This window comes from Leptolyngbya sp. CCNP1308 (assembly GCF_034932455.1).
Taxonomy (GTDB): Bacteria; Cyanobacteriota; Cyanobacteriia; order Phormidesmidales; family Phormidesmidaceae; genus Nodosilinea.
Genome location: NZ_JAYGIH010000106.1, coordinates 1 through 115343 on the forward strand (window position 1 = coordinate 1; position 115343 = coordinate 115343).

A 115343-nucleotide genomic window follows, 5' to 3' on the forward strand; every position below is an offset into this window, starting at 1 on the left:
TGAAAAGTGCTGGGGGTGGTTGAAAAGCCGGATTCGAAAAGCCCTTCCTCATGATGATGGTCTGCGGGCTGCCATTGAGGCCGTCCTCAAGCAAGCCGCGTCCTAACCTAAGTGGCTATAGCTATAAAGTGTCTGCACAATGGTTTCAGTACCTTCGGAAAGCCAAAAACCCATAACCTTGGTACAGGCTATGAGTTCAAAATTACTCGGTTCTGAGAACTAACGCCGGAGTGGCAAGCCACCCCGGCTCAGCAACATACTACTTGCAGCTACACAACAGGGTTCCAGCTAACCTCCGTAGTAAGTAACACAACGCCCTCTACTAGATTCGTACCATCCATCAACCACAGTACGTTTTCCCCAGATCCTGGATGGTGCCAGAGAAGATCTAGATTACCATCCTGGTTAAAGTCAGCGGCTCCCTTCGCCTTCCAACTGGCTTCAGCGGCAGTGGTTTCATAACCTTTAACGAGGGTAGTACCATCCATTTCCCAGAACACGTTGACACCGGCAGTGCGGTGTTCCCAGAAAATGTCCACATTGCCATCTTTGGTAAAGTCGCCGACGGCCCCCACTTCCCAATCGAGACCTGGATTGACGCTAATCAACTCTCCAGAGACTAGGTCAGTGCCATCCATGAACCAGACCGCAAGCTCACCCGAGTTGGCATTGCGCCAGAGGATATCGTCTTTATCATCGCCGTTGAAGTCGCCAGATTCAACTACATTCCAGCCATCGTTACCCCCACTAGGGAGAAGAGTGCCAGACTCAAGGTTTACTCCATCCATGAGCCAAACAACGGCTTGGTTACTAGTTTTGTGCTGCCAGACTAGGTCAGGGTTGCCGTCGCTATCAAGGTCACCCACAGCCTTCATCTCCCAATTGACGTCTTCTACGGTCGGTGAGAGAAAATCACCTCCGGCAAAGTTGACGTTGTCCATCAGCCAGAATACCGACTGCCCAAAGGTCTGATGCCGCCAGAAGATGTCAACAGAACCGTCACCGTTAAAGTCAGAGGTAGCATTAAACTGCTGAACACTCTCGCTGGTGGGCGCACTTGTTAACGACTCTGAAGTGCCAAAGACGTCTACATAGCTCACCGCCACCTGCAAAAGCTGACCTACCTGGCCATTGCGGGGGCTAAAGGTAACGTCAGTCGCGCCGTCAATATTGCTCCATGTAATGCCATCGGTAGACTGTTGCCACTGGTAGCTTAGGGTGCCCAGGCCATCAAGATCGACCAGGATAGCGGTGTTTGCGGTGAGGATTTGGCCTTGGACGATGGCACCGTCAATAGTGACGGTGCCCACAGGTGGGTCATTAACATTGGCAATGGCACTAGCTGTAGCATTGCTGTTAATCGTCTCGACGGTGCCGCCGCCGTCGGTGTAATTGACATTGACCTGCAGGAGATAGCCGACTTCGGTATCGCCAGGGATGAAGGTGCTGTCGGTGGCACCGTTAATGGACTCCCAGGTATTACCATCAACAGAGCGTTGCCACTGGTATGAAAACGTGCCTAAACCGTCAGCATCGGCAATGGTTGAGGTGATAGCTTGGAGTTCACTGTCTTCTTGCAGGGTGCCAGAGATAGAGGCGGCTCCTGTAGGTACGTCGTTAACAGCGTTGATGGCCTGTTCAAGGGTTAGCCCGTTGAGGCTGATGGGGCCGACCTCACCGAGATAGAGTAGGCGATTGGGAATTGGGTCAGCGCTGGCGATCAGCCCGCCACTCTGTAAATACGACCCAATACTGCTATCGGTGACGCTGCCGTCAACCAGGTAAGCCACTAGGGGATGGGCCGGGCCAAGATCGGTCCCTGTCATTTGATCGTTGTAGTGCTCGGTTGTCTGCCGGAATCGCAGCTGATAGGACTCGGGTAGGTAAAGACCTTCTTCTCCTCCTTCACCGAATCCAGCTGCACCCCATCCAGAAACACTGATCCAGTCAGTGCCGTCGGCGCTATATTCCCAGATGCCCACCTCGCTGGCGGGCACATCTTTGATTAAAATGCCCCAGAAGCTGGCGTCGGCAAAAATGCCGTGCACGCTCTGGTTGTAGCCAAACTGGTCGATATCGGAGCCATCGGCACGGCCTTGGCCATCGATAAAGCGTGGCCCAAAAAGTTCACCGACGGTTTTGGCAGGCGGCAAGGCAATATCTTCATCTTGACCCGAACTGCTGAGGTTGATGTCACTGCTGTCTAAGGCCCAGGGCCGATAGTCATTGACGGATTCAATCTCACCGTTGAGGGTGACAGTATCGGCGGTGTAGCGGGTGGTGCCGCCCACACCGGTTTGCAGAAGATTGATGCGCTGCCCCAGACCTAAAGCCTGCCCTTCGCCGCTATCAACCAGGTGCACCTTGAGGGGGGGAATCTCACCGTTGTAGTTGGCGTTGGCCAGAAAGCGAATTTGAGTGTTTCTAGGCACGAGGTAGGCGTTGGTCTCGCTCACGTCGCTGGGCAGGGCAATCCACTGGCCGTAGCGGATGTCGAAGACTTCCCAATGTCCCTTTTGGTAAGAGATTTCTTGGTTATCTGTGGGGTCGTCGGTGTAAGATCCGGAGTCTTGCACGATAGCCACACCGATGAAGGTGTTTTGATTGACGTTGTTGATGTCAATCAAATCCTGGAAGCTACTGGCAAACAGGGCCTCAATGGTTGGTGCATTGAAGGTTGTCAGCGGCGTGTCTTCTAGGAAAGTGGGGAAGTCGATCAGCCCCTCACCGACAACGGTTGGTGCATCATTTACCGGATTAATAGTCAGGGTTTTACTAATCGTGGCCTGGCTAAAGGGGCCACCGGAGGTGGTAAATCGTGCATCCTGAATTTTGCCAGAGTTAAAGTCGGGGTGGGAACTGTCGATCAGGCGTCCCACCAAACTGCCCGGCTTGCCATTGAAGTTTGGGGCGGAGACAAACCGTACTTTGGTATCTGCCGTTAGCAGTAGAGCCTTGATTTCGGTCAGGTTGGTGGCAATGGTAGTCCAACTGTTGCCGCTCAAATACTGCCACTGTCCCTGACCTTGACCTTCGCCCCCGGCGGCATTCTCGATAATGGCAACGCCTTTGAGGAAATCGCCATCGACGTCAGAGAAGTGGCTGCCAAATAGGTCTGCAACGGTTAATTCTTGAGAGGCGCTGATGTCTTCATTGACGTTTGAGAAGCTGCCCGCAACTCTATCAAAGGTCAGACTCCAACCGCTGAGCAGCTTGCCAAAGTTGCTGGCATCGGAACCGCTGTCGGTGTCGTCTTGAATGTAGAGCTTCCATTCGCCGTTAAGCGAAGTACCGGATTGGCCAATAAATTGGTTAAACGAGGTCGCTGCTGTGCCAAAAACCGATGGATCAAGGTCACCGATATCCCCCGTGTTGTTGCTAGGGCGATAGACTGTGTTGTCAGTAAGCCACGCTCCGCCGCCCGCTAAGGCAGGAATGCCGCTGTTGTTGAAGGTAAGCGTAAGGTTTTGTAGGCTGCTACCGTTTCCGGCATCGGACAGCAAAATAATTTTTTGACCCTGAGGGCCTTCTAACCAGATATCGAGGTTGTTGTCGGTGCCAATGTTTAGGTCTTTTAGGGTGACCGAAACATCTTTAATCTGACCGAGCAACCCTTGCACATTGAGCACGGAGGGGAAGAGATCGCCCGTGCCCGCTGCAGGATTAGGATCAGCAGTGGTTGCCGTAGCGCGATCGCTGATTTGAATTGCCTCAGTCTGGTTAAAAGTAACGCTCAGATTGCTAACCGGTGCATCATTAACGCCATACACCAGGGTTTGAAAATCCAGCTTTTCTGTATAGCTGCCAGAATATTGAATGTTATTGTCAATGTAGGCGCGATCGCCCGAGTTAAACCCGTATCCAACTCCATAATATTCTACTCGACTATCAATAAGATTTACCTCGAGCAGCGGAGCTGGCCCAGCGTAATCATTTGTCGGCAAGAAGCGCAGATCTGTCCCAGTTCTTAACAAAAACTGCGAGTCGTTAGCCGCAGAATTAATCTCGGGTATGTCAATCCATATCCACGAATTGATGCCTGTAGAGACTTTGTATTGCCACTCTCCCTGGCTGGGGCTGCTCTTATAGTCGTGAATGGCGATGCCGTAGAAGCCGAAGCCAGAGCCATTGTTCACAAAATACTGACCAAACAGACTGCCGACGTTTTTTCCCTGGGGTTCAGGAATCCCGTCTTCCCAAGAGAAGGCCAAGTTATCGATATCGGCAGTGGTTTGCGTAAGACTAGGAGAAGATGAATATGGCATGTTAAAACCTAAAAGACTTATGGGGCGAAAAATTGGGCGCTGTAGAGTGATGTGCTACCAAATAGCGATTCGATCGTCGTTGTTGAAGTGACAAGAATCGCTCGTCTTTGAGGTGTGTATCTATAGACTGCCCATTTTGGTCAACTAATCACACCGAGAGGTTAAGTGTTGAATTGCCCGCTGTATCACGCTTTAAAGTGAAGCGCTGTCGAGTATTGGCCTCTAGAACCAGCGCATCGTCAGGAGTGTTGAGCTGATCTAAGGCGAACCACATAGATTGACTAGCTTAGTGGTGCAGAAAACTTTTTTGAGTCTCATGATGGACGGCCCAGACGGTCAAAATAGCGTCTGAAACCCATTGCCTTCGTTTGAGCCCTAGAGAAATCCCAAATCTGCTGTCTTGGCGAGAATCCTTTATCCATAAGGGTTTCAGGAGTTTTCTGCACCACTAAAGTAGTAATCTATAGCAGAATGGCACTGACATAAGAGAGCCGAAAAGGCTTCAAGCGCTTGAGCTGTAAGAATCAAAGCGTCGAAGCCCAAAACCATGCCTCTATGAGGCCGAATCGTGCGGAAGTCCTCAAGGAGAAATACCAGAACAGTGTTGGTCTACCCTTTGCCAAGGTGCTACCGGAAGCTGAGATTCAGTCTGTGCTGGACGAGCAGGGCATAACCTATCGCCAAGTGCTCTACACCCTGATGGTGGTGCTCTGGAGTTGGATCTCCCAAGTACTCGATGTCGATAGCAGCCTCAACCATGCGGTCAATCGAGTGGTGGCCTGGATGAGCCTAGCGGGCTTAGAGCCGCCGTCAGCCGATACCGGAGGCTACAGCAAAGCGCGTAAACGTCTTCCTGAATCGATTTTCCCACCCCTACTACAACGAGTGGCGCAGGCATTGCACCGGAAAGTATCCCCGGAACAACAGCGGTGTGGTCGTCGGGTCAAGGCCTTTGATGCGACGACGGTGTTGATGAGTGATACCAAGGCTAATCAAGCGGTATATCCCCAACACAGCAATCAGAAGGCGGGCTGTGGCTTTCCGATTCTCAAACTCCAAGTGTGGTTTTGCGTGACCACGGGAGCGGTGCTGGAGGTCGCAATGGCTCCCTTTCGGGTGAGTGAATGGCACCTATGTGGATCTAGCCTGGGTGGCTCAGACGGGAGCCGATGCGGTTTTTCGCAAGCACCATCAGCGCCGCTGCGATTTCAGGCGGGGCAAAAAATTAGGCATTGGCGACCACATTGTCCGGTGGCAGCGCCCAAAGCAATGCCCCAAAGCCCTCTCGTCTGAGGAGTTTGAAGCCTTACCCGAGTCGATAGAGGCGCGAAGTCTTTCTCTCCATTCAGGTGCCTGGGTTTCGACCGACCAACCTCGTGGTGGTGACCACCCTGATGGACCCCAAGCGGTATCGCAAAGCCAAACTGGCCAAACTTTATCATCTCCGCTGGCAGGCCACCGAAGTCAATTTCAGGCATCTCAAAACCACCTTAGCCCTGGAGATGATTGCCGCCAAAACGCCCGCCATGGTGACCAAAAGTATTTGGGTTCATCTGTTGACCTACAATCTGCTGCGGACGTTGATGTGGGATGGAACAGCCGGCTCTGAGGTCGATGCATTACGGGTCTCCCTGCAAGGCACTCGGCAACAATTTAATCACTTCCGACCCGAGTTCCGGCATCTTGCTCCATCCCATCAACAGCGAGGCTACCAGACCTTGTTACAGGCTGTGCAAGCGCTGCTTGTTCCGTTTCGCCCCAACCGCTCAGAACCCCGAGTCGTCAAACGTCGGCCCAAACCGTTCCCAAGAATGCAGGAACCCCGCTCGGTTCTGAAAGCTAAGCTGGTAGCTTGATAGGGCTTACGTCAGTGCCATTCTTCTATAGCACTGACCTGTGATAAATACCTTACCCCTAATTTGTATCAGCGTCTGGTTTGGCGGCTAATGACCCCTGCGAAGCACTACCGTTACCCAGATTCTGCAATGTCTGGGCCAAATCTAGCCCCGTGGCCTGCTTCATCTGCTCCATGAACGAGGCCAGCTTGGTGGCACTGCCGCCCCGGCCCGGATCGATCACGGTGATGCTTTCGACCTCCACATCGGGCACGGTATCGACCAGATTCGCCAGCAGCGACTCCAGCTTTTGGAAGAGAAAAATTTCGCGGGCGTGGTCGCCTGCCGCTTTCCATGTGGTGGCCAGTTCGCGAATGCCCTCGGCGCGGGCCCGACCGTCTTCGACAATGCTGGCGGCGTCGCCCTTGGCGCGGGCCTGGGCCTGCTGGCAAGAGGCGGCGGCGGGGGCAATCACATCGGCCTGGAGCTGCTGCTCGACCTGGTTACGGCGTTCGCGCTGAACGGCGAGTTCGGCCTCGGTGCGGGCGACTTCGGCGGCGATTTCAGCCTCGGCTTCAGAAATCGCGGCCTGGCGCTGGCTGAGGGCGTTTTGCAGGCGGCGATCGGCATCGGCGCGGGTGGTTTCTATTTTGGCCTCGATCTGGCGCAGGGAGGTGCGTTTGAGGTTCTCAGAGGCTTGTAGGGCCGACTGGGTCTTGGCCTCGGCCTCAGCTATCCGGGCGTCGCGCAGCAGGTCGGCCCGCTGTTTGCGCCCGATCGAGTTGAGGTAGCCAACGTCGTCGGAGATGTTCTGAATTTGCAGGTTGTCGAGAATTAGGCCGAGCTGGGCCAAGTCATCGTCGGCTTCGTCGAGCAGGTTGCGCACAAAAGCCATTTTGTCTTCGTTCACCTGTTCGGGGGTGAGGGTGGCCAGCACGCCGCGCAGGTTGCCTTCGAGGGTTTCGCGGGCAATTTTTTCGATTTCCTCACGGCTTTTGCCCAGCAGGCGCTCGATCGCATTGTGAATCGCCGGTTCTTCCCCCGCAATTTTGATGTTGGCCACGCCATCGACGTTGAGGGGAATGCCGCCTCTGGAGTAGGCGTTGGCCACCTTTAGCTCGATGATCATGTTGGTGAGTTCCATGCGGAACGTCTTTTCGAGCAGGGGCTTGCGAATGCTACTGCCGCCTTTGACTAACCGATAGCCGACGCTGTGGCCATCGCCAACGGTGCGGCGATCGCCCGAAAAGATCAGCACTTCGCTGGGCTGGCAGATGTAGTAGAGGTTCTTGATGATCAGCAGCAGGCTACCGGTGGCCCCGAACATGACGACCAGGAGGGTGAAGATCAGGCTCATGGGGTGGGCTCCGAGGTTGGGGTGAGGGGAGATGGAGAGGGTGAGGAGGGTGGGGGAGATGAGGGGGGCGAGATGGCGGCGAGGGGGATGCCGAGGATGTCTTCAGACTGGCGCAGAAATTGCTTCACCATTTCGGGGTAGGCGTTGAGCAGAGAGGCGATCGCCTTGCCGTCGCCGTTGTCGATGACGTTGACCTGCCCCAGGTGCAGCCGACCGGGAATGCGCCCGGCCTCTTTGAGCACCATTTCGAGCTGCTGCACCAAAAAGATCTGGGAGGCATCCACCCCCGTTTCTTGCCACACCTGCACCAGCATTTGGCTGGCCTGGGCTGAGGCCCTGGCATTTTCTTCGAGGGTGGCGGCGGCCCCTCGGGCCTGGAATTCCTGGGCGCGCTGCTGGGCTTTGGCAGGCAGCACCTGTTCCACCTCCAAGCGGGCCTGCTCCAGGTGGGCACGAATGGCTTGCAGCTCTCGCTGGGCGCGGGCGCGGGCCTCGGCAGCGGCGGCCTGGGTGCGCTCTTCTTCGATGCGGGCCTGCTTTTCGACCTCGGCGGTGATCCGGCGCAGCTCGTTTTCTTTTTCCTGAATCACGGTGCGGGCCTGGGTTTTGGCCACTTCGGCCTCGCGGGAGCTGTCGGCCTCAATCTGCTCGGCTTCGGCGACGGCGTTAGATTCAGCAATTTCGGCATCGCGCACCACGTTAGCGATCTGCCGCCGCCCAATGGAGTTGAGGTAGTCAACCTGGTCGGCGACGCTTTGAATTTTGAGGGTGTCGAGCTGCAACCCGAGCTTGACCAGGTCGTTGCGCACGTCGCTGGCGATGCGCTCGGCAAACTGGAGCCGGTCTTCGTTGAGCTGTTCGGGGGTGAGGGTGGCCACCACACCGCGCAGGTTGCCCTCCAGGGTTTCTCGCGCCACCCGAGAGATTTCTTCGCGGCCCCGGCCCAAAAAGCGCTCGATCGCATTGCCGACCAGCACCTCATCGCGGGCAATTTTGACATTGGCGATCGCCTGAATATCCAGCGGTGTGCCCCCCTTTGAGTAGGCGTTAGTCACCTCAATCGGCACCGGCATGGTGGTCAAATCCATAGTTTTGACCGTTTCGAGAATGGGAATGCGGAAGGTGCGCCCGCCGTAGATCACCCGATAGCCCAGGGTCTGACCGTCGGTGCGGCGGTACTTGCGCCCGGAGATGATCAAAATTTTGTTGGGGTCGCAGATCTGCACTAGCGCGTTGACGCCCCAGATGGTGATCAACACCGCAAAGATCAAGACAGCGATCGCCCCGCCCCCCAAGACCCGCCCCCCGCTCTGCCCCATCACCGGAACCGGCGGCATCACCTCTGCGATCGCCAACGTTTCCGCCCGATTCATGCCATTTGCCATAGCCTAACCTCTGCTTCCATCCGATCTTGCCTGATCCTGTCTGACTCGCCATTGAGGGCAGACACGTAGGTCTGCCCCTACCCATTCATCCATCCATCCACCCACCTACTCCCTACCCTTCTACACCTTCTGCCGAGGCTACCCACAGCTTGTTGTGCTCCATCCCCACCACCAGAACCGTTTCGCCTGCGTGAAACTCGCGTTCCTCCTGGGTGATGGCAAAAAAGCTGACGGTAGACCCGCCAATGCTGAGGCTGACTTTGCCTCGGCTGTTGGTATCGAAAGGAATTTCTACGGTGGCGATCTGGCCGGTCAGGGTTTCGGGGCGAATTAGGCTGCTGACGGACTGGCGACCGAGCGATCGCAGCACCAGCGCCGCCACCAGGCCGCAAAACAGCCCCATCAGCGCTGCAATCAGCGCCCCCAGCCACCCCGCCAGGTCGGGCTGCACCAGGTTAATCAACAGCCCCGTCAGCCCAAAGAAGCAGAGGGCAAAAGTCCAAAACCGCAGGCTGAGAAAGGGCAGCCACCAGCGGTTTCGCAGCAGCCTCAGGGTCTGGTCAATTTGGGTGCCTACGTCAACGTCATCAACGCCAACGTCACCAACCCCTGTGGGCATATCGACATCAGCATCAAAGTCACCGGCAAAATCGACACCGTCAAGTCCACCGATGGCGGCGAGCAGCACAAATATGCCTCCGACAATAAAGCAAACACCATAGATCAGCATGGCTTGAGGCTGGCCCAACGTTAGTTCCCGTTGCCAGGGTACCCGCGCTAACCTGGCCTACGCCCGTGTTCTTCATCAATTGGAACGTAGGGTGTCGCAGGGGCCGCAGCGGTCGGCGATCGCAATGGCTGCGATCGCCCTTTTGGGCCGGTCTTCGACCATCGCTGTGAGTCATGCCGCCTCAGATACGGTGTGACTTGCAGAAGGGTGGGGAGGCTCGGCAGGGTCTGCCTTAGAGCGGGGAGTTGGCAAAACCGCATCACCCTCCTTGGCCACTACTTCCACCGTGCCGCGAAACATGTTCATACCGCAGGCAAACTCATAGCGACCGGGCTGGGTGGGGGTGAACTCGATCGCCGTCGTCTGATTCACCGGCAGTGCCTGGGCAATGCGAAAGTCAGGGAAACGCACTTCTTCTAGGCAACTGCTGGGGTCTTTGCGGTAGAAGTTGAGCCGCACCGGCTGCCCCGCCCGCACCACAATATGGCTGGGGTCGTAGCCACCATCAACGGTGACGGTGATTGCTTGCACGCCGCCGGTCGTGGTGGCTTTGCGAGACTTGGGCTGACTGAGCAAAAACCACCAGAGTTCGAGGCCGATCAGGCTCAACCCCGCCCCGGTGACGGCGGCTTTCGACCACAGCGGTTGCTCAATCCGCTGAAACTGGCCGGTCGAGGTAGGGGCCATGTCATCGTGGTTCATTTGGGCCAGGGTGCTGCTGGCGAGGGTGAGGGTGAGGCCCAGACTGGCAAGAGTGGTGAGGGGAAGGTGTTTGAGTTTCATGGGATTGTTCCATAGGTGGGGAAATGGGGAGGGTGGGGGAGATGGGGAGTTCAAAATTCAAAATTCAAAGTTCAAAATTTTGCCTTCTTAAATTTTGAACTTTGAATTCCACCTACCCCATCACCCTTGCAGCTGGGGCCGAAAGTTCCGCAATCTCAGGGCATTCGTCACCACCGACACCGAGCTGAAGGCCATGGCGGCTCCGGCGATAATCGGGCTGAGTAGCCAGCCGAAGACGGGGTAGAGAATGCCCGCCGCGATGGGGATGCCCGCGACGTTGTAGATAAAGGCGAAGAACAGGTTTTGGCGAATGTTGGCCATGGTGGCGCGGGAGAGCTGAATGGCCGTGACAATGCCGTGCAGGTCGCCGGAGATTAGAGTGATATCGCTGGCGGCGATCGCCACATCCGTGCCCGTACCAATTGCCATGCCGACATCGGCTTGAGCGAGGGCGGGGGCATCGTTAATGCCGTCGCCCACCATCGCCACTACTTTGCCCTCCCGTTGCAGGCGTTCGACCTGGGCGGCTTTTTGGTCGGGCCGCACCTCGGCAAAGACGCGGGTAATGCCCACTTCGCGGGCGATCGCCTCGGCAGTGCGGCGGTTGTCGCCAGTCAGCATCACCACCTCTAGCCCCATGCGTTGCAGCGTGGCAATGGCGGCGGCAGAGGAGGGCTTGACCGCATCGGCGATCGCCAAAATCGCCTCTACTGTGCCATCCACCGCCAGCCACACCACCGTGCGGCCCTGGGATTCTAGCTGCTCCCACTGGGTTTTTAGGCGATCGGTGGCAATGCCCAGTTCTGCCATCCAGCGGTGGGTGCCGATTTGGACTCGTTGACCCGCAACAGACCCTTGAACGCCGCTGCCCGCAACGGCCTTAAAGCCCTGGGCATCCTCTAAAGTCACCCCTTGCGACTGGGCGTAGTTGACCACCGCTTCGGCCAGGGGATGCTCGGAGTTGCGCTCCAGCGTGCCCGCCAGCTTCAGCAGGTGCAGCTCGGTGGCGGTGCCGTTCACAGTTAAGTAATCGGTCACGGTCGGCTTGCCCTGGGTAATCGTCCCGGTCTTATCCAGCACGATCGCCTGAATGTTGTGGGCCAGCTCCAGGCTGTCGGCTCCTTTGATCAAAATACCGTTCTCGGCCCCTTTGCCGGTGCCCACCATGATCGAGGTGGGCGTCGCCAGGCCCAGGGCACAGGGGCAGGCAATAATCAGCACGCCCACGGTGGTAATCAGCGCCATGGTGACGTTGCCCATGACGTTGTACCAAACGATGAAGGTGAGAATGGCGATCGCCATTACCGCCGGTACAAACCACGCCGTCACCCGGTCAGCCATCTTCTGAATTGGAGCCTTTGACCCCTGAGCCTGCTGCACCAGCTTGACGATCTGCGCCAAAAACGTGTCTTTGCCAATGCGGGTAGCGCGAAACTTGAAGCTGCCAGTTTTATTTAGCGTCGCCCCAATCACCTCATCCCCCACGGTTTTCTGCACGGGCACGCTCTCGCCAGTCACCATCGCCTCATCCAGAGTGGAAGCGCCGTCGATGATTTCGCCATCGACGGGAATTTTTTCTCCAGGGCGCACCAGCACCACATCGCCCAGCACCACCTCGGCAATGGGAATGTCGAACACCTGGCCATGGCGAATCACTCGCGCGGTTTTAGCCTGCAAGCCCATCAGCTGGCGAATCGCCTCGGAGGTCTGGCCCTTGGCCCGGTTCTCTAGCAGGCGACCCAGCAAAATCAGCGCAATAATCACCGCGGCGGCTTCAAAGTACACATCGGGGTTCAGCCCCTGGTCAATGAACCACTGGGGGTAAAGGGTGGGAAACAGCGAATAGAGAAACGCCGTTCCCGTCCCCACCGCCACCAGCGTATCCATGCTGGCGGAGTGGCGCTTGAGGGCTTTCCAGGCGTTGATGTAAAAGGAATTGCCGGCCCAAAACAGCACGGGCGTAGTCAGCACTAGCTGCAACCAGGGGTTGTGCAGCCACGGGGGAATAAACGGAATCGGCAAACCCACCATCATCGGCAGCGAGCCAATCACCAAAATGCCGCCGATGACCAGACTAAACACGGCTTTGCGGGTGAGTTTTCGGTTTTCGGCCTCCCGCTCCCGCCGCTCGGCGTCGTCTTCGGGGGCCAGCACATCGTCTTGCAGCGGCTGGGCGGTGTAGCCCGCCTCATCCACCGCGGCCTGAATGTGGGTGAGGTTGGTTTGGTGGGGGTCATAGGTGACGGCGGCCTGCTCAGCGCCAAAGTTAACATTGCAGGATTCAACCCCGGGCACGGCCCGAATGGCCTCTTCGATATTGCTGGCGCAGGCGGCACAGCTCATACCCCGCAGTTTAAGCAGTTGGTTTTTCATCGTTTTCTTCCTGATTGAATGGGGGGTGGGATACTGGGCCTAGGCCACGGTGTAGCCTGCGCCAGTGATGGCAGCTTTGATCGATGATTCGGGGGCGTCGGTGTCGATGGTGACCGCTTTAGTTTTAGGGTCGGCGGTGACCTGGGCCATGGCATCGACGGACTGAATGGCTTGGGTGACAGTCCCAACGCAGGCAGAACAGGCGAGATTGGCAACGGTTAGAGAAAGCGTCATGGATAGACCCTTGAAATGGTGGTTAGGTCTATCTTGGAGGCTCTAGTGAACTAGAGAGTCAAGGGGGATCGATATAGAATTTTTGGCGTTGCTGAATAGCGGTATGATTCTGCAAAAAATTGGACGAGGTTCCAATACCTACGGAAATCGGTTCATACCTGGAATCAGCAACGCCGAATTTTTCGTTCTTTTATTGCGAACCGGCTTGCCAAAGGGTGTCTAAGGACGATTCTAGTAATGAAAACACCCGAGAATTTTGATGCTTCTCAAGGGCGCAGGCTGCGCCCCTACCTGGGGGTATTTTCTTTCTCAGAAAACTCCTAAGCTATAGCTATAGCCCTTTAGGGTAGATAGTTAGGACCCCTAGAAAACGTCCAAACGTTGGGGCGTTCAAACGCTCAGAGGAGAGCTTAGCGGCGACTGACTGGGCGCTGCTGAACCGATGGCGATAGTTAACCGGCAGACTGGAGCACCGTCTAGAATGCTGGGGTGTGATTAGGAGCAGGCGATTGGTCCAGGTCTCTCAGCCCCAAGACATGTCTGCGCGACAGCCGCTGCCGCGGGTATTGAATAGTCTGCGCGCCCATCCCTGGCTCACGTTGGGGGCTCTGTCCAGCGCCCTGCTGCTGGTGGCGGCCTACGCGGCGACGCCGCAGCTGTTTCGCTGGGCCATCGACCAGGGCATTGCCGAAAATAATCTGACGGTGGTACTGCAAAGTGGGGTGGGGTTAGTACTTGCCGCCCTGGCCCGAGGCCTGTTTAACTTTGGCCAGAGCTTCTGCGCCGAGGCCATGTCGCAGAGCGTGGTCTATGACCTGCGCAACCGCATTTTTAGCAAGATTCAGACGCTGAGCTTTAGCTATCACGACCAGGCTCAGACCTCGCAGTTGCTTACCCGCGTCACCAGTGACATTGAGCAGGTGCGCACCTTCCTCAGCACTAGCCTGATTCAGGTGATTAGCGGCGTAGTGACACTGGTGGTCATTGCGGCCATTCTTCTCATCATGAATTGGCGGCTGGCGCTGATTAGCCTGACCGTGGTGCCCCTGGCGGGGTGGCTGATGGCGCGGTTTTTTAGCCAAAACAACCTGCTATTTCGCCAGGTGCAAGAGCAGCTCAGCGACCTCAACGGAGTTTTGCAGGAGAATTTGCTGGGGGTGCGGGTGGTTAAGGCCTTTGTGCGGGAGGAGGTAGAGCGCGATCGCTACACCCAGCTCAACAATGAGCTGGTGGCCGCCAACATGAAGACCATTCGGGCGATTCGCAACACCTTTCCCTACATCTTTTTGGTCAGCAACCTGGTAATTGTGGTGGTGGTTGGCTACGGCGGCGCGGCGGTGATTAATGAGCAGTTTTCGGTGGGGGAACTGGTGGCGTTTAACGCCTACCTGCTGCTGATTTTGCAGCCGATTTTGCTGATTGGCTTTGCCGCCCCGGCGATCGCCCAGGCCTCGTCTTCCGCAGAACGGGTCTACGAGGTGCTCGATGCGGCGGTCGAAATTCGCGATCGCCCCAACGCCATCCCCTTTACCACCTGCGGCGGCCGCATCACCTTTGAGAACGTGTCCTTCCGCTACCCCGGTGCCACCACCCCGGCCCTCAACGGCATTTCCTTTGAGACCAAGCCCAACGAGCTGATCGCCATTTTAGGTATGACTGGCTCAGGCAAGAGCACAGTCACGAACCTGATTCCGCGCTTTTACGATGTCACCGCTGGGGCGGTGCGCATCGACGGGCGGGACGTGCGCGACTTCACGTTGGAGAGTCTGCGATCGCACATTAGCACCGTCTTCCAAGAGACAACCCTGTTCTCGGGCACCATTTTTTCTAACATTACCTACTCCAAGGCTGAGGCCACCCTCGACCAGGTGATTGAAGTGGCCAAAGCTGCCCAGATTCACGATTTTGTCATGACCCTGCCCGACGGCTACGACACCCTAGTGGGCGAGCGGGGGGTAGGGCTATCGGGCGGGCAAAAGCAGAGGATTGCGATCGCCCGCACCCTGCTGACCGACTACAAGGTGTTGATTCTTGACGACAGCACCTCCGCTGTCGATGCCCAAACCGCCGCCCAGATCCAAACCGCCCTCGACGACCTGATGCGCCGCCGCACCTGCACTGCCTTTGTGGTGGCCCAGCGCATCAGCACCGTGCGCACCGCTGATCGCATTCTGCTGATGGATAAGGGACGGCTAGTAGCCCAGGGCACCCATGAATATTTGATGGCCAATAGCTCGCTTTACGGCGCGATTTTAGAATCTCAGATCAAGCCTGCGACAACAGCGGAGAAATCCTACGTCTGATCCCAAATTGGAATCGTATACCCCAATTCCCAAAAGGCCAATCTATAGGGGCGTAGGCGTAGTCGATCCAGAGGCTCCATGCCATTCGCCCTGCCGAACTCGAACAGCAGCCCTAAAGCTATTCCAGGTATTGCAGGGACGCTAGGATTTGGTTCGCTGTCTCTGGGGCAATCATGGTGCAGTCGGTGCCGTTATAAAGTCAGACTGGCAACTCGGTAGTAGGCGCGATCGCCCTTAGAGGATATTCATTCGGTCACTGCCACTTTAGCGGCATCAATGTGTCTCAATGCCCCTAATCTGTCGCTGGTGACATCCATGTGTCCCCAATGACAATTAAAGTGTCACCGTACAACAGGGCGGATGATGGGGCTCGAACCCACGAATGGTGGAATCACAATCCACTGCCTTAACCACTTGGCTACACCCGCCATAATCGCGATAACTAATATAGCATCGATACTTCACCCATTGCCACGCCTGGGGCAATTTTTGTTTTGGCGGCTCTCGGGGCCGGTGTTCCTTAGACTAAGGCCTACCTGGGGCCGCGATCGCTAGACTGTGATTCCACCATTCGGGAATATCCATTTCGCCGCCAGGCGGCAAAGTGATGCCGCGTAGTGCGGTTACCTATCTAAGGGGTTTGCTATGGCGGTATCAATCATCATCCCCACCTGGAATGAGGCGGCCTGGCTGAGTCGCACCCTCAACGTGTTGCAGGGTCTGAACCCGCCCCCGCGCGAGATTGTGCTGGTGGATGGGGGCAGCGGCGATCGCACCCAGGCGATCGCCCGCGCCTGGGCCGATCGCCTACCATTGAAGGTGCTTCAGGCCCCCGCACCGGGGCGATCGGTGCAGATGAACCAGGGGGCGATCGCCGCCCAGGGCGACCTGCTGTGCTTTCTCCATGCCGACACCCTGGTGCCCGACGACCTGGTGCGAGTTATAGAAAGCACCCTAGCCAACCCGGCGGTGTCTGGCGGTGGGTTTATCTCCCTCATGGCCGGGCCAAGAAAAACTCGCTGGGGCATCTCGCTGCACAACGCCCTTAAAACCTACTACGCACCGCTGCTGTTTCGGCCCCATCTGTTTGTGCGGGGGCTGCGCCTGCTGTTTGGCGACCAGGTGATGTTCTGCCGCCGGGTCGATTTTCTGGCCTGCGGCGGTTTCGACCCAGCTCTGCCGATTATGGAAGAAGCTGACCTGTGCCTCAAGCTGTGCCGCCGGGGCCGCCTGCACCAGCTCAGCCGAGTGGTTCAATCCTCCGACCGGCGAGTGGCGGCGTTGGGAACCCTAAAGGCCAACGCCATCTATTTAATGATCGGAGTGCTGTGGGGCCTAGGGGTGCCCGCCACTACTCTGAAGCGATTTTATGAAGAGGTGCGATAGGGCGATCGCCAAAGCGATCGCTAGCTCCCCCTCGGCAGAAATTCTGTGGGTCTTGCCCTATAGCCCCTTCCATTACAAGGGCGACAGTCGGTGGCTTCGACTCCGCTCAGCCACCGATTGTCAAACGGATTGATCGTTCAGGCTCCAGTCGTAGGTTAGGTAGCGAATTTTGGTCAGCGCTGATAAGGGGGAACTCGGGCTTAGGTAGGTGCCGATGTAGTCGGGCACCGAGGGGGCAACCCGCAAAAAATCTTCGCCGTACCACTTAAAAATCTTGCTGCAATAGAGCACCCCAGTTTCGCTGTCGTAGCGCACCTTGTCGGGGTTGTGGATGAATCGGTGGGCATCGGTTTCGAGCTGGGCTTCAACAATGTCAGGCCAGTAGGCCTCGTTGCGCAGAATTGGGCATCCTCCTGCGGCGCACACCAGGGCAAAGTGAATGCGCGGCTCTTTGAACTGGGGTCGCAGGGTGCCGTGCTCAATGCCGTTGAGGCTGGTAGGTTGGCCATCCAGATGGTGGAGAGAGCGGCTAAAAAATCGCCAGAAGGCCAGCCAGTTCGGTACCCCCAGCACCTTCGGCAAAATTGAGTCGATGGGGTAGCGCATCAGCACCTGCTGAATGGCAAGGGCGTTGTAGAGGTTAATCAGCAGAGCCAAAGACTCTTCGGGGGCCATACCATCGCGGCTAGTGGGCAGCGAGGCCAGCCAGGCGTCTAAGTCAGGGATGGCCTCGCGCTGCCAGCGGGCGTAGTCAACTCGGCCCTGGTCATCCACATAGGTCTGGAGCAGCGTATTCCAGGGGGTAAAATTCAGCATGGTTCATCTCCTGCGCCTGGCGCGTAATGCCTATGTCCCCAATACCAAACCCTGGGGTGCCGCTCCGGCCCTTGCGGGCCCTAGCCTGGTGGGCCGTAGACCGCTGGGTACAGCGGGCGTTCCCCGAAGTGCCAACCCTGACGACTCAGCAGCTTGCCGATTGGTTGAGCCAGGGCAACGCACCTTCCCCTATTCTGCTCGATGTGCGCCGAGACGACGAGTTTGCCGTTAGCCACCTGCCAGAGGCCCACCGCGCCGCCAATCTAGAGGCGGCGCTGGCCCTGGAGCTAGACCGCGATCGGCCTCTGGTGGCCTACTGCTCGGTGGGCTACCGTTCGGCTCGGCTGGTGGCTCAGCTGCAGGGGTTGGGCTACAGCGAGGTCTATAACCTGGCGGGGTCGATCTTTCAGTGGGCCAATCAGGGGCGATCGCTGGTAGGCCAGGGTCAGCCCCAGGCTCAGGTGCACCCCTACAGCCCGCTTTGGGGAAGGCTGCTCAAGCCTGGGCTAGCCGCTCCCCTACGCAAAGGAACTGACGGCTAGCCGCCCATCGACAACGGCGTTTCCTAGCAATTCCCGCCGACAATGCGCTCCCACTGGGGCAGGTCTTCGGGATTGTCCACATCGGTGAGGGGGGCCAGCAGTTCCACGGTGAGCCCCTGGGCGGTGGCTACCGCCAGGGTTTGCTCCAGCACCCGTTCAGTGCCCCAGTCGATGGCTTGAAATAGGGCGGGCTCTAGCTGGCGCAGCCCAATTAAGTAGTAACCGCCGTCGGTGGCCGGGCCGATCGCCACATCGACCCGCTCTAGTGCCTGGAGAGCACTGGCCAGATGATCGGCACCCAGGGCGGGGCAGTCGCTGCCGATGGCGATCGCCCCCGGCCTGCCCAGAGCAAAACTTTGGCTGAAGGCGGCGATCAGGCGATCGCCCAGGTCACCCGCACTCTGTGCAACATAGGTGACCGTATCGCCCAGCCAGTTCTGCATTTGATCCACACCACCCCCGGCAAAATGCACCTCCACCGCCAAGGGTAAGCGCTGGGCTGCCGCAGTCACCTGGGTTAGCACATGCTCAGTCATCTGGCGCTGGAGAGTCGCCGCCCCCTCGGCTCCCAGATGGGGAATAAGGCGCGTTTTAGTGCGCCTCGGCTCGGGGTAGCGGGTAAACATCAGCAGTCCGAAGGGTTTGGCCTCAGGCATCTTCCGAGCGCTGGCCTGTAATCGATCCATTGCAAACCTGCCCTTACGGTATCTATGATTTCTATCATGGGTCAGGGCTACTCCGGCAGACAATCTGGGGCGATCGAGGGCAATGACAGCGCGTCAACAACTTTCCATTTTCTAAAAACCAATCGCAGGTTTGGCCCACCGCTTGGGTACCCTATTGCGAAATGGGGAACGCATCATGGATTCCATGGCTTGACCAACTGCTGTTTAAGGCTGCTTAGCCATACCTGAGCCAATCTATCCATGGCAAATTCTCCGATTCGGGTCGGTGTTCTCCACTCCACCACCGGGGCCATGGCCGCCAGCGAAGCGCCCCTGGTGGCGGCTGCGCTGATGGCCATCGACGAAATCAATCAGGCTGGCGGTGTGCTGGGCCGTCCCCTAGAGCCAGTGGTCGCAGACGGAGCCTCAGAGCCAGGACAATTTGCGCAGGCTGCCCAGCAGCTGCTGGCCGTAGACTCGGTAGCGACTCTCTTTGGCTGCTGGACTTCTATGAGCCGCAAGGCCTTGCTGCCGGTACTCGCGGCCCACAATCGGCTGCTGTGGTATCCCGTTCACTACGAAGGGTTAGAGCAGTCGCCCTGGGTGTTTTACACCGGCTCTTGTCTCAACCAGCAGGTCGAACCCGCCCTCGACTGGCTGCTGGCCCAGGGCAAGCGCCACCTATTTTTAATTGGCTCTGACCACCTGTTTCCGCGCATTACCCATAAGATCATTAGGGGGCAGCTCAAGCACCGCCAGGGTGCGGTGGTGGGCGAGGCCTACGTTCCCCTGGGGGCCACCGACTTCAGCGATCTGGCCAAGACCATTGCCATGGCCCAGCCCGATGCGGTGTTTAACACCCTCAACGGGCCGAGCAATCTGCCCTTCTACACCCAGTGCCAGGCTCTGGGCCTGACCGCCGATCGCCTGCCGATCTTAACCGTCAGCATTGGCGAGCTAGAGCTTCAGAACATGGGCTCAGTAGCCGCCGGGCACTACGCCTGCTGGAGCTATTTTCAAAGCCTGGAGACCCCCGCCAATCGGGCGTTTGTAGAGCGGTTTAAGCAGCACAGTGGGAACCCCGGTACCAGAGCGGCTGGTGAGCACGGCGTTGGTGGCGTGACCAGCGACTCTATCGAGGCGGCCTATGCCCAGGTCTATCTGTGGCGGGCCGCCGTCACAGCCGCCCAAACCACCGCCACCAACGCCGTACGCCAGGCGGCCTACCACCAGCGCTGGGAAGCTCCCAGCGGCACCCTGTACTGCGAGCCCAACCACCATGTGCAAAAGCGGTGCCATGTGGGCCAAGTGCAGACCGATGGCCAGTTTCGCATTGTCTATTCCAGCCCTGGGCCAATTCGCCCTTTGCCCTGGCTAGGGATGGAAAACCAAACCTTCCCAGCGGCGACAGTGGTGGTTGAAATGCTTGGGGAAGTGTCGGACTGCGTCCAGTCGAGCTGGGAACTAGAGCAGCAGTCGCGGCGGCTGGAGCAGGTGCTCGCCCAGCTGCGCCAGGAGGTGGGTCAGCGGCAGCAGGCCGAGGTTGCGCTACGCGCCGCCAACGCCGAAATCACCTCCCTCAACCAGGCTCTACAGGCCGACAACATCCGCATGAGCGCCGAGCTATCGGTGGCCCGCCAGATTCAGCAGATGGTGCTGCCCCGCCCCGAGGAACTGGCCGCGATCGCCGATTTAGAGATCGCCGCTTTTGTAGAGGCCGCCGCCGAAGTAGGAGGCGACTACTACGACCTGCTCACTAGGGAATCGCCAGAGGGCGCACACACTACCCTGGCCATAGGCGACGTCACCGGCCACGGCCTAGAGAGCGGTGTGCTGATGATTATGGCGCAGACCGCCGTGCGCACCCTCCATGCCCTGGGCCAGCCCCAGGGCGCGATCGCCCCCGTTCAGGCGTTTCAGGCCATCAACGAGGTGCTCTACCAAAACCGACTGCGGATGGGGTCTCACCGCCATCTCTCCCTGGCGCTGGTGGACTACCACCAGGGCACCCTCACCCTGACCGGACAGCATGAAGAGGTGGTTGTAGTGCGGGCCAGCGGTACCGTAGAGCGCATTGACACCGTCGATCTGGGCTACCCCGTCGGTCTGATCGACGACATTGCCCCCTTTGTGGCCCAGCACACCGTTGACCTGGCCGTCGGCGACGGGGTGGTACTCTACACCGACGGCATTACCGAAGCCGAAAACAGCCAGCGCGAACTCTACGGCCTCGATCGCCTCATGACCGCCGTGCAGCGAGCCTGGGAAAGTTCTGCCGAGGCGATTCAGGCCGCTGTGATGGATGACCTGCGATCGCACATTCAAGACCACACTATTTTTGATGACCTCACCCTGGTCGTGGTCAAGCGTCGCGTTTAACCCTACTATCATTGTCCCCATGACTCGTCCCACCGATATCCCCCCCGATGCCGACCCACATGCCAGCCTCGACCCTTTGCGTCGAGAAAATCAGCGCCTGCGTCAGGAAAACGCCGACCTGCGCATTGCCCTCACTAACACGGCTGAGCACGGGGATTTGATCGAGGCCAACCTGCACCAGACCAACCAGCGGCTTCAGGCCGAAATGGTTGAGCGTCTGCGGGCCGAGGCCACACTCAAAACCCTAATCGACCTGATCTCGCGGCAGAAAGCCGATCTCGAAATCATCATGCACACCATCATGGAGCACGGCGATACCCTCGACACCCAGTGGCACCAGAAGTTTTGCGCCGCCATGGTGCGGGCCGACATCGACGGTCTCACCCAAATTCCTAACCGACGGCGGTTTGACGAATACCTGGAGCAGCAGTGGCAGGTGATGATCCATGAGCAAGAATCGCTGGCGTTGATTCTGTGCGACCTCGATGCCTTTAAGATCTACAACGACACCTACGGCCACCTGTCCGGCGACACCTGCCTGGTGCAGGTGGCCACGGTGCTGCGCCACTGTCTGCACCACAGCAGCGATCTGGTCGCCCGCTACGGGGGGGAGGAGTTTGTGGCCGTTTTGCCCCGTACTACCCTGGCCAAGGCCCAGGTGGTAGCCCAGCGCATTCAGCGGGAAGTCTTAGGGCTGCGGATTCCGCACCAGCATTCCACCGTGGCCCCGGTGGTGACCGTTAGCATTGGCGTGGCTAGCACCATTCCCCAGGCCCAGATCAGCGCCGCTGACCTACTTCAACGGGCCGATGAACAGCTCTACCAGGCCAAGCGCATGGGTAAAAACCAAATTTTCGCGGCCAGTCTCTAGTTTTTAACGGGATTCCCAAAATTTTTATTGCCAGTTATTGACTCTATGATCTCTACTTCTAACTCCAACCAGTTTGGCCGTTTCGTAGACTGCTTAGAGAACAGCAAAGAGTACCTCACGATTTGCTTTTCGCCTTCGGCATCGGCACGCCAGCAGCGGTGGCGCAACTACGGTCTTTCGGCAGATTTTCTGGGGGATTACTTTGCCACCTTCTTCCCTGGCAGCCCCCACAAAGCCGGGTCTTCTGAGGATTTAATGCAGCGCGAAACGGTGAAGTCTGCCATTAGCTATATTGCCAACGAGCTGCTCGAAAATGCGATCAAGTATCACACCGATCGCACCCCAGACCCGATTAGTATTTCGCTATTTTTGTACGAAGATTTTATTGTATTTCAGTCGATAAATTTGGTCGAAACCCTGGCTGCCGAACAATTTAAAGGGTTTATTCAAGATATTCTCACCGCCAGCGACATCGATGCTGTGTTTTCTCAACAGCTCGAAAAAGCGGCCACGGGCCAGGGAGAATCGCACATGGGCTTTTTGACGATGATGTGCGACTACGGTGTGGAATTTGGCTGGGGATTTAGGCCGCCCGTTTTGCACCAAGACGTTATTGAAGTCAATGTGCAGGCCTACCTCAGCCTGAAGGCAACCTTTTGATCTTCTACCGCCCTAGTTTAGGGTTAGGCGATCGCCCGCTTTAACCGTTGCTTGCCCCCTTACCCCCACCACCACGCCCGATGCCATGATGTCTGACTCAACCATGATTGAAACCGAAGACTACCGCGTGTACTACCAGGCCGACCGGTCTACCGTGTTCTTTGAAGGCTTTCTGCGGCTAGACGGCATTGAAGCCTACCAACCCGTGATGGATTTACTCATGGCAGCCATTGAGGGCGACCAATGCATCGTTGACCTGCATCAGCTGGAGTTTTTGAATAGCTCGGGCATTAGCATGCTGTCGATGTTTGTAGTCAAAGTGCGCGATCGCGGCACCACCCGGCTCAGCTTTCGCGGCTCGGAGGCCATTCTCTGGCAGACGCGATCGCTCAAAAACCTCAAACGCCTCATGCCCGACCTCACCATCGAAATGCTGCGGCCCCAGGCCAGCGCTGACCCATTGCCCTGATTAGCAAAAGAACGAAAATAGAAGAGCGAAGCCGAAAAAAGGCTCGACGGGCTTGAAGCCTGACATCTTAGGCTGCTCTAACCCAAAATTCACCAGCTATACCCACAAAAAAAGCGCGACCGAGGCCGCGCCTTGATGCATCAGTTCCGCCAGACGGGGGGAACCGGGTAGATGCATTAGCGGGTCGGCACGTTGCCAGGGCGCACCGAAATAGTTTGCTCGCGACCGTCGCGGCGCAGGGTGACGGCCAGGTCTTGCCCCACGGTCGAACCCTCGACCGCCTGCTGGACAGCGGCGCTTTCTTTCACCGGCTGACCTTCGACGGCCACAATTACGTCACCAGCGCGCAGACCACCTCGGGCCGCTGGGGAGTTGGGCATCACCTGCACAATCAGCACCCCCTCTTCCTCCTCCACAGAGAAGGGCCGGTCGGGGCTATTGTTGATGTTTTCCTTCACCTCGGGCGACAGATTCGCCATCTGAATGCCCAGGTAGGCATGATCGACCCGGCCAGTTTCGATCAGCTGGGCGCTGATGCGCTGCACGGTATTCATCGGAATCGCAAAGCCAATGCCCTGCGCCCCCTGGATAATGGCGGTGTTGACGCCAATCACCTCGCCGTTGAGGTTGAGCAAGGGGCCACCGGAGTTGCCGGGGTTAATGGCGGCGTCGGTTTGAATAAAATCAACCCGCTTGTCGGGTACCCCCACCTCGCGGCTAGAACGACCAGTGGCGCTGATGATGCCAGCGGTCACGGTGCTGTCGAGGCCCAGGGGGTTGCCAATGGCGATCGCCCATTCCCCAGGCTGTAGCTGGTCAGAGTCGCTGATGGCCACGGTGGGCAGGTCGTCGGCCTCAATTTTGATCACCGCTACGTCAGTCACCTCGTCGGCCCCCAGCACCTCGCCGGTAAAGCTGCGACCGTCGGTCAGAGTCACCTGCACTTCGTCGGCCCCGGCGACCACGTGGGCATTGGTAATAATTTGCCCGTCGGCAGAGGTAATAAAGCCCGAGCCCACGCCCCGCTGCACCTGCTGCCCCTGGGGCACCTGCATGTTGCCAAAGAACCGCCGGAAGGCCGGGTCTTGGAACATGGGCGGCACACTGGTCTGCACCGTGCGAGCCGCATCGATGCGAACCACTGAGGGCTCTACCTGACGCACGATGTCGGCAATCACATTGGGGTTGGAGACCGAGGGCGCGATCGCCAGATCACCCTGAGTACCGCTGTTCTGGGGCTGGCTCTCTTGAGCCTTAGGGGCCGGTGCAGGAGATTCCTGATCGCCACTGTTCCAGAAGCCGTTGTCCCAGAATACATCGGTGGTGGTCGGCTGGCTGGTGGCCGAGGGCTGCACCAGGGCGCTGATAGCCTGGCCGCCAGCAGTGGCAACTCCTGCCCCTAAAAGCACTAGGGCCAACGACTTGGCGGCGGGCCGCACGCTGCGCCCAGACCCTCGTCCAGAAACAGGCTCAGAAATACGCCCAGAACCGTCCTTATCCATTGCTGTTACCTCGTTTATGTCTCGCATGATGTTTATAACAATAGAGATATGGTATGGCAGGGGGGTGGCGGGGCCATGGCGAAGCTGTGACACTTTGGCCGCTTTGACTGTGACGATTTAGGGCTCGTCGCCATCGCCATTCGGGCCTTGCCCAGGGATGCACTGACGGCGGCAGTCGCCCTGGTCTAGGCATTGTGGCATGGCGGTATGATTGCGCAGAATTTTGAACGAGTCCGTAAGACCTACAGCGTTCGGTTCATGCCTTGAGTCAGCAACCCCCGAACGCCCATTGAGCAAATCGTAGCTGAAAAGCAGCCTTTCAAAAGTGCTGCTCAAAGCCAGTTGCCTACCAAGACTAAAGGCGCCCACTTGGAGGGAATTGTGCCTTCGTTACTCTTGTCATTTTCGCCGCCGCTTCTGCCTCGAATAGCCTGAATCTGGGCTTGCTGAAGCGCCTGAGCCTTATTCAAGGTTGGATCTCTCAAAAAGCGATAGAAGTCTCCAGTAATTTGCGCTGTAGTTTGGTCATCGGCTTGCCAGAGGGATGCGATCGCACTCCTCGCTCCAGCCCGAATGGCTACCCCGGCTAAACCTAGGGTGGCGCGATTATCTCCAATGGCGGTTTCACAAGCGGTCAGCATGACCAGATCAATTTGCTGTTTGTTAGGGTTGCCTACCCGGATAAACGATTCTAACTGGCCAAAAGTAACCTTTTCGCCCTGGCCTGTAATGATGAAATTGTCTTTGGGGTCAGGGCTAAACAGCCCATGGGTAGCCAAGTGCAAAATTGGGTAGTCACTCGTTTGCAAAGCCTGCTGAAGCTGTCTCTGGCTGAACTCAGCATCCAAAAACACTTGGCTGCCTGGCAATGCCTCAACCACTAGCTTAATTTCATCGGGTACTGAGGGCAGGGCGCGAAACGTAGTTTCATCGACCACAAGTCGCTGGCTGCTGCCTAAAACCAGTGCTTGTAGATTTTCGGGCCGTAAACCTGTGGGAGCGGTCAGGGTAAGCGCTGGTGTTGTGGCGATCGCATACTTCTCAATCAAAAACTGGCTACCGTCGTGCAGGGTCGCCATCGGCACACTGCGCAAAAAGCCATCGTGAATGAAGACTAGTGTATTGATGCCTGCACTCTGAAGATTGGCTTCCAGCGGCGCAATTATCTGAGCATAAAGCTGCTCAGCCAGGGTGGTGTCGTAGGGCTCAGTAGCCCTGTCTTCGAGTCCCTTGCGAAACTCAATGATTGTGGTTTGTAACTGCTGGGTGTTATCGATCCAGACGAGCCGAGATGGCTGATCTGGGATGTTAGCAATCAGAGCGGTGCGATCGGGAAAAATCACCGAGCTGATCACAGCCGTACCAGTGCTCTCGGCTAGCAGATCAACCCGCGCCTGCACAACAGGACTCAGAATGCAGTCATTGCCGAAGTAGTTTTGCAGTTCTGCAAGCCGTAGGGCATCAGCCGTTACCAGAGCCGCTTCTAAGGGAGAAGACGCTTCCGGCTGCTCAGGCAATTGCTTAGTGGCGACCCGTTGTGAGTCGGGCACCCCAGCCAGCTGTAGCTCAATTAGCTCGCGATAAATCGGGTCTACGGTATCGCGAAAGTCGAACTGCACATCCTGATTTGCAGTGAGAATCTCGGTGCGAATAGAGTCGAGGGTGGCCACCGCCTGGTTGTACGTTGCCAGCGCCCTGTCGGATTGCCCCTGCTGGCGATAAATGCGTCCGGCTTGCCACTGCCACAGATAAAGACTGTCAGCAGAATCTAAGTCTTGAGTAGCGGCTATTTGAGCCTGTTGAGTCAAGCTGAGAGCCTGACCAAAGTCACTTTGACACTCGGCTAGATGGCCTAGCTCGCCTAGCGCAAATGACTCAGCCCGCTGGTCATTGATTTGAGTGGCGATCGCAGCGCCCCGCTTCAGCCATTTTTGAGACTCAGTCTCACTATCTGAGGATACGCAACCGAACGCTTTACCCAGCGGCTGGTACGACCGCCCTAGGGCGATCGCGCCGTAGGATGCTTCGCGGCTAGGGGGCAATTGATCAATCAATGCGCCTAGGCGATCGCGCGTGGCCGAGATCGCCGCCGTATTCTCCTGACGGCGGTAAAGGGGAAGCAGATTGAGCCGAGTCTGGAACTCTCCCGACAGGTTTGACTGCCGCTGGGCGATTTCTAGAGCCTGCTCAAACTGCTGCTGGGCTGTGGCTTCGTAGCCCTGTGCTTCTTCTACAAATACTTTATCGTCCAGCCCAATATCGCGGACTCCCTCTGCGCGCCGAAATTCGACTTGAGCCTGGCGACTCGAAATACTGCCTAGGCTATTTTGCATCGGTACTTCAAACTGGCTATACCCAGCCGCTTGGGTTAAAGCTAGCCCCTGCTCTAAAAATGCCTGGGCTTCTGCATAGTCACCCTGAAGGCGATAGGCCTCACCCAAGCTGCCCAGGGCGGCAGCTTGGCCTAGGGTATCCTTGGCAGCAAGCGCGATCGGCAAGGCCGAGCTGGGTTCACAATCGTCAACAGAGATCTCAGCTTTAGGTAAACACAGCAGGGCAATGGCACGGCGATGCTGCCCCAGACTTAAATGCACCTGAGCCTGCTCGGTCAGCGATCGCCCGACCTGCATGGTGTTGCCACCTCGGCGGTGAAGGTCGATGGCAGTAGCCCAAGCCTCTAGGGCCGCTGAGGGTTGCCCCAGCTGCTGGTAGGCCCGCGCCAAGTTTTCGTAGACTAGGGTGCGATCGGCTACTTCAGTATCAGTAGGGAAGGTTTGCAAGGCCGTTTGCCAGCGATCGACGGCGCTCTGGTAATCGCCAGCCTGGTAAAGAGTCACCCCTTCTTGCACCAGCTGAGCGGGGGTCACTGCTTCAGCAGATATTCCACCCAGCAGCAGCCCGTGACCACCCCACAAAGTAAGGGTCAGACTGGCCAAGAAAAGAATGCTCAGAAGACTCCGCAAAGGGCGACGCATAAGGCTCAACATCAAACACACCCCTGTTGAATTTTGATACAGACTTTTGGCTCAGGCTCCGCTGAAGTAAGGCCCAACAATTACCGCTTAGCGTACCAGAAGGGTTTTGGGACAGGCACAATGCTTAATCACACTGTTAGGTTTCACTGCTGGCTAGGTTTCACTGCTGGCAGGCTGTTTTGCTAGGTGCTGCCAGCCGATGCGGCGCTGCGATACCTAACCGGCTTCTATGCACAGCATCATTCTGCTGAAAGGCTTAGCGAATGAGCGTATTGGTGCGATCGCGGCTGTTAGCAACAGTCTCTGCCTTAGGGGCATTGTGCCTCTGAGGTAGTTGCAGTTATAGTCATTGTGAATTTTTCTACTTGATCATCCTCTAGGTGCCGTTGGGCTGATGTATTTTCGCCTAATCACCCCCAAAGAGGTATTGGGCCGATTTTTTCACCCGCTCCTGGAAGATCGTCTTCCTGTTCTAAGGCGTTCTCAACGAAAAAATCGATGCGACTGGCAGAATTCATCCTCGGAAACGTTGAGCCCATTCTTGTGGAATGGGAAACGTTTGCCCGCAGCCTTGAGCCTGGGTCGAATATGACCAAGCCCGCCCTGCGGGACGACGCCGGGGCAATATTGCGAACGACCGCGCGCGACATGCAGGTCGGCCAAAGCCCCGCCCAGCAGGTGAGCAAGTCCAAAGGCAACGGCGGCGTTAGCAGCGACGAAAGCGACCGCCTCGACCACGCCTCAGCAATGCACGGCGCAGAGCGCGTGGGCTCAGGCTTTGACATCATGGAAGTCGCCTCCGAATACCGCGCCCTGCGCGCCAGCGTGCTCCGCCTGTGGCGCAAGAGCCACCCGCACTTCGACATCGACGACATCGATGACATCACCCGCTTCAACGAGTCGATTGATCAATCGCTCGCCGTCGCCATCGGCAGTTACACCAATCGTGTCGATCAGTCGCGCCGCATGTTCCTGGCGATTCTCGGCCATGACCTGCGCAACCCGCTCAACTGCATCAGCATGGCCGCCCAACTGGTCTCGCGCACCACAGCCGAAAACCCGAGCTCTGCCAAAGCGCTGTCGGTGATCGAGACAAACACGCAGGCGATCATGCAGTTGATCCGCGACCTGACCGACTTCGCCTCGACGGGGCTGGGCAGCGCAATGCCGCTGACGTGCGGCCCGGTCGATCTAGAAAAACTCTGTCGCAAAGTCTTCGAGGGGTTCTGCCTGGCCCACCCGCAGCGCAATCTGCGCTTTCACCCAGACGGCGATCTCATCGGCACCTGGGATGCGGCCCGACTCGGCCAGGTCGTCTCTAACCTGATGGGCAACGCCATTCAGCACGGGGCACCCGAGGGGCCGATCGAGCTATCCGTCACTTCAGGCAGCTCAACCGTGGTCTTGAGCGTGCACAACGAAGGGTCGCCGATTCCGCCAGAAATGCTGGCCACAGTCTTTGATCCGCTCATGTGCCACACCACGTCAGAAACAAAAGCGCAGCGGGCTCCGGGCAGCGTTGGTCTGGGGTTGTACATCGTGCGTGAGGTCGTTGTCGCCCACGGGGGCACGGTAGAGGTCGCCTCGACGGCGCAGACAGGCACGACTTTTACCGTTTACCTGCCGCGATCGTGCCCAGTTGAGGGCGATCGTCAGCCAGGGTAGAGTGCCCTGCCGGCTGCACCGCCTTAGCTATTTCCATTGCCTTCTTTGACCAGCACCAACCTGAGATTAGTCATCGCCCAGCAGATCGTCTAAAACAGCGGCAGTCAAACCATTTACAGCCGCTTCCTGGCGAATCTCCTGAGTTACAGCTTCAAGACTATCGGGCTTTACCATATGCTTTAGCCACAAGCTAACAATCGTCTGCATCGCCCGTTGCTGACTCGACGACGCATTGCGCCATGCCAACCTTTACAACCAGCAATCCCTTGCTTACCGTGATGGATAAGCCCTTTTGAGACCTCACCCCCTATGAAGTACCGACGCTTTGGTCGTACCGAGCTTCAGATGCCCGTCTTCTCCTGCGGCGGCATGCGGTACCAACACTCCTGGAAAGATGTGCCCTTAGAGGACGTTCCCCAGAAAAACCAAGAAAACCTAGAGGCCACCATTCGCCGCGCCCTGGACGTGGGCATCAACCACATCGAAACCGCGCGGGGCTACGGCACTTCCGAGGTGCAGCTGGGGCAGATCTTGCCCAAGTTAGACCGCTCTAGCCTAATCGTGCAAACCAAAGTCTCCCCCACCGAAGACCCAGACAAATTTCGCCAAAACCTGACCCAGTCCCTCGATAACCTAAAACTTGACACGGTGGATCTGCTCGGCCTCCACGGCATCAATACTGCCGATATTTTAGACTGGGCTCTGCGCCCCGGCGGCTGTATGGAGGTGGCCCGCGAGTTTCAGCGACAGGGGCGGGTGCGGTTCATTGGCTTTTCGACCCACGCGCCGACGGCGGTGATTCAGCGGGCGATCGCATCCGACCAGTTCGACTACGTCAACCTGCACTGGTACTACGTCAATCAAGATAATTGGGCGGCGATCGCCACTGCCCAGCGCCACGATGTCGGCGTCTTTATCATCAGCCCATCCGATAAAGGGGGCCACCTGTACAATCCTCCCGCCAAGCTGGTGCAGTTGTGCGATCCCCTCAGCCCCATGGTGTTTAACGATCTGTTTTGCCTCAGTCATCCCCAGGTGCACACCCTCAGCATTGGCGCAGCCCGCCCCACCGACTTTGACGAGCACCTCAAGACCCTGCCCCTGCTGGCGGATGCTGACGCACACCTCAAACCCGTGTGCGATCGCCTGCACCACCACGCCCAAACCATGCTGGGCGAAGACTGGCTGCGCACCTGGCAACTGGGCCTGCCCAGCCCGGACGAAACCCCCGGCCACATCAACATCCCCGCCATTTTGCGGCTGCGCAACCTGCTGCTAGCCTTTGACATGGAAGACTACGCCAAGGCCCGCTACAACATGCTGGGCAACGCGGGCCACTGGTTCCCCGGCGAAAAAGCCGAGAACCTGAGCCAGGTGAATCTATCTGAATGCCTGCGCCGCAGCCCCCACGCCGAGAAAATTCCCCACCTGCTGGCCGAGACCCACGACAGGCTGGCCGGGCAGACGATGGCGCGACTGTCGAATGCGTAGTTGAATTGTAGGCACTGCCCACCCTACCGTGCTACGTGATCCCAGGGCTTCACCATATATTGATAGGGAATTGCAGCGATTCCTGAACATTTGTGAGAAGTGATTTTAAGACTTTGTTACGATGGTCACAAACGCACAGGAGAACCATTCACCATGCCGCATACTTCTTCCAACAAAAATTCTGTCGTGATCTCCCCGTCAATTTTATCGGCAGACTTCAGCCGCCTGGGCGAAGAAATCAAAGCCGTTGACGAGGCCGGTGCCGACTGGATTCACGTTGACGTGATGGATGGTCGCTTTGTGCCCAACATTACCATTGGCCCCCTGATTGTCGATGCCATTCGCCCCGTTACCCAAAAGCCCCTCGATGTTCACCTAATGATTGTCGAGCCTGAGAAGTACGTGGCCGACTTTGCCAAAGCTGGCGCTGACATTATCACTGTGCATTGCGAGCACAACGCCTCGCCCCACCTGCACCGCACCCTGGGCCAAATCAAAGAACTAGGCAAAGAGGCGGGCGTGGTGCTCAACCCCGGCACCCCGCTGTCGCTGATCGAGAACGTGCTCGACCTCTGCGACCTGGTGCTGATCATGAGCGTCAACCCCGGCTTTGGCGGTCAGAGCTTTATTCCCACCATGGTAGATAAGGTGCGTGCCCTGCGCACTATGTGCGACGAGCGTGGCCTCAACCCCTGGATCGAAGTAGACGGTGGCCTCAAGGTGAACAACACCTGGCAAGTGCTGGAGGCTGGAGCCAACGCGATCGTGGCGGGTTCGGCGGTGTTTAACGCGCCCGACTATGCCGCTGCGATCGAAGGCATTCGCCACAGCAAGAGCCCCGCCCCCGAGCTGGCCGTCGTTTAGACAGAATAACGGTGACCGCTAACAGCGGCTGTCTCTCCTGGAGTCGGCTTTGAAAAAGGGATGAGTTGAGCGTTAGAGCTGACTCATCCCTTTTAGCTTTTTGACGTGCGGGGAAACTGACCCAGGTGGCGGCCCAGGTCTTTCTGCACCTGGTGGTACAGCCCATCACTCTCACCCTTGAGGCTGACTACGCCATACACCTGCACCGCTTCGTGCTCGCGCCCGGCTAATACGTGAGTGCCGTGGTCAACGCTGACAATGTGGTCTTTCACCAGGTCGTAGCAGGGCTGGGTAATTAAAAGATCGGTGCCGACCATCTTGGTCAACCCCTCAATGCGGCTGGCGACGTTTACGGTGTCGCCAATGGCGGTGTACTCTAGCCGCTGCACCGACCCCACATTGCCCACCACCAATTCACCGTAGCTGATGCCAATACCGTTGTAGAGCGGCGGCAGTCCTTTTTCTTTGAGAGTAATGCGTAGAGTGGCTAGCGCCTCTCGCATGGCCAGGGCGGCGGAGACGGCCCCGAGGGCATCCTGCTCTGGCCCGAGGGATTTGGGCGCACCAAATTCGGCCATCACCGCATCGCCAATGAATTTGTCGATGGTGCCCCGGTACTCCAGAATGGCGTCCACCATCACATCCAGGTAGGTGTTGAGCAGGCTGACGGTTTCGATCGCCCCCAGCTGGTACGAAATGCGGCTAAACCCGCGAATGTCTGAAAACAACACCGCCGCCTGAAACTTTTGCCCCACGGTGAGGCTGGTAAAGTCTTCGGGCTGGCTGAGAATTTCTTGGGCCACCGAGGGGGCGACGTAGCGCTCTAGGGTGCGGCGCAGGCGCTGCTCTTCGAGCCGATTGCTGACGGCCCCGGTGGCAATGTAGGTGACGCCGCCCATGCCCAAACAGGCGACGGGGATGGCCACGGGCATGAGGCGATCGCGGTGCACCATCAGCAGGTAGGCCAGCGCTCCCCAGGCGGCGATCGCGCCCAAAAAACCCACCAGCCGAGGTACCGGCTGAGTGAAGCGGTAGCCAAGGCCGAGGCCGATAGCCCCAATGGCGATCGCCGTCAGCAGTCCCTGGGCTAGGGGGTTGGCGATCGCAGGGTTGACGGTGCGCCCTTCCATCAGGGCGGCCAGGGCGTGGGCATGAATTTCGACCCCCGGCATGGCTCCGTCGATGGGGGTGCGCTTGCGGTCTTGAAACGACTCGGCCATGGGGCCAATCAGCACAATTTTGTCTTTAAACTGATCGGCAATCAGGGGCCAGTTGTCGGGGTCGAGCACCTGCACAAACGACACTACTGGAAAGCTACCCGCCGGGCCGTAAAAAAAGATTTCTTCACTCTGGCGGCTGGGGCTGGGGTAGCCAGCGGCGGCCAGGGTGTCCGCCGCCAGAGATGGCAAATCATCCCCAAAGCTGTGGGCCTGGCGCAGGTTCTCAATGCCCCGGTCGGGAAAGGCGCGATACTTGCCGTCGGTATCGACCTCTAGATTGATCAGGCCCGCCCGGTTGTCGTAGACGGGTGCTAGCAGGTTGGTAAACAGGCCAAAGTCGCTACTCGACACATCGTAGGCGGCGGCCAGGGTGACGCGATCGCCCCACCGGGCCAGGGTGTCTGCCAGCGCTGCATCGTCGTCGGGGCCGTAGCCGCTAGGGTCTACCAGCAGCACGTCAACGGCTACCGCCTTGGCCCCAGCGGCCATCAGCCGCTCAATGGCCTGGGCGTAGGCGCTGCGCTGCCAGGGCCAGATTCCCAACGGGGCCAAAAAGGGGTAGCGCTCTGGGTCAGCCCGGTATAGATCGCCCTGGGTGAGCGAGTACTCGTCAATCCCCAGAATGACGATTTCTTCTGGGGGTGTCACCGGCCCCCGCAGGCGCAGCAAAAACGACTGGGCCTGGCCCTCAATCAGCACAATCCACGGGTGCTGGGAGGTGAGGGCGATCGCGCCAAACACGGCCCAGCTCACCATCAACCCGTGCCCCAGCCGAAAAATACGCCGATAGGATCTCACCATGGCAACCGTTTCCTAAGACGCAAACGCTGGCCGCGCAACGCGGCCACAGAGCCCGACGAGCCTGACCATACTCACAGTTCCCCAACTATAGGCTCCCATGCTAGAAGCCTCTCCTAGAACGGGAAGGGAAAGCGGATCGGCGGGCTGGGAATGGAGGGCAACCAGTAGTAGGGCAACGGCACCCCCGGAAACAGCTGCTCAAAGGAGCGGCGCAGGTTAGCCATGCCGGGTATTTCTACCGCAAAACCGTCAATCAGCGGGCCTTCCAGCAGATCGATAAAATCCTCAGGGCTCAGGGGCGAAATCACCGCTTCGTCGGCCTCGGCATCGACGATCGCCTGCTGCCCCTCCGCCAGGGTAATAGAATCCTCTGGCGCAAAGTCTACGGTTTCTGCCTGGGTCTCGTCAGTCGGCAAAGCGGGTTTAGAGTCTTCGTCGTCAACCGGTGAAGCGCTGTTTTGCTTCGGTGCGGTGAGAAAACCGAGGGGTCCAGTAACTGGCCCAGTCGGTGTAGTTGGCCCGGTGGGGGCAGGGGTTACAGGATCAGGGGTTACAGGGTCAGGGATCAAAGGGTCAGAGGGGCCTACCGGCGCTGGATCAATCGGCGGCCTAGATGGCTCCATCGGATGGACGAAGGGGACTACCGGGTCGGTCGTAGGCACCGCCGGGTCTAGGGTAGGGTCTAGGGGATCAAAGTCGTCGGCCATCGGATCGACGGGCTCAGGGCTGGCATTGCGCTCCACCACCACTTCCCCCTCAAAAACCTGAATAATAGTCTCCCCAGATTCGGTGACTTCGATGGTATAAATTGTGCCTCGCACTCCGGCAACGGTGGAAGTCGAACAGCCGTTGAGGTTGCCGTTGACCAGCAGCGTGCCCCGGTTGATTTGGGCACACTGCCCAATCACCAAACTAGAGTTGTGGGCCAGGCGGGCGACGGCCCCAGTATTAAACCGCAGGGATGCTCGGGCATCCTGAGTTCTGACCTGCTGACGCTGCTGAGCCACGCTGTTGACCTGGGCAGCGCGGTTTTGAATGTAGACCTGGTTGCTGTCTAAAATTTCAGTCACGGTGGCGGCAGAGATTGACTGGCCCTGGGCTCGCTGCCCTGGTAAGGCCAGCAGGCTGCTGCCCACCAGTGCCGCCCCCATAAGTCGGGCAAACCGCCGCCAGCTGGTGCTGGGCTGTAGTCTAAACCCCAATAACCAAAAAGACGCCATCATAAGTTCCACTGAGTTGCCTTGATAGGATCTATACACAGGCAACCATCCAAATTCAGCATAAATTGCGAAACTTAACCCGCCTAAACGCTAGCTGAATACATCAGGCTGGTCGGGGTCGTGTACCTGGCCCAGGTGGGGCAACAGAGCACTGACATCATCGGGGGACTCGGCAATCATCGTCAGCAGGTCATAGGCCTCCATCGGCTCGCCGGTTTGCGCCGACAGGCGATGGGCGTAGTAGCGCAACTGGGCCATAATGCGCGGTTCGGCCTGGCGCAGGTACATGCACAGGCAGGCCCGCGCCTGCGACTCAGGGTCGCGCCCTAAAAAATAGGCCAGGGCCGCCAGCAGATCGCGCTCATAGTCGGGCAGGCTTTCGGGATCGATAGGCATGGTAGGGCGCATAAGCTTGGCCTCAGGCAAAAGCCGCTAAGCGGTAGCGTTGGCCTTTGATACTACCTTTTTGGCTGCAAAGCAGTCTAGACAGGCGATCGCACCGCCGCAACCCGGCCCTTCAGAACAGGGCGCTGCAAAAAAGGCACCAGACAAGTCGCCCGGCGCCCAATCGCATTACTCATTGACCTCACTGGCCACTAGCCAGGGCTGGCGGGGGCCTCGCCCTTTTCAAACACTTTCTCGGTAATCAGGCGTGAGCCCTGCTTGCGGGTGAGGTAGTTGGCCACCCACTGGGTCATCACCATGAGCTTGTTATCAAACTCAATCAGGTAAAAAATGTGCACAAACAGCCACACAAACCAGGCAAAAAAGCCGGTGAGCTTGGCCCAGGGCAGGTTGACCACGGCGGCATGGCGACCGATTACCGCCAGACTGCCAGTGTCTTTGTATTCGAAGGGAGGCAGAGTTTCGTTTTTGAGCTGCTTTTGAATGAGTTTGGCTACGTATTTGCCTTCCTGCATAGCAACCGGGGCCACTCCCGGCAGGGGGCGCTCTCCCTGGTGGGCAAAATGGGCCAGGTCTCCTACCACAAAGATGTTGGGATGGGTGGGCAGGCTGAGGTCGTTGTTAACCATGACGCGGCCCGAGCGATCGCGCTCAGCGCCAGTGCTCTCGGCCAAAATGCCGCCCATGCCGGGGTCACGCACGCCAGCCGCCCACAGCACCGTACCCGCCTGGAGGGTGGTGACCTCTCCTCCCTGCTTGAGGGTGATCTGGTGCCCTGAAATATCCGTTACCAAAGATTGGGTCAACACCTCGACACCCATTTTCTCCAGGTCTGTGTTGGCGCGGGCCGACAGTTCTGCGGGGAATGGGGGCAGCACCCGATCCATGCCTTCTACTAGCAGAATGCGGCTGTCGGTGGTGTCAATGTGGCGAAAGTCGTTGCGCAGGGTGTGGAAGGCCAGCTCGGCCAGGGCTCCGGCCAGCTCTACCCCGGTGGGGCCGCCACCCACAATCACGAAGGTGAGCAGGGTTTGCCGGAGCGCAGGGTCAGCGGTGTTCTCGGCCTTCTCAAAGGCGGCAAAGATGCGCCGCCGCATTTCTAGGGCGTCTTCTACGGTTTTGAGGCCGGGGGCCACCTCGGCCCAGTCGTCGCGGCCAAAGTAAAAGTGGCTCATGCCCGTGGCCACAATCAGGCTGTCGTAGGTCACAACCCGGCCATCAGCAAGGCTGACCACCTGCGGGCCAGGATCAACATTGGTGACCTCCCCCATTAGCACTCGGGTATTCTTTTGGGCGCTGAGGATGCCGCGCAGGGGAGAGGCAATGTCGCCGGGGGAGAGGCCGCCGGTAGCCACCTGGTACAGCAGCGGCTGAAACAGGTGAAAGTTGCGCTTGTCAATTAGCGTCACTTCCACATCGGCACGACCGAGCTGCTGGGCGGCGTAAAGACCGCCAAAGCCACCGCCAATAATCACTACCTGATGCTTGCCGGGGGTAACGGGCGGCACCTCAACGGTGGGGGAAGCGTCGGCGCGGGCTGCGTCTGGGGCCGTAGCGGCTTGGTCGGAGCGTGAGACAGTCTGCATGACAATACCAGGGAAGCAGGTTGTTACTTTTCGTTATAAAGCAGGATACCGCTAAATACTGTGCGCTGTGCTATATCCGCGCAGCTCCATGCAGCCTGTCCAAGATTGTGACAAGTTGAGGCAAAGGGGTTTCGATCGCAGGGATCGAGCTGATAAGCTAAAGGATCTGATTTTTGTCAGCTCTACTCGATCAATTCTGAGTAAGGTCGCGTTTGGGCTGCGCTAAGCGGGCTAAAATTTGGGGAGCTTTTCTGCGCCTCGGCGACGGGGTGAGAGGGGCCGACCTCGCGATCGCAGGGAGACAAGAAATACGGCTATGACGCTGATCGTACAGAAATATGGCGGCACCTCCGTGGGCACCGTGGAGCGCATTCAGGCGGTGGCCCAGCGGGTGCAAGCCACAGTCGAGGCCGGTAACTCGGTGGTGGTGGTGGTGTCGGCCATGGGTAAAACCACCGACGGCCTGGTCAAACTCGCCAATGACATTACCGATCAGCCCAGCCGTCGCGAAATGGATATGCTGCTCTCAACCGGCGAGCAGATCACGATCGCCCTGCTGACCATGGCTCTCCACGCCCTGGGGCAAGATGCCATTTCCCTCACGGGAGCCCAGGTGGGCATTGTCACCGAGGCGGAGCACACCCGCGCCCGCATTCTAAAAATTAAAACCGATCGCCTCCAGCGCCACATTGACGAAGGCAAGGTGATTGTGGTGGCTGGGTTTCAGGGCATTAGCCAAACCACAGATTTAGAAATTACCACCCTGGGCCGGGGCGGGTCTGACACCTCGGCGGTGGCTCTGGCGGCGGCGCTCCAGGCTGAGACATGCGAAATCTACACCGACGTGCCCGGCATTCTCACCACTGACCCGCGCCTGGTGCCCGAGGCTCAGCTGATGGAAGAGATCACCAGCGATGAAATGCTGGAGCTGGCCAGCTTAGGGGCCAAGGTGCTGCACCCCCGCGCGGTGGAGATTGCCCGCAACTACGGCGTCACCCTGGTGGTGCGATCGAGCTGGACCGATGAACCGGGCACCCGCGTGATCTCGCCCCGGCCCCAGCCTCGACCTCTGGAGGGGCTAGAGCTAGCCCACCCCGTAGATGCCGTCGAGTTTGACACCGACCAGGCCAAGGTGGCCCTGCTGCGGATTCCCGATCGCCCCGGCATTGCCGCCCGGCTGTTTGGCGAACTGGCCACCCAGGCGCTGAATGTCGATTTGATCATCCAGTCGATCCATGAGGGCAACACCAACGACATCGCCTTCACCATGGTCAAAGCGAACCTCAACCGGGCCGAGGCGGTGGCCGAAGCCATTGCTCCGGCCCTGCGCAGCAACCCTACCGACACCACCCAGGCGGAGGTAATGGTAGATCACCGCATGGCCAAGATCAGCATTGCCGGGGCGGGCATGATCGGTCGGCCTGGGGTAGCCGCCAAGATGTTTTCGTCCCTGGCAGCGGCGGGGATCAACATTCAGCTGATTTCGACCTCGGAGGTGAAGGTTAGCTGCACCATTGACGTGGAAGACTGCGATCGCGCCATTGCCGTCCTCTGCGAGGCCTTTGAGGTCACCTCGTCCCCTAGACCCCAGGGAGATTCGCCCCTGGCCAATGCGGCTCCTATGGTGCGGGGGGCCGCATTGGATACCAAGCAGTCCCGCGTGGCCATTCGCCACGTGCCCGATCGCCCCGGGATGGCCGCCCACATCTTTCAGCTGCTGGCCATCCACGGGGTTAGCGTAGACATGATCATTCAGTCGCAGCGCTGCCGTCTGGTACATGGCCAGGCCACCCGCGACATTGCCTTTACCGTGGCCCAGGGCGATGCCCAGACCGCCAAGGCCGTGGTGGAGTCTGCCGCCGCCGAGCTGGGTTTGGGGGATGTGGCGGTGGACGATGCGATCGCCAAGGTCAGCGTCGTCGGCACCGGTATGATCTACGCCCCTGGGGTGGCGGCGCGCATGTTCAAGGCGCTCTCAGAGCAGGGCATTAACCTGCAAATGATTGCCACCTCAGAGATTAAAATTAGCTGCCTGGTGGCCGAAGAGGAGGGCGTTAAGGCGCTGCGGGCTGTGCACAACGCCTTTGGCCTAGCGGGGCTAGAGCGCACCGTTGTACCGGCCTGATCCGCTCCATCCCACCAGTCCTACAACCCAAACTAAAAAAACACCGATGGTTAAGCGGTGCTTGTCCCCCAAGGGGGGCGAAGGTATTACTTCAGCGCTAGGTTTAGCTCGGCACAGATCGAGAAAGGCTAGACCTTGCTATGCACCCCTTTCTTCGCACTGGTCGGCTGAATGCGGAACTTCACCAGGTTGGCCAACTCTTGCAGTTGGTGAATGGCCTCGGCCCCTTCCAGCTTCATCAATTCGCGATCGTCGCGCATCTCAGTCCAGGTGATGCCATAGTCGGAGACCAGGAAGCGAATCAGGTGGTCATCGCCCAGGCTCACCATAAAGGATGCACTGTTCATTTGGCCGCCACAGGTGTAGCAGGAGGCCAGATACCCCATACCCTCTAGCACGGTGGCCAGGGCTTGCAGGTTCATGACCAGGTCTCTAACAAATTGGCGGTGCTGCTCGGCTAGTCTGACAAACATAACGACACTCCTCGTTACCCATGGAAATTGTAGCTTAAAAGTTAATTAATTCTTAAGATTTAACCGGTGGTGAGCATTTTTTGCATGCTTTAATCCGTCTATCTTAACGATCTCACAGTAAATATGCCTACTGTGGGGGGGTGAATTGGGCCACTAAATGCTGGCCTGAACCCTGGGATGCAGACGCTGAAGGCATCTTGTGGATTGTGAAAACTTGATAACCTGGGAACCCTGGCATGAAATCTAGGCCATTTTTATGATTCACCAAAGGGTAAGCACTAACCTTTGGGCGATCCGTAGCCATCACCACGAAATAGTGCCCCAATGTCATGCAATGTTAGGAATCGGCCGTGGCCAGCCCCGGCGTTTTGAGCACCCAGGTGTGATCTTCGCCCAGTTCTAAGGTGTTTTGGTGGTAGCCGTTGAGCGATTCGCGGTGGCCGACGCTGACAAAGGTGGTGCCGGTGTGGCGCAGATGGTCGTAAAGTTTTGCTTCGTTGGCCCGATCTAGGGCGCTGGTGGCTTCGTCGAGAATGACAAAGTCGGGCTGGCTGACCAAAATGCGGGCGAAGGTAAGGCGCTGCTGCTCGCCCAGCGAGAGCACGTCGCCCCAGGCTTCGATCGCATCAAAGCCGTCAAAACGTTCGGCTAGATTCGCCAGATTGACTTTCTCCAGAGCGACCTGAAGCCCAGCATCGTCTACGGCTTGACTGGTGTTGGGGTAGAGCAACTGCTCCCGCAGAGTGCCAAGAATCATGTAGGGCTTTTGGGGCAAGAACAAAATGTTGTCGAGGTCGGGGCGGTGGATGGTGCCACTACCCGACTGCCAGAGACCGGCGATCGCCCGCAGTAGCGAGCTCTTGCCGCAGCCGCTCGGCCCCACAATCAGCAGCCCGGTTTGGTCGGGGATATCTATAGAGAGGTTTTCGACCAGGGTGCGCTGGTAGTTGGGGGTTTGCAGGGTGAACTGCTTCAGCGCCAGGGAGTCTGAGGTTTCAATGGCGATGGTGGGATGCTCTACGGATGCTGGAGCGTCTGCCGCCGTGGGATGGTCTACGGATGCTAGGGAGTCTGCCGCCGCTGGGGCCTCAGGCTCTAAGTGGTTGAGGGCTTCGGCAAAGCTGTAGAGACGGTCGATGCCCGCCCCAAAGGAAGTCAGCTCTGAGAACCGGGCCACCACCACATTGAGGGAAAAGAACACCCGCACAAAGGCTCCCTGGGCTTCGGAAACCTTGCCCACTTCGAGCTCGCCGGCAAACACCGCCGGGGCCACCACAATCGCCGGCAGCACAAAGGGAATGAACTCATAGGCGTTGGTCAAGACGTTGAGGTTGAGTTCCCACACGATCAGCTTTTTGAAATTCTCGAAGGCGGCCATGAAGCGGTTGTTTACCTGGCTGGCCTCCTGGGCTTCGCCCCGGTAGAAGGCAATCGCCTCGGCGTTTTCGCGAATCCGCACCAGGCTGAAGCGAAAGTTGGCCTCTCGCTTGAGCTGCTCAAAGTTGAGCCGCACCAGGGGCTGGCCAAAAATTACCACCGTCACCAGGGTGCCCAGCAGGGCGTAGAGCACCAGAAACCCCACCAGGTTTTTGGAGATGCCCCACAGCACACCGCTAAAGGCGATCACTTGCAGTACCGAACTCACGACCACCAGCAGCAGCGCCAGCGACTGCTGGGTGAAGTTCTTCACATCTTCAGCGATGCGCTGGTCGGGGTTGTCAATGTCGGGGTGGAACTGCTGAATGTCGTAGAAGGCGCGATCGCCAAAGTAGTCGGCCACAAACCGCCCGGTCAGCCAGCGTCGCCACTCTAGCCCCAGCCGCTTTTGCAGGTAGTCGTAGCCTGCCATCAGCGGCGCGTAGGCCACCAGCACGGCAATAAACACCAGCACCGTTTCCCAAAAGCGGGCTTCGTCTTTGGCGGAGAGGGCCGAAATCAGCACGCCGCGCTTGTTGTTGAGCACTACGCTGAGGCCGGTGTAGCCCAGCAAAAACACCGCAATTAGCAGCAGCAGGCCCCCAGCTTTCCACTTTTCGTCGCCAAACCAGTAGCTCTTGGCGATCGCCCAAAACCGTCTAAACCCTTTCAGGTTAAATCGTTCCATGCCGGTGCAAAATCTCCCGCTGCGCAAAGGGTGCTGGGGAGATCTTACAAAAGTTAAACCTTCCGTGCCGGATTACTGGAGCGTTAGCGCACCCATTTTGCCGCTCTGGTAATCGGTTACAGCCTGGTAGATTTCCGCCGAGGTGTTCATCACAAAGGGGCCGTGGCCGACAATGGGTTCGTTGATCGGTTCGCCGCAGAGCAGCAGGGCGGTGGTGTCTTGCAGACAGTCGAGGGTGAGGGTGGTGCCAGCGCGATCGCAGATGCCAATCTCTGCTTCGCTAATCGGATCTGACTCGCCCACGCGCACCGATCCCTTCAGCACCACCAAGATCGTGGTGTAGCCCTCGGGCAATTCCAAACTCACCTGCTTGCCCCCCATCAGCCGCAGATCCCACATATTGATCGGGGTAAAGGTTTCAGCTGGCCCCTGAGCGTTTTGGAACTCTCCAGCAATCACCCGCAGACTGCCCTGGCCATCGGGCAGCTCAACGGTAGGGATGCGATCGGCGGTGATGCCCTGGTAGCGGGGCGGGGCCATTTTGTCTTGGGCGGGCAGGTTGACCCACAGCTGTACCATCTCAAAGGGGCCACCGTGCTGAGCAAGGCTCGGCCCGTGAAATTCTTCGTGCACCAGACCCGCCGCTGCCGTCATCCACTGCACATCGCCAGGGCCAATGATGCCGCCGCCCCCAGCCGAATCGCGGTGCTCAACCTCGCCCTCGTAGACAATGGTGACGGTCTCAAAGCCTCGGTGGGGGTGTTCGCCCACACCGCGCCGCGCATCGGTCGGCGGAAAGTTGGCTGGCCCGGCATAGTCGAGCAGCAAAAAGGGGCTAATGGTTTGCCCCAGACCGTTGTAGGCCATCAGCGTCCGCACCGGAAAGCCATCGCCGACCCAGTGGTGACTTTGGGTATGCTGAATGCTGCGCAGGGCTTTAGCAGGGCTGGGCTGTTTGGTGGGCGACATAGTGGCGGTCGATCTCGTTTGGGAACAGTTACAGGAGTTGGCTGAGGTTTTCGTAAAGGGTAGCGATCTCACAGGTAAACCCAATACTGGAAAATTCAATAATGCTCCCCTCTTGATAATTGTAGGGAATCCACAGATTGTCTGACTTGCGCTGAAATCGCTCGACCAACACCTGCTTTTGATGAATGAGAACGTACTCTTCAAAGGCTGGGTTCGATTTGTAGTCACCGAATTTATCTCCCCGGTCAAAAGCCTCCGTCGAATCTGACAAAACTTCGACGATAAGTTTGGGATGCACAATGAAGTCTTCATCAGAGCGGAGGTCGCGATCGTTGCAAGTAACGGCCAGGTCAGGATAGTAGAACACATCTAAGACGGGCAGTCTCACCTTCATATCGGTGGCGTAGGCAATGCCAGCGGTGCCGCGCAAGTAGTTGACCAACAGTGCCGAGAGATTGCCCGTAATGATGACGTGCGCTTTGCTGGCTCCAGCCATCGCCACCATCTGACCCTGAAGGTACTCGTGTTTGATGGGGCTGATGTGCTCAAGCTGAAGGTATTCTTCAGCAGTAAAGTAGGCGTGGCTTTTGCTAACGGTCATAGTTGAGGCTTATATCCAGCGCTGTATCGATGATAGCGATGTTCTGCTCTGGTATTTGTGCTCAGCTCTTAGAACCGGCAGCATCGACATTGTCACTGTCTCCAAGGGTGCTTTAGCGTTGAAAGATAACTATTTGTCTATGACTTACATTGGTCATTAAGGATTGGGCTAAACCTATGACCGCAACGTCTCCGGCAAAAACTGCTCCGCGCAAAATTCCTCAAGACCAGTGGCATCGAGCGACCTGGGCCGACTATATAGCGCTGCGGGATGACCCAAGTCCAGAGCACATAAAACTAGCTTTTGACGAAGGACGGCTGTGGGTCACGACAGGGGCAGAAGGCATTGGTCACGCGGCAGTCAGCGATTTGTTCATTATGATTCTTGGTTTCTGGGCCGTTCAGCACCCAGACCAGGTTTTCAGTTCCCTGGGGCGATGCTTGTTAGAACGGGCGGAGGTGCGGGCCAGCGCTCCCGATCTCGTCCTGTACGTAGGGTCAGACTATCCCCAGTGGCAGCCGGGGGAACCGCGTCGGATTGATCTGAACCAAACCCGAGTGCCTGATCTGGTGGGCGAAATTTCTGACACCACCCTGGCCAGCGATCTCGATGAGAAAAAGCACCTTTACGCCGCCCTGGGCATTCCTGAATATTGGGTGGTTGACGTGCGCGGGCAGCGGGTGTTTGCCTTTCTGCTGCAAGAGAATGGCGAATACCGGCCCGGCGAAACCTCCCAGGCACTGGCGGGTCTGCCCATTGCGCTGCTGGATGAAACCCTGCAACGGCTGGCCCAGGGCACGAATACCAGTGCAGCGGCTTGGTTAAGCCAGCAAATGGCCACACTGACCCAGGAGTAGCCACGATGAGACCCACAACTAATCTCCCGAATCAATTTCGGACGATCGCCCTCCGCCCATCCAAACTCATGGCGCTGCTGACGGCGCTGGGGTTAACCCTGATCGCCCGACCGCTGGCCTCTCAAACGCTGCCCCTGCCCGATCACCTAATTCCGCTGACCTCGGCGGAGGGACAGAGGCTGCTCCGAGACAGTGAAGCACTGGCGGATTATGTACCGCTGACCAGCCAGTTTGTGACTCAGGTTAACCAGGCGTTCTGCGGGGTGGCGAGCACGGTGATGGTGCTCAACGCCCTGGGGGTTCCGGCCCCACTGGCCCCGGAGTGGGAGCGGAATTATTTCACCCAGGAGAATGTATTTAACGAGCAGACCGAGGCGATTATTGCTAAGGATGCGATCGCCCGCCAAGGTCTCACCCTCGCTGAATTAGCAGGCATTCTCGAAACCTATCCCGTCAGTGCTGAAATTCACCACGGCAGCGATGTGAGTTTGGATGAGTTTCGCCAGCTGATTCGCGCCAATCTGGAGACCCCCGATAGCTACGTGCTGATCAACTACTTGCGCCGGGCGATCGGCCAGGAAAGCGGCGGCCACATTTCGCCCGTCGCCGCCTATGATGCCGACACCGACCAGTTCTTGATTTTGGATGTGTCGCGCTACAAGTACCCCCCGGTGTGGGTGCAGGCTGAAACCCTGTGGAAGTCTACCAATACGGTAGATTCGGTGTCGGGTAAGACGCGGGGGTTTTTGCTGGTGGAGGCGCGGTAGGAGTGGGTGAGTGGGTGGGTCGGTGAGTGGATGACTAGGCGGCGAGGGATTGTGCGATCGCCCCATGCTTCTCCAGCACCACCGGCAAGTCCAGCGTCAGCAATCCCTCGGGGTTGAGCACCTCTCTGCCGTGGATGAAGCTGTAGTCAACGCGATCGATCATGCAAAAAATCAGTGATGCCACCGGATCGTAGGCGGTGCCCGACAGCGCCAGGCGATCGAGATCCACAGTGATGAAGTCCGCCGCCATACCGGGGGCGAGGTAACCGATGTCGGTGCGACCCAGCACTTTAGCACCGCCGCGCGTGGCGATTTCTAACGCTTCACGGGCGGTCAGCGCACCAGCATCTTCTTCGCGCACGCGGGCCATGAGAAAGGCCTGGCGAGCCTCGGCCAGCAGGTGGCTGCCGTCGTTAGAGGCCGACCCATCCACCCCTAGGCCTACGGGCACGTTGTGGTCGAGCAGTTTGCGAATGGGGGCCATGCCGCTGGCTAGGCGCATGTTGCTACAGGGACAGTGGGCCACCCCGGTACCGGTCTGGCTAAAGCTGTGGATGGCCTTGTCGTCGAGCTTGACGCAGTGGGCGTGCCAGACATCTTCCCCCAGCCAGCCGACGGAGGCGGCGTAGTCGCCGGGGGTGAGGCCAAAGGTGTCGAGGCTGTAGGTGACATCGGAATTGTTTTCGGCCAGGTGGGTGTGCAGCCGCACGCCGGGGTACGACCGAGCCAGGGCCGCCGACTCGCGCATCAGATCCGTAGACACGCTGAAGGGGGAGCAGGGGGCCAGGGTAATGCGCACCATAGCGTAGGGGCCGTTGTCGTGGTAATGCTCGATCAGCCGCCGGGAGTCTTTGAGAATGTCGGCCTCGGCTTCCACAATCGAGTCGGGGGGCAGGCCGCCCTTGCTTTCGCCCACGCTCATGCTGCCCCGGCTAGCGTGGAACCGCAGCCCGGTTTGGGCTACCGCTTCGATTTCGTCATCAAGGGTGCTGCCGTTGGGGAAGAGGTAGAGGTGGTCGCTGGCGGTGGTGCAGCCCGAGTAGATGAGCTCGGCGGCGGCCACCTGGGCGCTGAGGCGAATTGCATCGGGGGTGAGCTTTTGCCACAGGGGATAGAGGGAGCTGAGCCAGTTAAACAGCGACGAATTTTGCGCCCCCGGCACCACCCGAGTGAGGGTCTGATAAAAGTGGTGGTGGGTGTTGACCAGGCCGGGCAGCACCAGGTGGCGATCGCCCAAATCGAGCACCCGGTCGGCCTCAGAGGGCAATTCAGTGGTTGTTCCAACCTGCTCAATCACGTGATCGCGGATGAACAGCGCCCCGCCGCGAATCTCGCGCCGCTGATCATCCATGGTGACCAGGGTGTGAATATTTTTGACCAGAAGAGTTGGCACAGTGGTTAGCCCCCGCAACGCATGATTGAAGCGGACTATAGCAGGTGTCCCTAGTTGACCAATGTTTTTACCTGGGCAAATTTAAATTTTGTGATGATGGTAGGGGTGGCGATGTCTACACCGCGTTTACCAAAGAGCGCACTGCGAGAATCTCATCTGAACGCAGCGGTGCGATCGCTGATTTGGCAACTGTAACAACATCAATAGATTCGCCCAGAGCGTTAAAGACTTCGAGAATGTAACCATCTTCGCCATCTTCAGGATCTGGAACAGTATCGATCAAGGTAGCAATATCGCCCTGCCTGAGATTGTACTCAGGGAAGTCTCTATTAAGCGAGACGCGACTATAAAGTGGAAAAAGTGGAATCTCAGTCTCTTTCATCGTTTTGGCTTTAGGGTGACGAACTGAATGATGCCGTCTTTAGCGCGTTCTATCCAAACTGTAACAACAAGCAGGGTGCCATTAGGGCCAATCAGCGGGCCTTCAACCAGATAGTATGTGCCGTACTTATCTTGGCGATCTGGAGATAGCATCGCGAGTCTGCATCAAGTTGAGAATGGCTTGTTTGAGTTGGTGAGGATTGTCTTGGGTGAATCCGACTTGGGCAAGAAATTTAGATTTGTCATCTTCTGAGCGTAGAACTAATAGGTAATCAGTAAGCTTGGCCTCGGGAATTAGAATTGTTCCTTGCAGTTTCATTGTGGCTTGACTTTCACTCAGTCAAAACTCTTGGCACCTTGTGCTCATCTAAACAATGCCATTAGGAAAGTCCGATAAACTTCTGAAACAGCTTGACCTTGTCGCCGTAGGGGGGGTAGCGCCAGTCCATATCCATCCAGAAGGGCTTTTTGAGCACACTCTTGAGGTGAGAGAAAGTGTCGAAGCTGTGCTTGCCGTGGTAGCTGCCGAGGCCGCTGCTGCCCACGCCGCCAAAGGGTAAATCCCAGATGGCAATCTGCAAAATCACGTCGTTGATGCACACCGAGCCAGCGGTGGTGCGATCGAGCACCTGGGTCTGCACCTGGCGATCGCGCGTAAACAGGTACAGAGCCAGGGGTTTGGGCCGCTGGTTGATAGCGGCGATCGCATCCCCCAAATCCCGATAGGTCAAAATCGGCAGAATCGGGCCAAAAATCTCCTCCTGCATAATTGCATCATCCCAGCCGATGCCATCGATCAGGGTGGGGGCAATGTAGCGATCGCCCCGGTCATGCCCGCCCCCAGCGAGAATGTTGCCCTGGTTCAGCAGGCCCACCAGGCGGTCGAACTGACGATCGTTGACGACCCGCGAGAGGTCAGGGCTGGTGGCGGGGTTGTCTCCATAGCAGGCTTGAATGCGCTGCTGGAGCGCTGCTACCAGCTTGTCCTTAACACGTTCATCGACTAGCAGGTAGTCGGGGGCCACGCAGGTCTGCCCCGCATTGAGAAATTTGCCCCAAACGATGCGCCGGGCCGCCACCTCCAGGTTGACATCGGCATCGACGATGCAGGGGCTTTTACCGCCCAGCTCCAGCGTCACCGGGGTGAGATGCTGGGCCGCCGCCTGCATGACGATCTTGCCCACCCGTTCACCACCAGTAAAGAAGATATGGTCAAACTTTTCGGCCAGTAGCGCTTGGGCGGCTTCTACGCCACCCTCTACCAGGGCAACGTGGGCTGGGTCGAAGGTGTCTTCTACTAGCTGGGCCAGCACTTTGGAGGTGGCCGGAGCCAGCTCCGAGGGTTTGAGCAGGGCGCAATTGCCCGCCGCGATCGCCCCCATCAGCGGCGACACAATTAGCTGAAAGGGGTAGTTCCAGGGGCCGATAATCAGCGCCACGCCCCTGGGCTCGGGCTGCACCCAGGCCGAACCGGGCAGCTGGCTCAGGGGCAGCGAAGCCTTGCGGGGCTTGACCCAGCGGCGCAGGTGCTTGATCACATAGTCGAGCTCGCTGATGACGCCGACTTCAAAGTAGCCCTCAAACTCAGGGCGACCCAGATCTTGCTTCACCGCGTCGATAATGTCGGCCTGGTACTTGAGAATTGCCCCCCGCAGCGCCTTCAGCCGATCGAGGCGAAAGTCAAGGCTGGGGGTAGCCCCGCTGGCCCAGTAGTCCCGCTGGCGGTGCAGCAGGTTGGCAAGGGAAGTTGTGGCGGCAGAGGTGGTCATAGTTAATCTCTGGAAGGGGGGCTGGTTTCGGAGCTAACTCATCTGCTTTATCCTACAAGAGAGCCACCTAAGGATTTAGACGTTGCACCATGCTGAGATCGGTTTTTCGCCTCGGGTTCGGGGTTGCTCTGGTTATGATGACTCTGCTGGGCCACGCGTACCCCAGCGCTGCTGTTTCTTTGGAGGATGGGCCTATGGGTGTTCTACCGTTTATTGGCAATTTGGCGGGCCAGCGCCCCACCACGCTAGGGGTTAAAGACGGCAAGCTGTCTCCCTGCCCCGGCACCCCCAACTGCGTGGTCAGCCAGGGCGAAGCCGATGCCGAGCATGCGATCGCCCCCTTACCCTACAGCGGCGACCCCGCCCAGGCCATGGCACTGCTAGAGGCGGTGGTCATCGCCATGCCCCGCACCGCAATTATTGAAAAAACCGATCGCTACCTCTACGCCGAGTTCACCAGCAAGCTGATGGGCTTTGTGGACGATGTGGAGTTTTACCTCGACCCGGCCACGCCCGAAATTCAGGTGCGATCGGCGTCGCGCCTCGGCAAGTCTGACCTGGGGGCCAACCGCCAGCGCATCGAGGCCATTCGCCAAGCGCTAGCTTCGGCTGCGATCGCTGAATAGAACGGACTCGTACAAATCCTGTCTCTCTACCCCCGATTCGTAGGGGCATTGCAGTGCCATGCCCCTACCAGATGTCGGTTTCGAAGCGGAGTTCGTGAGTCGGATTTGGTGTTATGTAATTTCTCGAAAAGAGCTTCCCCACAGGTGGGCAGTGCCCACCCTACAGCGGCGAGGGAAGACCGATTTAGTTTTTGAATTAGTCCTTGAAGATGGCATTCTCTAGGTGCTGAAGAGCCACTTCTAAATCGTCGTTGACGATTTGTTCGTCAAACTCGGCAGCCGCGTCAATTTCGACCAAGGCCCGCTGAAGTCGCCGGGCGATCGCCTCGTCAGCATCCTTACCCCGCAGGCGAATGCGGCTTTCTAGCTCTTCTAAGGAGGGGGGCAGCACAAATAGCTGAAGCGCGTTGGGAAAGGTTTCGCGCACCTGGCGGGCACCCTCTAGCTCAATTTCTAAAATCACCCACTGACCGGCCTCAATCTCTTTCATCACCGGGGTTTTGGGGGTGCCGTAGAGGTTGCCCGCAAACTCGGCCCACTCCAGCAGTTCCCCCTGCTCGACCATGGCGTGAAATTCGTCGCGGCTGACGAAGTAGTAGTCTTGGCCATTGACCTCGCCGGGGCGGGGCGATCGCGTGGTGGCCGACACCGACAGCTTCAGCGCCGGATAGCGGTGGCGCAGCGCCCGCAGCAGCGTCCCCTTGCCTACCCCGCTGGGGCCGGTAAACACGATCAGCCGACCCCGGCGAGGGGTACATTCGGCGGCGGTTTCTAGGCTGAGGGTCTCTGGGCTGAGGGTGTCTAGCGATGCGGGGGTGCTGACGGTCATGGTGGCGGTGGTATGGCTAAGATTTTCTATTCTAGTGAACCCAAAGGCTTTGAATAGTCTAAATTCATCGGGAATTTATACCGTCGGCAGATCAAACAGCACCGTGGTCATATAGCGCTCGGCCCAGGCGTCGCCAAAGGCTTTTTCGAGCACCCGCCGGGTTTTGTCGTTCTTTTGCTGCTGCTGGCAGTAGTGGCGCTGGCCCGCCAGAATGTGCTCTAGCTGGGCCGGGGTAGCCGGGGTGGCGATCGCCTGCTGACAGTGCAGGGCCAGGTAGGTGACAATTAAATCGACAAAGGCGGTTTCTTCGTCGGCGCTGGTGGGGCGAATAAACCGGCAGTAGGGCGAAAAAATGGTGCCCCAGCCCGGCAGGTCGCGCTCTTCGGCAAAGCTCTGGGCTGGCAGAGAGTCTAGGGCGGCAGTGTAGCCCTCGGGTAGGGCGCTACCGACGGGCGACAGGTCAATAATAGCGGCGCTGATTTGCCCTCGCCCCCCCACTAGGTCGCAGCCAAACATCGGCAGGGCGTACTCAGGCCGGGGAAACATGACGCAGTGCAGAATATCTAGGTTGTTGCCGACGCGGGCCAGCTCCAGGTGCAGCTTGCGAAACTGGGGGGTCTGGTAGCACTGGTTTTCGATAGTGAGCCGTTCGCCCTCCAGACGGCCCTCGATGTAGCCGAGGTCTTCTGGCAGGCGGTAGGGAGATAGGTCGAGATGCTGTTGCCAGGTGGCTTCAATGCGATCGGCCAGACCCCGAATCATCGGGTGCTGTTGATCGCGCAAGGAGGTTGGAGTTGGGGCTACCATAACACCCGGTAAAAATGAAGTGAATTCTCAGCATACCAGCCAGAGCCAGGATCCTAAAATTCGCTGTCGCCTGGCCCGGCTACAATTTGGTCACAGGTATCGTTAACTGTGTAAGGTGCCACCGCTGTGAAGCTGATCGACTGGATAAACCTGGTTGCCCTGGGCATTGCCCTGGTTATTGTGTGGCAGTTTCGCCAGATTGTTTTGCTCATGTTTGCGGCGGTGGTGATTACCATTGCCCTGAACAGCTTGGTGCGATTTTTCTCGCGGGTGTACGGCTGGCCGCGCGATCGCGCTGTGCTTGTGACGGCGGCCCTGGTGCTGCTGGGCAGCTTCATTCTTTTAGGGCTGGTGCTGCCCCTGTTTGTCAGCCAGTTTCAAGAGCTGCTGCTGCTCACGCCCAAGGGGTTTGAACAGCTCGGCGTTTGGTTTGATACCTTTCAGGCCAACCCGCCCGACTGGTTCCCCGACCAAGATTTGCGGGTGCTACCGGCCCTGCCCGACCTGCTGCGTCAGGCGGCGTCGATTGGCTCGACCGTCTTTGGCAACTTTTTGACGTTTTTCTCCAGCTCGGTGGCAATTTTGCTTCAGCTGCTGCTGCTGCTGGTGCTCACCCTGATGATGCTGGGCAACCCCAGGGCCTATCGTCAGCTGCTGCTGCGGCTGTTTCCGTCGAGCTACCGTCGCCGCGCCGACGAGATTTTGACCAAGTGCGAGCGATCGCTGATGTTCTGGCTGGGCGGGGTGGCGCTAAGCTCCATTTTTGTGGCTACGATCAGCTTCACCGGGCTGGTGCTGCTAGGGGTGCCCTACGCCTTTGCCCACGCGGTGCTGGCGGGGCTGTTTAACTTTGTTCCCAACCTGGGGCCGACCCTGAGCGCGGTGTTTCCGGTGTTTGTGGCGCTGTTGCAGTCGCCGGGCAAGGCCCTGGCGGTGATTGTGCTCTACGTGCTGATTCAAAACATCGAGAGCTACTGGTTTTCGCCCATGGTGATGCAGAAGCAGGTGTCGCTGCTGCCCGCCGCTACCCTGGTGTCTCAGATCTTTTTTGCCACGTTTTTGGGGCCTGTGGGTCTGGTGCTGGCTCTGCCCCTGGCGGTGGTCTGCAAAACCTGGATCGAGGAAGCCTGGATTATTGACGTACTAGATCGGGCCGGGGACGATGCGATCGAGGTCTCATCTGAGCCCGTGCTCAACCCGGCGATGGAGCGGTCAGAGGCCACCCTAGCGCCCGAGGACAGGTGAGTCAGCGTTTACTGCCCAGAGTGAGAAACCCCTAGATACTGCACAATGGCCCTATGCTAAGCGTTATTATTCCGGCCTACAACGCTGAGACCACCCTCTCGGCGCAGCTCGATGCCCTGGCCCAGCAAGAATTCTCGGGTAACTGGGAGATTGTAGTGGGCGACAACGGTTCTACCGACGGCACCCTAGATATTATTCGGCGCTACCAGCAGACCATGCCCCAGCTCAAGGTGGTCGATGCCTCGGCTCGCCGAGGGGCGGCCCACGCCCGCAATATGGCCTGCGCCCAGGCCCAGGGCGACACGCTGCTGTTTTGTGACGCTGACGATGCGGTCGCCCCCGGCTGGCTGGCGGCGATGGCCACCGCTATGGAAAAGTACGATCTGGTCTGCGGTCGGCGCGAGATGACTCAGCTCAACGATCGCAACGAGTTTGCTGCCGCGCTGACCAGCATTGAGGGCACAGGGCTGCTCTACCACCCGTTTCGGCCCTTTGGGGCGGCCAGCAACCTAGCGGTTAAGCGGGTGCATCACGAGGCGGTGGGCGGGTTTGACGGGCAGTTTTTGGCGCTGCAAGATATCGACTACTGCTGGCGCATTCAGGCTCTGGGGGTGACGCTGCACGAGGCCCCAGATGCGGTGGTGAATTTTCGCTTTCGGGGCGATGTGCGGTCTAACTTTCGGCGGCTGAAAAAGTTTGGCTACTACTCTGCCCGGCTGTACCGCAAGCACTGGGCCAATGGCTTCCCTAAGAAGATGCTGTTCAGGTGTTTTTTGGCGCTGCCGCTGGTGCCGGTGAAGTTTGTGGTGCGGGTGCGCGATCGCCCCACGCTGTTTCTCTGGTTTCTGAATATGGGCTGGGCCTTGGGCTACTGGCACGCCTGGCTCGACATGGCGAAGGAGGCGGTGGTGGCCCGGCTGAGCGGTGGTAAGACCGATCCAGAGCTATCGGCGGGCTAGGGGTGTTTTTCCCAGTTAAAAAGGGAGGGGGATGCGATCGCACCTCCCTCCCTTTTGGTTTAGACCTGAGCGAGCGACTCTAGCGCCTAGGCGTCATCTAGCGCGGCGATGCCGGGCAGCTCTTTGCCTTCGAGCAGCTCCAGGCTAGCGCCGCCGCCCGTGGAAATGTGGCTCATTTTCTCGGCCACGCCCACTTTTTCAACCGCCGCTACAGAGTCGCCGCCGCCGATGATGGTGGTGACGCCTTGGCCGGTGAGTTCGGCCAGGGTGTGGGCGATCGCCTCGGTACCCGCCGCAAACTTATCGAACTCAAACACGCCCATGGGGCCGTTCCAGATCACCGACTTGCACTGCTTCAGCGCGTCTTGGAACACTTTGATCGAGTCGGGGCCAATGTCGAGACCCATCCAGCCGTCGGGAATCGCGTCAACGCTAACGGTTTGGCTGTTGGCGTCGGGGGCAAAGTTGTCGGCCAACACCACGTCGGTGGGCAGCAGCAGGTCAACGCCCTTTTCCTTGGCCTTGGCTTCCAGAGCCTTGGCCAGCTCCAGCTTGTCTTCTTCCACTAGGGATTTACCGACGTTGAGGCCCCGGGCTTTGTAGAAGGTGAAGATCATGCCGCCGCCGATCAGCAGCTTGTCAACCTTGTCGAGCAGGGTCTCGATCACGCCGATCTTGCTAGAGACTTTGGAACCGCCGATGATTGCCGCCAGGGGCTTCTGGGGGTTTTCGATCGCCGCTTGCAGATACTGAAGCTCTTTCTCAATCAGGTAGCCCGCCACGGAGGGACTGAGGTACTTGGTCACACCCTCGGTGGAGGCGTGGGCGCGGTGGGCGGTGCCAAAGGCGTCGTTGACGTAGAGGTCGGCGTTGGCGGCCAGAGCCTTGGCGAACTCAGGGTCGTTGGCCTCTTCGCCCGCGTGGAAGCGCACGTTTTCGAGCAGGGCCACCTGGCCGTTGGACATTCCACCGATTGCCGCCGCCACCTCGTCACCGATGCAGTCGTCGCACTTGATCACGTCTTTGCCCAGCAGCTGGCCGAGGCGCTCGGCTACAGGGGTGAGGCGCATGCTCTCGACCACCTGGGCCTTGGGGCGACCAAAGTGGCTAGTGAGAATCACCTTAGCCCCCTTGCCAGTGAGGTCTTGGATGGTGGGCAGGGCGGCCCGAATGCGGGTGTCGTCGGTAATGGCACCCTGGTCGTCGAGGGGCACATTGAAGTCGGCCCGCACCAGTACCCGCTTGCCCGAAAGGTCGGCTGCCGTCAGGCTCGCCACCGATTTTTTAACCACGCTATATACCTCCTAAAAACGGTTTAAGACTCTGCATTTATTACGTTATGCAGCGTGCGGGTGGCGGTAGCCCCAACCTTGACTAAGGTAGATCTGAGGGAGCGGTGCAGCCCAGCCGCTGTGTCTGTCGTAATATTTACTTATTGCCGCCCTCATTTTACCGGAGTGTGAGTTCCCTTCGATACGCCATGTTCAAGACGGTTTTATTTCCCATCGACATGAGTTCTGAGGCGCAGCAGGCGGCGCCTAAGGTGGCAGAGCTGGTCAAAGCCCACCAGAGTCGGCTAGTTTTGCTGTCGGTTGTCGAACCGAGGGAGGAGGCGCAGCCTTCGGCCCAGTCATCGCCCGAGGCGGTGGCTAAGCTGCTGGGGCAGGCTAAGGCCTTGTTTGCAGCGCAGAGCATTGAGACCGAAGTGATTGAGCGCGAGGGGCAGCCCGCCTTTGTAATCTGCGATGTGGCCGACGAACTCAACGCCGATCTAATTGTGATGGGCTGCCGGGGCGTGGGCCTAATTGAAGACGTACAGAATGAGAGCGTCACCATGCGGGTAATCAACCTCTCGCCCTGCCCGGTGTTGATTATTCCCTAGGGGCATTGGCCCTGCAAGTTTGATCGGGAACAAGCCTCGTTAACGGGTATGTGCAAGGGTTGGGGATCCCCCCTGCCCCCTTAAAAAGGGGGGTTTGAGGCCGCTGCAAAGTTTCCCTTTTTATAGGCGCTTGCGGCTTCCCGCAGGGTGGGCGGATTTGGCTTTGCCGTTAGATGGCGGCTTCGGTGGAGGCTTTTTTGCGGGGCTGGCGATCGAAGCGTTGGCCCAGGTCTTCGACCATGGCGTCGAGACCGCTGCCGTCGCCGTGGGCTTTGGCGTGGCGGTAGACCTGAAGGGCGGCGGTAAAGGCGTCGCTGCCGACGGCGGCGAGGGTGTCGTCGAGGTCGGCCTGCAGCTGGGCGAGGGCCATGGCCAGGGGATAGATGGCTTCAAACAAATTTACGTCGCGCTGGAGTTCGGCAATGTCGAAGGAGCGGGGCAAGAAGTCGGGGTGCTGGATGGCGACATCGAGGGCTTTTTGCACAAAGGCGCGGCTTTTGTCGCCCATTTTAGGCATGGATTTTTTGACTTTGGGGGCCACGTCGAGGATGAAGGGGAGCAGGTCGCGGATGGTAGCGATCGCGCTCATAACTTCGTCGCGGGCTTGTAGAGAAAGGGTGGCGCTGATGTAGTTGCTGGCCATGGGTGGATGCCTCTTGGATGGTTTCTAAAAGGATTCCCAACCGCAAATATAGAATCTTTATAAAGATTGAATTTTTTTCTCTCATCCGTGCTCTGTCAAATGCACAAGCACAGTGGGCCGACCCTCTCACTACAGCAAAGGGGGTGATGACCCAATGTTAATGCGTCTGTAGCCTATGATAGGGAACAAATAGGGCCTCGAATAGCGATGTTGACGAATGCGCTCTCCTACCTGGATACGATGCAAACTCGTTTGGTCCAGCAGTTTCAGCCTTTGCAGATCATTCTTTTTGGCTCTCAAGCGACGGGTAAGGCTACGCCCAATAGCGATATTGACTTACTGATTGTTCTGCCTGAGGTGGCTAGCAAGCGTCACGCTGCTATTGCGATGCGGCGTAGTTTGGCCGACCTGCCGATCGGCAAAGATATTATTGTGACTACGCCTGAAGAAATTGCCCGTAGAGGCTACGTGGTTGGCACCGTGTTGCATCAGGCGATTACGGAGGGAACGGTGCTCTATGAGCAAGGCTGAGCACCATCTTGAGGCCGCTCGATGGTTACGCTATGCAGCAGAAGATTTGAGAGCAGCCGAGGCCATGTTGGCACAGTTAGCCGTTGAGCCTCGGCATATTTGCTTTTTAGCCCAGCAGGCAGCAGAAAAAAGCTTTAAGGCTGTGCTGATCTTTGAGCAGATCAAGTTTCCGTTTCGGCATGATTTGGATGAGTTGCGAAACCTGGTGCCAGAGCACTGGGCGCTCAGCGGATGCACCGTTGACCTGGCAGAACTGACGGAGTGGGCGGTGGAGGCCCGTTACCCCACCGATGATGATGACCCGATCTGGGAGGATGCCCAGCGGGCGGTGGTGCAGGCGAAGGCTTTGTATGATGTGGCCCGCAGCGATTTGCAAAGGCGAGGGCTGGGCTAAGGGGATCTCTCGATATGGGTGAGCGGTGCGGTGCGGCCTAGCGGGGGTTGGGGGAGTCGAGATCTGGGAAAGTGAGGCCCCGAAGGCACCCTACGGGGTTTGGCCCTGCACCTGGCGCAGCAGGTTTTGGGTGATGGGGTGGTTGGAGAGGAGGTTGGTTTGGCCTGCGGCAATCACGGCTTGCAAAAAGCTGATGAAGTTGCTCCAAACCGTTTGAGTATTTGGATGGTCTTGTCCTAACCGCTGAAGCAGAATCGGCAACGCTTCTAGGTAGAACGGTTCCGCCTCGCTATAGCGCCCTTGCATCTGATACAAATACGCGAGATTGTTCATGCTTTGGGCCACGTCGAGATGGTCGTCGCCAAGCAGCCGTTGGCGCAGCGTCAGCGCACCGCGGTACAGCGGTTCCGCCTCGCTATAGCGCCCTTGCGACCGATACAAATACGCGAGATTGTTCATGCTGTTGGCGACAGCGGGATGGGCCTCGCCGAGCAGCTGTTGACTCAGCGCCAGCGCCTCTTGGAAGAGCGGTTCCGCCTCGCTGTAGCACCCTTGCGACTCATATAAAGCCGCAAGATTATTCATGCTGTTGGCGACAGTGGGATGGTTATTGCCCAAAAGTCGTTGGTTTAGCATCAAGGCGTTGCGGAAGAGGGGTTCCGCCTCGCTGTAGCGCCCTTGTGACTCATACAGAGCCGCGAGACTATTCATGCTGTTGGCAACAGCGGGATGGTTGTCCCCCAAGAGCCGTTGGTTTAGCATCAAGGCGTCGCGGTAGAGGGGTTCCGCCTCGCTATAGCGCCCTTGTGAATGATATAGAGCCGCGAGATTGTTCATGCTGGCAGCAAAATAGGGATGGTCGTCGCCCAAGACCTGTTGACTCAGCGCCAGCGCCTCTTGGAAGAGTGGTTCCGCCTCGCTGTAGCGCCCCTGAGACTCGTATAGACCCGCGAGATTATTTATGCTGATGACCATATCGGGATGGCCGTCGCCAAGCAGCCGTTGGCGCAGCGTCAGCGCACTGCGGTACAGCGGTTCCGCCTCGCTATAGCGGCCTTGCGACCGATATAAATACGCGAGATTGTTCATGCTGTTGGCGACAGCGGGATGGTCGTCGCCTAACAGCCGTTTGTTTAGTATCAGGGCGTCCCGGAAGAGGAGTTCCGCCTCGCTGTAGCGCCCTTGCGACTCATATAGAGCCGCGAGATTGTTTATGCTGGCAGCGACATCGGGATGGTCGTCGCCCAACAGCCGTTGACGCAGCGTCAGCGCATCGCGGTACAACGATTCCGCCTCACCGTAACGGCCCTGTAACCGATATAGATGCGCAAAATTGTTCAGGCTCGTGGCGACATTGGGATGATCGTCGCCAAGGCGATCGCGCACCACTGCTAAACAATCTCGCCGCCACGGTTCTGCCTGCCCGTAGTCACCTTGCCCTTCATAAAACCGCCCTAACCCAATAAATGGCCAACATAACGACTCATCGTCTAGCCACCGCTGCCAAGTGGTAGCTGCTTCTGCCAGGTGGGGTATCGCTGCTGTCACTGCCAAGATCTGGGCGTGGGTAGGGGGATCAGGTATTTGCTGGGCCATCTGCACCATGGCCTGGCCGTAGCTCTGCTTCAGCGCTTCGGCTTCGGCCCACTGCTCCAGCTTGCTGCGAAAAAATTCTCGAATCAGCTGGTGCAATTGCAGTTCTACCGGGGCACCGCTGGCGCTGACTACCAACACCAAACTGCGGCTGACCAACTCTTCATCACGCAAGTCTTCTAGCTGGGGTCGTTGCCCTCGTACACTTGCTCTAGCCACTCCCAAGGGATGGGGGCTAAGGCAAACAGGCAGAGGCGATAGGCTAGCTAGTTCTTGGGTTGCGGATGTTAGGTCTTGCCAGCTTAGTTCAAAGGCAGCGGCGGCGCTTTCGTGGGTGGCAGTCATGTCTGGTTGGGCTTGGCACAGGGCTCTGGCAGCTAGACGTTTTTCGTTGAGCTGCTGCTGCTTTTTTGCCAGAGTCCACCCCGGCTTGCGAGCCAAAAAGCGGCCTACTAGCTCTAACCCCAGGGGTAAGTAACCCAGCCACTCGCAGAGGGCTTTGGCGGTATCGAGTTCTTGGTTTACCCGAGCGCTCCCAATCAACGACCTCAGTAGCTCCAGCGATGCCGCCTCGCTCAGCACATCGATTTGCACCATCTTTATAGATGTGACCAGTTGTAAACGGGTAGTTAGTAGCACCCAAAAGCGGGTCTCTTGGGGTGGCAGATAGGGCTTAATGGCAGCGTAGGCTGTGTTGCCGTCGGGGCCGCTGACATCATTTATGACCACCAGCACATCACTGTTGCCGGGCCAGTTGCGCCAGCAAAACTGCACCTGGCGGGGCAAATCAATAGCATCCGCAGGCACGTTTAGCCCCAGTTGGTCGATCGCATAGTTTACGATCTCGGTGCCAATGTCTTGCTCTTTAGCTTGCAGCCAGCAGATGCCGCTGGGGTAGGTGCCCCGATCGCGGTGGCGCAGGGCATATTGCAGGGCCAGCTCGGTTTTGCCAATGCCCCCCATGCCACGCAGGGCGGTGATCGCCAGGCAGTCGGTCTGATGTAGTTGAGTGTGAAGGTTAGCGAGATCAATTTCTCGTCCAACAAATTTTTTAGTGCCGCTGCGGGGCAGGTTGTTGGGGATAGTCACTGCGGAGACAGGCCTAGCTAGCACCGTCTCCAAACTCGCAATCAAGCGAGCCATATCGGGGTCAAAGTCTGGATCAGCCCTAGCAGTGGTGCTGTTGCGGTAGGCCAGCGCTTGCAACCCGTCGGGCAGCTCTTCGGCCTTGGGAAGCTGGGCGTTGCGAACTAGCACCGGAATGACCGGAATATCTCGGTTGAGGGCAGTTTCGATTTCTAGCCGCACCCAGTCATCGGGGCGACCGAGGCGGCGGTTGCCGTTGGCATCTAGAGCTGTGAGCCACTGGGGGCCAATTACGGCCACCATTACCTGGCAGTCTTGCAGTTTGTTGTTGATGTACTCTCGGAAGTCGATGCCCAGCGGGATAGACTGCACATCGCGAAAAATCTTCTTTGGCCCAAAGTGGTCAGCCAGCCGCTCATAGATGCGCCCGGTGATATCGGCGCTGTCGCTGATGCGGTAGGAGATAAAAATGCTGGGCATCGGTGGCAGAGCTAGCGGCAGCGGCGGTGACGGGGCAGTTTGGTCAATCTTAACCTCAGTCTTCAGCCCCAGAGGGCGCGATTCCGAGCGGTTTACTCCAAGTTTCGAGCAGTTTTCTCGGAACGCCGAGTGGTTTGCTCCAAACACCGAGCAATTTACTCGGAACGCCGAGTCTTTTTCTCGAACCGCCGAGCAGTTTTCTCGGAACACCGAGTGATTTGCTCCATCTGCCGAGTAATTTACTCGAAGCGCCGAGTGATCTGCTCGGAACGCCGAGTAAATTGCTCGAAAGGCCAGGTCTTTTTGCTGAAACGTCCTAAAACAACCCGAAGGGTGAGCACTGCCCACCATCCAAACCTGCCTCAAACAGCCAACCTTGAAGGAGCCGCCTTGCCCAGCCTACAAAGCCAGCTCTTCGCTGCCAGCAAAATCGTTGGGGATTTCATCGACCGATTGAATGCTCAAAACACTCATCAACGCTTTCCACTGCTGAGGCGTTAGCTTTGCCTCAGTTGCCCCGGCAATCCAGCGTTGATACGTCCGCAGCGGAATCCCACAGTGAACAGCGAACTCAGCCTGGGACAGATTCGTCCGCTGAATCCTGAGTTCTTCAATGGGGGAATCACTTTCCTGGGGACGCCGATCTTTTTTCATTCAACACAGATGACACGCCATATTGACGTATTGATTGTTGGCACGTCATAATGGCGTATATAAGTCGATGGTAGCATTCATCCTACCTATGGGGACGTGCCTGCTGTCGTGCCCCATTCTACCGTTACCCATCCTGTTCTTTTGCCATCTGCGATCGCGGGGGCTAGTTTTTGCTGCCTGTGGGGTCGCTGAAAAGCTGTGGCTGGGTGGTGGGCAGTGCCCACCCTACGCTTCGTTTCGCTGTTGAGGACTTTCTAAATGCTGCAAACTCAATCTTTTCTGCCGTCCTACCGACTGGGGGCGGCACAGACGCCGCTGCCCACCATTCCGTTAGTCGTGGTAACCCACCGCCGCCTGCGGCACTACTTGGTCGGCTCGCCCGACGACACCCAGCACGCCATCGATCGCCTGCACCTGCTCGGCTACCTAGAGCGCGTCAGCTGGAGCCATGCGATCGCCATTCCCGAAAACGGCTTAATTATTCGCCCCGATGGGGGCGATGTGCTGCGCTACAGCCAGCGCGATCGCCCCACCACCTAAGCTAAAACGGCACAGCAGAGTCCAGAGCGATTCGCGAAGCGATCCCTAGGGGAATCGCATCCTTCTTATGAGGATGAACAAAATGCAGCGATTGAGCGTGGAGGTGCAACCGCTGCCCTGGTTCACTCTGGCCGTAGAGGCGATCGCCCCAAATCGGCGCATTCAACCCCTGGGCCGCATGAACGCGAATCTGGTGGGTGCGCCCCGTCAGCGGGTAAAAGGCGATGCGCGTTAGCCCCCCCTCGCGGCCCAGCACCTCAAACTTGGTTTGGCTGGGCTTGCCGTGCTGCGAGTTCACCTGCTGCCGGGGTCGCTGCGTCGGGTCGCCCCACAGCGGCAGGTCAATAATCCCCGATGATTCGGCCACATCCCCCACCACGATCGCTTGGTAGGTCTTTTGCACCTGGCGCTGCTCAAACTGCTGACTGAGATGGCGGTGGGTTTCAGCATCTAGGGCCAGCAGCAGCAACCCAGAGGTGTCTTGGTCGAGGCGATGGACGGGTTGCAAAAACGCGCCCTCGGGCAGGGTCGATCGCAGGCGGGTGAGCACGCTGTCTTGGCGATCGCGGTAGCGTCCCGGCACCGACAGCAGCCCCGCAGGCTTATCCACCGCGATCAGCCACGGGTCTTGGTATAGAACGGGAATCCCCAATTCTGGTTGAAGGTCGCCCGTTGGTGGGGGCTGTAGGGGCGCAGCATGCTGCGCCCCTACGGGGATGGTTGCCGAGCCCAATACCTGGGCCGACAACCCCGACAACAAAAAACCCATGATTGGCTGGCAGCGATCGGCGCAGGCTCCATAAAACTCGCCTGGAATGCGATCGCCCTGGGCCGAGCCCCACCAAAACTCGGCCATCGCTAGGGGTTTGAGGCCGAGCTGGGCCGCCGCGCGCAGCAGCTTGGGGGCACAGCAATCGCCGGTACCCGTAGGCAGGTTGCCCTGGGCTGCTAAATCTTGAATAGCCAGGGATTCGCCCGCAAAGTTAGTGAGAGTATAGGCGGCGTGCATCTCAGCCTGGAGCTGGCGAGAAAGATTCCGCCGCTGTTGCCTAAGTATGGCGATCTGAGCATCGGCGGATTGGAGGGTGGCTTCAAGAGGGGCTAGGCGATCGCGCCACCGCTGCTTGAACTTTCGCAGCTCGGCCTTATCGCCCCGGCTCTCCTGCTCCAGAGCCGCTAGGGCATCCGTAAGCGCATCTCCAGTGAGGGTGCTGGCCAAGGTTTGACGTCGAAGGGCGCGGGCTTGTTTGCGATCGCGGTGCCGCTGGTTGAGTCGGGTGCGATCGCCCGCCAACTCCTCCTGCAATCGAGCATAGGTCTCCCGCTCGGGCAACCGCTGCAACACCAGCAGGCGGTCTTTAATTATCCCCAGCGCGTTGAGGGTGCGGGCCTCTTGCAGCGCCACCTGCGATCGCCCCGGTATCGGCGGCACCCAGCCGGGCACCTGCTCTTGCCCTTGCCACAATCCTGAAAACGCCTTGAGCACTCCGGTTTGCCCGTCTGGTGTTTGTACCACCAGAACCCCGTACATCTTGCCCTCGGTGGGGTGGGTATCGCCGAGCTGGGTCATGAGTGCTTGGGCGATCGCCCGAGCCCGAGCCGTGCGCGGGAGCCGGTAGTGCTGCCCGGTGCGGGGGCAGTAGCCCTGATAGTAGTAGTCAGCCGCTTCTGGCTCCGCCAATTTTGCCCCGTCTAACCAGTCATCGGGGGGGTGAAGCACGGTGTTAAACACGGGCAGAGAGCTGGCTAATAGATCGTAATGGGCGTATGCAACGGTTGGAGGATCCCCCCTGCCCCCCTTAAAAAGGGGGGTCTGAGTCCGCTTCAAAGTCCCCCTTTTTATAGACGCTTGCGGCTTCCCGCAGGGTAGGGGGATTTGGGGGGATCGCTAGCTTTGGCTGGTAGTCCCCCAATCTCTAGATGCGCCAGATCGTAACTGTTTTACCTGTAGCGGCATAGATCGCTCACAACACTTCCTACTATAGGCCCTTAGCTCATGTCATACGTTTTGTCTCCGCCCAGCGCAGGATCTATCTAAAAGGAGATTGGAAATCAGTTTGGCGCTGATAAGGTAACGGAGCGTGATGCGGTGCCTTACGCATCGGCGCTAAATTCATCAACTAAACGATTATTCCTATGAGATCAGACCTCAAAGTTGGAGCCATTCTCCACAGCAATGGACAGTGCGATTTTACACTTTGGGGGCCTGAGCTAGACTCGGTCGAGCTACGCCTTCTCTCGCCTAAAGAGGCTGCTTTTGATATGCAGAAAAGCGAGGAAGGCTACTGGACTGCTACGGTCGAGAAAGTGGCAGATGGTACACAGTATATGTACTACATTGATCGGGCCGCAGATCGGCCTGATCCGGCGTCGTATTATCAGCCCGAGGGGGTGCATGGCCCCTCGGCGGTGGTTGACCTCAACACCTACCAGTGGGGCGACAGCGCCTGGAAAAACATTCCCTGGCCAGACTACGTAATTTACGAACTGCACGTCGGCACCTTTACCGCCGAGGGCACGTTTGACTCAGCGATCGCCCAACTAGCCGACCTCAAAGCCCTTGGCATTACCGCCGTCCAAATTTTGCCAGTGGCGCAGTTCCCCGGCGAGCGCAACTGGGGCTACGACGGCGTGTTTCCCTACGCCACGCAAAACTCCTACGGTGGCCCCAACGGCCTCAAACGCCTAGTCGATGCCTGCCACCAGGAAGGGCTGGCGGTCATTCTTGATGTGGTCTATAACCACCTAGGGCCAGAGGGCAACTACACCGGCAGCTTTGGCCCCTACACCACCGACAAATACAACACCCCCTGGGGCAATGCCATCAATTTTGATGACGCCTGGTGCGATGGGGTGCGGCACTACTGCATCCAAAATGCGCTCTACTGGCTGCGCGAGTTTCACATCGACGGGCTGCGGCTCGACGCCATCCACGCCATCTACGACTTTAGCGCCAAGCACCTGCTGGCCGAGATGGCCGAGGCCGTGGCGGGGCTGTCAGACCAGTTGGGCAAGCCCCTCTACGTCACCGCCGAAAGCGATCTCAACGACACCCGGATTATTCGCCCCGCCGAGCAGGGGGGCTTTGCCCTCACCGCCCAGTGGAGCGACGACTTTCACCACGCGCTGCACACGTTAATTACTGGCGAGCGCTACGGCTATTACCAAGACTTTGGCACCTGCGAGGCTCTGGCGACGGCAATGCGCGATCGCTTTGTCTACAGCGGCACCTATTCGCCCTTTCGGCGGCGGCGGCACGGCAATTCGGCCACCGATTTGCCCTCCGACCAGTTCATTGTCTGTGCCCAAAACCATGACCAAATTGGCAATGCCAAGGGCTGCGATCGCCTCTCTAAGCTCGTGCCCTTTGACGCCCTCAAGCTGACGGCGGGAGTACTGTTGACTTCACCCTATATTCCCCTGCTGTTTATGGGCGAAGAATACGGGGAAGAAGCCCCCTTTAATTACTTCATTGACCACAGCGACCCCGAGCTAGTTGAGGCCGTCTTTGAGGGGCGCAAACGCGAGTTTAAAGAGGCCCACGGCTTTGGCGAACCCGCCCCCGCCCACGAGGTGTCCACCTATGAAGCCTCAAAACTGAACTGGCACCTGCGCGGCGAAGGGCAGCACAAAACGTTGTTGAACTACTACCAACGCCTGCTAGAGCTGCGGCGACAGCTCAAGCTCAACGTGCCGTCCTATTCTAAGTATATGGAGATTAGCAGCGACGAAGACACGAAGGTGATTGTCTACCGCCGGGCTATCGCTGACGGACAGCTGCTCTGCCTGATGAACTTCCACCAGAGCGTCAGCGTAATCGACCTGGCGCCGCCCCAGCAGCCCTGGGTGCTAGTCCTCGACTCGGCCACCGACGAGTGGGATGGTTCCGGCTCGGCGCTACCCCCCAAAATTACTGAAGCGCAGTCGCTGGAGCTAGCGCCGCTCAGTTTTACTCTCTACTCAACGACATAAAAGCGGTTGACTCTACTCAACGCTCTGGTTTATACCAAGTCCAGCCCAAGAGCTATAGTTCTTCTAAAGGTAAAACTCCAAGTCTGGATCTGGAACAGGTTATTTAGTCGTTCATCCTTTCTGAGTTCGCCATGCGTATCCCCACCGCGACCTACCGGCTCCAGTTCAACCCAGATTTTGGGTTTGCTGCGGCCCAAGACATTGTGGAATATCTCAAAACCTTGGGAGTTTCAGATATCTACGCCTCGCCAATTTTCAAAGCGCGCAAGGGCAGCACCCACGGCTACGACGTGGTTGACCCCACCCAGCTCAACCCCGAACTGGGCGGCGAGGCGGCATTTCAGCCCCTGAGCGAGACGGTGCGCTACCACGGGCTGGGCTGGCTGCAAGACATTGTGCCCAACCACATGGCCTACGACGGCCAAAACCCCTACCTCATGGATGTCATGGAGTACGGGCCTGACTCGGAATATTTCAACTTTTTCGACATCGAGTGGGAAGGGCCAGAGGAGCTGGGCGGGCGAGTCTTGGCCCCCATGCTGGGGGATTTTTACGATCGCTGCCTAGAGCGAGGCGAAATTCAGCTCAGCTACGACGAGACCGGGCTGAGCGTCAACTACTACGGCCTGCGGTTTCCGGTACGGGTAGAGTCCTACGGGCGGTTTTTGAGCTACCAGTCGGGGCGGCTGGCGCAGCAGCTCGACACCAGCGATCGCACCTTCGTCAAAATTTCGGGCATTCTCTACCTGGTAAAAAATGCCGTTGTCGATCTCAAGGGCCGCGAGTACCGCGACCAGGCCCAGTTTGCCAAGGGGCTGCTGTGGGATGTGTACCAGGAGAGCGACGCAGTACGTGAATTTATTGACCAGAACCTGGTCATTTTTAACGGCACCCCCGACCAGCCCAGAAGCTTTGATCTGCTGGATGAATTACTCTCAGAACAGTTCTATCGGCTGTCGTTTTGGAAAGTAGGGGCCGAGGAACTCAACTACCGCCGTTTCTTCACCGTCAACGAGCTAATTTGCCTCAAAATCGACAACGAGGAAGTCTTTGAGCAGACCCACAAACTGATCGACCAGATGGTCAAAACCGGCCAGTTTAGCGGGGTTAGAATCGATCACATCGACGGTCTTTACGACCCCACCCGCTACCTGGAGCGGCTGCGCCACCGCCTCGGTGACACCTACATCGTCATCGAAAAAATTCTCGAAGCCGAAGAAACCCTGCCCGACGACTGGCCGATTCAGGGCACCTCGGGCTACGATTCTCTCATTCAGCTCAACGGCGTGTTTTGCCAGCAAGACAACCAGGATGCCTTCACCCGCATCTATCAACAGCTGACCGGCGAAACTACCCCCTATGCAGAACTAGTCAGCGAGAAGAAACGACTGATCGCCGACACTAACTTGGTGGGCGATATCAACAATCTGGCCCGATTTCTCAAGCGGGTGTGTCAGCAATATCGCTACGGGCGCGACCTCACCCTCTACGGCCTGCGCACCGCCATTGAAGAGGTGCTAATTGCCTTTCCGATCTACTGCACCTACGTCAATCAGGAGAAGATCTCTGAGCGCGATATGGCCTATGTTCAAGAAGCCATTGAAGCCGCTCGCAAGCGTATTCCCCAGCTAATTAACGAGCTGAATTTGATCGAGCGTTTCCTGTCGCTCAACTTTGAGGGCACGCTGCCGGAGGAAGAAAAGGCCCAGTGGCTGCACTTTGTCATGCGCCTACAGCAGTTTACCGGCCCGCTGATGGCCAAGGGGTTAGAAGATACCCTGTTCTATGGCTACAACCGCTTTATCAGCCTGAATGAGGTGGGCGGCACGCCGGGGCAGTTTGGCCTCTCGCTGCGGCAGTTTCACCAGCGGCAGCAGCAGCGGCAGCAGCAGTGGCCCCACGCCATGAACGCCAGCTCGACCCACGACACCAAGCGCAGCGAAGACGTGCGCGCCCGGCTAAACGTGCTCTCTGAACTGCCCGGCGAGTGGGAGGCCGCCGTGAATACCTGGCGCAGCCTCAACGGTAGCCACAAAACCGTGGTGCACGACCAGGTGGTGCCCGATGCCAACGACGAGTATTTTCTCTACCAAACCCTGGTGGGGGCGTTTCCGTTTAACGACGGGGAGCTGCCTAGCTTTAGCGATCGCATCGCCGACTACGTGGTCAAAGCCGTGCGCGAGGCCAAGGTGCACACCGCCTGGCTGCGCCCCGACGCCGACTACGAAGATGGCTACGTGGCCTTTACCCGCGCCATTTTGACCCCCGGCGACAAGAACAATTTTCTCCCAACGTTTCGCAAGTTTCAGCAGCGGATTGCCGACTACGGCATCTACAACTCGCTCTCCCAGGTGGCGCTCAAGCTGGCGCTGCCGGGGGTGCCCGATATCTACCAGGGCCAAGAACTGTGGGATTTCAGCCTGGTTGACCCCGACAACCGTCGCCCGGTTGACTACAACCTGCGCCGCCACTGGCTCAACGAGTTGCAGCAGTGGGCCGCAGGCGATCGCCCAGCTCTGCTAAAAAACCTGCTGGAGTACCGCCAAGACGGGCGCATTAAACTCTGGGTCACCCACCGGGGGCTGGCGGCGCGGCAGGCCCACCCCGAGCTGTTTGCCCAGGGCGATTACCAGCCGCTGTTTGCCCGAGGCGACGCCGAAGAGCACATTGTGGCCTTTGCCCGCCAGTGGGGCAATCAGTGGATCGTGGCGATCGCCCCTCGCTTTCTCACCAGCCGCATTGAACCGGACGAATGCCCCATCGGCAAGGTGTGGGGCGACACTACCCTGGCCCTGCCCAGCGGCGTTCAGCAGTGGAAAAACTGGATCACCGACGAAACGGTCACCGCCACCGACGATGCCACCCTGTCGGATCTGCTGGCTACCTTTCCGGTCGCCATCTTGATTGGCGAAGCCGCCAATAAACCAACGCCTGAGGTAGCCCCAACTGAATCCTAGGCCAGGGGATTTGAGTGGGTCTTGGGCGAGCGATCGCCCGCCCGAAGTCAGCTCGACAGCGGTGAGGCGCAGACCGGTCTGCGCCTCATCAGCCCAATTGCGTCACCCCATCTCGATCGCCGCCTCAGCTCCGCCTGGGGATTGCTCGGGGTTATCTCTATCTCAACCAAAGCCTAAAACTTTTCATGATCTCGCAAACCCAAACCGCGCTCGATTCACCAACTATCGCTGCGATTCAGACCTACATTAAAGCCCAATGGCAAACCCTGACTCGCTCTACCACAAACCTGCTTGACGCCGCCTACGACGAAAAAATTGAGCACAAAGACGGTCCCTGGCTGATCTACATTTCAGGCCAAGAAGACCTTGACCAGGTGACCGCCCACCTCAAACAGTCGATCTCCGCCGAAGACATGGCGCAAATTTCGGTTAGAACCCTACCGCTAGAATGCGAGGCGATCGAGGGCCACGGGCTGCTCTACCTGCCGGGCGACTACGTGGTGCCCGGCGGGCGCTTCAACGAACTCTACGGGTGGGATAGCTACTTTATTTTGCTCGGCCTGCTGCGCGACAAAAACTATGCCCTGGGCAAGAGTTTAGTTGAGCAGTTGCTCTACGAGGTGAAGCACTATGGCACCGTGCTCAACGCCAACCGCACCTACTACCTCAACCGATCGCAGCCACCGCTGCTGTCGCGGATGGTGCTGGAATGGTACGAGCACTGCCAAGATACCGACTGGTTGATCAGCACTCTGCCCCAGCTCGAAAGCTACTACTACTACTGGGTGGTGCCGCCCCACCTCAACCAGGCGACCGGCCTATCGCGCTACTTTTCGGTGGTGAGTGGCCCCTCCCCAGAGGTGTTGTACTCAGAGCGCGACCAGCAGGGCCGCAGCCATTTTGATCGGGTAAAAGCCTACTACCGCGACCATGAAGTCACCGACTATGATGTCTCGCTCTACTACGACCCTGAGGCCGACGAGCTCACTGACCTGTTCTACCGAGGCGATCGCGCCATGCGCGAGTCGGGCCTCGACCCCACCAATCGCTTTGGCCCCTTCAGCGTCGATGTGATTCACTACGCCCCGGTCTGCCTCAACGTGCTGCTCCACCAGATGGAGCAAGATCTGGCCCAGATTCACAGCATTTTGGGGCACTCTGTACTGGCTCGGCAGTGGTGCGATCGCGCCGACTACCGCAAAGGGCTAATTGACCGCTACCTGTGGAGCGACAAAACCGGGTTTTACCTCGACTACAACTTTCGAGAACGCTGCCACTGTCGCTACGAATACGCTACCGCCTTCTACCCGCTGTGGAGCGGGGTGGCATCCCCCGAGCAGGCCCAGCGTTTGGTAGACAATCTGCCCGCCTTTGAAGCCGCCGGGGGCTTTAAAACCAGCAACGTGGTCTCGGGCAACCAGTGGGATGCCCCCTTTGGCTGGGCACCCTTTCAGTACTTTGTGGTGAAAGGTCTGCTGCGCTACGGCTACAAAGCCGAGGCCCGACGGCTGGCCGAAAAATTTGTCTCCCTGCTGGTCAAAGACTTTGAGCGCTGCGGCGTGCTGCTCGAAAAATACAACATTGAGACCTGCACGGGCGAGGTTTCCGACGACATCAAGTTTGGCTACAGCACCAACGAAGTCGGCTTCGGCTGGACGAATGGCGTCTTTCTGGAACTGCTGGCCGTTCTGGAACAAGAATAGCCCTGACGCAGCGAAGCCATTCCGGTCGCTCGCGTAACTAACATCTAGAAACTGGGCACTGTATTAGGGCTAAAGTTCTAGACGTACTGGTTATGATTGCTAAAGAGCTGGATCCTATTGCCCCCAATGCGAGTAAGCAGGTGCAGGCGGGACGCCGGGCTGAAGAACAGATGGCATTTTACCTGCGCCGCGCATTCGGCGAAGATCCCAAGATCAAAGTGCTGAACGGATTGCGGGTAGAGCGCCAGGGCGAAGTCGCCCAGATTGACCATCTGCTGATCAGCACCCACGGGTTTACCCTGATCGAGAGTAAAAGCGTCACCACGCAGATTCGCGTCAATGCTCAGGGGGAATGGTCGCGCCAAATAGCCTCAGCTTGGCAAGGAATGCCCTCCCCAGTGCTGCAAGTAGAGCGCCAGGCCGAGCTGCTCAGGGCATTACTCAACGACCATGTCGATCAGTTCTTCCGCAAGGTGCTGACGCTTCAGTTCACCTTTACCTCCGTGCCCTTTGATGGGCTAGTGGCCATCTCTGATATTGGGGTAATTCAACGGCCCCCAGGCTTTGCCACCAAGCAGGTGCTCAAGGCCGATCAGATTACCAGCCGCATTCAGGAAATGTACGCGGCTTACCGCCGAGCCAGCGGTTTGTTCTCCCTTAATCTCAAAGATGCCGGGGCCGAATTTAGCGACAAGAGCGTGACAAATCTGGTGGAGTTTTTGCTGCAACAGCACAGGCCCCAACCCCAGTTGGCCAATTCATTTATCCCTAAAGCGCCCTTATCAAACGCTGCGGCACCGCCCGCCCTCTCAGAATCGAAGAGGGTTGTACGTCCTATCGCCAAATCGCCGTCGGGGCCATCCCCCGCACCTCGGCCTCAACCGACCCAGCCTCCCCTGAAAAACCCTGCCCAATCTGTGGTCAACCCTCAGCCGCAGTCTTCTCCCTCACCGCTGCCTAGGCCAGCGCAGGCGGCTTCATCATCCTCCAGTGCGGCGGCACCAGCTCACACCTGTCGGGCCTGCGGCAGCAGCCAGCTAGCCATTGTCTACGGCAAATATGGCTACTATTTCAAATGTGCCGACTGTAACGGCAATACTCCAATTAAAGTAACCTGCGCCAACGGCGAGAAGGCCAAAATTTCTAAGCAAGGGCGAGAGTTCTACGTGCTGTGTGCTGACGCCCCAGAATCGCAACTCTTCTACGTTAATCCAACGACATAGCCCCCAACTTAAACGGGGGTAGGCCGTCACTATCGCCTCAAGCTTGGCCATAGCGCCTTGGAATAATTGCCCCGTGGCAATGACTCCCAGAGACAAGCCGTTGTCTCCCTGGGGAAGGATGGCATAGCCCGCGCCAATGTCTAGGCTAAGGGCATTGCATAGGAGGTGCTATGGGCGTGCGCGGACGAATATTAATTCTCAGCGGTTCAATTCTTGCAGGCTTGATTACCATCGCCACTGTGCTGATTCTGCGGGGCACAGCCCCATCTCTGGCTAGTCAGGGACAGGTTGGGGCTGTGCCACCCGTTAACCTAGAGCAAGCTGCCGACCAGGCCGATAAGCTATCGGACAATGTCTACAGCGGGCTAGACACCACTAAGAAAATTATTGGCAAGACCGACGCCCGCAACCAGGCGATCGAGAAGGGCCGAGATGCCGCCAGTCAAAAAATGCAGGAACTGAGCGATCGCGCCCGGCAGGCCGAGACAGCGGGTGAAGACGTGCTCACCGCCACCGATAAGCGCGTACTCAAGCACATTTCAGAGTAAGTGAAGGCTTAATCCCGTTTGCAGCCCAACATCACAATCTGTAAAACTCGATACCCCCATCGGGCAGTACTCTGGTGAAAACCAATTGTGAATCCGAGGGGGACATTACCATGCCTGTAGGATTACCTGAATTCGTTGAAAACCCTGAAAACCGCTGCCCGGTCATTTTGCTGCTCGACACCTCCAACTCCATGGCGGGCGAGCCCATTCAAGAACTGAGCCGGGGCGTAGAGGTGTTTAAGCAAGACACCATCAAAGATAGCAAAGCTGCCCTGAGCGTGGAGGTAGCGATCGTCGCCTTTGGGCCGGTGCGGCTGGTGCAAGACTTTACCACCATCGACCAGCTGACCCCGCCAGAGCTGGTGGCCGATGGCCTCACCCCCATCGGCGAGGCCATCGACTATTCCCTGGCGCTGCTCGAAACGCGCAAAGAGACCTACAAAGAAAACGGCATTCAGTACTATCGGCCCTGGATTTTTCTGATTACCGACGGTGCCCCCACCGATACCTGGCAGGCGGCGGCAGAAAAAATTCGCGCGGGGGAGGCGGCCCGCAAGTTTTGCTTCTTTGCCGTCGGCGTCGAGGGGGCCGATATGAAAACCCTCAGCCAGATTGCCCCAGCGGAGCGACCGCCGCTGCTGCTCAAGGGACTCGATTTTAGCCCCATGTTTGTCTGGCTGAGCACCTCCATGAAGCGGGTGTCGAGCAGTAAGGTGGGTGAGGCCCTGGCCCTACCCCCGGTGGAATGGGGCCAAATCACTACATAGGGAAATCACTGTGGGTTGGAGAGCAATTGCCCGGTCGGCCATTGGCACCCGCCATCAAGAGCAGCAGCAGTCCTGCCAAGACTATGGGGCAGTGGTGGTGGCTGCACCTAAGGCCATGCGCGATCGCCATGGGGTGATCGTCGGCGCGGTGGCCGATGGGGCAGGCAGTGCGCCCCACTCAGCCATCGGGGCCAAGCTGGCGGTGGCCACAACGTTAAAGTATCTGGCCACTAGCGAAGCCTGGCTGCAAAAGCGGCAGCGCTCCTGGCAGCGCTGGCCCCAGCCGCCGTCGGAGGAGCTGATGCGCAAGCTGTTTACCAAGGCGGTGATGCGATCGCAGACCCAACTCACCCAGCAGGCCAACGCCAAAGGTTGGGAACCCCAGGATCTGGCCTGCACCCTGCTGGCATTTTTGGCCACTCCCGACTGGCTGGCGGCCGTGCAGATTGGCGACGGCTTTATGGTGGTGCGCTATGGTCAGGCGGGGGCACCCGCCAAGGGCGAGTATGAACTGCTGTTTGAGCCCGATCGCGGCGAATTCGCCAACCAGACCACCTTTATCACTGCTACCGATGCCCTGACCTCGATGCAGGTGGCCGTGATCGGTCAACCCCCAGCCTTTATTGCCGTCGCCACCGACGGCCTCGAGCGCGTCGCCCTGCGCCTCAAAGACTGGGCTCCCTTTGCGCCCTTTTTCAGCCCTCTAGAAGAGTATTTAAAAGAAACCCCCAATCCTGAGACCGATGACGAGTATTTGATGAGCTTTTTGACCTCAGAACGGCTCAATCAAAAAACCGATGACGACAAGACTCTGCTGCTGTGCCGCTGCGATCGCTCAGCCTGATCCAGTAAAACAGTTTTCATCGTGGCCACGTTCCACGTGGCCACGCGCCCTCAGACGCTCCAGCGTCCTTCCACCCTGGGACGCAGCAGCGCCAAAGGGGGCATTCCCACGCTGATCGTAGAAACGATGGGCGAGGGGGATTTTTTGAGGGCAGAGCCAAGGTTTTAGGGCCAAAGTCTAGATGGCCAATTTTGGGTGTCAGTGTTTATAGTGGTTGCTGGTTTAAGGGCGAAGCTCGATGGCGCAGAGTATAGGGACAACAGCGAAAGTACTGACCTGTGTCGGCCACAGCGAGCCGGTAGAGCTAACCACGCAGCTAGCGACCAGCGGCGAGGGAGAAGTTTGGCATACCAATTGGCCCGGCTACCTGGCCAAGCTCTACTTCAACCCCAGCGGCGATCGCATCCGCAAACTGGAAGTGATGGTGACCAACCCGCCCACCGACCCCAATGCCGCGATCAACCACCCCTCCTTTGCCTGGCCTAAGGCCCTTTTGCAGGATGCCAGCGGGCGATCGCTGGGGTTTCTCATGCCTGAAATTGCCCACAGCGTTGGCCTGTTTGATGTCTATAACCCCCAGCGACGGCGCACCGTCCTGCCCGGCTTTAACTGGCTGTACCTGCACGTCACGGCAATGAATATTGCCTCCATCACCCAGGCCATCCACGCCAAGGGCTACGTGCTGGGCGACATCAAACCGCAAAATATTTTGGTCAACAACCAGGCGCTGCCCTCGGTAATCGACACCGACTCCTTTCAGGTGCGCGACCCGCAGACGGGGCAGGTGTTTCGCTGTCCCGTTGGGTCTGAGGGCTTTACCCCGCCAGAACTGCTGGGCCGCGACCTGGCCCAGCTTGACCAAACCGAAGGCCACGATCGCTTTCGATTAGCCGTCATCATTCACCTGCTGCTGTTTGGCGATCAGCCCTACAAGGGGGTGTGGACGGGCTGGGGCGACTCCCCCGACCCCAACCAGCTTTTGAGCCAGGGCCACTGGCCCTACGGAGCCACCACCCTAATTCAGCCCGGCCCGCTGACCATTCCCCTAGAGACGGTACACCCGGAACTACAGCAGTGCTTTTTGCGCTGCTTCAACGAAGGCCATCGCGATGCCAGCCTGCGCCCGACCCCAGGGGAATGGCTCCAGGCGCTGAAGCTGGCGGTGGCCGACCTCAAGGCCTGTCCCAAAGTCAACTGCCACTACTATAGCCAGAGCTACGGGCGGTGCTACTGGTGCGATCGCAAAAAAGCTTTGGGCGTCGATGTCTTCCCCAAAGCCTCCCTCTCCCGAGAACAGTGGCAGGCCAGAAACCACGACGCCGCTGCCGCCCTGTTTAAACCGCTGGCGCATGCTGTCACCACAGCCAGTATCTATCTAGGGGAGCGAGGGGCAAAGCTGTCTTGGCCGCGATCGCCACAGCTCCAGCTAACTCTCCCCAAACTGCCCTCTCTGACCCTGCCGGAGCAGTGGATCAAATATGCCGTCACCACCGGCATTGTCTCCACCGCCATTCTCTCGATACTTCTGATTGGCAAAGTCTTGATGGCCCAGGAAGATACTGAGTCGGCGGTCTTTGGCACCCTGCTGTTCATCGGGCTGATTGCCCTCTGGCCGCGCCTGGTCAAACCGTCAGATTAGGTTGAATACCAGATAATTAAGGATGTGCACTGAAATACCGTATCGAACCTGGTGATCAAGGTAAGCTACACAGGAAAGCAATGCACCAATAGGATTAGGTGGTGACTGGTATCTCAGCTTCTTGCGCGTCCCTCACCCGTCCTAAAACTTCAGCCCTTGCCCTAGGGCGCTATGAGAGGAGTTCAATGAGCTGTCAACATCTCAACGATCTAACCGCCGAAACCCTCATTTCTAAAGCGGCCTATCCAGTATTTCGCTGTGAAGAGTGCATCAAAACCAACAGCCGCTGGGTACACCTGCGCATTTGTCAAACCTGTGGGCAAATGCTGTGCTGCGATTCGTCGGAGCATCAGCACGCCCGGCGACATTACGAAGAAACGGGGCATGCTGTCATTAGCTCAGCCGAATTGGGAGAACAGTGGCTCTGGTGTTTTGTGGATGAAGAGGGGAAAGACTATTGAAACGTTGAGGAATGAGCTTGAAGCAGGGCATTTCCTAGCTGCTCACCATCTGGCGCGGTGCCACAGCTCGACAGGGATTTCCTAAACAAATTTGCCCTGGCGGCAAAGACTTAAAGACGCTGCTGCGTGCCCCCACCACGCTGTTGGCTCCCACGGTTACCCCCGGCGCGACAAAGCAGTCGGTCGCTACCCATGCCCCATTCTCAACGGTCACTGGCGCGACTATTAAGCCAAAGTGAGGGTCGCCAATATCGTGGCTGCCGGTGCACAGGTAGCTCTTTTGCGAAATCACGCAGTGCTGCCCAATGGTGACGGGAGCGAGACTGTAGAGCACCACGTCGTCCCCAATCCAGCTGTGGTCGCCAATGGTCACATTCCACGGATAGGTAAACCGAGCCGAGGGGCGAATCACCACCCCTCGGCCAACGGTGGCCCCAAACCGACGCAGCAGCCAGCACCTCGGCCCGTGGGAAGCGTGGGGCGTGAGGGGAAACACCACCGCCTGGAGCAGCCACCACAGCAGAATCATGCCCTTCGATCGCCCCGGCTTGTACCACGACTGGTCGTAGGTATCGAGCCGCACCCAGGGAGCATCGTCCCCAGGGTTGTGGACACCGTCAGAGGGAGAACTAACCGTCATCACCAACCCCCATAGAGCAACCCCATAGAGCAACCGTAGATGGGCACGGGCAAACCCCTTCGCCTACGGGGCCGATTCTACCGAAATAATCGAGGGCTGGTTCGTTAGCTTGGGGGATGGAGCGCTTTCTTTGGGGGTGACATTGAGCTGACCGCCAAATTGCTTTAGCTCAAACAGCTTGACCCCGATCTGGTACTCGTACTGGCTCAGCAACCGCCCGTAGATATAGCCCGCTCGCCCGTCTAAAAAGCCCAGCCGCAAAACGTAAAACAGCACAAACCGCAGCAGCGGCTTAAAGGGCAGCCGCACCCAGATTTTTTTTAAGAACCGCTTGCGCTGCACCGCATCGCCAAACAGATTTGCGCCGATGGTGCCACCGTCGCCCATGCCGGTGAGCAGGTTGTAGTAGACCTGGGCCTCCCAGTTGGAGTAGCGGTTGTGGCGGGCCAGCCAGTGGTACAAATCGCGAAAGTCTTCGTGGAGCATGTCGTGTTTTAGGTAGCCCACGACCCCCTCGATCATCACGTGCTCGTGCACTTCGTTGTCGCCCGTGTTGGGAATATCGGCGGTTTGCAGGTTTTCGTAGCGGCCCGCCCGGTGGCGAAACAGGCGCAGGTTCCAGTCGGGGTATTTGCCGCCGTGGCGAATCCAGGTGCCGAGGAAAAACACCCGGCGGTTGAGGTAGTAGCCGTCAAATTCGGCCTGCTGAATAGCGATCGCAATCTCGTCCCACAGCTCGGGGGTAATGCGCTCATCGCAGTCCACAATCAGCACCCAGTCGTGGCTAAAGGGGAGGTTGTCTAAGGCCCAGTTTTTCTTTTTGGGCCAGTGGCCGTTGAAGTCGAACTGCACCACCTTGGCCCCGGCGGCAGTGGCAATGTCGATGCTGCGATCGCTGCTGTTTGAATCCACCACAAAAATCTCCGCCGCCCGCTCCAGACTGGCCAGGCAAGCGGGCAGGTTTTGCTCCTCATCCTTGGCCGGAATCAGCACCGAAATTGGGATTTTGGGGGTTGTCGCAGCCATGATGAATTCCACTACACGAGGGGGTTAATAAACAAACGCTAGAAGGCAAACGCTAGAAGGTCTTCAGGGGCAAGCCTTCGCCCTAGGGCGCGGCAACAGGTGGCGCAGCCCGCTCACCACATAGCCCAGCTGCCCGTAGGCATAGACCACATTTTCAAACCGCACAGCCGGGTCAGGCCAGTGGCGCAGGGCCTTGACCAGCCCCCGCACCAGACACAGACTCCGCACCCGCACCCGTTCCAGGGTCAGGGTGTGGCTGAGCTGCTCGCGGTAGCATTCGCTAATGCCCTGCCACCAGCTGCGGCGCAAAAACCAGCCCCGGCGCAGTCGCTCAGGGGCCACATTGTGGGCCACCTGGGCCTGGGGCACAAACAGGACCTCATGGCCAGCGGCTAGAGCCAGCTGGGTCAGATGCAGTTCTTCGTTCGAGAGCAGGTTTTTACCCACCCGACCCAGCTGCGGGTCGAAGCCACCCACCGAGTCTAAAAAGCTTTTTTTGACGGCGTAGTTGAGCCCTCGGGGGGTTTGGCCGGGGTTGGTAATCAGCCGCGTTGTGGCCCCCAAGTCGTAGGCTCCCAGACTTTCAGACAGGGTAGACGATAACCAGGGGGGCGGGGTCGTATCCTGCGGCCAGAGCAGGCTAACATAGCCGCCTGCGATCGCCGCCTTGGGGTGCTGCTCAAAGGCGGCCGCCAGCGCCGCCAGCCAGTGGGGAGCGGCCTCGGCATCGTCGTCGAGGTAGGCGAGAATGGTGCCGTGGGCGATCGCCGCTCCCCGGTTGCGCGCCGCCGACAGCCCCAGAGTGCTCTCGTAGAAATAGGTCAGCTTGGGATGCGGCTGGTAAGCGTCTACCACAGCTCTGGTGCCATCCGTCGAAGCGTTATCCACCACAATAATTTCGTAGGCGGCGTAGGTTTGCTCCAGTAAGCTGGCGATCGCCGCCCCCAGGTAGCTGGCCCGGTTGTGAGTACAAATAATTGCCGAAATTAAGGGCTGGTTCATCATCCACAAAATTGCCGTAGGGCTACAAAACCAAACCTGTTGCCCGGTCAAACACCGCAATGGGCAGCCTAGAACCGCACTGATTCTAAACTGCCCATTTCACTCTATAGACTACCGAAGCCCTCCATCTGTGATGCCCCAAACACCAACTCCAGACACCACCGCCAGGCTACCGCCGATGGCTCGGGTGGGGTTGATAGTACACTGGCGACCCCTGGTCAGCCACATAGTGACAGGCCCAGAACGATCGGACAAAGCTTCTCCACACCGGCTCTGTAGAAACGCGATAGTAGTTGCCCAAAATCGGCTTGATGGCCGCCGTTGCCGTCTTTAGATGGTAGTGAGGCATGGTCGAGAAAATGTGGTGGGCCACATGGGTACCAATGTTGTGGTGAATTGGGTTAATCAGCCCGTAGTCACGGTCAATAGTTGATAGTGCCCCCTTGAGAAAGTACCACTCATCCCCCCGGTACCAAGGGATGTCGGGCTCACTGTGGTGCAAAAACGTCACTAGATCCAGCCACGCCACAAACACTAGGTAGGGAACCACATAGTAGGTTGCCAAAAACAGTAGCCCCTGGGTCAGCCCCACCCAGGCCAAAAACACAACCATCGCTGACCAGCAGAGGGTGCTCACCAGCACATCCCGCCGCTCCGCAGGTCGAAACAAATCGCTACTGGGCATAAAGTGAGACCCGCTGCGCCCCGACGACCTAAAGAATAGATAAAACGGATAGGCAAACAGCGCCCCGTAAAATCGCACCATCTTTTGCGGCCACGGCATCGCCTGATAGGTGGACTCGTCGACTGGATACCAGCTTTCGTCGGTGTCGATGTTGCCCGTGTTGGCATGGTGGGTGCGGTGGCTAATCCGCCAGCCGTGGTAGGGCACCAGAATGGGCGTGTGGGCTAAATGTCCCACCAGGTTATTCAGCCATTTGTAGCGAGAAAACGAGCCGTGGCCGCAGTCGTGGCCCACCACAAAAAGAGCCCAAAACATCGTGCCCTGAGCCAGCCAAAAGATGGGAAAGAACAGCCAAGAATTGACCGCGTGGGCCACCGCGTAGAGCGCCGCGATAATTCCCAGGTCTAAAAAGAAATAGGCTAGCGATCGGAGGGTTGAGGGCTGAAAACAACGGGCCGGAATCGCGGCCTTGAGATCTTGAAGAGTAAAGTCTAGCTCCTGGGCTGAGCGAACGTAGGCCGAAAATTCTGCGTCTGCAGCTCCAGTAGGAACGCGATCTACTTGCACAAAAGTACCAATTTAACCATAGAGACGAAGGCCCAGCTGCCTGAAAAAATCAGCAGCTAGCGTTACACAGCTTAACTTTTCGCGGCATAAATTTCTATCCCACGAGGGAGGCCAGGGAGTTTACACCTCGATCCGATGGATGAATTGGGAATAGGGATCAGGCGGTAGTGTTTACCCGGGTAGCAGCCCTAGCAGCGGTCCCAAAATGGGATGCTCTTCTACCCACACCGATACCGAGCCGCCGTTGCAGCGAAACTCGGCCCAGCCATCGTCATTGGTGGTAATCGTTTGGGGGATGTGCCCCGTCAAATCGTAAAAGGTGGTGTTGGGCTTACCGACTTCCATCCACTTGGTGCCCTCTGCCCCATTGCTGAGCAGCACCGCCATGGCTCGCGGATGGCCGTCGGTACCCAGCCGCGACCAACCCACCACGTTGGGGTGGTCAAAGTAGTCATACTGGGGGCCGTAGGCAAAGTGCTTGCGGCCAATCAGCAGTCGCTCCAAAATTTCCCGGTGCGAGTCCATCCAGATCTCATACTCGTTGCCGTCACGGCCTTTATCCACATAGTGAGCCCCGTAGTAGTCGCAATAAAAAATGCAGGGGTACCCTGCCTCGCGCAGCAAAATCAGGGCATAGGCCAAGGGCTTAAACCAAGCCTCCACCACCGACTCCAGGGCTTGCAGGGGCTGGGTGTCGTGGTTTTCAACCAGGGTGACCGCCAGCAGCGGCATCTCTTGAACTACGGTGTTGTCAAAAATGGTGCGCAGGTCGTAGCTGCTGCCCGCTTTGCTAGCCTGATGAAAATTGTTGTGCAGGGGCGCGTCGAATAAATCCAATTGCCCCCCAGAGTTGCCCGCGTACCAGCTCAGGGCACCCATATCGTAGGTCCAGTACTCGCCCACGCAAAACAGATCGCGCTGGGCATGGTTTTCCAAATGGGACAGCCAGTCTACAAAGAAATCACCGCAGATGTGCTTGATGGCATCCAGGCGAAAACCGTCTACCCCAATGTGATCGAGCATCCACTCGCCCCAGTACTTTAGCTCGCCGCTCACCTCAGGGTGGTCGATATCGAGGTCACAGCCCATTAGGTAGTCGAAGCTGCCCAACTCCCAGCTCACCTTGTCTTCAAAGGTTTTGCCCTCAATTAACCATACGGCTTTGTAATCGGGCTCATAGCTGTTGTAGTCAACGGCGTCAAAGTGGTACCAGTGCCACTTCATGCTTGAGTATTTGTCGCCTCGTCCGGGAAAGTTAAAGCCCGTCCACGACTTAATCTGGCGCATATCGCCTAGGGGTCGATGGCGATCGCCGGGATCCATAGGAGTCGCCTTAAACTCCTCCTCACAATCTGCGGCCATCTTGTGGTTGAACACCACATCGGCGTACACATTGATCCCTAAATCTCGACAGGTTTTCACCGCCGCCACAAATTCATCTTTGGTGCCGTATTTAGTCCGTATCGTCCCCTGTTGGTCAAATTCTCCTAGATCAAACAAATCGTAAACTCCGTAGCCTACGTCGCAGCCACCGCCAATGCCTTTATAGGCCGGAGGCAGCCACAGAGCAGTAATTCCAGCGTTGGCCAGCGCCTGAGCTTCTTCTCTTACATGATTCCAGTGGGTGCCGTCAGCCGGGCTGTACCAGTGGAAGTACTGCATCATCGTGCCGTTAAACTCTCCCTGCTGGTGGCGGCGCTGAATAGTCTCGGCGTTGGCCTCTAGCCATTCCCGCATGGAGGCCTTAGCAGTGGCCGCTGCTTCTGTGGTGAGGTTAGAGCCAATTGACTTAAACGTATGCTTGAGCTGCTGAAAAGGATTAGACATAGCGCCCCCTGGAAAATGGTTTTTCCCCAGAATAGGGGTAAATCTTAAGAACTTCGTAAAGGATAGGAGAGAACTCCAAAATACTCGGATCTTCTCAACTAGATCGCCAAAGTCTCGTCCTGGCGATACCAGCCCTCAACCACCATGCCGCCGAAGGTAGATTGGAGTTAGGCAGCTCAGCCCCGTTAGCCCAGGACGAGCAGCCATAGCGGAATGGTCAGCAGCAGCCCCCCGGTAGACAGAGCAATGCTAGCGGCCACCAGTTCTCGATCGAGGTCGTACTCTTCGGCCAAGATCAGCCCGGCAAACGCGCTGGGCATACCCGACATCAGCACCAGCACTAGCACCGCATCCCTAGGCAGCCCAGCGCCCAAGGCGACAGCTCCGACGGTGGTGGGCAACACCAGCACTTTGAGGGTTGCCGGCACCAGAGCTAGCTTTAGACTGCTCCACCCTTGCAGCTGGCTGAGCCGCAGCCCCATCAACACCAAAGCCACTGGAATCACCAGCCACACCGACTGGTGTAGGGCATCTTCAACTAGGGGTGGCCAGGCCCAGGTCTGGGAGGCCGAGCCTAACCCAAAGGCCCACAGCGAAGGCACGGTCACCACATCCCGCAGCTGCTGCCAGCGCGATTGGGCATGGGTACCCCGCCCAAACCAACTCGCCAGGTACACCCCTAATCCATAGGTGCCCACCACATTTTGGGTCACGCTATAGAATACGGCCCAGCCCAGGTATGGGCCACTGACCAGGGTGGGCACAATGGCCAGGCCAATAAACCCCGTGTTGCCGAGCATGGCGGCTAGCACAAAGCTGCCCTGACGGGGTTTATCGGCCCAGGTCATCGTCGAGGTGTTTGCCTGGAGTGGTAAGTTTGCTAACTGATCTGGGGACATCGACTCGGCCTTGGGGGCATCCCTGACCATGGGATATGCTGGATCAGCAAAAGGCAGCGATCGCACCACCGCTAGCCCCGCCAGCGCCAGCGCCAGACCTAGGCCCAAAGCAATAACGGTATATAACGGGGCCAGGCCCGTATCTCGGGCAAAGTGGGTTTGTCGCGCCAGGGCAAAAATTTCGAGGGGAATGCCGACCCAGTACAGCCCCCGCCCCAGCCGCTGCGGTAAGGCCGCTGGCAAAAATCGGCCCAGCCCAGCCCCTAGTCCGACCCAAATCACCAAAGGCAGATAGGCTTGAATCAGAGAATCACGCATTTTGACAGTTCGCTACGGCACTTACCCCACTCAGTAGTCTACGGAGTTTCGGTCGCGTTGGCGGCTATTTGGTGCGATCGCAATCCCAGCAGCAGCTATAAATCTAGCGTCAACTCTGTACCATACATATGCCTTTAAAAAGCATGATTAGTTCGTCAAACTTTAGTTTCTTACCTACCCTAAAAAAGGTTAGATTGCTTAAAGGGCAGGCATTAAGACGGCAGCCCGATGCTAAAGAGCTGATTAAAATATGCCCAGCCATAGTCTCAAGACAGGCTCAAAGTATAAAAAAATTGCCCTCTCCTGAAAATGTACGGATAGGGCTTACACCTATTAATCTTGGCCTCACGAAACTGTATCAATCCTGTGAAAACAGACTACAAAATCTAGCAGCAGCTAGTTTTTTTGGTTTGATGGCATCAGGTGGTTCAATCTGCGCTTTCGCTGCCTGGCCGCAGGCCGCGTAGCGCTCTGGCCCAAGGGCCACCTCATCGTCATCAATAGGGGTTGCATCACCGCCACCGACTGTGAATCGTTCTCCACAGCCTATAACGCTTCGATGCCCCTGCCAGCCCTCAGCAGGACAAACACCCTAGCCCCCAGTCTCCTTTGATGACTCCTTTTATGCTCAGTTAGGGAGTACACATTTGACTATGGCTACGTCTGCACCCCGTCCGTCGGTTAAGCCTCAGGTTGGCGTCTATGAGTGCGCCATCACCCTCAAGCTTCGTATTTTAGAAGAAAGCCACGTCATGGCCGATCGCGAGCACCTGCTTGAGCAGCTGATCGATGCCTTTTCCTACGGCAGCGATGAGTTTGTTGAGCAGCTAGACGCCCAGGTAGAAGTCGCCGAGGTCGCCGAAATCCAGGCTTCCCCGCTCATGCGGCGGCAGCTGATTAGACTGCGCAATTTACCCTCAGCCTGAGATCGATAGACTACTCAAGCTGACTGGGCTGCAAAGGCAAACAAAACGACCTAGTTCCCTCAGGGCTCTTCGCCCCGTATATTGATTAATAGAGCCGGGGCAGCCTCCGATCCGTTTCCCTTGGCCCAGTCGTTGTTGTAGCTTAGGCCCATGAATAGTTACCCCGCCCAACGAATGTATGCCCCCTCGGTTCAGGTTTGCTGGAGCGCTCTCGTGGGCCTGGTTTTGCCCCTGTTTCTAATGCTGGGGCTAGCCGCCCCCGCTAAGGCCGTGGCCGTATTTCAAATTCCGACTGTAGCGGCAGGTGAATCGACTTGGGTTGTCGATGAAGCCAACATCATCAGCCGCATCAATGAAAACAAGATTTCCGGTCGTCTCAGCGATTTGGCCACCACTACCGGCAACGAAGTGCGCCTCGTAACCATCCACCACTTTGACTACGGCGATACCATCCAAACCTTTACCGACAAGCTGTTTGAGCGCTGGTATACCACCCCAGACGAGCAGGCCAACCAAACCCTACTCGTCCTGGATGAAGTCACTAAAACGGTGGGCATTCGTGTTGGCGATCAGTCTGCAACCCTGCTCACCGACGACATCGCCAATAGCGTTGCCCAAGAAACCGTCCTGTTTCCCCTGCTGGAGGGCGACAAATATAACCAGTCGTTTTTGGCTGCCAGCGATCGCCTAGGGGCTGTGCTAGGTGGCCAAGAAGACCCAGGCCCGCCCAACTTTGACGACTCCTTTGACAGCGAAAGTACCTTTGCTTCCGCCGAAGAGACCGCCGAGAATCGCGGCAACAGCACTATCATTCTCGTTGTTTTACTGGTGTTGGCCACCGTCATTCCAATGGCGACCTACTTTTGGTATGCCGGATTTGGCAACTAGTAGTTTGCCAGTTCTTGAACTTGCCAGCGCGCTAGTACGCTGCGGCAGAAACGACCCTACTGTTCAGAATGCTTGAAATACCTGTACCCTAAGGATTTTTCACTTTGCATAGCGGTACTAGCCTGAGCATTTGTCGGAGGGGGATGGACTATACCCCCTCCAAAAGCCGTTTAGCGCGGTATGGTTGTGGGGTTTTCCCGGTCTAACACTAGAGGGCAAGGACTGCCATTGTGGGCATCGGGAGGCACCAGGCCCACCAAATGGGGTACCGGTCGGGGAATGTATCCCACCAGTGAATCTCCCTGGTAGGCCAGGGAAGCGCTGGCCCCAGAATCGAGCATCACGGCATCTCGCAGGCCCGCCTGGTGAAGCAGTTCGCCCAGCTGTACCGAGTCAACCATGGTGTGGGTTACCCCCACCACCGGCTGCCCAGCGGTGTTAATCCCCCAAAAGGCCCGGTGGCGACGGGCATCGTAGTCGAACAGGGTGCCAAAGGTGCTGGCGGGCTGGGGTAGACCATCTTTAACCAGCCAGCCAGCCGCCACAAAGGCATCGGTTACGCCGGGTAGTTGCTGGGCCAGGCCCGCCAGCGTATTGTGGCGATCGGCCTCAAAGGGCACAAACTCAACCCGATCGGGAGCCATCAGCACGAGGGGACGACCGTTAAGTTTCGGGGTTTCTCCGGGATATCCCGGCACAAACCGCCTTGTGCTCTGGCTCAAAACCGGGCCAATCATCACGTTTGAGTCCAAGTATTTGAGGGAGAAAAAGCCGCCATCCACAGCCCCAGCAATGTTGGTGCCCGCTAACATCTCAGGGAGTTGATAGCGACTGTTGGCGTGGATGGTAACCGGATGCCCACCTCTAATGAGTGAAAACGACTGATCTTCTCTGTCTATCTTTCGCACGGCAACAGGAGTGGCGAAATTAAAGGCTGAATCAGCGATCGCAGCGGGCATCGCCCCAGTTTCAGCTGTAGGGCCACCCCAGGCCACGTTCAGCAGCGCCTGAAGATTAGACTGACCAAACCGCTCGATCGCCAGCAGTGATTCCGAAGCGCCAGCGAATTTTTCATCATCCTGCCGCATCGTGAACCCGGCCATATAGCCAGCATCGGCCACGGCCTGGGCGACCCGCTCGTTGTAGTGGCCGGTGGGGTAGCTAAAGTACCGCATAGGAACACCGAGCTGGGCCTCTAGCTGACGCTTTGACTCCACCACTTCGTAGACCAACTCCTCATCGCTGAGGTCGCGCAGGTCAGGGGGATGGGTAACGCTGTGGGAGGCAATGGTTACCAGCGGGTCAGCCGCCATGGTTTTGAGCTGATCCCACGTGAGCGTTGAGCGCCCCGCTACGGTGCCATCTACCTTACCGGGAAAGACAAAGAAGGTGGCCGGTACCTGATACTTTTGCAGCAGCGGGTAAACATGCTCGTAATGGCCTAGATAGCCATCGTCAAAGGTAATTAGCACCGGTTTTTCAGGCAGTGCCACACCGGTACGCAGGTGCTGTACTAGCTGGTCAGGACTGATCGGCGTCAGCCCGCTGTCCAGTATGGTCTTCAGGTGAGCCTCAAAATCGGCAGGGGTCAGGTCAAAGAATACTTCCGGTGGTTCAAGCACGTCGTGGTACATCAACACCGGCACCCGGGCTTCGGCAGCTAAAGGATGAATCCTGGGCCAGGGCTCGGCCCCTAGCTGAGCGATCGCCCCAGCCGCCTGGGTCACAGTAGCACTGGTCAGGCTAGAGCCGTGAAAGAGGTTGTCGCCCGCTAGGGCATGGCCAACCCCGGCCTGATTGAGATCTATGGGGCGGCGGCACAGCCTTTCACTGCTGACCACCGTAGGAAACGCATCTACTCCCGGGGCGTCAACTAGGGCCAGTAGCTCTGCATTGAGGGCCTGGGGCTGGTCTAGGGCCGCAGGGGCTGCAAGCCCCATGCCACCTATGCTGATCAGTCCGGTGCTCAAAGCCCCAGCCAGGGGAACAGCGGCCCCCAACAAAAAAGCTCCCGACCCTAGGGTAACCAGCGTTCGCGCCTTAGATGGCTTTTTGCCAGATGTCTTCTTTTCGCCCTTGACCATTACCGCGACTCCCCACCAAACGTCAGGCCCCGCCTAAAGCCCATTACATATTACTGGGCAATGTCAACTTTGGTCGCCCAGAGTATGCCGCATTTCGGTTAAGGAGCGATTAATCTAAAACGCCACAGATCCCTAGCCAGAGGGCGCGATCGCCCCACCCTCGGCTTACTATGAAAAAGCCCGCCACCGCACCTCTCCATGACCGTCACCATTGCCTACCTGGGGCCTGAGGGCACCTATACCCAACTCGCTGCCCTGGCCTACAGTCTTGACCTAGAGCGGCGCAGCAGCCCGCCGGTTAACCTGTTAGCTTTCCCCAGCATTCCTAAAGCGATGCAGGCCACCGCTGACGGCGTCACGACCCTGACTATTGTGCCGGTAGAAAACTCTACCGAAGGGGGAGTCACCACCACCCTAGACACGCTATGGCAGCTTCAGCAGCTCAAAATTCACCACGCGGTGGTGATGCCTATTCGTCACGGATTACTGTCCCAGGCAACTCGTCTAAGCTCTATAGGGGCGGTTTACTCCCATCCCCAGGCCCTCTCCCAATGTCAGCGCTGGCTGGAGCACAACCTGCCCCACGCCCAGCTAATTGCCACGCGTTCTACCACAGAAGCGCTTGAACACTTGGCCGACAACAGCACGGTGGCCGCTATTTCCTCAGAATGGGCAGCCCAGCTTTACAATCTGCCGATTTTGGCCCACAACATCAACGACCAGTTAGACAACTGCACAAAATTTTGGGTACTTAAGGACAGCGTTCCCCAGTCTCCCCCCCCGGATGGGCAGTACACATCTCTGGCCTTTAGTCTGCCGGTCAACGGCCCTGGCGCTCTGCTCAAACCCTTAGAAATCTTAGCTCGCTTCGGCATTAACCTCAGCCGCATCGAGTCACGCCCCACCAAGCGATCGCTGGGAGAATACCTATTCTTTGTCGATTTAGAGACCAGTGCCCATAGCCCCGTTGGGCAGAGAGCCCTTGACGAACTCCTGAGCTGCACCGAAGCCCTCGTCAATCTCGGTACCTATAACCTAATTACCGCAGACCCCAGCCTAGCCGCCGCCAAGGCCAAAACTCAGTCTACTCAAGTACTTCCTTGAGGGCCGTGCGGGCCGCTAAATGGTTCCGGGTAGAGGTTAAAATCTCGGCCTCACGCTCTAGCCGCACGCTGGTGTCGTCCATTTCTAGCAGTGCCTGCTGTTCTAGGGCCACCCCGTGCAGGTTGCTGGCCACCCAGTACGACAGCTCAATGGGAATATCGGGGATATTGTCGGGTAGATCAATATCTTGGTTGGTTAGCTTGGCCGACAGATGCACCACGTCCCGCAGCAGACGATCCACATCAGAGGCCAGCGGGCTTAGATCCTGGCTGGTGGGCTTATCTTCGACCCATTCCACTAGCCCAACCCGATAGGGCTTTTCGCGCACATAGCTCAACAGTCGAAACCGCTGCTGGCCGAGGGTGAGAATTTTGAGGCGATCGTCAGGCAGCCGCTGGTAGTGAAGAATTTCAGCGCAACAGCCCACGTTAGCCGGTTGCCCGGTAGCAGGATCTAGCATGAGCACGCCAAAGCGGCGATCGCTCTGGAGAATGGTGTTCATCATGATCCGGTATCGGGGCTCAAACACGTGAAGCGGCAGGTGTCTCCCCGGAAATAAAACCAGCTCAGGTAATGGAAAAAGTGGTAGTTCTCGCACAGATATGGACTCGGAGAATGCCATTATCGCCTCTTGCGGATTCAATCTCACCGTACCCAGACACGGCGGGCTGTAACACTTGTTTACATAGGGGTATTCTAACCCAACTCCCCCAGGGAATGCCGGGGATCAGTGCGATCATCCCGATCGCTTAGCTCGACACAAAGAACCCGCCGAAGGGTCAAGGTTCGGCGGGTCGGGCAGAATGATCTAGAGCTTAACTTCGATATCCACCCCAGCGGGCAAATCCAGCTTCATCAGTGCGTCAATGGTTTTAGAGGACGGCTGATAGATATCTATGATGCGGCGGTGGGTGCGGCTCTCAAAATGCTCGCGGGAATCTTTGTCTACGTGGGGAGAGCGTAGCACGCAGTAAATCCGGCGTTTGGTCGGCAGCGGAATGGGGCCAATAGCTGTAGCGTTGGTGCGATTGGCGGTATCGACAATCTTCTCGCAGGAGGTATCTAGAAGTCTGCGGTCAAAGGCTTTGAGGCGAATGCGAATCTTCTGTTGCTGAATGGTAGCCATAGGTCTTACGAAGAATAAATTGTCAAGGTACAACGGAAAAAGCTCTGGAGACAAAAGACAGGAGCAAACCCCTGGAGGCTTACTCCTGTCTTCAGAGAGCTAGTGTAGGAACTACTTCAGGATCTTGGAAACCACACCGGCTCCCACAGTACGACCGCCTTCGCGAATTGCGAAACGCATTCCCTGCTCGATCGCGATGGGGTTGATGAGCTCAACCGTCATCTTGATGCGATCGCCGGGCATAACCATTTCAGCATCGCTGCCATCGTCAGCGGTGAAGGCCATGATGCTGCCGGTTACGTCGGTGGTACGCACGTAGAACTGAGGCTTATAGCCTGGGAAGAAGGGGGTGTGACGCCCGCCCTCTTCTTTCTTTAGGATGTAAACCTCAGACTCAAACTGAGTATGGGGGGTGATGCTGCCGGGCTTAGCCAGCACCATGCCACGCTCAATGTCTTCCTTTTGCACACCGCGCAGCAGTAGCCCCACGTTGTCCCCAGCCATCCCTTCATCCAGGGTCTTCTGGAACATTTCAACACCAGTAACGGTTGTATTGCGGGTGTCGCGAATACCAACCAGCTCGACGGTTTCACCGACCTTGACCTTGCCGCGCTCGATCCGCCCGGTGGCAACAGTACCACGACCAGTGATCGAGAACACGTCCTCAACGGCCATCAGGAAGGGCTTGTCGATGTCACGCTCGGGGGTGGGGATGTAGTCGTCAACGCTATCCATCAGCGCCAGGATTTTATCAACCCACTCATTGTCGCCGCGGTTGATAGCCGGGGTAGCTGTCAGAGCTTCCACCGCAAGTAGGGCCGACCCAGAGGTGATGGGAATATCATCGCCAGGGAAGTCATAGGAACTCAGCAGCTCGCGTACTTCTAGCTCAACCAGCTCCAGTAGCTCTTCGTCATCGACTTGATCTTGCTTGTTCAAGAACACCACAATGCTAGGCACGCCCACCTGCTTAGCGAGCAGAATGTGCTCACGGGTCTGGGGCATAGGGCCATCAGCCGCAGAACAGACCAGAATGGCACCGTCCATTTGAGCCGCGCCAGTGATCATGTTCTTGACGTAGTCGGCGTGTCCAGGGCAGTCAACGTGGGCGTAGTGGCGAGTCTCAGTCTCGTACTCCACGTGGGCCGTGTTGATGGTGATACCACGAGCCTTTTCTTCAGGTGCCGCATCGATCTCGTCATACTTACGAGCCTTTGCGCCACCCGCCGCCGCCAAGGTCATGGTGATGGCGGCCGTTAGAGTGGTTTTGCCATGGTCAACGTGACCGATAGTGCCGATGTTGACGTGGGGTTTATTACGTTGAAACTTTTCGCGTGCCATTTACGTTACGTGTCCTTTCCTTTCTAAGCGTTCCCAGTGTTTTTAGAGATAATGGCCTCAGCCACGTTCCGAGGAACTTCGCCATAGTGGCTAAACTCCATCGAAAAAATGCCCCGACCCTGCGTTTTAGAGCGGATGTCGGTAGCATAACCAAACATCTCAGCTAGGGGAACATGGGCTGTAACCTTTGCGACGTCAACCTCTGTTCCCATCCCCTCGATTTGGCCACGGCGGGAGTTTAAATCTCCCATGACGTCACCCAGAAAATCTTCTGGAACTTCAACCTCGACCTTCATGATCGGCTCTAGAAGGACGGGAGACGCCTGCATGACGGCTTCCTTCATCGCCATTGACCCGGCAATTTTAAAGGCCATCTCTGATGAGTCTACATCGTGGTAAGACCCATCGACCAGAGTAACCTTTAAATCAATCACGGGGTACCCAGCTAGGATACCAGATTCACAGGCTTCTTTCATGCCCTGTTCTGCGGGAGAGATATATTCTTTAGGAATAGTCCCTCCAACGATTTTAGACACAAACTCAAAGCCGCTGCTTTCTTCAGTGGGTTCTACCTCGACTACGACGTGGCCATACTGGCCTTTGCCGCCGCTCTGGCGAATAAACTTGCCCTCGGCCTTGGTGGCTTTGCGAATAGTCTCTCGATAGGCCACCTGGGGAGCACCAATGTTGGCCTCGACCTTAAACTCCCGCAGCATACGGTCAACCAGAATATCCAAATGCAGCTCACCCATTCCCGCAATCACGGTCTGATTGGTTTCGGGGTTGGTACTAACCCGGAAGGTGGGGTCTTCCTCCGACAGGGATTGCAGAGCTTTGGATAGCTTGTCCATGTCCTGCTTGGTTTTAGGCTCTACCGCTACCGAGATAACGGGCTCAGGAACAAATAGAGACTCCAAGACAATCGGATGGGCCGGATCGCAAATGGTATCGCCTGTAAAGGTGTCTTTGAGGCCAATGGCGGCTCCCAGATCGCCAGCCCTCAGTTCGTCCACTTCGATGCGATCGTCGGCTTTAAGCACAATCAATCGAGAGATGCGCTCTTTTTTATCTTTGGTAGCGTTGTAGATGTAGCTGCCCTTTTTAAGCACCCCAGAGTAAACTCGCACAAAGGTGAGTCGTCCATAGGGGTCAGCCATGATCTTAAACGCCAGAGCCGCCAGAGGCTCGTCGTCGCTTGCTGGTCGATCGGCCAGTTCACCATTGGGTAAATGCCCTTGAATCGGCGGCACCTCGAGGGGGGAGGGCAGATAGTCTACAACCGCGTCTAAAAGCAGCTGTACCCCTTTATTCTTGAAGGCAGAGCCACACAGAACTGGTACGACTGTACCCTGCACTGTTCCTTTACGCAGGGCGTTGGCGATTTCGTCTGAGGAGAGGGGTTGCCCTTCAAAATATTTTTCCATCAGGGCATCGTTGGTCTCGGCCACCGCTTCAACTAGCTGGGCTCGATACTCCTCTGCCACATCCTGAATATCGGCTGGTATCTCTGTATCGTCAAAATTTTGGCCTAGATCGTCGTGATAGATGCGGGCGCGCATAGCGACTAAATCGACGACACCCTGGAAGCCACCCTCAGCCCCAACGGGAATCTGAATCGGTACTGCATTTGCGCCCAGGCGATCGCGCAGCTGACCACACACCTTAAAGAAATCGGCACCGGTACGATCCATCTTATTGACGAAGGCAATACGAGGAACGTTGTAGCGATTGGCTTGACGCCACACCGTTTCCGACTGAGGCTGAACACCCCCCACCGAGTCAAATACCGCAATTACCCCGTCCAGAACGCGCATAGAACGCTCGACTTCAATGGTGAAGTCAACGTGGCCAGGCGTATCGATGATGTTGATCTGATTATCACGCCAGGTGGTAGTGATAGCCGCAGCGGTAATGGTGATCCCCCGCTCTCGCTCCTGCTCCATCCAGTCGGTGACGGCCGTGCCATCGTGCACTTCACCAATTTTGTGCACGATGCCTGAATAGAACAGGATGCGCTCCGTGGTAGTGGTCTTGCCGGCGTCAATATGCGCCGCAATACCGATATTTCTAACCCGCTCTAGGGGCGTTGTTCGTACCACAGCTCCCTCCTTGTTACGCTACGGCTAGCCACTTCGGCAAACCCAAACAGATCCTTATTTTAGGAAGCAGAAACAGCGATCGCCAAGCAAGCAAAGCCCTAGGGTCGCCCCCCCTTCAGCTTAGTAGCGATAGTGGGCGAAGGCTTTGTTTGCTTCTGCCATGCGGTGGGTCTCTTCGCGCTTGCGCACGGCACCGCCCGTCTCGTTGGCAGCATCCATCAGCTCATTGGCGAGCTTGATAGCCATCGATTTGCCAGGACGCTGACGGGCAAACTGTGTCAGCCAGCGGAGAGCCAGCGCAACGCTGCGCTCAGACCGAACCTCCATCGGTACCTGATAGGTAGCACCCCCTACACGACGAGCCTTTACCTCCACCAGAGGAGACGCATTCCGTACGGCCCGCTCAAACACATCCAGAGGATCGCCACCGCTACGCTCTTTGATAATGCCAAAGGAGTTGTAGATAATCTTGTCGGCCAAAGACTTCTTGCCGCTAGTCATGAGACGACGGCTCATCATGGTAATGAGGCGGCTGTTGTAGACAGAATCTGGCGGAATCGGGCGCTTCTGGATGACGGTACGGCGAGACATGATTCAAATTCCAGTGATTGAAGGCTAGCTATGCGGACAAAACGGACTCAATGCTCAGCTAAGAGAGCGCTTGACTAAGGGAGACGAGAAAGACCAAGTCACAATCGCTAGCAGCCTGAGACAGAGTGGATGAGAGGCTCAAGCTAAAACCAATACATCCAACCATATACAAGCTGTAGAGCAATTCAATAACCTCAGTCCGTCCTAGGACTTAGGACGCTTGGCTCCGTACTTGGAACGCCCCTGACGGCGATCTTTTACGCCAGCGGTGTCAAGGGTGCCGCGGATAATGTGGTAGCGAACACCGGGAAGATCTTTGACCCGGCCGCCGCGAATCATGACCACGGAGTGCTCTTGCAAATTATGGCCGATACCGGGTATGTAGGCAGTGACCTCAAACCCAGAGGTCAGACGCACCCTAGCTACTTTCCGCAGAGCTGAGTTGGGCTTCTTGGGAGTGGTTGTATACACGCGGGTACAGACTCCCCGTCGCTGCGGACAGCTCTTGAGGGCCGGGGATTTGGTCTTTTTGTCGGCTTTCTGGCGCTCACTCCGAATGAGTTGCTGAATCGTGGGCATAGGATGCTTCTGCTGCTACGGCTGATAAAACTCGAGTTTTCACAAGGTCTAATGCTAGCACTCTGAAGAAGCTTTGGTCAAATACTGTCATCTACAGCACCTACGGGATCTAGAGCATTGCTTTTTAAGCGTCTAGATTGCCTAGGGCGTTGGCAAATGGGCGGCGGTGCAGTCTTGGGTAACTGGGGCATCGACCGTTATGGCAAAGGCATTGCCACAGCCGCAGGTGCGCTGGGCCAAGGGGTTAACAAATCGAAACCCGCCGCCCATTAAATCTTCGGCGTAATCGATGGTGAGGTCTTTGACTAAGTCCATTTGACCGCTAGGTACCGCCAGGCTAATGTCGCCGCAGGCTAGGGTGTCCAGCGATTCTTGAGGCGTGGCTTCTGCGGTTAGGCGATAGGTCCAGTCGGCACAGCCCCCTGGCTCAAGGGCAAGGTAAATTTGGGGCGAATGCCCTGGGCTCTGGGCATTGTGCCGACGCAGCAGTCGCTTGAGTTCTTGGGCGGCGGCGGGGCGAATTTGAACCATGGGAAATGCGTGGCAAAGAAAAAACCGGCGGTAATGCTGAGCTTAGCACTACCGCCGTCCCCCTATTGAGCTGATTGAGCCAGACAAAAGCCAGGAGAGTTAGCGAGATCAAAACCTAGAGAGTTTCGGCCCGAGAGTAGTCGTCTTGGAAGCGGACAATATCGTCTTCGCCAAGGTATTCGCCGTTTTGCACCTCAATGAGCACGAGGGGGATAACGCCTACATTTTCTAGACGGTGCTGGGTGCAGGGAGGTACGTAGGTAGACTGATTGGTGGACAGCAGGATTTCGGCTTCACCACAGACCACCTTGGCGGTGCCAGAGACTACAATCCAGTGCTCACTGCGGTGGTGGTGCATCTGCAAGCTAAGGCGGTGACCCGGCTTGACCTCAATTCGCTTGATTTTGTAACCCCGCCCCTCTTCGAGCACCGTGTAGGATCCCCAGGGGCGCAGACCGGTTTCAGCAATTTCTTTGCCGTTGCTGGTAGCGAGGGCCAGCGCGGTGGGCTGAATTGACTCTTGCAGTGTTGTCATAACAATAAATTCTCCTAGAACCTGAACGTATAAGACTGCGGCAGAATAGGCGACTCGGGGGAACCGCATTGTCCTATGGTGCCCATTGCTATCAGACTTTTGCTTGGGCCCAAGAGTTTCACGATGCACCGGGCTCGGGCTAAGTTTTCAGGCAATAGTCTAACAATTGCCCTCGGGCAGAGCGGAGGATTTGGGCAGGATAGGAGGCAAAAACATAGATTCTTTATACCGGTTTGAGGTTGTTAAAGAATTTGGCGGTATGCATTGGCGGTATACACAAGGGCAATTTGGCTCTAGGGCTGGGGGAAAAACAGCCCAATACCATTGTTTACTCGGGCGGCGGTGCGGGGGGAGCGATTGATCAGTCGCCCACCCAGGTACAGGCTGGCGGAGCTGCCGCCGTCTAGGTTGAGGGCGTCGGTGCTGCCGAGCTGGAGCATGATTTGAGCTAGCTGGTCGAGGGTCGGGCCGGAGCCCAGGGGGCTGTTGTGAACGGCTACCAGTAAAATTTCACCAGTGGCGGTGAGCCCGATGGCGCTGCGGGGAGCAGCCTGGGTGCCAAAGGCAGCGCTGAACTGCTCTAGCTGGGCATTGAGCACGAGGGTGCGATCGCGAACTAGCAGCGGGCCACCGCCAATTAGGTTGGGAAAAGGAGCCATCGTCGCCGGTAGCAGGTCAGAGGCGATGGAAACCTGCTGCCCCGGTGGCAGGGCCTGGGCAGCAGTAGCATAGGATCGCAGCGCCAGCAGATAGCCGTTGGGGGGAATCGGGAGTCCCCCAGGGTCAATCGTGCTGGCGGGTTGTTGGGCTGTGACTATACCATCCACCACCGTGACTACGGTTTCGCTCTCAATCACAGGGCGATAGGTGGCTCCCCAGGCGGGGGTATAGAGACCAATGCCCGCCTGCACGTAGCCGCTGTTAATGGCCAGTACCGAAAAGCGCTGCCCGCTGGCAGTGGTGAGGGTTTGCTGTAGGGCCAGGCGCTCCATACGCACCTGACCCTGCTCATTCCACCCGACCACGCCACGGCTGAGGATGGGGCCTGAAATCCAAGTGTTACTGGCGCGCACGGCCCCAAGGGGATATTGATTGTTGCGGTTGAAAAACCCGGCATTGATGGCGGCACTAGCCTGCCAGCGCTGGGCAATGGTGGTTAGGGGGGCGGTGCCCACCGCGGCGGTGGGGTCAGTCCAGATGGGGCGCAGGCTAGCCTGGGTGGGGTCAATTTGTAAGTAGTAAACGGGAAACGGCTGCCCGGCTACAGAGACATACCGCTGCTGCCAGCGCACGCCCGGAGCCCAGGCGATGCTATGGGGTTGAAGGCTATCGGCCCGCACATCGATGACGATTTGATTGGGATTAGCCTGGGTGATGAGGTGAGGCGGGTGGCTGGCGCTGGCCTGGAGGCGAAGGCCGCCAATAGTCGGGGTAACGGTCAACGCCCCTAGGTAGGCTCCGGCGGGGGAGGCGATCGCAGATCCAATGACCCGAGCATCAGCGGTGGCCCCCAGAGTGAGGTTGAGGGCATCGCCGCTGTCAGCCAGCGACGCGGGCGCCGGGCCCGATAGCTCTACAATTAGCTGTTCGCCGCCGGGCTGAGGGACTCGGCGCAGAGCGACGACTTGGGCCGGGGGGGTGGAGAGCTGTAGGTTGCCACCCCCAGGCTGCACCTGCCAGCCGTGGCGTTCGGCCAGAGGCCCAATATCGAGGAACCGGTAACCGTCCTGAAGCCAAGCAGCTAGCTCTATCGGGTTCCCCGGATCGGTAAACCACTGCACCGGCTGCTGCATGGGATCACCCGTGCTGAGGAGCGTGGCCCCCAGGTGCTCGGTCAAACCGTAGTCGGCCAGGCCAATCTGGCCATCGACGACCACCCAGGGGATGGAAACCTGACGGCCATTGAGCGTCAGAGTTTGGCCCTGGGCTGGGGTGGTGACGGCAGCATTGGCAGGGCTGACCTCGGCGGAGGGCACGACAGGAGGGATGGCGAGAACGGGCCAGGGGGCGATCGCGCCGATCAGGCTGACGCCGATCCAGCCCCCCGCAATCCGGTGATGCCTTGAGCAAGACCGAGCAAACAACGGGGCTAAGGCCGGCCATCTAACCATAGGAATAATTGGGATGAATGGGTCTGGGGTGTATCGGCTGGCGCGGCAAATTGCCGAGCCCTCAAGCGCAGTTTTGGCAGGTTTTTGAAACAATCGCTACCGTTACCGCCGCCTAATTCTAAGAAGCTGGGACTACATGGTGAGCCTAAGGTTTGTAAACTACTGATAAAGTCTGTAAATTACTGATACAGCGCTGAGTGCGCCAATGATTTATGACTGGGGCTATTGCTCTTGGTTCCCTGGGAAAGGCATGTGAATTGACCAAGACACGGGCGTTGCCCCTACGCCTGCCCTAGGTTTCTCGAATCGAACTGGGTCAGAGGCTCGTTTCTGGCCCGGTTTTTAGGCCGCACTAGACGAGTTAAAGACTCTGCCAGTTTGCTTTGTGATGCGTGCTGCTAGGCTAGTCCTCCCAGCTAAATTTGTTGCTCTACTTTTACCACCCCTTCGTTGTTCTCCTCTGCCATGGGACGTACACCTGTGAATCAACCCTATCAACCTCAGCAGCACACCCGCTCTACATGGCCAAACTGGGGGCCGAAGTCGCTAGTTGAAGAACGCGATGCCTGCGGCGTAGGCTTTTTGGCCGATCGCCAGAATCGCGCTAGCCACGATTTGGTAGCCAAAGCCCTTGCCGCCCTCGACTGCATGGAGCACCGGGGAGGCTGCTGCGCCGACCAGGACTCTGGCGACGGAGCCGGGGTAATGACGGCGATTCCGTGGGCCGTGCTGAATCGCTGGGCGGCAGAGCAAGGTTACGGGGCGCTGGCGAGCGATCGCACGGGCGTAGCCATGATTTTTTTACCTAACCATGACGAGGCCGCCGACTTTGTGCGCGACACCTTTAATCAGGTGATCAAAGACGAAGGGCTGAGCGTGGTGGGTTGGCGCACTGTGCCTGTGCGGCCTGACGTGTTGGGAGCCTTGGCGAAGCAGTACCAGCCTCGCATTGAGCAGCTGGTTATCGCCTCGGCGGGGGAAACCGATGAAGACCTAGAGCGGCGGCTCTATCTGGTGCGTCGCCAGGTGCTGCATCTGGTGGCCAATGCTGCCACCCATCCCGGTGAGCTAGCGGCGGCCGTCGTGGCTGAGCTGAAGGAGTTTTACGTGTGCTCCTGCTCCTGCCGCACCATTGTTTACAAGGGCATGGTGCGATCGGCGGTGCTGGCGGCCTTTTATGAGGATCTACGCGATCCCGACTACGTCAGTTCTTTTGCGGTATATCACCGCCGGTTTAGCACCAACACCATGCCCAAGTGGCCCCTGGCCCACCCCATGCGGCTGCTGGGTCACAACGGCGAAATCAACACCCTGGTGGGCAACATCAACTGGATGGTGGCGCGCCAGGCCGATCTCTACCATCCGGTGTGGGGCGATCGCTTTGATTTGCTTAAGCCCATCGTCAACGCCGAGAACAGCGACTCCGCCAACCTCGACAACGTCATGGAGCTGCTGGTGCGATCGGGTCGTTCTCCCCAGGAAGCCCTGATGATCATGGTGCCCGAGGCCTACAACAACCAACCCGAGCTGGACGCCTATCCCGAAATTACCGACTTTTACGACTATTACAGCGGCCTGCAAGAGCCCTGGGATGGCCCAGCCCTGATTGTCTTTAGCGATGGCACCCAGGTCGGGGCCACCCTCGATCGCAACGGTCTGCGCCCGGCTCGCTACGTGGTCACCAAGGACGATCTGCTGATGGTGTCGTCGGAAGCCGGGGTGCTCGATGTGGCCCCAGGCGACATCCTAGAGAAAGGTCGCCTGGGCCCCGGCCAAATGATTGCGGTCGATCTGCATCGCCAGGAAATTCTCAAAAACTGGGCGATTAAGCAGCGGGTCGCCACGCGGCAACCCTACGGTCAGTGGCTCAAGGACAACCGGGCTGAGGTGCAGCCCCAGCTGTTTACGGAGGCGACCCTCTACCCTGCCGAAGCCCTATTGCGCCAGCAGAGCGCCTTTGGCTACACCGTCGAAGATGTGGACATGATCATCCAAGACATGGCGGCCCAGGGTAAAGAGCCTACCTTCTGTATGGGCGACGACACGCCCCACGCGGTGCTTTCAGACAAGCCCCACCTGCTGTACGACTACTTTAAGCAGCGCTTTGCCCAGGTCACTAACCCCGCCATTGACCCCCTGCGCGAGCGGCTAGTAATGTCCCTGTCTACCCAGCTAGGAGCCCAGGGCAACCTGCTAAATGAGCAGCCTGAGCATGCCAAGCTGCTCAAGCTAGAGAGCCCGGTGATCAATGAGGTGGAGCTAGAGCACATCCACGGATCGGGCTTTGCCACGGCTACCCTATCCACGCTGTATGACATCGCGGCTGGTCCAGCGGGGCTGGCGAAGGCGGTGGCGGCTCTGTGCGATCGCGCCGACGAAGCCGTCAAAGCCGGTAAGACCATTCTGGTACTGAGCGATCGCGTTGACGCCCAGGGCAATACGGCCCCCCTCAGTGCCGACGTCAGCTACATTCCCCCTCTGCTAGCGGTGGGAGCCGTACATCACCATTTGATTCGCGACGGGCTGCGCATGCGCGCCTCCCTGGTAGTTGATACGGCCCAGTGCTGGAGCACTCACCACTTTGCCTGCCTGATTGGCTATGGCGCCAGCGCGGTGTGCCCCTACCTGGCGCTGGAGTCGGTGCGCCACTGGTGGGCCGACAGCCGCACCCAAAAGCTGATGGAAACCGGCAAGCTGCCGGTAACAACCCTCAACGGTGCCCAAGACAACTACCGCAAGGCCGTGGATGCGGGCCTGCTGAAGATTCTCTCGAAGATGGGCATCTCGCTGATTACCAGCTACCGAGGCGCACAGATTTTTGAAGCCATCGGCATCGGCCCTGACCTGCTGGATTTAGCCTTTCGGGGTACCACCTCACGGTTGGGCGGCCTTTCCGTCGTAGATTTGGCTCAGGAGACGATTCGTTTCCACCAGCGGGCATTCCCCGAACTGTCGGCTAAGCGCCTGCAAAATATGGGCTTTGTGCAGTCGCGGCCCAGCGGGGAATACCACATGAATAACCCCGCCATGAGCAAACTGCTGCACAAGGCGGTGGCCGATCGCCAGTACGACCACTACGAGCTGTACCGCGCTCAGCTCGAAAATCGTCCGCTCAGCGCCCTGCGGGATTTGCTGGATTTTGAGAGCGATCGCCAGCCTATTGCCATCGACCAAGTAGAGTCAGCAGAGGCGATTATGCGCCGCTTCTGCACCGGGGGCATGTCCTTAGGAGCGCTGTCGCGCGAGGCCCACGAGGTGCTAGCGGTGGCCATGAACCGCATCGGCGGCAAGTCGAACTCTGGCGAAGGGGGCGAAGACCCCGTGCGATTCAAAGTGCTCTCCGATGTGGATGGCGAGGGCAATTCTCCTACTTTCCCCCACCTGCGGGGCTTGAAGAACGGCGACACCGCCAGTTCCGCCATTAAGCAGGTGGCCTCGGGCAGGTTTGGGGTCACCCCCGAGTACCTAATGCACGCCGACCAGATTGAAATCAAGCTGGCCCAGGGGGCTAAGCCCGGCGAAGGAGGGCAACTGCCCGGTAAAAAGGTGAGTTCCTACATCGCCATGCTGCGCCGCTCCAAGCCCGGCGTGGCACTGATCTCACCGCCGCCTCACCACGACATCTACTCCATTGAAGACCTGGCCCAACTCATTTTTGACCTGCACCAGATCAACCCCAAGGCCGGGGTGTCGGTGAAGCTGGTGTCAGAGGTAGGGATCGGCACCATCGCCGCCGGGGTCGCCAAGGCCAACGCCGATGTGATTCAGGTGTCGGGCCACGACGGTGGCACCGGGGCCTCGCCGCTCAGCTCCATTAAGCACGCCGGGGTGCCCTGGGAGCTGGGCCTCACCGAAGTGCACAAGGTGCTGATGGACAACGAGCTGCGCGATCGCGTCACCCTGCGCGTTGACGGCGGCCTCAAGACCGGCTGGGACGTGGTGATGGGTGCCCTCATGGGGGCCGAGGAATTTGGCTTTGGCTCCATCGCCATGATCGCCGAGGGCTGCATTATGGCGCGGGTCTGCCACACCAACAACTGCCCGGTGGGGGTCGCCACCCAAAAAGAAGAGCTGCGCCAGCGGTTTACCGGCGTGCCCGAGCACGTAGTGAACTTCTTCTTCTACATTGCCGAAGAGGTGCGATCGCTGCTAGCCCGCCTGGGCTATACCTCTCTAATCGACATCGTAGGCCGGGCCGACCTGCTCAAGGCTCGGGCCGACGTTACCCTGGCCAAAACCAGTCACCTCGATCTAACCACCCTGATGAATCTGCCCGACGGGCGGGGCGATCGCGCCTGGCTCCAGCACGAAGCCGTCCACAGCAACGGCCCTGTGCTCGACGACGACATGCTGGCCGATGCCGACATTCAGCGGGCGATTCAAACCCAGAGCACGGCGACTAAAACCTACGCCGTGGTCAATACCGATCGCACCGTGGGCGCGCGGGTTGCCGGGGCGATCGCCGAAAAGTATGGCAACAGTGGGTTTGAAGGACAGCTCAACCTGACCTTTGAAGGCAGCGCCGGCCAGAGTTTCGGAGCCTTTAACCTGCCCGGCATGACCCTAACCCTGGTGGGCGAATCTAACGACTATGTCGGCAAAGGCATGCACGGCGGCGAAATCGTGGTTAAGCCCCCGGTCGGCATCACCTACGATCCCTCCACCAACGTGATTATTGGCAACACCTGTCTGTACGGGTCAACAGGCGGCACCCTCTATGCGCTGGGTACCGCTGGAGAGCGATTTGCCGTGCGCAATTCGAAGGGGCAAGCCGTGATCGAGGGCGCTGGGGATCACTGCTGTGAATATATGACCGGTGGCGTGGTCGTGGTGCTGGGGCCAGTCGGTCGTAATGTGGGCGCGGGCATGACCGGCGGCCTGGGTTATTTCCTAGATGAAACCGGCGGCTTTCCGGTGCGAGTCAACCCCGAAATCGTCAAGGTTCAGCGGGTCATCACCCCCGCTGGGGAAGCCCAGCTCAAAGCACTCATTGAGGCCCACCTGGCCCACACCGGCAGCCCTAAGGCCAAAACGGTGCTCGCCAACTGGCACGACTATCTGCCCAAATTCTGGCAGGTGGTGCCGCCCTCTGAGGCCGATACGCCAGAAGCCAACCCCGATACGACAGGGGCAGAGAAAGTCCTGAGTTCCAGGCAGTCGTAGTGCTCAGCGTGAAACGGCAGTCCCTTCTGCCGTTTCACGCTGAACCTCTATTGCTCACCCGCTCGCCCCTTTGTTCCAGCCCAATCAAAATAGCGGGCAGGCCTGGTATGCCTTTGTGCTAAGGTAGATCTCTAGTTTTGGCATGTCGTGGGTAACGAATGCCGGTGCGGGCAGATCGTCTGGCTTGAGATTTTATCGGCCTTCAAAGGTCTTCTTAAGCCTGAAGCCAGGGTTATATCCCTGCTGTAGGTGCCGTGTCCTTGTTTACTGATCTCGTCTGCCCTGTTGTCTGAGGTTATTGAATGTCTAAGCGTCGCAACCCCAAAAAAGAAAAAGCTCTACGCAATCAGGCCTATGCCCGCAAATTCCGCAAGAAGCGGACGGGTAACCAGCGCTTCTTCCGCCGCAACAATACCGGCGCAACAGATGAGGACAACAGCGAAGACAAAGAGAATAGCGACTACTCCAACAACAACGCTTAAGTTAACGCTATTTCAAAGCGGCAGCGATGAGTTTGGCAGCGCGATCGCCTGAGGCGATCGCGCCTTCTACATTTTTCCCCAGGCACCAGTCGCCACAGCCCACGAAGTTGGGCAGGACTGGTGAACTGAGCACAGAAGCTCCCAAGGGCTGGCGCACAAAGCCGTAGCGCCAGCGGTGAATCTGCATGCAGGTGGGGGAACCGATCCACGCCGCTAAACTCTCCGCCGTAGCGGCCAACAATTCTTGGCCAACGGACTCTAGATCGGAGCGATCGATGTTGTTGGCGGCGAAAGCTGGGCTGCTGTGCACCACCACCACCGACTCTTGCGGGTCGGTGCGCTTGCTGCTGTCTAAGGCGGCCCAGCGCAGCACTGGGTGAGTATCACTGGCAACCATCCAGCCGTCGGACGTTTTTTGAATAGAAAGGCTGGCAGATTGGTTAAGACTGAACCCAGCCATTACGGTAATGGCGGGTTCAAACTCTACGGTCTGAAGCTGTTCCAATAGTCGCTCAATGTCTCCATTTTGTCGCGCCGCTTTATCCAGCAGGGCGGCGGCTTGCGCAGCGGGAAGAGCCACAACCACAGCCCTAGCTTCAATCGAGCTAGGTTGATTGAAGCTATCTGCGCTTAAAGCTTCACCTTCAATCTGCCAACCATGGGGAAGCCGAGTCAGCGCTGTAGCACGCCAGTGTCGGTGAATAGAGAGCCCTGATGCCAAAGCTTTAGCGATCGCGCTCATACCCTTGGGTGCCGTATACAACGTCTCGGTTGACGTTGCGCTTAAGGAGCCATCTGCCTCTAGGGCAAAGGTTTCAGGCCGCCAGGGCTGGAGTACACCCGACTGCAACAGCGACGGGATGGGGCTAAGGGCGGAGTCAGCAAAAGGCTTTAAATACCGGCAGCCATGGTCTATGGCAGTAGAACCGACACGGCGAGTTGCTAAGCGTCCCCCCAGTCCGCGAGACTTGTCAACGACTAGCACCCGGTAGCCAGATTTCTGGAGCTTATGGGCCGCCGTTAGCCCACTGATTCCTGCCCCGATGACCACCACATCTTCCATATCTATTTCTTGCCAAATTTTGGTGAGTAGCCGTTGCCCAACATCCTATCTCGGGGAATTGTGTAAAAATGTAAGACAGTTTTTAAATATGGTGATGCCCAGTGGATGAGCTGCGGTCTGCCCTGGAGCTAGCAACAGATGAAGAACTTGAAGCCCTGACAGAAATGCTGTTTCGGCCCCGATTCAACCCGCTAGATTATCTGCAAAAGGCTGACCCACTGACAGTACAGAGCGGCACAAGGCAGCAGTGGCTCGACCGATTAGAGCAGCGCTTTCGGTTTTTGGCGGCGGATGGGCTAACGGTGATCAATGGCCAGAGCCAGCAAGTCAGCTATCGCCAGGCACTGATTCAGGTTTGTCACTATCTCAAGGTGCCCTACGCCACTACTTGGTCAACCGATGATTTAGAGGCAGAGGTGTTTTTACACCTGCTTCGCAGCAACCTCAATAAGCTGCCAAAAACAGAGCGCGATCGCCTTCAGCAATCCGTTCAAACCTCTCTACAGAAGTCAGCTCAGTTTCAATCCTTGCCCCTTGACCTTCAGGCCAACCCCCTCAGACTATTGGCCAAAGGCAGCAGTGCCCTAGCAATTAGCGCCGTCCTACAGCCTTGGCTACTTCAGCATATCGCTCGACAAATGGCCTTCCATATGGCCCGCTATGAAGTGACCCGGCAGGCCGTGATCAAAGGAGGCGGCACGGTGCTAACCCAAGTTCACCAGCGGTTTGCCCTGCGCATGGCCTCCCGAGGGGTAGCCGCTAGTGCAGCTCGTTACGGAGCTACTCGAGCCGTATTTTCAGTGCTAGGGCCTGCCCTATGGGGCTGGTTTTTAGCTGACTTAGGCTGGCGAGCGATCGCCACCAACTATGGCCGGGTTATCCCTGTCGTATTTACCCTGGCTCAGATTCGTCTAACGCGCTCCTTCGACGATTGGGACTTAGCTCCTGGCTAAGAGTGACCAGCCTATGCCCGTAGCTAATTGCCCTGCCAGTGGGATGCCATGCCTGACGCAAATCCGAGACCTAAAACCCACTATGACCAATTAGGGGTGAAGCCCACCGCTAGCCCTCAGCAAATTCGACGTGCCTTTCGCGACCTTAGCAAGCTCTACCACCCTGACACCACAGACTTACCCGCCATCGAAGCAACTGAAAAGTTTCAGCAGCTCAACGAAGCCTATGCTATTCTCAGTAGCCCCGATCGCCGCTGGGCCTACGATCAGCAGGTTGGGTATTCTCGCATATCAGTTATGCAGCCCTTAGAGCCGCTCAGCCGGCCAGCAACACCCCAGCGGCGAGAGCCCGCTAACATGTACCTCGATCCGACCGATCGCCCCCTCTCTGCCGGAGAAATTTTTGCCCTATTTATTTTAGGGCTCACCTTTGTAGCCTGCCTAGCCTTAGTCGTTACGGTCAGCCTAACCCGAGGAGACTATACCGCCGATCTAGCCCTTCCCCTCGAAAAGTCCACGCCTGAGATCGAAGCAGCTCCAGCTCAAGCGCGAGGAGAAAACCCATCACCAGGAAATGCCGCCCCCAGCCTCCCCGCTCCGCCAGACATACCGCCTGTGCCACGGTCCTTAAGCTCTGCACCCCCCACCTGGCTCTAGTCAAGACATTACAGCCATTTATTGTTCCTTAATCTACGGCCATGGCACTTCCCTCTGCGACTACCCCGCTTTACAACTATCCGCTGCCCGACATCGAAGCCTGGCTGCGACAGTATGGTTGCACCCAAGACAGCAGCGACACCCTCCACTGTTGGCATATCGTACGTCCTCGCTGGGAAGCCGAGATTTTGCTCGAGACAGACTGCATCGTGGTGCGCTACATTAGCGCCGGGCCCGCCGAAAAAGACATCCAGCGAGTCTTCAAATATTCCTTAAGCCGACAAGATTTAGAAGAAGCCATTTTTTCTGGGCCTTAAGGCCAGGCTCGTTACCAAATACTAAAGCTGAGCTACCAAGGTCAATCCAGCAGCTTGCCCAACTGGCGCAGAGACGCAGACTCATCTTCTCGCCCGCCCGCCTGATGCATCTCTAGGAACCCCTACTTCCTCGTCAGAGGTATCATCCAAAAGCCCATTAGAACAGGCCTTTTAGCGCCAGCTAATTAGCGACAGGCTTCAGCTTCAAAGCAAGGTATTTCTCAAGCCTTCAGGCCTTGTGTCAAGCAGACAGTCCCTCGCCTGCTACAGGGTGCCTAAGACACAGCAGCTTCATCCACTCAGTAGAACCACGCAGATGGATATTTATTCATCTGCGTATTTTCACATGTCCTAGATATTTCCTCGGCTCATATTTACGGGAGCATCACACTGTAGCCAAGGCTCTATGATTAAATTTAGGTTAACCCAAGGTGAAATAAAGCCGACATTTAGGTTATGGAGGGTTGTCTAACCCTTAATCCTGCATTACAGACTTTCTCCAGCAGGCGAGTTTAGGGCTATAGAGACAATTCCTCCGTAAATCTACAGATGCTTCAAATAACTGGGCAGTTAAACGGTGCATTTTCAGCGCAACGGAAACTTTCCGTAGAGAGTACAGCCCTTACAAGCGTGCATTCACTGAGAGCTTTATTGATACTTTTCCAGTATTCATCAAGGAGGAGCCATGACAGTCCACAACGCCTCTCAACCTAAGATTCAAAAAAAAATTGACCAGAGGAATTACGATATTTGGCTGAACTTTCTCGTAGCACTGCTGGCCACTAATTTATTTAGCATTTTCTTAGCTGGCCACAGCAACACTGATCTGAACTTTCTTTTTATGGAAGACGGGCCGCTTGAAAATCTAAGCGCAGGTTTCTATTTTTGTGCAGCAGCCATCTTTGCGATTGGCTTTAAAAATAAACCCGCCCCTCTCCGATTTTGGTGCCTGTTTTTTGCGGTTCTCATGTTCCTGGTTGGCGGAGAAGAAATCAGCTGGGGACAGCGAATTTTTGGCATCGTGACCCCTGAGTCTCTCAATGCTGTGAACGTGCAAAATGAGTTTAATATCCACAACATTGATGGCATTCACCAGTATGTTCGAACCGTAGGTGTTGCTTTTGTAGGTCTTTTCTGTTTTCTAATTCCGATTAGCAATCGGCTAAACCAGAGAATGAGTCAGCTCTACGTCCAGTTGGGTGTGCCGATTTTTCCGCTTAACACAATATGGCTCGTAACACTTTCAATTGTATTTATGATTGTTCCAAGAGCTCTGAATCTAGGAATGCTAGAGCTTTTCATGCTAGATGAAATCGGTGAATTCCTGCTTTCCTTTGCCTGGATTCCGTTCGCCCTCAATAATTCTTTCGAGTTAAGATCAAGCCAGACTAGGCTAAATACAATTTCTAAAGCCTAGGAGTTTCTAATCAAAATAATTGCTTTATAACTGCTCTAAGCATTTGCCTAGAGCAGTTTTTTATGACTATGGTTTGGGTAAGCAGACGGAAATAACTAACCTAATTCCTCTCTCAGGCCACTCATACTAAATCCTACTTGGCTAACCCCCAATTCCTCTGGGCAAATGCAATTTTCTCCTACGGTTTCGCCTGCTGGGAATCGGGGTTGTGTGATTCGGATTTGGTATCGGATGAGGCTCCAAAACTACAGCTTAGTGTAGTAAAAATTTGTCGATCATTAAATCTCTAGTAGCAGCTCTGGGCGGTGCAGTACTGCTTAGGAAAGTCGGGTTGCAATACCCTATCTGAAAACTCACTGGCTATCGTCCAGCTTGAGGCACCTTGATCAACGCCATACTCAGGTAGCTGACCAGCACTATCTTGAATCCTTACATTGAGCACTGTCGCCAAAAGAATGCTCTCTTAAGCTCTAGGCCGGTAGCAACTCAGCGCTGTCGGTCTAGAGCTCAAGAGAGCAATAACTATGCGGATGAAAGGACTTGAACCTTCACGTCCGAAGACACTAGAACCTAAATCTAGCGCGTCTACCAATTCCGCCACATCCGCGTTCGGTGATTAAGCATAGCAAACAACGGCGGGCTGTGGGAACTTTTCGACCTGTTCTTTTTAAAGATCCTTGGCTCAGGGAGATATAGGGGTTGAGCTAGGCCACCAATGCTGGGGGCAGATTGCTGGGGCGGTAACCAGCACCTAGCCCTCGCCAGCGCTGAAATACGCTGTTGTGCAACGCTGTATCCGCAGGAACAGTACGGCGTTGAAGGTCGGTCAGTCGGAATAGCCAGGAAATAGACCCTGAAGGAACTGGTGCCGCTGGGTTTGGTCGAATGCTGGGGGACTGAAGCGGGGTTGGAGACGTTGAATCGCGCTGCAGGTGGCTGAGGTCGAACTTTAGGCCTAGGCCAAGGGTAGATTGCCCCGTGTCAACTATCCAAAGCAGCGCCCCATCAGCTAGAGGTAATGATCCTAAGTTGCTGCCGCCAACGGCCCCATGGTCGCCCGGAAACCAGAATCAGCAGTTTTTGCCTGATTGGCCCCAAAGTTGCTCTTAATCTGCGCTATGTCCCGGTGTTTAAGCCGATTTACCCAGAAATCTTTACTGCAAGCCGTAAAGGTGAGCCCATCGATCGAGTTGGCTTGATCTACTCTGAATCTAGAGATAAAAGCGGGGCGATCGCCTCTAGGAGCTGACGATGAGTTTGCTAGGTAACATTATTTGGCTGATCTTTGGCGGTTTTTTAACCGGGCTGGGCTACATACTGGGCGGGCTGGTACTCTGTCTGACAATTGTTGGCATTCCTTTTGGGGTGCAGGCCATCAAGCTGGGTACTGCCACCATGACACCTTTTGGACGCAAGCTGGTGGAAGACAGCAACCCCAACAGTGCGCTAAAAATTGTGCTGAATGTGGCATGGCTATTTTTCTTTGGCTGGGAAATTGCTCTAGTTCATCTATTTCATGCGGTGTTGTTGGCTATTACCCTGATTGGTTTACCGTTTGCCAAACAGCACATCAAGCTGGTGCCCCTGGCACTGTTTCCCTTTGGCAGAAGCTTTGAGCGTCTCTAGTTGCAGCTGTAGAGATCGCCCCTGAGAGCGCCATAGCTACGGTCAGCTTACACTGAGCCACACCCCTTAAAAGAGCGGCGGTGCTGGGGCGTTGGCCCTAAAGTTTGCAACGCCAGGCGGTGGGCAGCACTGCCATAGCCCTTATTGCGGGCTAGGTGGTAGCCGGGGTAACGGCGATCGAGGCGCACAATCAGGCGATCGCGCCATACTTTAGCCAATATGCTGGCGGCGGCAATCTCGGTGTGGATGCGATCGCCCTGCACCACCGTCTGCTGAGGCAAACCTAGGTTTTGAATAGGCTGGTTGCCGTCAACTAAACAGAGGTCTGGCGGCGGGTCGAGGCGGCGCAGCGCCCGAGTCATCGCCAGGAGACTGGCGTGCAGAATATTCAGCCGATCAATGTCGTGGATGGTAGCTAGCCCCAGGGCATAGTCCGTGGCCAGTCGTTGAATGGGCTCTACTAAGCTTTCGCGGCGGACGGGGCTCAGACACTTGCTGTCAGTCACCCCCAGCCTTAGAAGCTGCTCGCCAGCCTGGGGTGACAGAACTACTGCAGCCGCCACCACCGGGCCAAAAAGGCACCCCCGCCCCACCTCGTCTACCCCAGCAATTTTAGTGTCCGGAAGATGCTCGCAATTATTCACAGGGCCACAGCCTATTCGTCGCCACCATCGCCACCGTCACCAGTGGAGGAAGAGCGACGACGGCGGCGGCGGCGCACACTGCTAGACGCTTCTGGCTCCGCTTCGGGAATGACTTCTATAGGGTCCGATTCAGCCCTAGAGACAGGTTCGATCGCCAGCTCTGAAGATGATGATGCAGCCTCAGAATCTGTTATGTCAGCCTCCTGGGCCTTTGCGCGGGCCGAACGGGTGCGCACGGTGCGCTTAGGAGACGGCTTGGGCGATGAAGGCTCTGGCTCAGCCATATCCACCACCGCAACCTCCCCTGGAGTCTCGGCTGAAGCCTCCCCAGCGGTAATCGACACAATCTCTGGCGGAGCCTGACCAGGCAGCACCACCGACACCATCGTATTGCGAGGGTCCGTGACCTCTTGAGTCGACAGCACCATGGGCGAAATCCCCATCATGGCGTAGATACGCTGCTCGTCAGAGGTCATTTCCACAGTTACGACCTGGGGCGAAGCAGCGGACTTGCGATTTCGAGCCAAATCGCTTTGCGAATCGACTCGGCCTCCCGTCCGTCCGCGCCCCCGAGGAGAAGCTTTTTCCTCTTCAACTCTGGGGGATACGTTCGGCGTGGCTAATTCTGTAGTCTCTTTGAATTCGACCAGGGCGGCCCCATTCTCTTTGACCACAGGCGCGTCTTTACCATTGCCTCGGGTTGGCAAGGGGTCACGACGGCGGCGGCGACGGTTGTTACCGCGGCCCGATTTATCTTGATAGCTAGGGTGATTGCCCAAATCCAGCTCTTGCAGATCAGGACGACCATCAAAGTCGCCAGTGTCGCCCAGGGGAAGCGGTGCTGACTGAGGGGCCGGGCTTGCCCCAGAAAGCAGAGCATTGGGAACGACATCATTGCTACTGTCTACCGGAGCTTCACCCGGCAGATGTACCAAGTGCCCCAACCCACCGCAGGTGGGGCAGGGACGGCCAAACAACTCGTAGATATTTTGCCCCTGGCGCTTGCGGGTTAGCTCCACAAGACCCAGTTCAGACAGCTGAGAAATCTGGGGCCGAGCTTTGTCAGAACGCAGCGCTTTGGTGAAGTGTTCGAGCACTTGCAGCTTGTCACGCCGCGCGTCCATATCGATAAAGTCAACGACAATGACCCCAGCAATATTGCGCAGGCGTAACTGGCGGGCAATCTCGGCGGCGGCTTCGCAATTAGTCCACAGCACGGTTTCACGGGCCGTTGCAGAGCGAGTAAAGGAGCCAGAGTTAACGTCAATCACCGTCAGCGCTTCGGTGCGCTCGATGATAATGTAGCCGCCGGAGGGCAGGTCAACCCGAGGTTTGAGCGCTTCACGAATGGCGGCGTTGACGCGGAAATACTCCAGAATGGGAGTGCGTTCGCGGTGGTGATCGATCAGCACCCCGGCGGGCACTTGGCCGTCGCTCCAGTTAGCCAGGTGTTGTTTCACCCGCTTCATACCGGTGCTGGAGTCAGTCACAATGCGGTTAACTTCGGCATTGTAGGCGTCGCGCAGCACCCGCTGAATGAAGTCGTCATCGCGGTTGAGCAGGGCCGGCGGGCGCGTGTTTACGGCCTGTTGCTGAATACTTTCCCACTGCTTTTGCAGGGTTTCTAGGTCTTCAATAATGGCATTTTCGCTGATGCCTTCAGCCTCGGTGCGCACCAGTAGACCCATGCCCGCCGGCTTGATCAAAATTGCTAGGGCTCTCAGGCGGTTGCGCTCGCTCTCGCTGCGAATGCGCCGTGACAGGTTAACGCCGCGCCCCGAGGGCATCAACACCAGGTAGCGCCCAGGCAGGCTAACATTGCCGGTTAGACGTGGTCCCTTGTTGCCTGTGGGCTCTTTCATGATCTGCACCAGCACCTTTTGCTGGGGCACGACTAACTCGGTAATAGAGCCAGCGCTGCGTTTAAGCTTTAAGGGGCCTAAGTCGGTGACGTGCATAAAGCCGTTGCGCTCGCTGTCGCCGATGTTGACGAAGGCGGCATCAATGCCGGGCAGCACGTTTTCTACTGTGCCTAAATAAATATCGCTAACCTGGTGGCTACCGGTGGCCACAATTAGCTCTTGAATCTGATCTTCAGAAAAAACCGCAGCGATCCGGTTTTGCTCAGCAATAACAATCTGCTTCGGCATCCAAATTCCTCATACGACGCTCACCAGGGCGAATAAAGTCTGTTTTTCCCGCCCTGAGTGGGTGATTTGGCCATTCACCAGCCACGTCAACACCGCCACCGAGCGATCGGAAAACTCGTTTGCAAAAGTTGGGCAATGAAGCTCATTACAAAACTGCAATGAACCCTGCTTCCTAAGGGCATGCACAGATCCCCTAACTCGCCAGGCGCTCTGAGAATTCTTGTTCGTAGTGGATCTCGTTTGCGCTAGATCTGCTTGGGATAAACCGCACAAGCTGAACAAAAATTCTGACAGAAGCGCTTAACGCTAAGGATGTGTAGCAGCTTAAGACACTTGCTATGCACCTTTGCTCAGGCACATCAGCTCCTGCTGAATGCATTATAGCGCCAAGCAGAAGCAGCAACACGATGTTGCATATCTTTCTACCACAGGTGGGGCGAATTCGCATCTGTAATGTTGAGTTGGCTGGCCTCAATCGCTGCGCCGAATAGTAGAAAATAGGGACGATGGGACGCAGGTAAGAAGCAAAAACCCGATGTCTATCCTAGGGGCGTAGGCGAAGCGAAGCCATGGGCCTTACCCAAATTTAGGCCGTTATTCAGCACCACAAAAAAAGAGGGGCGATCGCCGGCAATTATCAGCCCTGCGATCGCCCCCCTATCCCTAAATCAAGCTACTGCTAGGAAGCAGAAGCCGCCGTAGCTCGAGTCCGGGTGCGGCGCTCGGCCGTCGCCACCGCAGGCTCAGGCTGGGGCTCAGCCTCGGGCTGCGATTTTTTCTGAACCCTAGGCTCAGTCTTTGGCTTGGGCTCACTCTTTGGTTTGGGGTCAGCCTGGGGCTGCGATTGCGCCGTCGCCGCTACACCAGCCCCCTGAATCAGCAGAATCAGCATGGGGTCGCGCTTGTCAAGCTCGCGCCGCACCAGGCGACGCAGATCTTGGTCGAGGGCGGCTTTGAGGGCATCCAGATCGAGGGCAGACTTACCGTTGCCATTAGACACCACCAGCTCCGCCCCGCGACTAGAGAGCACCTGGGTAATCACCTGCTTAACCTGGCCCTGGAAGCGCTCCTGGGAGATCGATTGGGCCACCCCGCGAATTTGCACGGTGGGGTCGGCCACCAGCTTGCCGTTACTGCCCACGGTGGCGGCAATGGTGACGACACCGTCTTCGGCCAGCTGCTGTCGCTCTTTGAGCACATCGCGGCCCACCACCCCAACACGGGAGGCATCGACTAGCTCAATGCCCGAGGGCACCTTGCCCGCTTTGCGAATGCCGGATGGGCTAACTTCGACGATATCGCCGTTGTCGATGATCACCATGTTTTCGGCAGGTACGCCCATGCTTTGAGCCGTCTCAGAATGCTTCACCAGCATGCGGTGCTCGCCGTGGACGGGCAGAAAATACTTGGGCCGGGTGAGGGCCAGCATCAGCTTCTGGTCTTCTTGGGCACCGTGGCCCGAGACGTGGATGCCCTTGTCTTTGCCGTAGACCACCTTGGCTCCGCGCATCATCAGCTTGTCGATGGTGTTGACTACAGAGATGGTGTTGCCAGGGATGGGGTTAGCGGAGAACACCACTGTATCCCCCTGCTTGACCTTAATTTGCCGGTGAGAGTCTTCGGCAATGCGGGTGAGAGCCGCCAGTGGCTCGCCCTGGGAACCGGTGGTGAGAATCAGCACGTTCTCATCGGCGGTGTGGCCTAGGGATTTAAGGGGCACAAACAGGCTCTCGGGGCACTTGATGTAGCCCAGGTCGCGGGCGTGGGCGATGACGTTGAGCATAGAGCGACCCACCACAAACACCTTGCGGTTGTGCTTTTGGGCCAGTTCCAGAATCATGTTGACCCGGTGCACCGACGACGAAAAGGTGGTGACGATCAGCCGTCCATCGGCTTTAGAAAATTCGCGATCGAGGTTAGGAAAGACCGATCGCTCCGAAGGGGTGTGCCCCGGCACCTCAGAGTTGGTGGAGTCGCTGACTAGGCACAGCACGCCTTTCTCGCCCGCTTCCGCCAGCTTTTGAATGTCGAAGGTTTCGCCATCGACGGGGGTGTGGTCAAACTTGAAGTCGCCCGTGTGGATGACAATGCCCACGGGGGTGTGGATGATCACCGAGCAGCTGTCGGCGATGGAGTGGGTGTTGCGAATGTACTCCACCAGGAAGGAATTGCCGACGCGCACGGTTTCGCGGGGGCGCACAGGGCGCAGTTCGGTGCGATCGCTCATGCCGGCCTCTTCCAGCTTGCCCTCTAGCAGAGCCATGGCCAGACGCGGGCCGTAGATCACCGGAATGTCAAACTGCTTGAGGTGAAAGGCGATGCCGCCGATGTGGTCTTCGTGACCGTGGGTGACAATCATGCCCTTAATCTTGTGGCGATTTTCCCGCAGGTAGGTGACATCGGGCAGCACAATGTTGACCCCGTGCATACCGTCGGTGGGAAAGGCTAGCCCGGCGTCGAGCAGCATAATTTCATCGTTGATCTCAAAGACGCAGGTATTCTTGCCGATCTCGTGCAGCCCGCCCAGCGGAATAATTTTCAGGGCATTATTGGCAGATTTTGAAGTCATAAACAATCTCGTCAGTAAACAATTGGAATGGAAAAATTGAACAGTTAGAAAAGAATGGGTGGCAACTAGAGCCCAACCGCGTCGGCGTTCACAACCTGTGTCACACCCCAACGGGTACAGTTGCTTGATTGCCAAGATGCAGCACGATCAGAGTGCTAGCTGTCGAGAGTAGCCACTGCTAAGGCAGATGAGGCCCAGGTCGATGTCGCAACATCGAGAGGTAGAGCAGCCAGGGCCACAGACAGTACAGATAGAGCCATAAATACGGTTCACACAGAGATAAAGGATAAACAAACTATTCAGTTGTTAGAAAACTAGGTGGTAAACAGCTCTTGCCAAAAAGGCGAGCTAGAACCTGCTTGGGAATGATCGATAGCGCCTAAATGCGATCGCTCAAGGCCTAACGCCAGACCCGCTGATCTATGCTTTAGCAGCTAGAATACCCTCTTCAGAGAGCTGTTGAAGCACCTCTGCGATCGCAATACCCACCGATTCATCGGGCATGCACAGGGGCGATCGCACTGCCCCCACCGGCCACCCCCGCTGCGCTAAGGCCACTTTCAGTGGCACCGGGTTGGTGGTGACAAACAAAACCTTAAACAAAGGCAACAACTGCAAATGTATTTCGGTGGCTAACCGGGTCTTTCCGGCTTCGTAGGCCTGCACCATGGCCTGAATCTGAGGGCCAACCAGGTGACTAGCCACGCTCACCACCCCACAGCCACCGACCGAGAGCACCGGCAGGGTCAACGAGTCATCCCCAGAGTAGATGCCAAACTCAGCCGGGGTGTGATAACGAATTTGACTGGCCTGATCTAAACTTCCACTAGCCTCCTTAATAGCTACTATATTCGATATTTCTGCCAGGCGGGCAGTGGTCTCAATTGCCAGTGCACAACCCGTACGGCCCGGAATGTTGTACAGCATGATGGGCAGGTCGGGCACGGCTGCCGCAATTTGGCTAAAGTGCTGATAAAGCCCCTGTTGGGAGGGCTTGTTGTAGTAGGGCACCACCTGTAAAGACCCATCCAGCCCCAAATCATAGGCGTGACGGGTGGCTTCGATAGCCTCGGAGGTTGAGTTAGACCCAGTACCCGCGATCACCTTAGCACGGCCAGCCACCGCTTCGCGCACTGTCTTGTACAGCTGATACTCTTCTTGCCAGCTCAGCGTGGGCGACTCGCCCGTAGTGCCGCACACCACTAGCCCATCGCTGCCATTGCTTACCAAATAATCGGCCAAGCGCTCGGCCACGGCATAGTCAACGGAGCCATCTTCAGAAAATGGCGTCACCATTGCCGTTAACACTTTGCCAAAATACGTCACCCGAAATGCCTTACATCCTACGAAGTTCAATGACCCTGAGATTATACCAAGTTCACCCCTAGCGGGTCGGCCCTAGGAAAGATTGTGGGAAAGAAAGCCCGCAGATCAATTGCGCTGATGAGATTGAGGACAGCGCTGCCGCAGCCATCTATCCCTACAACCTGTAGGCAGTGCCCACCACTCCCTGAGATTTTTCCAAACACCTCGCAAACCACTCAACGCTGGTCTAATGGGACACTCCGACCACCTGGGGCACTTGCAACAGCTCAGCAATTTGAACCGCGTTGAGGGCTGCCCCCTTGCGAATTTGGTCGCCGCTGAGCCACAGCTCTAGGGCATTGGGGTTCGAAATATCCTGGCGAATGCGGCCCACCAGCACGTCGTCTTGGCCGCTGGCCTCCATGGGCATGGGGAAGTAATTCCGCGCCCAATCTTCAACCACTTTTACCCCTGGGGCTTTGGCCAGTAACGCTTTGGCCTCCTGGGGTGAGAACGGTGCCGCAAACTCAATATTAATCGCTTCGGAGTGAGCCCGTAGTACGGGAACCCTCACACAGGTGGCCGAGATTCTCAGGCTGTCGGCCCCAAAAATCTTGCGGGTCTCGTTCACCATCTTCATTTCTTCTTGACAGTAGCCCTGCTCGTTGAGGGGCGAGTTGTGGGGAAATAGGTTAAACGCCAGAGGGTAGGGAAACGCCTCGGCCACGGGTTCTTCCCCAGCCAAAATGGCGCGGGCCTGCTGCTTCACCTCTTCCATCGCCCGCGCCCCGGCCCCACTGGCCGACTGGTAGGTGGCCACCACTAACCGCTGGACTGGCTGCACCTGGTGCAGCGGCCACACCGCCAGCGCCATCAGAATAGTCGTGCAGTTGGGATTGGCGATAACGCCCTGATGGGTCTGGGCCGCCTCGGGGTTCACCTCGGGTACAACAAGAGGTACCGCAGGATCCATCCGGTAGGCGCTGGAGTTGTCGATGCACACAGCCCCCGCCGACACCGCCTTGGGCAGCCACTCCTGAGACACCGACCCGCCTGCCGATGCCAGCACCAGGTCAATGCCATCAAAGGAACCTTCGCCTAGGGCCTGCACAGGAATCTCTTCGCCCTTGAAGGTCAAGGTGGTACCCGCCGACCGGGGAGACGCCAGCAGAGTTAAGTCTTTGAGGGGAAACGATCGCTCATCCAGCAGCGCCAGCAGCTCTGCCCCCACGGCCCCGGTGGCCCCCATAATCGCAACTCTCAGCCCGTTCGACACAGCGCTACCTCAACCTACTCGCAGAACCTATTGCATCAGTCGATATTAACATTTCGCCTATTGCCGCCAACAGTCCCGCGCTGGGGAGCAGGGGTCAAGAGAAAATTCAGGCAATCCAGAACCGCCCCGAACAGGCTAATTTGCTAACCAATGGCCCTAAGGCCGGAACCTGAAGGCCAGGATTGTGGACTAAAACCAAGGAATAGCTGCCAGGCTGTGACGATAGAGTATGCTTATT

97 protein-coding genes and 2 tRNA genes are annotated in these 115343 nt (G+C 57.6%); 45 read left to right on the forward strand and 54 right to left on the reverse strand.

Translation table 11 applies throughout. From position 1 onward, the window contains the following. Window positions 1-269: 269 nt before the first annotated feature. On the reverse strand, window positions 270-4265 hold the full coding sequence (locus tag VB780_RS26485) for an FG-GAP-like repeat-containing protein (protein WP_323354189.1): 3996 nt from the start codon (window positions 4263-4265) through the stop codon (window positions 270-272). 555 nt (window positions 4266-4820) lie between these two features. On the opposite strand from VB780_RS26485, the gene VB780_RS26490 reads away from it, so the two are divergent. Together VB780_RS26490 and VB780_RS26495 are read left to right on the forward strand one after the other, a co-directional pair. Continuing rightward, a complete protein-coding gene (locus tag VB780_RS26490; RefSeq protein WP_323354191.1) occupies window positions 4821-5558 on the forward strand; it encodes a hypothetical protein in 738 nt (245 codons plus the stop codon). A gap of 86 nt (window positions 5559-5644) precedes the next feature. Further along, entirely contained in the window at window positions 5645-6121 is a 477-nt protein-coding gene (locus VB780_RS26495) for a hypothetical protein (protein WP_323354192.1), read from the forward strand. Between the two features lie 58 nt (window positions 6122-6179). On the opposite strand, the gene VB780_RS26500 is transcribed toward VB780_RS26495, so the two are convergent. The 6 genes from VB780_RS26500 to VB780_RS26525 all read right to left on the reverse strand — a co-directional run bounded on the left by VB780_RS26500 (window position 6180) and on the right by VB780_RS26525 (window position 12962). Then, complete coding sequence (locus VB780_RS26500) at window positions 6180-7457, reverse strand: flotillin family protein (RefSeq protein WP_323354193.1); 1278 nt, start codon at window positions 7455-7457, stop codon at window positions 6180-6182. After that, complete coding sequence (locus VB780_RS26505; RefSeq protein ID WP_323354194.1) at window positions 7454-8842, reverse strand: flotillin family protein; 1389 nt, start codon at window positions 8840-8842, stop codon at window positions 7454-7456. The genes VB780_RS26500 and VB780_RS26505 overlap by 4 nt, the downstream gene beginning before the upstream one ends. A gap of 112 nt (window positions 8843-8954) precedes the next feature. Then, window positions 8955-9590 carry an NfeD family protein gene (locus tag VB780_RS26510; protein WP_323354195.1) on the reverse strand — a complete coding sequence of 212 codons (636 nt, stop codon included), beginning with the start codon at window positions 9588-9590 and terminating at the stop codon, window positions 8955-8957. Window positions 9591-9743: 153 nt separating this feature from the next. Next, on the reverse strand, window positions 9744-10355 hold the full coding sequence (locus tag VB780_RS26515; RefSeq protein WP_323354196.1) for a cupredoxin domain-containing protein: 612 nt from the start codon (window positions 10353-10355) through the stop codon (window positions 9744-9746). A 120-nt stretch (window positions 10356-10475) separates the two neighbouring features. After that, a complete protein-coding gene (locus tag VB780_RS26520) occupies window positions 10476-12728 on the reverse strand; it encodes a heavy metal translocating P-type ATPase (protein ID WP_323354197.1) in 2253 nt (750 codons plus the stop codon). Between the two features lie 39 nt (window positions 12729-12767). After that, the gene (locus VB780_RS26525) at window positions 12768-12962 is read right to left on the reverse strand and encodes a heavy-metal-associated domain-containing protein (RefSeq protein ID WP_323354198.1); all 195 of its coding nucleotides are present in this window, start codon (window positions 12960-12962) and stop codon (window positions 12768-12770) included. Between the two features lie 509 nt (window positions 12963-13471). Here VB780_RS26525 and VB780_RS26530 point away from each other — a divergent pair. Then, on the forward strand, window positions 13472-15265 hold the full coding sequence (locus VB780_RS26530) for an ABC transporter ATP-binding protein (protein ID WP_323354199.1): 1794 nt from the start codon (window positions 13472-13474) through the stop codon (window positions 15263-15265). Window positions 15266-15620: 355 nt separating this feature from the next. Here the strand turns inward: VB780_RS26530 and VB780_RS26535 are convergent. Then, window positions 15621-15693, reverse strand: a tRNA-His gene (locus VB780_RS26535). 217 nt (window positions 15694-15910) lie between these two features. On the opposite strand from VB780_RS26535, the gene VB780_RS26540 reads away from it, so the two are divergent. Next, window positions 15911-16651 carry a TIGR04283 family arsenosugar biosynthesis glycosyltransferase gene (locus tag VB780_RS26540; protein ID WP_323354200.1) on the forward strand — a complete coding sequence of 247 codons (741 nt, stop codon included), beginning with the start codon at window positions 15911-15913 and terminating at the stop codon, window positions 16649-16651. A 120-nt stretch (window positions 16652-16771) separates the two neighbouring features. Here the strand turns inward: VB780_RS26540 and VB780_RS26545 are convergent, their stop codons facing one another. Continuing rightward, window positions 16772-17467, reverse strand: coding sequence for a DUF547 domain-containing protein (locus VB780_RS26545; protein WP_323354201.1), 696 nt, complete (start codon window positions 17465-17467; stop codon window positions 16772-16774). Window positions 17468-17499: 32 nt separating this feature from the next. Here VB780_RS26545 and VB780_RS26550 point away from each other — a divergent pair, with 32 nt between their 5' ends. After that, a complete protein-coding gene (locus VB780_RS26550) occupies window positions 17500-18009 on the forward strand; it encodes a rhodanese-like domain-containing protein (protein ID WP_323354202.1) in 510 nt (169 codons plus the stop codon). 23 nt (window positions 18010-18032) lie between these two features. Here VB780_RS26550 and VB780_RS26555 read toward each other — a convergent pair whose 3' ends face one another. Continuing rightward, window positions 18033-18695, reverse strand: coding sequence for a TIGR04282 family arsenosugar biosynthesis glycosyltransferase (locus tag VB780_RS26555; protein WP_323354203.1), 663 nt, complete (start codon window positions 18693-18695; stop codon window positions 18033-18035). A 240-nt stretch (window positions 18696-18935) separates the two neighbouring features. Between VB780_RS26555 and VB780_RS26560 the strand changes: the two genes are divergently transcribed. The 4 genes from VB780_RS26560 to VB780_RS26575 all read left to right on the forward strand — a co-directional run bounded on the left by VB780_RS26560 (window position 18936) and on the right by VB780_RS26575 (window position 23053). Further along, window positions 18936-21053, forward strand: a complete 2118-nt coding sequence (locus VB780_RS26560; protein ID WP_323354204.1) for a transporter substrate-binding protein — start codon at window positions 18936-18938, stop codon at window positions 21051-21053. Between the two features lie 19 nt (window positions 21054-21072). Then, window positions 21073-21924: a diguanylate cyclase gene (locus tag VB780_RS26565; RefSeq protein ID WP_323354205.1), complete on the forward strand. Its 852-nt coding sequence runs from the start codon at window positions 21073-21075 to the stop codon at window positions 21922-21924. Between the two features lie 45 nt (window positions 21925-21969). Next, on the forward strand, window positions 21970-22584 hold the full coding sequence (locus VB780_RS26570; protein WP_323354206.1) for a slr1658 superfamily regulator: 615 nt from the start codon (window positions 21970-21972) through the stop codon (window positions 22582-22584). Window positions 22585-22669: 85 nt separating this feature from the next. Further along, window positions 22670-23053, forward strand: a complete 384-nt coding sequence (locus VB780_RS26575; RefSeq protein ID WP_323354207.1) for a slr1659 superfamily regulator — start codon at window positions 22670-22672, stop codon at window positions 23051-23053. A 176-nt stretch (window positions 23054-23229) separates the two neighbouring features. Here VB780_RS26575 and VB780_RS26580 read toward each other — a convergent pair whose 3' ends face one another. After that, a complete protein-coding gene (locus tag VB780_RS26580) occupies window positions 23230-24555 on the reverse strand; it encodes an HhoA/HhoB/HtrA family serine endopeptidase (protein WP_323354208.1) in 1326 nt (441 codons plus the stop codon). 332 nt (window positions 24556-24887) lie between these two features. Continuing rightward, window positions 24888-27542, reverse strand: a complete 2655-nt coding sequence (locus tag VB780_RS26585) for a CHAT domain-containing protein (RefSeq protein WP_323354209.1) — start codon at window positions 27540-27542, stop codon at window positions 24888-24890. Between the two features lie 486 nt (window positions 27543-28028). Between VB780_RS26585 and VB780_RS26590 the strand changes: the two genes are divergently transcribed. From VB780_RS26590 to rpe, 3 genes are all read left to right on the forward strand, one after another. Beyond that, a complete protein-coding gene (locus tag VB780_RS26590; protein WP_323354210.1) occupies window positions 28029-29195 on the forward strand; it encodes a sensor histidine kinase in 1167 nt (388 codons plus the stop codon). Window positions 29196-29504: 309 nt separating this feature from the next. Continuing rightward, window positions 29505-30686, forward strand: a complete 1182-nt coding sequence (locus VB780_RS26595) for an aldo/keto reductase (protein ID WP_323354211.1) — start codon at window positions 29505-29507, stop codon at window positions 30684-30686. 153 nt (window positions 30687-30839) lie between these two features. Next, on the forward strand, window positions 30840-31550 hold the full coding sequence (gene rpe, locus VB780_RS26600) for a ribulose-phosphate 3-epimerase (protein ID WP_323354212.1): 711 nt from the start codon (window positions 30840-30842) through the stop codon (window positions 31548-31550). A 92-nt stretch (window positions 31551-31642) separates the two neighbouring features. On the opposite strand, the gene VB780_RS26605 is transcribed toward rpe, so the two are convergent. From VB780_RS26605 to VB780_RS26620, 4 genes are all read right to left on the reverse strand, one after another. After that, window positions 31643-33571: an adenylate/guanylate cyclase domain-containing protein gene (locus VB780_RS26605; protein WP_323354213.1), complete on the reverse strand. Its 1929-nt coding sequence runs from the start codon at window positions 33569-33571 to the stop codon at window positions 31643-31645. 113 nt (window positions 33572-33684) lie between these two features. After that, window positions 33685-34791 carry a hypothetical protein gene (locus VB780_RS26610; RefSeq protein WP_323354214.1) on the reverse strand — a complete coding sequence of 369 codons (1107 nt, stop codon included), beginning with the start codon at window positions 34789-34791 and terminating at the stop codon, window positions 33685-33687. A gap of 90 nt (window positions 34792-34881) precedes the next feature. Further along, window positions 34882-35187, reverse strand: a complete 306-nt coding sequence (locus VB780_RS26615) for a hypothetical protein (protein WP_323354215.1) — start codon at window positions 35185-35187, stop codon at window positions 34882-34884. Between the two features lie 200 nt (window positions 35188-35387). Continuing rightward, window positions 35388-36782 carry an NAD(P)/FAD-dependent oxidoreductase gene (locus tag VB780_RS26620; protein WP_323354216.1) on the reverse strand — a complete coding sequence of 465 codons (1395 nt, stop codon included), beginning with the start codon at window positions 36780-36782 and terminating at the stop codon, window positions 35388-35390. Between the two features lie 316 nt (window positions 36783-37098). On the opposite strand from VB780_RS26620, the gene VB780_RS26625 reads away from it, so the two are divergent. Then, window positions 37099-38907, forward strand: coding sequence for an aspartate kinase (locus VB780_RS26625; RefSeq protein ID WP_323354217.1), 1809 nt, complete (start codon window positions 37099-37101; stop codon window positions 38905-38907). Window positions 38908-39035: 128 nt separating this feature from the next. On the opposite strand, the gene VB780_RS26630 is transcribed toward VB780_RS26625, so the two are convergent. The 4 genes from VB780_RS26630 to VB780_RS26645 form a co-directional block, all read right to left on the reverse strand. Beyond that, a complete protein-coding gene (locus tag VB780_RS26630; RefSeq protein ID WP_323354218.1) occupies window positions 39036-39380 on the reverse strand; it encodes a DUF1815 family protein in 345 nt (114 codons plus the stop codon). Between the two features lie 337 nt (window positions 39381-39717). After that, window positions 39718-41484, reverse strand: coding sequence for an ABC transporter ATP-binding protein/permease (locus VB780_RS26635; RefSeq protein WP_323354219.1), 1767 nt, complete (start codon window positions 41482-41484; stop codon window positions 39718-39720). 72 nt (window positions 41485-41556) lie between these two features. Next, complete coding sequence (locus VB780_RS26640; RefSeq protein ID WP_323354220.1) at window positions 41557-42453, reverse strand: pirin family protein; 897 nt, start codon at window positions 42451-42453, stop codon at window positions 41557-41559. A 28-nt stretch (window positions 42454-42481) separates the two neighbouring features. Continuing rightward, on the reverse strand, window positions 42482-43054 hold the full coding sequence (locus tag VB780_RS26645; protein WP_323354221.1) for a Uma2 family endonuclease: 573 nt from the start codon (window positions 43052-43054) through the stop codon (window positions 42482-42484). A 176-nt stretch (window positions 43055-43230) separates the two neighbouring features. Here VB780_RS26645 and VB780_RS26650 point away from each other — a divergent pair, with 176 nt between their 5' ends. Beyond that, entirely contained in the window at window positions 43231-43911 is a 681-nt protein-coding gene (locus VB780_RS26650; RefSeq protein ID WP_323354222.1) for a Uma2 family endonuclease, read from the forward strand. A gap of 5 nt (window positions 43912-43916) precedes the next feature. Continuing rightward, window positions 43917-44678, forward strand: coding sequence for a phytochelatin synthase family protein (locus tag VB780_RS26655; protein WP_323354223.1), 762 nt, complete (start codon window positions 43917-43919; stop codon window positions 44676-44678). 34 nt (window positions 44679-44712) lie between these two features. Here the strand turns inward: VB780_RS26655 and VB780_RS26660 are convergent, their stop codons facing one another. The 4 genes from VB780_RS26660 to VB780_RS26675 all read right to left on the reverse strand — a co-directional run bounded on the left by VB780_RS26660 (window position 44713) and on the right by VB780_RS26675 (window position 48221). Then, window positions 44713-46071 carry an 8-oxoguanine deaminase gene (locus VB780_RS26660; RefSeq protein ID WP_323354224.1) on the reverse strand — a complete coding sequence of 453 codons (1359 nt, stop codon included), beginning with the start codon at window positions 46069-46071 and terminating at the stop codon, window positions 44713-44715. Window positions 46072-46186: 115 nt separating this feature from the next. Then, window positions 46187-46453, reverse strand: coding sequence for a DUF4926 domain-containing protein (locus tag VB780_RS26665; protein ID WP_323354225.1), 267 nt, complete (start codon window positions 46451-46453; stop codon window positions 46187-46189). A 126-nt stretch (window positions 46454-46579) separates the two neighbouring features. Next, window positions 46580-46771 carry a DUF6883 domain-containing protein gene (locus VB780_RS26670; RefSeq protein WP_323354226.1) on the reverse strand — a complete coding sequence of 64 codons (192 nt, stop codon included), beginning with the start codon at window positions 46769-46771 and terminating at the stop codon, window positions 46580-46582. Between the two features lie 61 nt (window positions 46772-46832). Then, the gene (locus tag VB780_RS26675; protein ID WP_323354227.1) at window positions 46833-48221 is read right to left on the reverse strand and encodes an aldehyde dehydrogenase; all 1389 of its coding nucleotides are present in this window, start codon (window positions 48219-48221) and stop codon (window positions 46833-46835) included. A gap of 194 nt (window positions 48222-48415) precedes the next feature. Here VB780_RS26675 and VB780_RS26680 point away from each other — a divergent pair, with 194 nt between their 5' ends. Beyond that, window positions 48416-48847: a DUF1499 domain-containing protein gene (locus VB780_RS26680; RefSeq protein ID WP_323354228.1), complete on the forward strand. Its 432-nt coding sequence runs from the start codon at window positions 48416-48418 to the stop codon at window positions 48845-48847. Between the two features lie 196 nt (window positions 48848-49043). On the opposite strand, the gene gmk is transcribed toward VB780_RS26680, so the two are convergent. Both gmk and VB780_RS26690 read right to left on the reverse strand, forming a co-directional pair. Continuing rightward, entirely contained in the window at window positions 49044-49676 is a 633-nt protein-coding gene (gmk, locus tag VB780_RS26685; protein WP_323354229.1) for a guanylate kinase, read from the reverse strand. 75 nt (window positions 49677-49751) lie between these two features. Further along, window positions 49752-50483: a phycocyanobilin:ferredoxin oxidoreductase gene (locus VB780_RS26690; RefSeq protein WP_323354230.1), complete on the reverse strand. Its 732-nt coding sequence runs from the start codon at window positions 50481-50483 to the stop codon at window positions 49752-49754. Between the two features lie 126 nt (window positions 50484-50609). Between VB780_RS26690 and VB780_RS26695 the strand changes: the two genes are divergently transcribed. Together VB780_RS26695 and VB780_RS26700 are read left to right on the forward strand one after the other, a co-directional pair. After that, window positions 50610-51728, forward strand: coding sequence for an AI-2E family transporter (locus VB780_RS26695; protein WP_323354231.1), 1119 nt, complete (start codon window positions 50610-50612; stop codon window positions 51726-51728). A 53-nt stretch (window positions 51729-51781) separates the two neighbouring features. After that, a complete protein-coding gene (locus VB780_RS26700; RefSeq protein ID WP_323354232.1) occupies window positions 51782-52687 on the forward strand; it encodes a glycosyltransferase in 906 nt (301 codons plus the stop codon). An 86-nt stretch (window positions 52688-52773) separates the two neighbouring features. On the opposite strand, the gene VB780_RS26705 is transcribed toward VB780_RS26700, so the two are convergent. Beyond that, window positions 52774-53979 (reverse strand): phosphoglycerate kinase, encoded by a 1206-nt coding sequence (locus tag VB780_RS26705; RefSeq protein ID WP_323354233.1) that lies wholly within the window; start codon window positions 53977-53979, stop codon window positions 52774-52776. A 167-nt stretch (window positions 53980-54146) separates the two neighbouring features. On the opposite strand from VB780_RS26705, the gene VB780_RS26710 reads away from it, so the two are divergent. Next, window positions 54147-54569 (forward strand): universal stress protein, encoded by a 423-nt coding sequence (locus VB780_RS26710; protein WP_416349267.1) that lies wholly within the window; start codon window positions 54147-54149, stop codon window positions 54567-54569. Window positions 54570-54738: 169 nt separating this feature from the next. Here VB780_RS26710 and VB780_RS26715 read toward each other — a convergent pair whose 3' ends face one another. After that, window positions 54739-55212 carry a hypothetical protein gene (locus VB780_RS26715; RefSeq protein ID WP_323354234.1) on the reverse strand — a complete coding sequence of 158 codons (474 nt, stop codon included), beginning with the start codon at window positions 55210-55212 and terminating at the stop codon, window positions 54739-54741. 240 nt (window positions 55213-55452) lie between these two features. Here VB780_RS26715 and VB780_RS26720 point away from each other — a divergent pair, with 240 nt between their 5' ends. Further along, complete coding sequence (locus tag VB780_RS26720) at window positions 55453-55743, forward strand: nucleotidyltransferase domain-containing protein (RefSeq protein ID WP_323354235.1); 291 nt, start codon at window positions 55453-55455, stop codon at window positions 55741-55743. Further along, window positions 55730-56137, forward strand: coding sequence for a HEPN domain-containing protein (locus VB780_RS26725; RefSeq protein WP_323354236.1), 408 nt, complete (start codon window positions 55730-55732; stop codon window positions 56135-56137). Before VB780_RS26720 ends, VB780_RS26725 begins: the two co-directional genes overlap by 14 nt. Window positions 56138-56227: 90 nt before the next feature. Here the strand turns inward: VB780_RS26725 and VB780_RS26730 are convergent, their stop codons facing one another. Both VB780_RS26730 and VB780_RS26735 read right to left on the reverse strand, forming a co-directional pair. Then, entirely contained in the window at window positions 56228-59296 is a 3069-nt protein-coding gene (locus VB780_RS26730; protein ID WP_323354237.1) for a tetratricopeptide repeat protein, read from the reverse strand. Between the two features lie 399 nt (window positions 59297-59695). Further along, the gene (locus tag VB780_RS26735; RefSeq protein ID WP_323354238.1) at window positions 59696-59950 is read right to left on the reverse strand and encodes a helix-turn-helix transcriptional regulator; all 255 of its coding nucleotides are present in this window, start codon (window positions 59948-59950) and stop codon (window positions 59696-59698) included. Between the two features lie 258 nt (window positions 59951-60208). Here VB780_RS26735 and VB780_RS26740 point away from each other — a divergent pair, with 258 nt between their 5' ends. After that, window positions 60209-60490 (forward strand): hypothetical protein, encoded by a 282-nt coding sequence (locus VB780_RS26740; protein ID WP_323354239.1) that lies wholly within the window; start codon window positions 60209-60211, stop codon window positions 60488-60490. A gap of 1 nt (window position 60491) precedes the next feature. On the opposite strand, the gene VB780_RS26745 is transcribed toward VB780_RS26740, so the two are convergent. Then, on the reverse strand, window positions 60492-62210 hold the full coding sequence (locus VB780_RS26745; protein WP_323354240.1) for an RluA family pseudouridine synthase: 1719 nt from the start codon (window positions 62208-62210) through the stop codon (window positions 60492-60494). A gap of 416 nt (window positions 62211-62626) precedes the next feature. Here VB780_RS26745 and treZ point away from each other — a divergent pair, with 416 nt between their 5' ends. The 11 genes from treZ to VB780_RS26800 all read left to right on the forward strand — a co-directional run bounded on the left by treZ (window position 62627) and on the right by VB780_RS26800 (window position 74604). Next, window positions 62627-64462: a malto-oligosyltrehalose trehalohydrolase gene (gene treZ / locus VB780_RS26750; protein WP_323354241.1), complete on the forward strand. Its 1836-nt coding sequence runs from the start codon at window positions 62627-62629 to the stop codon at window positions 64460-64462. A 131-nt stretch (window positions 64463-64593) separates the two neighbouring features. Beyond that, the gene (gene treY, locus VB780_RS26755) at window positions 64594-67419 is read left to right on the forward strand and encodes a malto-oligosyltrehalose synthase (protein ID WP_323354242.1); all 2826 of its coding nucleotides are present in this window, start codon (window positions 64594-64596) and stop codon (window positions 67417-67419) included. A 21-nt stretch (window positions 67420-67440) separates the two neighbouring features. Next, window positions 67441-67596: a hypothetical protein gene (locus VB780_RS26760; RefSeq protein WP_323354243.1), complete on the forward strand. Its 156-nt coding sequence runs from the start codon at window positions 67441-67443 to the stop codon at window positions 67594-67596. Window positions 67597-67604: 8 nt separating this feature from the next. Further along, complete coding sequence (locus tag VB780_RS26765; RefSeq protein ID WP_323354244.1) at window positions 67605-69122, forward strand: trehalase family glycosidase; 1518 nt, start codon at window positions 67605-67607, stop codon at window positions 69120-69122. A gap of 92 nt (window positions 69123-69214) precedes the next feature. Beyond that, on the forward strand, window positions 69215-70345 hold the full coding sequence (locus VB780_RS26770) for a nuclease-related domain-containing protein (protein ID WP_323354245.1): 1131 nt from the start codon (window positions 69215-69217) through the stop codon (window positions 70343-70345). Window positions 70346-70515: 170 nt separating this feature from the next. Next, window positions 70516-70893 carry a hypothetical protein gene (locus tag VB780_RS26775; RefSeq protein WP_323354246.1) on the forward strand — a complete coding sequence of 126 codons (378 nt, stop codon included), beginning with the start codon at window positions 70516-70518 and terminating at the stop codon, window positions 70891-70893. 110 nt (window positions 70894-71003) lie between these two features. Then, window positions 71004-71660 carry a vWA domain-containing protein gene (locus VB780_RS26780; protein WP_323354247.1) on the forward strand — a complete coding sequence of 219 codons (657 nt, stop codon included), beginning with the start codon at window positions 71004-71006 and terminating at the stop codon, window positions 71658-71660. A gap of 10 nt (window positions 71661-71670) precedes the next feature. After that, a complete protein-coding gene (locus VB780_RS26785; protein ID WP_323354248.1) occupies window positions 71671-72504 on the forward strand; it encodes a PP2C family serine/threonine-protein phosphatase in 834 nt (277 codons plus the stop codon). 21 nt (window positions 72505-72525) lie between these two features. Continuing rightward, entirely contained in the window at window positions 72526-72672 is a 147-nt protein-coding gene (locus tag VB780_RS26790; protein WP_323354249.1) for a hypothetical protein, read from the forward strand. A gap of 70 nt (window positions 72673-72742) precedes the next feature. Next, window positions 72743-74143 carry a helix-hairpin-helix domain-containing protein gene (locus VB780_RS26795; RefSeq protein WP_323354250.1) on the forward strand — a complete coding sequence of 467 codons (1401 nt, stop codon included), beginning with the start codon at window positions 72743-72745 and terminating at the stop codon, window positions 74141-74143. 185 nt (window positions 74144-74328) lie between these two features. Further along, window positions 74329-74604: a UBP-type zinc finger domain-containing protein gene (locus VB780_RS26800; protein ID WP_323354251.1), complete on the forward strand. Its 276-nt coding sequence runs from the start codon at window positions 74329-74331 to the stop codon at window positions 74602-74604. A 34-nt stretch (window positions 74605-74638) separates the two neighbouring features. On the opposite strand, the gene hpsU is transcribed toward VB780_RS26800, so the two are convergent. The 6 genes from hpsU to VB780_RS26830 all read right to left on the reverse strand — a co-directional run bounded on the left by hpsU (window position 74639) and on the right by VB780_RS26830 (window position 81568). Continuing rightward, window positions 74639-75244 (reverse strand): hormogonium polysaccharide biosynthesis acetyltransferase HpsU, encoded by a 606-nt coding sequence (hpsU, locus tag VB780_RS26805; RefSeq protein ID WP_323354252.1) that lies wholly within the window; start codon window positions 75242-75244, stop codon window positions 74639-74641. Between the two features lie 63 nt (window positions 75245-75307). Further along, window positions 75308-76270 (reverse strand): glycosyltransferase family 2 protein, encoded by a 963-nt coding sequence (locus VB780_RS26810; protein ID WP_323354253.1) that lies wholly within the window; start codon window positions 76268-76270, stop codon window positions 75308-75310. A 63-nt stretch (window positions 76271-76333) separates the two neighbouring features. Further along, on the reverse strand, window positions 76334-77272 hold the full coding sequence (locus tag VB780_RS26815; protein ID WP_323354254.1) for a glycosyltransferase family 2 protein: 939 nt from the start codon (window positions 77270-77272) through the stop codon (window positions 76334-76336). A 169-nt stretch (window positions 77273-77441) separates the two neighbouring features. Further along, window positions 77442-78524, reverse strand: a complete 1083-nt coding sequence (locus VB780_RS26820; protein ID WP_323354255.1) for a fatty acid desaturase — start codon at window positions 78522-78524, stop codon at window positions 77442-77444. Between the two features lie 171 nt (window positions 78525-78695). Beyond that, complete coding sequence (locus VB780_RS26825; protein WP_323354256.1) at window positions 78696-80351, reverse strand: alpha-amylase; 1656 nt, start codon at window positions 80349-80351, stop codon at window positions 78696-78698. Window positions 80352-80536: 185 nt separating this feature from the next. Further along, complete coding sequence (locus VB780_RS26830) at window positions 80537-81568, reverse strand: AEC family transporter (RefSeq protein ID WP_323354257.1); 1032 nt, start codon at window positions 81566-81568, stop codon at window positions 80537-80539. A gap of 128 nt (window positions 81569-81696) precedes the next feature. Between VB780_RS26830 and VB780_RS26835 the strand changes: the two genes are divergently transcribed. The 3 genes from VB780_RS26835 to psb32 all read left to right on the forward strand — a co-directional run bounded on the left by VB780_RS26835 (window position 81697) and on the right by psb32 (window position 83382). Next, window positions 81697-82035: a hypothetical protein gene (locus VB780_RS26835; RefSeq protein WP_323354258.1), complete on the forward strand. Its 339-nt coding sequence runs from the start codon at window positions 81697-81699 to the stop codon at window positions 82033-82035. Between the two features lie 186 nt (window positions 82036-82221). Continuing rightward, the gene (locus VB780_RS26840) at window positions 82222-82494 is read left to right on the forward strand and encodes an Npun_R1517 family heterocyst differentiation transcriptional regulator (RefSeq protein ID WP_323354259.1); all 273 of its coding nucleotides are present in this window, start codon (window positions 82222-82224) and stop codon (window positions 82492-82494) included. Between the two features lie 150 nt (window positions 82495-82644). Then, on the forward strand, window positions 82645-83382 hold the full coding sequence (psb32, locus tag VB780_RS26845; RefSeq protein ID WP_323354260.1) for a photosystem II repair protein Psb32: 738 nt from the start codon (window positions 82645-82647) through the stop codon (window positions 83380-83382). A gap of 170 nt (window positions 83383-83552) precedes the next feature. Here psb32 and VB780_RS26850 read toward each other — a convergent pair whose 3' ends face one another. After that, window positions 83553-85322, reverse strand: a complete 1770-nt coding sequence (locus tag VB780_RS26850; protein ID WP_323354261.1) for a polysaccharide deacetylase family protein — start codon at window positions 85320-85322, stop codon at window positions 83553-83555. Between the two features lie 7 nt (window positions 85323-85329). Here VB780_RS26850 and VB780_RS26855 point away from each other — a divergent pair, with 7 nt between their 5' ends. Next, complete coding sequence (locus tag VB780_RS26855) at window positions 85330-85503, forward strand: hypothetical protein (RefSeq protein ID WP_323354262.1); 174 nt, start codon at window positions 85330-85332, stop codon at window positions 85501-85503. 161 nt (window positions 85504-85664) lie between these two features. Beyond that, entirely contained in the window at window positions 85665-86570 is a 906-nt protein-coding gene (gene pheA / locus VB780_RS26860) for a prephenate dehydratase (RefSeq protein WP_323354263.1), read from the forward strand. On the opposite strand, the gene VB780_RS26865 is transcribed toward pheA, so the two are convergent. From VB780_RS26865 to VB780_RS26905, 9 genes are all read right to left on the reverse strand, one after another. Beyond that, window positions 86551-87192: an LON peptidase substrate-binding domain-containing protein gene (locus VB780_RS26865; RefSeq protein WP_323354264.1), complete on the reverse strand. Its 642-nt coding sequence runs from the start codon at window positions 87190-87192 to the stop codon at window positions 86551-86553. The genes pheA and VB780_RS26865 overlap by 20 nt on opposite strands. Before the next feature lie 186 nt (window positions 87193-87378). After that, window positions 87379-87687: a 30S ribosomal protein S10 gene (rpsJ, locus tag VB780_RS26870; protein WP_216277822.1), complete on the reverse strand. Its 309-nt coding sequence runs from the start codon at window positions 87685-87687 to the stop codon at window positions 87379-87381. 120 nt (window positions 87688-87807) lie between these two features. After that, window positions 87808-89037 carry an elongation factor Tu gene (gene tuf, locus VB780_RS26875; protein WP_323354265.1) on the reverse strand — a complete coding sequence of 410 codons (1230 nt, stop codon included), beginning with the start codon at window positions 89035-89037 and terminating at the stop codon, window positions 87808-87810. Between the two features lie 23 nt (window positions 89038-89060). Then, on the reverse strand, window positions 89061-91136 hold the full coding sequence (gene fusA, locus VB780_RS26880; RefSeq protein ID WP_323354266.1) for an elongation factor G: 2076 nt from the start codon (window positions 91134-91136) through the stop codon (window positions 89061-89063). Between the two features lie 120 nt (window positions 91137-91256). Then, window positions 91257-91727: a 30S ribosomal protein S7 gene (gene rpsG / locus VB780_RS26885; RefSeq protein WP_317037501.1), complete on the reverse strand. Its 471-nt coding sequence runs from the start codon at window positions 91725-91727 to the stop codon at window positions 91257-91259. A gap of 204 nt (window positions 91728-91931) precedes the next feature. After that, window positions 91932-92306 carry a 30S ribosomal protein S12 gene (gene rpsL, locus VB780_RS26890; protein ID WP_073606926.1) on the reverse strand — a complete coding sequence of 125 codons (375 nt, stop codon included), beginning with the start codon at window positions 92304-92306 and terminating at the stop codon, window positions 91932-91934. Window positions 92307-92447: 141 nt separating this feature from the next. Continuing rightward, the gene (locus tag VB780_RS26895; RefSeq protein ID WP_323354267.1) at window positions 92448-92837 is read right to left on the reverse strand and encodes an iron-sulfur cluster assembly accessory protein; all 390 of its coding nucleotides are present in this window, start codon (window positions 92835-92837) and stop codon (window positions 92448-92450) included. Window positions 92838-92952: 115 nt separating this feature from the next. Beyond that, complete coding sequence (locus VB780_RS26900) at window positions 92953-93372, reverse strand: cupin domain-containing protein (RefSeq protein ID WP_323354268.1); 420 nt, start codon at window positions 93370-93372, stop codon at window positions 92953-92955. Window positions 93373-93665: 293 nt separating this feature from the next. Further along, the gene (locus tag VB780_RS26905) at window positions 93666-95483 is read right to left on the reverse strand and encodes a phosphodiester glycosidase family protein (protein ID WP_323354269.1); all 1818 of its coding nucleotides are present in this window, start codon (window positions 95481-95483) and stop codon (window positions 93666-93668) included. Window positions 95484-95948: 465 nt separating this feature from the next. On the opposite strand from VB780_RS26905, the gene gltB reads away from it, so the two are divergent. Together gltB and VB780_RS26915 are read left to right on the forward strand one after the other, a co-directional pair. After that, window positions 95949-100646 carry a glutamate synthase large subunit gene (gene gltB, locus VB780_RS26910; RefSeq protein ID WP_323354270.1) on the forward strand — a complete coding sequence of 1566 codons (4698 nt, stop codon included), beginning with the start codon at window positions 95949-95951 and terminating at the stop codon, window positions 100644-100646. Between the two features lie 302 nt (window positions 100647-100948). Next, entirely contained in the window at window positions 100949-101128 is a 180-nt protein-coding gene (locus VB780_RS26915) for a hypothetical protein (RefSeq protein ID WP_323354271.1), read from the forward strand. A gap of 7 nt (window positions 101129-101135) precedes the next feature. On the opposite strand, the gene VB780_RS26920 is transcribed toward VB780_RS26915, so the two are convergent. Then, window positions 101136-102209: an NAD(P)/FAD-dependent oxidoreductase gene (locus VB780_RS26920; protein ID WP_323354317.1), complete on the reverse strand. Its 1074-nt coding sequence runs from the start codon at window positions 102207-102209 to the stop codon at window positions 101136-101138. Window positions 102210-102292: 83 nt separating this feature from the next. Here VB780_RS26920 and VB780_RS26925 point away from each other — a divergent pair, with 83 nt between their 5' ends. The 4 genes from VB780_RS26925 to VB780_RS26940 all read left to right on the forward strand — a co-directional run bounded on the left by VB780_RS26925 (window position 102293) and on the right by VB780_RS26940 (window position 105535). Beyond that, window positions 102293-103144, forward strand: a complete 852-nt coding sequence (locus tag VB780_RS26925; RefSeq protein ID WP_323354272.1) for a hypothetical protein — start codon at window positions 102293-102295, stop codon at window positions 103142-103144. Between the two features lie 48 nt (window positions 103145-103192). Beyond that, window positions 103193-103801 carry a J domain-containing protein gene (locus tag VB780_RS26930; protein ID WP_323354273.1) on the forward strand — a complete coding sequence of 203 codons (609 nt, stop codon included), beginning with the start codon at window positions 103193-103195 and terminating at the stop codon, window positions 103799-103801. 41 nt (window positions 103802-103842) lie between these two features. Continuing rightward, a complete protein-coding gene (locus VB780_RS26935; protein WP_323354274.1) occupies window positions 103843-104118 on the forward strand; it encodes a DUF3143 domain-containing protein in 276 nt (91 codons plus the stop codon). 685 nt (window positions 104119-104803) lie between these two features. Further along, on the forward strand, window positions 104804-105535 hold the full coding sequence (locus VB780_RS26940) for a hypothetical protein (RefSeq protein WP_323354275.1): 732 nt from the start codon (window positions 104804-104806) through the stop codon (window positions 105533-105535). Window positions 105536-106060: 525 nt separating this feature from the next. Here VB780_RS26940 and VB780_RS26945 read toward each other — a convergent pair. Next, a tRNA-Leu gene (locus VB780_RS26945) sits at window positions 106061-106142 on the reverse strand. A 644-nt stretch (window positions 106143-106786) separates the two neighbouring features. Here VB780_RS26945 and VB780_RS26950 point away from each other — a divergent pair. Further along, the gene (locus tag VB780_RS26950; protein ID WP_323354276.1) at window positions 106787-107161 is read left to right on the forward strand and encodes a YccF domain-containing protein; all 375 of its coding nucleotides are present in this window, start codon (window positions 106787-106789) and stop codon (window positions 107159-107161) included. A 47-nt stretch (window positions 107162-107208) separates the two neighbouring features. Here the strand turns inward: VB780_RS26950 and VB780_RS26955 are convergent, their stop codons facing one another. From VB780_RS26955 to VB780_RS26975, 5 genes are all read right to left on the reverse strand, one after another. After that, on the reverse strand, window positions 107209-107805 hold the full coding sequence (locus tag VB780_RS26955; protein ID WP_323354277.1) for a ribonuclease HII: 597 nt from the start codon (window positions 107803-107805) through the stop codon (window positions 107209-107211). 11 nt (window positions 107806-107816) lie between these two features. Further along, window positions 107817-109955, reverse strand: coding sequence for an Rne/Rng family ribonuclease (locus tag VB780_RS26960; RefSeq protein WP_323354278.1), 2139 nt, complete (start codon window positions 109953-109955; stop codon window positions 107817-107819). A 679-nt stretch (window positions 109956-110634) separates the two neighbouring features. Beyond that, complete coding sequence (locus tag VB780_RS26965; protein WP_323354279.1) at window positions 110635-112524, reverse strand: ribonuclease J; 1890 nt, start codon at window positions 112522-112524, stop codon at window positions 110635-110637. 420 nt (window positions 112525-112944) lie between these two features. Then, a complete protein-coding gene (gene dapA, locus VB780_RS26970) occupies window positions 112945-113850 on the reverse strand; it encodes a 4-hydroxy-tetrahydrodipicolinate synthase (RefSeq protein ID WP_323354280.1) in 906 nt (301 codons plus the stop codon). 226 nt (window positions 113851-114076) lie between these two features. After that, a complete protein-coding gene (locus VB780_RS26975) occupies window positions 114077-115105 on the reverse strand; it encodes an aspartate-semialdehyde dehydrogenase (protein ID WP_323354281.1) in 1029 nt (342 codons plus the stop codon). Window positions 115106-115343 lie beyond the last annotated feature (238 nt).

Coding starts and splice junctions, on each gene's coding strand:
- VB780_RS26770 (WP_323354245.1), top strand. CDS start 69,215: ATGATTGCTAAAGAGCTGGATCCTATTGCCCCCAATGCGAGTAAGCAG.
- VB780_RS26505 (WP_323354194.1), bottom strand. CDS start 8,842: ATGGCAAATGGCATGAATCGGGCGGAAACGTTGGCGATCGCAGAGGTG.
- VB780_RS26655 (WP_323354223.1), top strand. CDS start 43,917: ATGAGACCCACAACTAATCTCCCGAATCAATTTCGGACGATCGCCCTC.
- VB780_RS26560 (WP_323354204.1), top strand. CDS start 18,936: ATGGCAAATTCTCCGATTCGGGTCGGTGTTCTCCACTCCACCACCGGG.
- VB780_RS26780 (WP_323354247.1), top strand. CDS start 71,004: ATGCCTGTAGGATTACCTGAATTCGTTGAAAACCCTGAAAACCGCTGC.
- VB780_RS26590 (WP_323354210.1), top strand. CDS start 28,029: ATGCGACTGGCAGAATTCATCCTCGGAAACGTTGAGCCCATTCTTGTG.
- VB780_RS26640 (WP_323354220.1), bottom strand. CDS start 42,453: ATGTCGCCCACCAAACAGCCCAGCCCTGCTAAAGCCCTGCGCAGCATT.
- rpsL (WP_073606926.1), bottom strand. CDS start 92,306: ATGCCCACGATTCAGCAACTCATTCGGAGTGAGCGCCAGAAAGCCGAC.
- VB780_RS26810 (WP_323354253.1), bottom strand. CDS start 76,270: ATGGCTGCGACAACCCCCAAAATCCCAATTTCGGTGCTGATTCCGGCC.
- VB780_RS26670 (WP_323354226.1), bottom strand. CDS start 46,771: ATGAAACTGCAAGGAACAATTCTAATTCCCGAGGCCAAGCTTACTGAT.
- VB780_RS26825 (WP_323354256.1), bottom strand. CDS start 80,351: ATGTCTAATCCTTTTCAGCAGCTCAAGCATACGTTTAAGTCAATTGGC.
- pheA (WP_323354263.1), top strand. CDS start 85,665: ATGACCGTCACCATTGCCTACCTGGGGCCTGAGGGCACCTATACCCAA.
- VB780_RS26570 (WP_323354206.1), top strand. CDS start 21,970: ATGATCTCTACTTCTAACTCCAACCAGTTTGGCCGTTTCGTAGACTGC.
- VB780_RS26940 (WP_323354275.1), top strand. CDS start 104,804: ATGACAGTCCACAACGCCTCTCAACCTAAGATTCAAAAAAAAATTGAC.
- VB780_RS26900 (WP_323354268.1), bottom strand. CDS start 93,372: ATGACAACACTGCAAGAGTCAATTCAGCCCACCGCGCTGGCCCTCGCT.
- VB780_RS26765 (WP_323354244.1), top strand. CDS start 67,605: ATGATCTCGCAAACCCAAACCGCGCTCGATTCACCAACTATCGCTGCG.
- VB780_RS26525 (WP_323354198.1), bottom strand. CDS start 12,962: ATGACGCTTTCTCTAACCGTTGCCAATCTCGCCTGTTCTGCCTGCGTT.
- VB780_RS26730 (WP_323354237.1), bottom strand. CDS start 59,296: ATGCCCAGCATTTTTATCTCCTACCGCATCAGCGACAGCGCCGATATC.
- VB780_RS26620 (WP_323354216.1), bottom strand. CDS start 36,782: ATGCAGACTGTCTCACGCTCCGACCAAGCCGCTACGGCCCCAGACGCA.
- VB780_RS26580 (WP_323354208.1), bottom strand. CDS start 24,555: ATGGATAAGGACGGTTCTGGGCGTATTTCTGAGCCTGTTTCTGGACGA.
- VB780_RS26545 (WP_323354201.1), bottom strand. CDS start 17,467: ATGCTGAATTTTACCCCCTGGAATACGCTGCTCCAGACCTATGTGGAT.
- VB780_RS26800 (WP_323354251.1), top strand. CDS start 74,329: ATGAGCTGTCAACATCTCAACGATCTAACCGCCGAAACCCTCATTTCT.
- VB780_RS26795 (WP_323354250.1), top strand. CDS start 72,743: ATGGCGCAGAGTATAGGGACAACAGCGAAAGTACTGACCTGTGTCGGC.
- VB780_RS26830 (WP_323354257.1), bottom strand. CDS start 81,568: ATGCGTGATTCTCTGATTCAAGCCTATCTGCCTTTGGTGATTTGGGTC.
- VB780_RS26930 (WP_323354273.1), top strand. CDS start 103,193: ATGCCTGACGCAAATCCGAGACCTAAAACCCACTATGACCAATTAGGG.
- VB780_RS26610 (WP_323354214.1), bottom strand. CDS start 34,791: ATGGCGTCTTTTTGGTTATTGGGGTTTAGACTACAGCCCAGCACCAGC.
- VB780_RS26840 (WP_323354259.1), top strand. CDS start 82,222: ATGGCTACGTCTGCACCCCGTCCGTCGGTTAAGCCTCAGGTTGGCGTC.
- VB780_RS26485 (WP_323354189.1), bottom strand. CDS start 4,265: ATGCCATATTCATCTTCTCCTAGTCTTACGCAAACCACTGCCGATATC.
- VB780_RS26690 (WP_323354230.1), bottom strand. CDS start 50,483: ATGGTAGCCCCAACTCCAACCTCCTTGCGCGATCAACAGCACCCGATG.
- VB780_RS26540 (WP_323354200.1), top strand. CDS start 15,911: ATGGCGGTATCAATCATCATCCCCACCTGGAATGAGGCGGCCTGGCTG.
- VB780_RS26895 (WP_323354267.1), bottom strand. CDS start 92,837: ATGGTTCAAATTCGCCCCGCCGCCGCCCAAGAACTCAAGCGACTGCTG.
- VB780_RS26915 (WP_323354271.1), top strand. CDS start 100,949: ATGTCTAAGCGTCGCAACCCCAAAAAAGAAAAAGCTCTACGCAATCAG.
- tuf (WP_323354265.1), bottom strand. CDS start 89,037: ATGGCACGCGAAAAGTTTCAACGTAATAAACCCCACGTCAACATCGGC.
- VB780_RS26585 (WP_323354209.1), bottom strand. CDS start 27,542: ATGTTGAGCCTTATGCGTCGCCCTTTGCGGAGTCTTCTGAGCATTCTT.
- VB780_RS26855 (WP_323354262.1), top strand. CDS start 85,330: ATGCTGATCAGTCCGGTGCTCAAAGCCCCAGCCAGGGGAACAGCGGCC.
- VB780_RS26565 (WP_323354205.1), top strand. CDS start 21,073: ATGACTCGTCCCACCGATATCCCCCCCGATGCCGACCCACATGCCAGC.
- VB780_RS26700 (WP_323354232.1), top strand. CDS start 51,782: ATGCTAAGCGTTATTATTCCGGCCTACAACGCTGAGACCACCCTCTCG.
- VB780_RS26680 (WP_323354228.1), top strand. CDS start 48,416: ATGGGTGTTCTACCGTTTATTGGCAATTTGGCGGGCCAGCGCCCCACC.
- VB780_RS26775 (WP_323354246.1), top strand. CDS start 70,516: ATGGGCGTGCGCGGACGAATATTAATTCTCAGCGGTTCAATTCTTGCA.
- VB780_RS26905 (WP_323354269.1), bottom strand. CDS start 95,483: ATGGTTAGATGGCCGGCCTTAGCCCCGTTGTTTGCTCGGTCTTGCTCA.
- VB780_RS26835 (WP_323354258.1), top strand. CDS start 81,697: ATGCCTTTAAAAAGCATGATTAGTTCGTCAAACTTTAGTTTCTTACCT.
- VB780_RS26555 (WP_323354203.1), bottom strand. CDS start 18,695: ATGGATCGATTACAGGCCAGCGCTCGGAAGATGCCTGAGGCCAAACCC.
- VB780_RS26725 (WP_323354236.1), top strand. CDS start 55,730: ATGAGCAAGGCTGAGCACCATCTTGAGGCCGCTCGATGGTTACGCTAT.
- VB780_RS26625 (WP_323354217.1), top strand. CDS start 37,099: ATGACGCTGATCGTACAGAAATATGGCGGCACCTCCGTGGGCACCGTG.
- VB780_RS26675 (WP_323354227.1), bottom strand. CDS start 48,221: ATGACCACCTCTGCCGCCACAACTTCCCTTGCCAACCTGCTGCACCGC.
- hpsU (WP_323354252.1), bottom strand. CDS start 75,244: ATGACGGTTAGTTCTCCCTCTGACGGTGTCCACAACCCTGGGGACGAT.
- VB780_RS26715 (WP_323354234.1), bottom strand. CDS start 55,212: ATGGCCAGCAACTACATCAGCGCCACCCTTTCTCTACAAGCCCGCGAC.
- VB780_RS26740 (WP_323354239.1), top strand. CDS start 60,209: ATGCTGCAAACTCAATCTTTTCTGCCGTCCTACCGACTGGGGGCGGCA.
- rpsG (WP_317037501.1), bottom strand. CDS start 91,727: ATGTCTCGCCGTACCGTCATCCAGAAGCGCCCGATTCCGCCAGATTCT.
- VB780_RS26605 (WP_323354213.1), bottom strand. CDS start 33,571: ATGGTGAGATCCTATCGGCGTATTTTTCGGCTGGGGCACGGGTTGATG.
- VB780_RS26500 (WP_323354193.1), bottom strand. CDS start 7,457: ATGAGCCTGATCTTCACCCTCCTGGTCGTCATGTTCGGGGCCACCGGT.
- gltB (WP_323354270.1), top strand. CDS start 95,949: ATGGGACGTACACCTGTGAATCAACCCTATCAACCTCAGCAGCACACC.
- VB780_RS26850 (WP_323354261.1), bottom strand. CDS start 85,322: ATGGGGCTTGCAGCCCCTGCGGCCCTAGACCAGCCCCAGGCCCTCAAT.
- psb32 (WP_323354260.1), top strand. CDS start 82,645: ATGAATAGTTACCCCGCCCAACGAATGTATGCCCCCTCGGTTCAGGTT.
- VB780_RS26630 (WP_323354218.1), bottom strand. CDS start 39,380: ATGTTTGTCAGACTAGCCGAGCAGCACCGCCAATTTGTTAGAGACCTG.
- gmk (WP_323354229.1), bottom strand. CDS start 49,676: ATGACCGTCAGCACCCCCGCATCGCTAGACACCCTCAGCCCAGAGACC.
- VB780_RS26645 (WP_323354221.1), bottom strand. CDS start 43,054: ATGACCGTTAGCAAAAGCCACGCCTACTTTACTGCTGAAGAATACCTT.
- VB780_RS26665 (WP_323354225.1), bottom strand. CDS start 46,453: ATGAAAGAGACTGAGATTCCACTTTTTCCACTTTATAGTCGCGTCTCG.
- VB780_RS26520 (WP_323354197.1), bottom strand. CDS start 12,728: ATGAAAAACCAACTGCTTAAACTGCGGGGTATGAGCTGTGCCGCCTGC.
- VB780_RS26515 (WP_323354196.1), bottom strand. CDS start 10,355: ATGAAACTCAAACACCTTCCCCTCACCACTCTTGCCAGTCTGGGCCTC.
- VB780_RS26965 (WP_323354279.1), bottom strand. CDS start 112,524: ATGACTTCAAAATCTGCCAATAATGCCCTGAAAATTATTCCGCTGGGC.
- rpe (WP_323354212.1), top strand. CDS start 30,840: ATGCCGCATACTTCTTCCAACAAAAATTCTGTCGTGATCTCCCCGTCA.
- VB780_RS26595 (WP_323354211.1), top strand. CDS start 29,505: ATGAAGTACCGACGCTTTGGTCGTACCGAGCTTCAGATGCCCGTCTTC.
- treY (WP_323354242.1), top strand. CDS start 64,594: ATGCGTATCCCCACCGCGACCTACCGGCTCCAGTTCAACCCAGATTTT.
- VB780_RS26735 (WP_323354238.1), bottom strand. CDS start 59,950: ATGAAAAAAGATCGGCGTCCCCAGGAAAGTGATTCCCCCATTGAAGAA.
- VB780_RS26575 (WP_323354207.1), top strand. CDS start 22,670: ATGATGTCTGACTCAACCATGATTGAAACCGAAGACTACCGCGTGTAC.
- VB780_RS26615 (WP_323354215.1), bottom strand. CDS start 35,187: ATGCCTATCGATCCCGAAAGCCTGCCCGACTATGAGCGCGATCTGCTG.
- VB780_RS26490 (WP_323354191.1), top strand. CDS start 4,821: ATGAGGCCGAATCGTGCGGAAGTCCTCAAGGAGAAATACCAGAACAGT.
- VB780_RS26635 (WP_323354219.1), bottom strand. CDS start 41,484: ATGGAACGATTTAACCTGAAAGGGTTTAGACGGTTTTGGGCGATCGCC.
- treZ (WP_323354241.1), top strand. CDS start 62,627: ATGAGATCAGACCTCAAAGTTGGAGCCATTCTCCACAGCAATGGACAG.
- VB780_RS26960 (WP_323354278.1), bottom strand. CDS start 109,955: ATGCCGAAGCAGATTGTTATTGCTGAGCAAAACCGGATCGCTGCGGTT.
- VB780_RS26650 (WP_323354222.1), top strand. CDS start 43,231: ATGACCGCAACGTCTCCGGCAAAAACTGCTCCGCGCAAAATTCCTCAA.
- VB780_RS26815 (WP_323354254.1), bottom strand. CDS start 77,272: ATGAACCAGCCCTTAATTTCGGCAATTATTTGTACTCACAACCGGGCC.
- VB780_RS26720 (WP_323354235.1), top strand. CDS start 55,453: ATGCAAACTCGTTTGGTCCAGCAGTTTCAGCCTTTGCAGATCATTCTT.
- VB780_RS26865 (WP_323354264.1), bottom strand. CDS start 87,192: ATGGCATTCTCCGAGTCCATATCTGTGCGAGAACTACCACTTTTTCCA.
- VB780_RS26950 (WP_323354276.1), top strand. CDS start 106,787: ATGAGTTTGCTAGGTAACATTATTTGGCTGATCTTTGGCGGTTTTTTA.
- VB780_RS26935 (WP_323354274.1), top strand. CDS start 103,843: ATGGCACTTCCCTCTGCGACTACCCCGCTTTACAACTATCCGCTGCCC.
- VB780_RS26550 (WP_323354202.1), top strand. CDS start 17,500: ATGTCCCCAATACCAAACCCTGGGGTGCCGCTCCGGCCCTTGCGGGCC.